Here is a 109,507-nt window from a genome sequence, read left to right as displayed (position 1 = left end):
TCGCCTGGGCTGGTGCGCTCCCCCAGCGACAGGAAGCGGCCCACGGTGATCGGCAGGCTGTGGTCGATCGCCAGCCTCTGCGGGACATAGCCTATCCGAAGCCCGCGCTTGCGCGTGATCCGCCCCTTGCGCGGGCGGTCGGCCCCGATCAGCAGCCGCATCAGCGTGGACTTGCCCGACCCGTTCGGCCCCACCACCGTGACGATCTCGTTTGGCGCTATGGCCAGCGAGACATGCGACAGCACCGGGTCGCCGCCATAGCCGTGGCTGACGTCCCGCGCCTCGATCAGCGCGCTCATGGCCGGGTCTCGCGGCAGGCGGGGCACAGGCCCTCGGCCTCGACCACGGTGCGCTCGATGGCGAAACCGGCGGCGCGGGCCGCGTCGCCCAGCATCCCCGAGGCCGCCTCGCGCGGGGCTTCGGCCACCGTCTCGCAGTTGCGGCAGATCATGAAGGCGGCGTCGTGATCGGCTTCGGGGTGGACGCAGGCGATGAAGGCGTTGAGCCGCTCGATCCGGTGCGCGAAGCCGTTGCCCACAAGGAAGTCCAGCGCCCGATAGGCGACGGGCGGCTGCGCCGCCATCCCCTCGGCCCGCAGCCGGTCGAGGATCTCGTAGGCGCCCATCGCGCGGTGCTGCTCGAGCAGGATCTCCATGACCCGGGCCCGCGCGGGCGTCAGGCGCAGGCCGCGGGCGCGGCACGCCGCCTCGACGGCACTCAGCGCGGTGCGGGTGCAGCGGGCGTGGTCGTGCTTGCGAAAGGCGACCGGAGAGGTCGTGGCAGCGGGATCTGGATGGCGCATGGGGATCACTTTGTTACTTTGTAACAGATAGCCGCCCCGAGGCGCCCCCGCAAGGCCGGGTTTCGTCAATAAACTTGATCTGGCGCAAGGATGGGCGTCTGCTGGGAGCCCAAGATCGACCCGAAATCGACGAGGGAGGTGGGCTCATGCCCTTCGCATCTGTCCTGACACTTATCCGGCCCGATCAGCCGGACAGCGCGCTCGAGGGGGCCATCGGCTTCGCGGGCGACGGCCACCTGATGGTGCTGGTAGCCGCAAAGGCGCCGCCGGCGCCGGTTTCGGCCTATGACATGACCAGCGGCACCGCCTGGCTCGAGGCGACCGAGGAAGCCCGCCGCTGGGCGGCCGAGAGTGCCGACGCGGTGGAAGCCCTGCTGGCCCGGCGCGACCAGCGCGGCGCGGTCAGCGGCCATGTGGCGGGGCCGGTCCACCTGTCCGACCTCGTGGCCAGCGCCAGCCGGTGCGCCGATATCGTGCTGATGCCGGTCGGCGCGGCCCGCGACCAGGAACTGGAACACGCCGTGGTCAACGGCGCGATGTTCGAGACCGGCGCCCCGGTCCTTGTCTACCCCGCCGCGACCACCCCGGCATCCACGCCGAAGAACGTGCTTGTCGCGTGGAAGGCGACGCCGGAAAGCGGGCGCGCGCTGCGCCTTGCGCTGCCGGTCCTCAAGACGGCGGCCTCTGTCACCGTCCTGCTGATCGACCCCGAACCGGGCGCGCGCGGCCATGGCGAGGAGCCGGGCGCCGATATCGCCACCTATCTTGCGCATCACGGGATCAGGCCCGAGGTGGTCAAGCTGCCCTCGGAGGGCCGCACCGCCGAAGAGGACATCACCCGTCAGGTGCGCGAGACCGGCGCCGACATGCTGGTGATGGGCGCCTACGGCCATTCCCGGCTGCGTCAGCGCATCTTCGGCGGCACCACCCAGGCGATCCTGGATGCGCCGCCCTGTCCGGTGTTCTTCGCGCACTGATCCTAAGGGGCTGTCCCATCGCGGGGCGCGCGGGGGTTGCCCGCGGGCCCCGTTTGACGTTCCGACGCACGGATGGGAGTATTCCGCAAATTCGTCATTGCAGAGTATTCATCGTGCTGTTCCGTATCCGCAATTTCCTTGGCTTCCTTCTCTCCGCAGCCCTTGTCCTTGTCATCCTGGTCGCGGGCCTTGCATGGTTCCTCTTCCGTCCCGGTGGGCTCCATGCCGATCTGACCGGCGCGCCGCTTCTCGAGGGCTCCACGCTCGAAGTGGCGGCGGTTTCCGATCGCCCGGTGGGCGATGTCGTCGTCACCCCCGAGGGGCGGCTCTTCTTCACCCTCCATCCCGCGGCAGCCGGCCCGGGGCCGCGGCTGTTCGAATGGGTGGACGGCGCGGCGCGGCCTTTCGGGGCGGCGGCCGGGCTTGAAACCCCGTTCGCGCTGGGGATCGACGGGCAGAACCGGATCTGGGTCGCGGATCCGGGCCGGCTGGGCCTGGGCACGCCGCGGCTTGTCGCGTTCGACCTGACAACCGGCGCGCCGCTGCACGAGCATACCTTTCCGCGCGGGGTCACGCCCTGGGGATCGTGGCTGAACGACCTGGCGGTCAGCGCGGATGGCAACTGGGTCTATCTGGCCGATGCCGGGGTCGCGTCGCACCGGGCCGCGCTGGTGGTCTACAACGTGCGCGACCGCCGCTCCTACCGGATGCTGGCCGGGCACGAGACGGTCTCGCCGCGCGACTTCCTGATCCGGGCGCCGGGGCGCGACATGGCCCTGCTCGGGGGGCAGATCGCCCTCAAGCCCGGCGTCGCGGCCCTCTCGCTGTCCGAGGACGGGGACTGGCTGCATTACGCGGCCGCCAATCACGACACCGCCTACCGCATCCCGGTCGAGGGGTTGCAGAACCCGAACTTCTCGACCGTGCGCGTGGCCGTCGATATCCAGACCGTCGGCACCAAGCCCCTCGGCGAGGGGATCGCCACCGCGGGCGCGGCGCTGCTTGCGACCGATGTCGAACATGGCGCGGTGATGCGGCTTCTGCCCGACGGGCGGACCCAGACCGTCCTGCGCGACGACCGGCTGCGCTGGCCCGGTCAGCTTGCGACGGGGCCGGACGGTGCGCTTTATGTCGCCGACAGCGCCTTGCAGCATGTGCTGCTGCGGGACGCAGGCGCGGTGGCGGCGGCGGCGCCCTTCACCATCTGGCGCATTCCCGCGCCGCCGCCCGCGGTGCCGCTCGACCCGCTGACCGGGCGGCCGGTGCAGCCCTGAGGGTCAGGCCCCGCCGCCCAGGCAGTCGGTCATCGCCGCCGCCATGTCGCGCATGAGGGCCGGGTAAAGACCCGCGCCCGGTTCCAGCGCGGCGCCGAGCGGGTCCAGAAGTCCCAGCCGCGCACCGCTTTCCGCGGCCAGCTGCTCGACCAGCGCGCCCGATTGCTGCGGCTCGGCGAAGATGCAGGCGACGCCTTCGCCACCGAGCAGCGTGTTGATCTCGGCAATGCGCGCGGCCCCCGGCGCGGCCGCATCGCTGGCCGAGACGGCACCGGCGGCCTCGACCCCGAAGCGGGCCTCGAAATAGTGGAACGCGTCATGCAGCACCACGAAGCCCGTGCCAGCAAGCGGCGCCAGCGTCGCGGCAAGTTCCTCTTCCAGCGCCCGCAACTCCGCCTGCGCCGCCGCGGCGTTCGCGGCATAGAGTTCGGCGCGCTCGGGATCGAGCCCGGCCAGTTGCTCCGCGATGGCCGCGACCATGGCCTGCGCGTTGCGGGGGTCCAGCCAGACATGCGGATCCTCTCCGTCATGCGCATGCCCGTGGTCGTCATGCGCGGCCTCTTCCGCGTGCCCGTGGTCGTCATGCGCCCCGTGGTCATGCGCCCCGAAGACCGCCCCTTCGCGCATCTCCAGATGCATCACCCCCGGCGCATCCATCAGCGCCAGCCGGTCCGCGTCCTGCGCCAGTGCCGCCAGCGCCCGCTCCAGCCAGGGCGTCAGCTCGGGGCCGACCCAGACCACGAGCCCGGCGCTTTCCAGCAGCTGCGCCTCCGATGGGCGCATCGCATGGCCATGGGCGTCGGCGCCGGGCGGCAGCAGCAGCACAGGCTCTCCCGCGCCCTGCATCACGCGGGCGACAAGCGAATGGACCGGCAGGATGTCCGCCACCACGCGCGGCGGTTCCGCCGCCTGCGACGGCAGGGCGGGCAACAGGCACAGGGCCAGAAGGGGAAGGGTGCGTTTCATCTCTACCTGTGTGTGTAATAGTATAACATAACGGTTCCTACCCACGCCGACCCCGCCTTGTCAAGCCGCCAGCGGTGTAGGACACAAGGCAGGGAACAAGCAGGGGGCAGGACATGGCGACAGCGGACAGCGCAGAGGATCTGGCACAGGCGGCGCGCTCGGCGGATGCCGGCCAGCGGATCGACGCGGCGTTCCGGTTGCGGGTGGCGGCGGGCGACCTGCCCCCGGGCGCGCCCCCGGCCGAGGGGCTTTCCCCCGACCGCGCCCGCGCGCTGTTCGCCGCCCAGTGCCTGAGCCGCCATCTCGACCTGGTGGCGCGCGACCTGCAAAAGCGGGGCGAGGGGTTCTACACCATCGGCTCGTCCGGGCACGAGGGCATGGCCGCCGTCGCCGCAGCCCTGCGCCCGTCCGACATGGCCTTTCTTCACTACCGCGACGCCGCCTTCCAGATCGCGCGCGCGGGGCAGGTGCCGGGGCAGGACCCGGCCTGGGACATGCTGCTCAGCTTCACCTCCTCGTGCGAGGATCCGATCTCGGGCGGGCGGCACAAGGTGCTGGGCTCGAAGGCATTGGCGATCCCGCCCCAGACCTCGACCATCGCAAGCCACCTGCCAAAGGCGGTGGGCGCGGCCTTCAGCCAGGGGCTTGCCCGCCGCGCCCGGCCCGAGCATTGCGCCATGCCCGAGGACGGCATCGTCCTGGCCAGCTTTGGCGACGCCTCGGCCAACCATTCCACCGCGCAGGGGGCGATCAACACCGCCGGCTGGGCGGCCTATTCCGGCGCGCCCATGCCGCTGCTGCTGGTCTGCGAGGATAACGGCATCGGCATCTCGGTGCCCACGCCCAGGGGCTGGATCGCGGAGAGTTTGGGGCGTCGCGCGGGGCTGACCTACATGGCCGCCGACGGGCTCGACCTCTACCAGACCTACCGCGTTGCCAGTGAGGCGGCGGCGCTGGTGCGCCGGACCCGCAAGCCGGTGTTCCTGCACCTGCGCACCGTGCGGCTGATGGGCCATGCCGGGTCGGACCTGGAACTCGCCTATCGCCCCCGGGCCGAGATCATGGCGGCCGAGGCGGACGACCCGCTTCTGCATTCGGTCCGGCTTCTGCGCGACGCGGGCGCTGCCACCCCGGACGAGGCGCTCGCCATCTACCACGAAACCGGCGCCAGCCTGCGCGCCCGCGCGGAAGAAGCGATCCGCCGCCCGCGCCTGCGCAGCGCCGATCAGGTCGCGCAAAGCCTGATCCCGCCGGCCCGCGCCAACGCCCGCCCGAACGGTCCCGACCCCGAGACGCGCGCCCGTGCCTTCGGCACCGAAGCGGGCGCGATGGACGCGCCCCAGCCGATGGCGAAGCTGATCAACTGGGCGCTGACCGACCTGATGCTGACCTATCCCGAGATCGTGCTCGCCGGCGAGGATGTGGGCCGCAAGGGCGGCGTCTATGGCGTCACGCAGAAACTTCAGGACCGCTTCGGGCAGGGCCGCGTGATCGACACGCTGCTCGACGAACAGGCGATCCTGGGTCTTGGCATCGGCATGGCGCAGAACGGTTTCCTGCCGATCCCGGAAATCCAGTTCCTCGCCTATCTCCACAATGCCGAGGACCAGCTGCGCGGCGAGGCGGCGACGCTCCCCTTCTTCTCGAACGGGCAGTATGCGAACCCGATGGTGCTGCGCATCGCGGGGCTTGGCTACCAGCGCGGCTTCGGGGGCCATTTCCACAACGACAACTCGCTTGCCGTGCTGCGCGACATTCCCGGCCTGATCCTGGCCGTGCCCTCGGACGGGGCCGAGGCCGCGATGATGCTGCGCGAATGCGTCCGGCTCACCCGCGAGGAACAGCGCCTGTGCGTGATGGTCGAGCCGATCGCGCTCTACCAGACGCGCGACTTGGTTACGCCGGGCGACGGGCTGTGGGCGCGCGGCTACCCCGACCCGCAGGCGCGCATCCCCTACGGAACGGTCGCGCGGCATGGCGATGGGCGCGACCTTGCCATCGTGACCTATGGCAACGGCGCCTATCTGTCGGCGCAGGCGGTCCACGACCTGAAGGCGCAGGGGGTGGACGCGCGGATCGTGGACCTGCGCTGGCTCGCGCCGCTGCCCGAGACGGCGATCCGCGACGCGCTGAAGGGATGCCAGGCCGTGCTGGTGGTGGACGAATGCCGCCGCTCGGGCAACGTGTCCGAGGCGCTGATGACCCTGCTCGCCGAGGCGGGCCATGCCCGCACCGCGCGGCTGACCGCGACCGACTGCTTCATCGCGACCGGCCCCGCCTATGCCGCGACGCTGCCCTCGCGCGAGGGGATCGTCGCCGCGGCAAACGCGCTTCTGGGCCGGGGCTGAGCGGGCCGCGCTATTTCGAGAACAGGACCGGCAGCGTCGCGGTCTCCAGCAACTCGCGGGTCACGGCGCCGACCACGAAATCGTAGAAGGCCGAGTGCCCCAGGGCCCCGGTCACGATCAGGTCGGCGCCGCGCTCGAACGCCTCGCGCGTCAGCACCTCCGTCACGCTGTTGTCGCGGGTCGCGCGCGTCACCGTCTCGGCCCGGTGCCCGTGCCGGTCGAAGGCCTGCGCCAGTTCCGAGGCGGTGGCCAGGCTGTCGCGATAGTCCGGCGCTTCCGTCGATCCGGTGGCGACCGAAAGGATATGCACCGCGGCCCCCGCCTTCAGCAGGGCGAATGCGTCATGGGCGGCGCGCGTCGCCTCGCGGGTATTGCTCCAGCCCAGCAGCGCCGTCTGGCCGATGGGCTTGTCCCAGCCGTCGCGCGGCACCACCAGCACCGGGCGCCCGCTGTCGCGGATCAGCCGCTCGCAGCGTTCGCGCGCGCCCCTCGCATCCTTCGGCGGCTGGGCCGCGATCACCAGGTCGGCCGCGCGCGCGCTTTCCAGCAGCCGGTCGGCCGCCGTCGCCGTCTCGGTCCGGATCAGGCGCCATTCGGTGACGAAATCCTCCACCGCCGTGATCCGCCGGAACACCGCCTCGACCGCCTCGGCCTCCTTCTTCTGCGAGGCGCTGAAATCGGTGAAGGCGGGGGCGGGAACGTGCATCGCGAGTTCGGGGTAGACGACCAGCGACTCCATCAGGTGCAGGCCGATCAGATGCGCCCCGTGGCGCCGCGCCAGCGCCTCGGCCGGCGGCATCGCGGCCCTGGCGCTGGCGGCGTCGGGCAGAAAGACGAGGATCGTTCTTATGGTCATGGGTCTTGCCTTGCATGGGAGGGCCCGGCGGGCCGGGGCACCAGGGGCTCTCAACCCTTGGAAATCTCGATCTTCTGCGTCTTGCTCGCAGCCGTCGCCGGCTTCTCGATCCGCAGGTGCAGGACACCGTTCCTGAAGCTTGCCTTCACCTTGCCCTTTTCGGGGGTGAAGCCCAGCGACACCGACCGGCGAAAGCTGCCGTGGCGGCGTTCGACCAGGGTGTAGTCCTTTTCCTTCTCCTTGCGGTCGATGGTCTTTTCGCCCTTCAGCGTCAGCACGCCATCGGTGATCGACACCTCGATATCCTTTTCCGAGACGCCGGGAATTTCCGCCGTGATCTCCACCGTGCCATCCGCATCGGCGATGTCGAGCGCGGGCACCACGCCGTCGCGCCCGAGGAAGGGCAGGGCATCGCCGCCCGGCATCTCCTGCCGGAACCGGTCGAAGACGCGGTCGATCTCGGACTGGAGCGTCTGGAAGAACGGGGCATCGGCGGCGTTGTGGGCGAAAAGCGAAGGAAGATTGCGGCGTGTCATGGCTCTCTCTCCATTCTGGTCGGGGCAGGGGCCCCTGCACCGCAGGAATAGCGATCCCCGCCGCCGCGGGAATTGATGCGGGTCAATGCCCGGCCCGCGCCCGGGGGTAGGAAGGGGCGAAACCGGACAAGGGGGCCCGCCATGTCTCGCAAGGGGACGGAGACGATCGACCATGCGGCGCAGGTGGCGCATGAATGGGTCAACGAGTTGCAGGCCCGGCTGGAATGGGCCGATCCGGCCGATGTGCTGCGGCTGATGCGGGTGACGCTCGCGGCGCTGCGCGACCGGCTGGGGCCCGAGGAGTCCGCGCAGCTTGCGGCCCAGCTGCCGCTGATGATCCGCGGCCTGTTCTGGGAGGGGTGGAACCCCTCCGGAAAGCCCGTGCTCGACCGCAGCGGCGCGGACTTCATCGCCCAGATCGAACGCCATGTCGGCGAGGTCGCCGAGTATCGCGGCCCCGAGGACATCACCACGGTGTTTCGCACGCTCGAGGCGCATGTCTCGGAAGGCGAGATCGCCGATGTCCGCGCGCGCCTGCCGCAGGCGCTGCGCGCGCTCTGGCCGCAATAGCCGGCCGCGGCCCGGGGTTTCCCGCGGGCCGCGGCGGGGCTCAGTCGCTCTCGGCCAGTTCGAGCAGCCGCCCGGGGTCGCGCACGACCACGGTCTGCGCGCCGCGCAGCTGGATCACACCCAGCGCCCGCAGCCGGCTGAAGGACCGGCACACGGTTTCCGTTGTCAGGCCCAGGAAATCGGCGATGTCGGCGCGGCTCATCGGCAGGCTGATCACCGGCCCCGACGGGCTGCCCACCCCCACCCGCGGCAGCAGCGCGGCCAGGAAGGCGGCGGTCTTCTCGATCGCCGACTTGCGGCCCAGCATCACGAAGTGATCCTGCATGCAACTGATCTCGGCCAGCGCCGCCGAGACGAGCCTGCCGTGCAGCGCCAGGTCCATGGCCGGGTTGTCGAAGGCGCCGGTCCTGTGCACGACGACATCGGCCGGCGCCACGACATCGCATTCCGCGCGGTGCCTTCCATGATCGGGAAACCCCACCATGTCGCCCGGATAGCCGAAGGCGATCACCTGCCGCCGGCCCGCCTCGGTGTAGCGGGTCAGGCGAAGCACGCCGGACAGGATCTCGTAAATGAAATGCGCATGGTCCCCCTCGTGGAAAAGCACCTGGCCTTCGGCAAGATGCCGCTTGACGGCACGGCCTTCGGGCGGGGCGGGCATGCAGGGTGCAGGAAAGGCGGAACTGTTGAACTCGTTAGGAAGCGTCACATACACGATAAAATCCCCCTCATTACCGGTGGAGATCATGCGCCTCGTGTGTCGCGTGCATTCCGACATTTGTGTATCATTATGTAACAAACTGAAATCGCGCCTCACACCGGCCACACAACGCAATGAGCATTTCGGACCACGGGCCGAATTGGGGGCATCAGGGGAAAAACGTGGCGGCGACCCGTGTTCTTGTAGTGGATGACGACGTCAAGGTACGCCGCCTGTTGCGGCAGGCTCTCGAGAGCGAGGGCTTCGCCGTGGTGGAAGCCGCCGATGCCGACGGCGTGGCGGCCGCGTTGGACGCCAGGGAGTTCGACCTCGTCACGCTCGATCTGACGCTCGGCAATGACAACGGCTTCGAGATCGCGCGCGCCATCCGCCGGAAAAGTGCCGTGCCCATCATCATCGTTTCGGCAAAGACCGACCTGATCGACAAGGTGGTGGGGCTGGAGATCGGCGCCGACGACTTCATCACCAAGCCCTTCCACATGCGCGAGGTGGTGGCGCGCGTCCGCGCCGTGCTGCGCCGAAGCCAGACCGCGCCCAGCCCGCCCCCCCTGCGTCTGGTGCCCGCGCAGGCCGGCCCCTGCTACGCCTTCAGCGGCTTCAAGGCCTGGATCGACCGCTTCGAACTCCGCGACCAGCAAGGGCGGGTGGTGGACCTGACCAGCGGCGATTTCCGCCTTCTGCGCGTGTTCCTGGAACATCCCGGCCGGATCCTCTCGCGCGAGCGGATCATGGACCTGCTGAACGGCACCGGGTGGTCGCCGCTCGACCGCACGGTGGACAACCAGGTCGCGCGCCTGCGCAAGAAGATCGAAGAGGATCCGTCGAACCCGCGGCTGATCAAGACCGTGCGCGGGATCGGCTACACCTTCTCCGCCCCCGTGGATCTGTGCTGAGCCCTCAGGCGGACGCCCGCCCCAGCAGGTGATCCAGCCGCGCCGCAAGCTCGATCTGGCGATAGGGCTTGTGCAGGATCTGAAGATCCGCGTCGCCCGCCCGTAAGGGGTTGTGCAATTCCTGCGTGCAGCCGGTCGCAAGCAGCGTGCGCACATGGGGAAAGCGTTCGCGGATGCGTTCGGTCAGCGCAAGGCCCCTTGGCTCCTCTCCGATCACCAGGTCGGTGAGCACCAGCGCGATGTCCGGCCGCGCCCCGAGCAGCGCCAGCGCCTCTTCGGTGTCGGCGGCGCCCAGCGTCGCGTAGCCCAGCGCCTCCAGCCGGGCAAGCGTGGAACGCCGCAATTCCGGCCGGTCCTCGACCACCAGCACCACCTGGCCATCGCCCGCACCCATCCCCGCGGCGGGCTGCGGGGCGATGCGGTTCTGTTCCGCCGCCTCGTCCGCCGGCAGATAAAGGCTGACGGTCGTGCCGACGCCCGGCTCGGAATAGATCGTCGCGTGGCCGCCCGAATGCAGCGCGAAGCCATAGACCGAGGCCAGGCCAAGCCCCATGCCGCCGGTTTTCTGCTTTGTGGTGAACAGCGGCTCGAAGGCGCGCAGCTGCGTCTCCTCGTCCATGCCGATGCCGGTGTCGCAGACGCTGATCCGCACATAGCTGCCCGGCTGGATATCGAGTTCCTGCGCAAGAAAGGCGTCGTCGATCTCGGTGTTCTCGGTCCGGATCATCAGCCGCCCGCCCTCGGGCATCGCCTCCTGCGCGTTCAGCACCAGGTTGATCAGCGCCGAGCGCAGCTGGCTTGCATCCGCCTTGACCGGCCACAGCTCTCCGGCCAGTTGCAGCGTGACGTCGATGTCCGGGCCAAGCGAGCGCCGCATCAGCGCGCTGCCCCGCTCGACGATGGCGTTGATGTCCAGCCTGCGCGGCGCCAGGTTGCGGTGCCGGGAAAAGCCCATCAGGCTGTCGGTCAGGTCCACCCCGGTCTGCGCCGCGTCCAGCGCGTCCTGGATCAGCTCGTTCTCGGCCCCGGGCGGGATCCGCCGCTCCAGCAGTTCCAGGTTGCCGATGATGACCGTCAGCATGTTCTTGAAATCATGGGCCAGCGTGCCCGACAGCCGGCCCACCGACTCCATCCGCCGCGCCCGTTCCAGGGCGCGTTCCACGGCCTTGCGCTGGGTCAGGTCGTGCAGGATGACCACGAAGAGCGGCCCGTCCTCGCAGGTGACGCGGCCCACCGACAGCCCGGCGGAAAAGCGGCTGCCATCCTTGCGCCGCGCCTCCACCTCGGTGCCGGCCGCGCCGAGTATGGTTTCGGCGGGATAACTCTGCATGTCGTGAACCGCGCGCCGGCTGCGGCCGCGCGGGATCAGCAAGGACAGGCTCGCGCCCAGGATTTCCTCGGTCTTGTGCCCGAACATGCGCAGGGTCGCCGCGTTGACACGCAGCATTCGCCCATACCTGTCCGTGACCACCATCGCTTCCGCGGCGGAGTCGAACACCGCGTTCAGAACCGCGGCATCAAGCGTTGCCCCGGTCATATCGGCCCCCCTCCACGACAACGGATCCAGTGTGCCAGAGGTTTCCGACAAATCAACGACAATGCGCCGGTACTCCGCTGCGCAGGGTCTCGGCCATGCCGAGGAAGTGCAGAAGGTCACTCAACGTCACCACCCCCTCCAGCCGACTGCCCCGGGCGACCAGGTATTTCCGGGGTCCGCCCGCAAGGATCCGCTCCAGCAGCGCCCCCGAGGGCATGTCGGGCGGCACGGTATTCTCCTCGGTGCAGGCGACGAAGATGTCGTCCACATGCGTGTCGTCCCAGTGTTCCCGGTCGATGCCGCGCAGCAGCCTGATGTCCACGAAGCCCATCAGCCGCCCCCGTTCGACCACCGGGACGAAGCTGGCCGCGCGGCCCAGCATCACACGGTCTGCCATCTCGCGCAGCGTCTCGCGCGGGTCGGCGGTGATCACGTTGCGGGTCATGAACTGCGACACCATCCGCCCGTCCAGCGCCACCCGCATCTCGATCTGGCGCACCGTGCTTGCGGCGACTGTCGCCAGGAAGAAGCCGATCAGGATCAGCCAGAGCGCATCCACCGAGCCGCCCGCGAACAACGACAGGAACCCCAGCAGGATAAGCCCCCAGGCGATCGCCTGGGAAATCGCCCCCGAGATCCGCGTCGCTTCCCCAGGATTGCCGCGCAGCCGCCACAGGCCGGCGCGCAGGATCCGCCCGCCATCCAGCGGAAAGGCCGGCAACAGGTTGAACAGCGCCAGCACCAGGTTCGCCAGAGACAGGTAGTCCAGCAGCGCCGGCACCGGCGCGGCCAGCCCCGCCCGCCGCGCCAGCGCGGCCGCGGCCGCCATGCCCAGCGCCAGCGCAAGGCTCATCGCGGGCCCGACGGCCGCGATGCGGAATTCCGCGCCCGGCGTCCCCGGCTCGGATTTCAGTTCCGCCACGCCGCCGAACAGGAACAGCGTGATGCCCCCCACCGTGACCCCGTTCTGCCGCGCGACAAGCGCGTGGGCCAACTCGTGCAGCACCAGGCTGCCGAACAGGCCCAGCATGGCAAGCACGCCGATCCAGACATAGTCCCAGCGCCCGAGCCCCGGCAGGGCGTCGGGGAAATACCGTTGCGAAAGGCTCCAGACCACCAGTGCCGCGACGAGGAACCAGCTGGGGCTGAGATTGATGCGCAGCCCGAAGAGGTTCACGAAATGAAGTCCGGTCTTAGCCACGATGCCCCCCCGGCGCATCTCCCCGGGGCAGACTCTAGGCGGCGCCGGACCCCTTTCCTTGACGATTCTCAATCCTCTCGCGGCGGTCACGCGCCGCGCCGCGCGGCACTCAGCAGCAATGCCGCCATCAGGGCCTGTGCCGGATGCGTGCCCTTGCCCACGCCGATGCTCTCGTCGTCGTCGCGCAAGCCCACCTCGCGCAGGGTGCAGGTCCAGCGCCCGCCCGGCCCATGCGCGGTGCCGCTCAGCCGCACCTGCCAGCCCGGCAGCGCCAGGTCGATCAGCCGCAGCACGGCATCCGTCCCCGCCGCGCCATCGGCCCGCAGCGCCTCCAGCAGCCCGCGCCCGGCAAAGATCTCGTCCAGCGCATGCGCGGCCTCCCGCGCGAGGTGCGCGTCAAGGGCATCGGCCGCCTCGATCCGTTCCGCCAGCGCGGCAAGTTTCCTGTCTTCCATCGGCGCGGTCCCGTCCCTCGTTGAAGCCTGTCCCGAGCCTGTGCCGATCCGCCGTCCCCGGCCTTGACCGAGATCAAGGGACATCCCCCCGCCCGGGCGTCAAATGGGGGCCTGTGCCGGTCGGGGGGAAACCATGCGCGACGTCATCTGGTTCGAGGATCTGTCGCGGGCCGATGTCGCCCTTGTCGGCGGCAAGAACGCCTCGCTCGGCGAGATGGTCGCGCGGCTGGGGCCGCAGGGCATCGACGTGCCGCCGGGCTTTGCCACCACCGCCGACGCCTACCGCGCCTTTCTGGGCGCGAACGCCCTCGACACCACCATCGCCGCCCATATGGACGCGCTCGAGACCGGCAGCGCCACGCTGGCCGAGACGGGGGCCGCCCTGCGCGCGGTCATCGCCGCGGGCCGCTTTCCCGCATCGCTGGAACGCGCGATCCTCGACGCCTATGGGGAACTCGGCCGCCGCACCGGGACCGACACGCCCCCCGTCGCCGTCCGCTCTTCCGCCACCGCCGAGGATCTGCCCGACGCCAGCTTCGCCGGCCAGCAGGAGACGTTCCTCAATGTCCGCGGCCCTGACGCGCTGCTGGATGCCTGCCGCCGCTGCTTTGCCTCGCTCTTCACCGACCGCGCGATCAGCTACCGCGCCGCCAGGGGCTTCGCCCATGACCAGGTCGCGCTGTCGGTGGGCGTGCAACTCATGGTGCGCGCCGATCTGGGCGGCTCGGGCGTCATGTTCTCGATCGACACCGAAAGCGGCTTTCCCCGCGCGGTGCTGATCAACGCCGCCTGGGGCCTGGGCGAGAACGTGGTGCAGGGCACGGTGGACCCCGACGAATACGAGGTGTTCAAGCCCTTCCTCGACCGCCCCGGCGTGGTGCCGATCCTGGAAAAACGGCTGGGCGCCAAGGACCGCAAGCTGGTCTATGCAGGCGCGACCGGGGGCGCGACCGTGAACATCCCCACCCCCCCCGAGGAGCGCGCGCGCTTCGTCCTGTCCGACGACGAGATCCTGGCGCTTGCCCGCATGGCCTGCACCATCGAGACGCATTACGGCCAGCCGATGGACATGGAATGGGCCCGCGACGGGGAAACCGGGCGGCTCTGGATCGTGCAGGCCCGGCCCGAAACGGTGCAGTCGCGCGCCGATGCCGGCGTGATCCGCAGCTACAGCGTGCGCAATGCGGGGCCGGTGCTGCTCACCGGGCTCAGCGTGGGCGCGGCGGCCGTCGCGGGCCGGGTCTGCCGGATCGAAAGCGCCCGCGACATCGGCCGTTTCGTCGATGGCGCGATCCTTGTCACCGCCAACACCGACCCCGACTGGGTGCCCATCATGAAGCGCGCCACCGCCATCGTGACCGATCACGGCGGGCGCACCTCGCATGCCGCCATCGTCAGCCGCGAGCTGGGCCTGCCCGCCATCGTCGGCACCGGCAACGCGACGGCGCTTCTGAGCGACGGGCAGGAAGTCACCGTCTCCTGCGCCGAAGGCGAGGAAGGCACCGTCCACGAGGGCCTGGCCGAGATCGCGACCGAGGAAGTCAGCCTTTCCGACCTGCCGCAGACCCGCACCAGGGTGATGCTCAACCTCGCCAACCCGGCCGCCGCCCTGCGCTGGTGGCGACTGCCTGCCGACGGGGTGGGGCTGGCGCGGATGGAATTCGTCGTCTCGAACGCCGTGCGGGTCCACCCGATGGCGCTGGTCCGTTTCGACGACCTGACGGACCAGGCGGCAAAGGCCGAGATCGCGGCGCTGACCGCCGGCCATGCCGATCGGGGCGCGTATTTCGTGGACCGCCTCGCGCGCGGGCTGTCGCGCATCGCCGCCGTCTGCCACCCGCATCCCGTGATCGTGCGGATGAGCGACTTCAAGTCCAACGAATATGCCGACCTGCTGGGCGGCCGCGCCTTCGAACCGGTCGAGGAAAACCCGATGATCGGCTTTCGCGGCGCCAGCCGCTACTACTCCCCCGCCTACCGCGAGGGCTTCGCGCTGGAATGCCGCGCGATCCGCCGCCTGCGCGAGGAGATGGGCTTCGACAACGTGGTGGTGATGATCCCCTTCTGCCGTTCCCCGGCCGAGGCCGACCGCGTGCTTGGCGTCATGGCCGAGAACGGCCTCCGGCGCGGCGAGAACGGGCTTCAGGTCCATGTCATGTGCGAGATCCCCTCGAACGTGATCCTGGCCGAAAGCTTCGCCGCGCGCTTCGACGGGTTTTCCATCGGCTCGAACGACCTGACGCAGCTTGTGCTGGGCGTGGACCGCGACAGCGAGGCGCTGGCGGGGCTGTTCGACGAGAACGACCCGGCGGTGCTGTGGATGATCGGCGAGGTGATCCGCCGCGCCCATGCCACCGGATCGAAGGTGGGGCTTTGCGGGCAGGCGCCCAGCAACGACCCCGGCTTCGCCCGGCGGCTGGTGGAATTCGGGATCGACTCGATCTCGGTCACGCCCGACAGCTTCGCCGCCGTGAAGCGCAACGTCGCCGCGGCCGAGGCCGCCCGCCCCCGCAAGGCCTGAGCCGATGCGCCAAGCGCCGCCGCCATCTTGTGGCAACGCGGCCAGACCCGCGCGATCCGGGCCGCCACGCCTCGGGACAGGCCCCGCTCATTCCTTCACATAGGGCTTGCCATCCGCCGCCGGCGGCCGCGCCCGGCCGACAAGGCCCGCGACCACGATGATCGTCGCCACATAGGGCGCCATCGCCAGGAATTCCGACGGGATCGGCGTGCCCAGCAGCGCCAGCTTCTGCTGCAGGCTGTCGGCAAAGCCGAAGACCAGTGCTGCGGCCAGCGCGCCCACCGGGTGCCAGCGCCCGAAGATCATCGCCGCCAGCCCGATATAGCCGCGCCCGCCGGTCATCCCCTCGTCGAAGCGCCCGACCGATCCCAGCGTGAACCACGCGCCCCCGAAGCCCGCCACCATCCCGGCCATCGTGACATGCACATAGCGCGTGCGGTAGACATCGATCCCCAGCGTGTCGGCGGCGCGGGGATGCTCGCCCACCGCGCGGGCGCGCAGCCCGTGGCGGGTGTGGAACAGGTACCAGGTGGACACCGCCACCATCACCGCCGCGCCATAGACGAACAGGTTCTGCCGGAACAGCACCGGCCCCAGCACCGGCAGGTCCGACAGCAGGGGTATCGCGATGGGCCGGAACACCGGCGCGTTGTTCAGATGCCGGTATTCCTGGAACACCTGGCTCGACGCATAGGATGTCAGCCCCAGCACCAGCAGGTTGATCACCACGCCGGCGATGATCTGGTCCATCCGGTAGGTGACCACCAGCGCCGCCAGCAGGAAGCCGAACGCGCCGCCCACCGCCACCGCCGCGACCAGCCCGCTCCAGCCGCCCAGCACGGATCCGATCAGCGCCCCCGTGAAGGCGCCCGCCAGCAGCATCCCCTCGATGGCGATGTTGACCACCGCCACCCGCTCCGACAGCACGCCCGCAAGCCCGCCCAGCGCGATGGGGACCGCGCGGACGACCGTCGCCTGCAACATCCCCGTCAGCGAGAACGCCTTGCCGGCCGTCGCCCACACCAGGAACGCCGCCACCGCCAGCGCCAGGCCTATCCCCAGGCTCAGCCCCGTCCAGCGCCCGCCGCCGCGCAGGAACTGCCGCGCGCCCAGGAAGGCCAGCACGCCCGCCGCCACCCAGGCGAAGGACAGGGCGGGCACCACCAGGTCCGGCAGCGCCCAGGGGTCGGTGGGACGCGACAGCCGGAAGGTGGCCGCCCCCTCCAGCCCCGGGGCGAAGACCAGCGCCACCAGCACGGCAAGGCCGATCAGCGCCATGCCCGCCACCCGCGCCCCGCGCGCCTGCGCCGGCAGCAGGGGGGCCTCGGCGACCGGCGCCAGCCCCGGCTCGCGCGCGATGCTCATGCCCCGCCCCCCGTCCGTCCGCGGGAAAAGCCCCAGGGAAACAGCGCCCGCACCAGCAGGGGCGCCGCGATGAAGACGATGATCAGCGCCTGGATGATCGCGATCAGGTCGATGCTGACGCCCGCATCCACCTGCATCTGCCGCCCCCCGGCCTCCAGCGCACCGAACAGAAGCGCCGCCACCAGCACACCCCAGGGATGCGATCGGCCCAGCAGCGCCACCGCGATCGCGTCGAATCCGATCCCGGCCGAAAACCCCGGCGAGGCGCGGCCCAGCACGCCCGTCACCTGGTTCGCCCCCGCAAGCCCCGCCAATGCGCCCGCGAGCGCCATCGCCACCACGATCACCACGCCCGCGCGGATCCCGGCATAGCGCGCCGCGTCCGGGTTCTCGCCGCTGGCGCGGAACTCGAAGCCCAGCCGGGTGCGGAACAGCAGCCACTGCGCCAGCGCCACCGCGCCCAGCGCCACGAAGATGCCCGCATGCACCCGCAGGTTCGCGTCCAGCCCCGACAGCAGTCGCGGCAGCTCGGCCGCGTCCGGCACCGACCTGGAGATCGGGTCCGCCCGCCCCTCGCGCTGGAAAAAGGGCTGGCGCAGCATGTAATCGACCAGCCGGTAGGCGATCAGGTTCAGCATGATGGTGGAAATCACCTCGTGCGCCCCGGTCGCGACCCTCAGCCAGCCGGCGATCCCGGCGTAAAGCGCCCCCGCCAGCGCCCCCGCCAGCAGGCAGCCCGGCACGAGCATCAGCGCGGGCCCGCCCGGCCAGGCGATCCCCAGCGCGACGGCCGCCATGCCGCCCATCAGCACCTGCCCCTCGGCCCCGATGTTGAACAGCCCCGCCCTGAACCCCAGCGCCAGCCCCAGCCCCGCCAGCACCAGCGGAACCGCCGCGGTCAGCGTCTCGGACAGCGCGTTGAGCGACCCGACGGACCCCACCGCCAGCGCCACATAGGACCGCCCGATGGTCGGCAGGTCCACGCCGGTGGCCAGCATGGTCAGCGCGCCCAGGAGCAGCGCCACCGCCACGGCAAAGACCGGCACCACCACCAGGTCCTCGACCGCCGCCCGTCCGGGGGCGGCGCGCGCCATCAGTGCCGCCATCGCGGTGTCGCGCGCCTCGCTCATGCCGCGTCCCCGATCCCCGCGCCGGCCATGGCCAGCCCCACCGCGTTGCGGTCGATGGGCCCGTCGCCTGCGTCGAAGGCGGCCACGATCCGGCCCTGGAACATCACCAGCACCCGGTCCGACAGGCCCAGGATCTCGTCCAGTTCCGAGGACACGATCAGCACCCCGTCGCCCTCGTCGCGGGCCGCGACCAGCCGCTTGTGGATGTATTCGATGGACCCCACGTCCAGCCCCCGCGTGGGCTGCGCCGCGATCACCAGCCGGGTGTCCCGGCTCAGCTCGCGCGCCACCACCAGCTTCTGCTGGTTGCCCCCCGACAGATGCCCCGCAGGCTGATGCACCGAGGGCGTGCGCACGTCGAAATCCAGCGCCATGCGCGCCGCCGCCCGTTCCACGTCCGGCCAGCGGATCGCCGGGCCGCGCCCGTACTCCGCGCCGTAATAGCTGTCGAGCACCATGTTCTCGGCCACGGTGAACTTCGCGATCATGCCGCTTTTCTGGCGGTCCTCGGGGATATGCGCGATGCCCATGCGGTGCCGCGCCCGGACCGAGGCGTGGGTGATGTCCTGCCCGTCGAAGCGCACGGATCCCGCCGCCACCGGCGCAAGCCCGGTCAGCGCCTCGACCAGCGCCGACTGCCCGTTGCCCTGCACGCCGGCTATGCCCAGGATCTCTCCCGAACGCAGCGTCAGGTCGATGCCTTGCAGCGCCTGCGCGCCACCCTCGCGCAGCACCCGCAGCCCCTCCACCTCCAGGATCGGGGCGGCGGGTCGCGCCGGGGCCTTGTCCACCTCGAAACGCACCGGGCGGCCCACCATCATCTCGGCCAGCGTCGCGGGGTCCGCGTCGCCTGGGTCCGCCTCGCCCACGATGCGGCCGCGGCGCAGCACCGCGATGTGGTCGGCGATGGCGCGGATCTCGTGCAGCTTGTGGGTGATGAAGACCAGCGCCTTGCCGGCATCACGCAGGGATCGCACGATGCGGAAGAACTCTTCCACTTCCTGCGGGGTCAGCACGGCGGTGGGCTCGTCAAGGATCAGCACCTGGGCCGAGCGGAACAGCACCTTGATGATCTCCACCCGCTGCTGGATGCCCACGGGAAGCGTCTCGATCCGGGCGTCGGGGTCCACCGCCAGGCCATACTCCTGCCCGATCCGCCGCACTTCCGCGCGGGCGCGGGGCAGGTCCAGCCGGTCGAGCCGTCCCACCGGCTCCACCCCCAGCACCACGTTCTCGGCCACGGTGAACACCGGCACCAGCATGAAATGCTGATGCACCATGCCGATCCCGGCGGCGATGGCGTCGCCCGGCCCGCGAAAGCGTACCGGGCGCCCGTCGATCAGGATTTCCCCGGCATCCGGGGCATGAAGCCCGCACAGCACGTTCATCAACGTGGACTTGCCCGCGCCGTTCTCGCCCAGAAGCCCCAGCACCTGACCGGGCCGGATCCGCAGCGACACATCCTCGTTCGCCGTCACCGGGCCGAAGCGCTTGGTGATGGCGCTGAGTTCGACCTTCACGGGTGGGGCCTCAGCCGCCGACGCGGATCGTGCCGTCCACGATGCCCTGCCGGATCGCCTCCAGCTCGGCCTTCAGCTCGGCGGGCACCGCGTCCTCGAAGGCGTGGAAGGGGGCGATGTCCACGCCGCCATTGCCGATCGTCCCGGTGATGACGCCGCCCTCGAAACTGCCGTCCATCCCGGCCTGGATCACCGCCTTCACGGTCGCGTCCATCCGCTTCATGATCGAGGTCAGGTACACATGCGCCTTTTCCGGGTCGGTCAGGGTCAGGTCCGCATCCACGCCGATGATCTTCAGCGCATCGGTGCCCAGCTCGTCCGCCAGCGCCGCCGAGCCGAGGCCGACCGGCCCCGCCACGGGAAGCACGATGTCGGCCCCCTCGTCATACAGGTTCTGCGCAAAGGCCCGCCCGTCGTCGAGACTGTCGAAATTGTTGGTGAACAGCCCCTCGCGGGTGTCGGGGTTCCAGCCCAGCACCATCACCTCGGTGCCCTTCTGGGCGTTGTGATACATCGCGCCGCGATGGAAGCCGTCCATGAAGATGGTCACGGGCGGGATGTTGATGCCGCCGAACACGCCCAGCGTGCCGGTCTGCGTCATCCCCGCGGCAAGATATCCCGCAAGGAACGCCGCCTGGTCGGTGGCATAGACCTGCCCCAGCACGTTCGGGATCGGCGGATCATAGGCATAGTCCACGATCGAGAATTCCTGGTCGGGGTTCGCCTCGGCCGCCGCCTTGGTCGCGTCCCCCAAAAGGAAACCCACGGTGATGATGATGTCGCAGCTTCCGCCCAGAAGCGAGTTGATGTTGGCCTCGTAATCCGTCTCGGCCTGTGACTCGAGGAAGCGGCCGCTCACGCCCAGCCCGGCCATCGCGTCCTGCACGCCCTTCCAGGCGGTCTGGTTGAAGCTGTTGTCGTCGATGCCGCCGGTATCCGTCACCTGGCAGGCGGTAAAGGCGGATGCCGCGCCCGGCCCCAGGGCCAGCGCCGCCGCGATCAGGCCCGCGCCAAGCGGACATAGGTGTCTGGACATGGTCCCGGTCTCCAAGGCCAAGGGGGGCGCCGCGCAGGGCGCCGACCGTGTCAGCCTAGGATCGCGGCCCCGCCGGGGGCTGATTTATGTCAACGCGTTCAGCGCTTCAGCGTCTCGGGGACGCGGCCGCCCACCGCCTCCGAGATGGTGCGCGCCGCGACCCGCACCAGCGCGCCGAAGCCGTCGACCGCGGCATCGTCCATCCGCGCCGCCGGGCCCGAGATCGACACCCCCGCCACCGGCTCGCCGAAGGCGTTGAAGATCGGCGCCGCGATGCAGCGCATCCCCGGCGTGCGCTCCTCGTTGTCGAGGCTGACGCCGCGCATCCGGATCCGCGCCAGATCCTCCAGCAGCGCCGCCTCGTCGGTCAGGGTCGAGGGCGTGAACCCCTCCAGCACCCGCCCCTGCAACCATTGCCGCAGCCGCGGCGCGTCATAGAAGGCAAGCAGCGCCTTGCCGATCCCCGAGGCATGCATCGGGCTTTGCGTGCCGGGCGGAAAGAACGCCCGGATCGAGGCATGCGTCTCCACCTGGCTCACGAACAGCACCATGTCGGCCCGCTCGACGCCCAGGTTGGCGGTCTCGCCGGTTTCCTGCATCAGCTGGCGCAGGATCGGGCGCGAGCGGTCCACCACCGACGTGCGCCGCAGGAAGGCCGACCCGATCCGGTAGGCGCCCGGGCCCACATGCCAGTGCTGCTCGGCCTCGTCGAATTCGCAGATCCCGTGCAGCTGAAGCGTGGTCAGCACCCGGTAGACGGTCGCCGGCGACTGGTCCAGCGCGTCGGCCAGCGCCGACAGCGCGATCCCCTCGTGGCGCGACAGCGCCTCCAGCACCACCATCGCCCGGTCAAGCGCGCGGATCGTGTTCTGCTCGGTCCGGTCGTCGAATGCCTTGGGCCGTCCGCGCTGGCGGCGAACGGGTTCTGACGGGGAATCCGGCATCGAAAGGCCCTCTCTGGCTGGCAGAAAAATCTCACGATGAAAAAGTAAGTCGCGTGGTGAAAAAAACAAGTCATTGCAAACACGACAGAATTCGATTTTTTCACTATATGAAAAATCATTACAAAAAAATTGCCGGGACTCGGGTCGAACCCTATGTTCCCCCCCAAAGCCCACGGAGGAACGCCCATGCCCACGCAGAACCCCGTCTTCATTCCGGGACCGACCAACATCCCCGACCGCCTGCGCAAGGCTTGCGACATGGCGACCATCGACCACCGCTCGCCCGACTTCCGGGCCATCTTCGAACCGGCCATTGCCGGCGTGAAGAAGGTGCTCGGCACCAGGACCGGAGAGATCATCCTCTTTCCCGCCACCGGCACCGGCGGCTGGGAGGCGGCGATCTCCAACACCCTCTCGCCCGGCGAGACGGTTCTCGCCGCCCGCCACGGCATGTTCTCGCACCGCTGGATCGACATGTGCACCCGCCACGGCCTCGACATGCAGGTGATCGAGGCGCCCTGGGGCGCGGGCGTCCCCGTCGCCGCCTACGCAGAGGCGCTGACCGCCGACACCGGCCACCGGATCAAGGCCGTCCTCGTCACCCATAACGAAACCGCGACCGGCGTGCGCAGCGACATCGCCGCGGTCCGCCGCGCGCTCGATGCCGCGAAGCACCCGGCGCTGCTGCTGGTCGATGGCGTCAGCTCCATCGGCTCCATGCCCTTCGAGATGGACGCCTGGGGCGTCGATATCGCCATAGCGGGCTCCCAGAAGGGCTTCATGCTGCCCGCGGGCCTGTCGATCCTCGGCATCTCCCAGAAGGCCATCGCCGCGATGGAAGCGGCGAAACTGCCGCGCACCTTCTTCGATTTCCGCGACATGCTGGCCAGCTACAAGACCGGCGGCTATCCCTACACGCCGCCCGTGGGCCTCATCAACGGGCTCGCCACCTCGGTCGAGATGCTGATGGAAGAGGGGCTCGACAACGTCTATGCCCGCCACGCCCGCATCGCCGAAGGGGTGCGCCGCGCGGTCGCGGCCTGGGGCCTGAAGCCCTGCGCGCAGTCGCCCGACCTCTATTCCGAAACCGTCACCGCCATCGTGGTCCCGCAGGGCTTCAACGGCACCGACATCGTGACCCATGCCGCCCGGACCTACCAGGTCGCCTTCGGCGTGGGCCTCGGCCAGGTCGCGGGCAAGGTGTTCCGCATCGGCCACCTGGGCATGCTGACCGACGTGCTGATGCTCTCGGGCATCGCCACCGCCGAAATGGCCATGGCCGACCTCGGGTTGCCGGTCAAGCTCGGCTCGGGCGTCGCGGCGGCGCAGGACTTCTATCGCAGCAACGGGGGGGCCGCCCGCGTGGCGGCGGAGTGAAAGGATGAAGGACATGGCACCGGACTACATCCCGACCCTCGACGACGTGATCGCCGCGCACGAGCGGATCAAGCCGCATATCCACCGCACGCCGGTCCTGACCTCGAGCTATTTCAACCAGCTCACCGGGGCGGAACTGTTCTTCAAGTGCGAGAACTTCCAGAAGGCCGGCGCCTTCAAGGTGCGCGGCGCCTGCAACGCGGTGTTCGGCCTGACCGACGAGCAGGCGGCAAGGGGCGTGGCGACCCATTCCTCGGGCAACCACGCGCTCTCGCTGTCCTACGCGGCCGGGCGGCGCGGCATTCCCTGCCATGTCGTCATGCCCCGGACCGCGCCCCAGGCCAAGAAGGATGCGGTGATCGGCTATGGCGGCCAGATCACCGAATGCGAACCCTCGACCACCTCGCGCGAGGCGGTCTTCGCCGAGGTGCAGGCCCGCACCGGGGCCGAATTCGTCCACCCCTACAACGACCCGCGCGTGGTCGCGGGGCAGGGCACCTGCTCGCGCGAGCTGAACGAGCAGGTCGAGGGGCTGGATGCCGTGATCGCCCCCGTCGGTGGCGGCGGCATGATCTCGGGCACCTGCCTGACGCTGTCCAACATCGCGCCGCATGTCGAGATCTATGCCGCCGAACCCGAACAGGCCGACGACGCCTATCGCAGCTTCAAGGCGGGCCACATCATCGCCGACGACGCGCCCGACACCGTTGCCGACGGTCTGAAGGTGCCGCTCAAGGACCTGACCTGGCATTTCGTCCGCAACCACGTCACCGACATCCTGACCGCGTCCGAGGACGAGATCGTGGACGCCATGAAACTGACCTGGGCCCGCATGAAGATCGTGATGGAACCCAGCTGCGCCGTGCCGCTGGCCACCATCCTCAAGAACCCCGAGGTGTTCCGTGGCAAGCGCGTCGGCGTGATCGTCACCGGGGGCAATGTCGATCTGGACAAGCTGCCCTGGTTCAAGAACTGACCCGATAAAGCCCGACCCCATAAAGCCCGACAAGGAGGATTATCCATGAACGCTCCCGCCAAGTTCGACGACCTCGAAGTGGGCTTCGACATCCCCGCATCCGTGGGCATGGCCGAGGCCGATATCCAGACCCCCTGCCTGGTGGTCGATCTCGACGCCTTCGAGAAGAACGTCAGGACCATGCGCGACTTCTGCCGCCAGATGGGCGTGCGCCACCGCGTGCATGGCAAGATGCACAAGTCCGTCGATGTCGCCCGCTACCAGATCGAACATGGCGACGCCGTCGGCGTCTGCTGCCAGAAGGTGTCCGAGGCCGAGGTCTTTGCCCGCGGCGGCGTCAAGGACGTGCTGGTGTCGAACCAGGTCCGCGACCCGGCCAAGATCGACCGCCTCGCCCGCATGCCCAGGCTGGGCGCGCGCACCATCGTCTGCGTGGACGACATCGCCAACGTGGCCGACCTGTCGGCGGCGGCGGTGAAGCACGGCACCACCATCGAATGCCTGGTGGAAATCGACTGCGGCGCGGGCCGCTGCGGCGTCACCTACGGCCAGCCGGTCGTGGATCTCGCCAGGGCGATCGACGCGGCGCCGGGGCTGAAGTTCTCGGGCATCCAGGCCTACCAGGGCGCGATGCAGCACATGAAGGACTATGACGAGCGCAAGGCCAAGATCGACATCGCCGTCGACATGGTCCGCACCTCGGTCGACATGCTCAAGGCCGAGGGGCTGGACTGCGCCATCGTCGGCGGCGGCGGCACCGGCTCCTACTATTTCGAGGGCAATTCCGGCGTCTACAACGAGTTGCAGTGCGGCTCCTACGCCTTCATGGATGCCGATTACCAGCGCATCAACGACAAGAACGGCAAGCCGATCTCGGAATTCGTCAACGCGCTCTTCATCCTGACCAGCGTGATGAGCCATGTGAAGCCCGACCGCGCGATCTGCGACGCGGGCCTCAAGGCGCAGTCGGTGGACAGCGGCCTGCCCTACATCTTCGGGCGCAGCGATGTCGAATACATCAAGTGCTCGGACGAGCATGGGGTCATCTCCGACCCGCAGGGCGTGCTCAAGGTCAACGAAAAGCTGAAGCTGGTGCCGGGCCATTGCGACCCGACCTGCAACGTCCACGACTGGTATGTGGGCGTGCGCAACGGCAAGGTCGAAGTCCTCTGGCCCGTCTCGGCCCGCGGCAAGGCCTACTGACGCCTCCCCGGCCGGGCGCAAACCCACGCGCCCGGCCATTTCCCGACACGCCCGGGCGCGGCCACAGCGCCCGGCCACACCCCCAACGACAGAAGGCGGCCCCATGCCGCCCAAGGCAGGGAGCGCCCATGCACATCGTCCCCGAAGCCCGCATCGCCGAGCTTGTCACCGCCGAGGCCGCCTTCACCGCGGTCGAGTCCGTCTTTGCCGCCATGGCCTCCGGCGCCGCCTACAACTTTCCGGTGGTGCGCGAGGCGCTGGGCCACGAGGATGCGCTCTACGGCTTCAAGGGCGGCTTCGACCGCTCGGGCGGCGCGCTGGGCCTCAAGGCGGGGGGCTACTGGCCCCACAACCTGGAACGCCGCGGGCTCATCAACCACCAGTCCACCGTCTTCCTCTTCGACCCGGACACCGGCCGCCCCACGGCGATGGTGGGCGGCAACCTGCTGACCGCGCTGCGCACCGCCGCCGCCTCTTCCGTCTCGATCCGCCACCTCGCCCGCCCCGACGCCCGCGTCCTCGGCATCATCGGCGCCGGCCACCAGTCGCATTTCCAGCTGCGCGCCGCAGCCGCCCAGCGCCCCTTCGACAAGGTGATCGCCTGGAACTACCACCCCGAGATGCTGCCCAGGCTGGGCGAGACCGCCACCGCCCTCGGCCTCCCGTTCGAGGCGGTCAGCCTGGAACGGCTCGGCGCCGAGGCCGACGTCATCATCACCATCACCTCCGCCTTTTCGCCCTCGCTGATGGACGCCCATGTCCGCCCCGGCACGCATCTCGCCTGCATGGGCACCGACACCAGGGGCAAGCAGGAGGTGGAGGCGACCCTTCTCGCCCGCGCCACCGTCTTCACGGACGAGATCGCCCAGTCCACCAGCCTTGGCGAGGCGCAGCACGCCATCGCCCAGGGCCTGATCACGCAGGACGCCATCACCCCCATCGGCGCCGTCATCAACGGCACCCATGCGGGCCGCACGAGCGAGGGGCAGATCACCCTTTTCGACGGCACCGGCGTGGGCCTTCAGGACCTGGCCGTGGCGCAGGCCGCGGTGGCCGCCGCCATCGCGCAGGGCATCGCCATCGAGGTTTCGGTCTGAAATCGGCCTGAAAACCGCCCCCGGGGCCGCTCTGGACGCGCTCGGGGGGGCGGGGGGGTTTACATCCCACCGATCGACCTTACGGTAAGGGGGAACCCCGGAGCACCCGCGCAGACACGCGGCCTCCCGACCCTTCCCATCCCATCAGGAGAAAACCATGAGCGAAGTCGCAGTCGGCGATACCGTCCGCATTCATTATACCGGCACCCTGTCCGACGGCACGGTGTTCGACAGCTCCGAGGGCCGCGCGCCGCTGGAATTCGCGGTAGGCTCCGGCCAGATCATCCCCGGCCTCGACCGCGCGCTGCCCGGCATGAGCGTGGGCGAGAAGAAGACCGTCGAGGTGCCGGCCGAGGAAGCCTATGGCCCGCTCAACCCCGACGCCCGCCAGTCCGTCCCCCGCGACAACATCCCCGCCGACATCCCGCTGGAGCCGGGCACCCAACTCCAGATGCAGACGCCGCAGGGCCAGGTCGTCCCGGTGACGGTGGTCGAGGTGGACGAGGCCGCGGTGACCCTCGACGCCAACCACCCGCTCGCCGGCAAGGACCTGACCTTCGCCATCGAACTGGTGGAGATCGCCTGAGCCATCAGGCGCTAGGAGAGACGGGCGGCCCCTGCCTCGGGAGAGGTGGGGGCGTTGTCTAAGACTTGCTGATATGGCAACCAAGAATTATATTTTACGGGGGGTAGTGCGAAGGAAGAAGGGTTGATGACGGAAAAAAATTCCGGTGTTCGTTTTTCTTTTAATTACATAAATTATCCAGAGCTTCTTGAAGACAGTGAAAGGATGCGAAGGCGTCTTGGCGCACATATATATTCGATATTTTCATTCTGGATGGGTATAAAGAGTGTAGATTTGCGCCCGCTTAGAGATATTATAGAGTACAGAATGGGCATATCGTTGCCTACTTACAAGGCTAGCGAGCGAAGTTATTGGGTGGAACAGGTTTGTAAATTAGGCTTGGGCGATGTTCTTGATCTGATAACCATCGTGCATGATGATATATGTTTTAAAGAGAAGAATAATTACATCAGAGTTGGCGCGAGAGAAGCGTTCCTCGAAGGCGTAAGCCGAATTTTTGAGGAGGAAAGAGTTCGATACCGCGTGGACAAACTAGGAGGAGTGCATTTTTCTGTTGATGCTGCTTTTGAGCAAGTTCGTGTATCGGCGATACGGGCTTTAAGTACAGATAGATATGATAGCGTTCTTCAATACCTAAATCAATCCTATAAAAGTTTGGATTGTGTCCCTTTAGATACAAAGGGGTCAATAAGAAGCATATTTTATGCGAACGAAATTCTTTTTAAATATATCTTTCCAAGGGCAATAAGGCTGGGTTCTTCTGAGGTCGAAAAAAATCTTCGGCCTATTGTAAACAAAAAATATTCTGGGCTAAAGCCGGACAACAAGGTAGCTCAGAGCCAAGTGTCTCAGTATAAAGAGTGGGTCGAGGGCGCGCACAATTATCGGCATGAACAAGGTGAGGGGTCTCAGCCGGACGCCCCAGTTGAGATCGCTGTCCACTATGTTTCCTCAGGGGCTGCGTGGCTTCGCTGGCTACAACAGTTTGATTTAGTTGATTAGCTTTGAGCTACCTATGATGGTGGATTTCGGAAGCTACCCACCCCCCTTGCCACCCATCCCCCCAGCCCCTTATCCCTTCCCCGGTAATCCCCCACCGGAGGCCCCATGATCGATCTCTACACCTGGACCACGCCGAACGGCCGCAAGGTCTCGATCCTGCTCGAGGAGCTGGGCGTGCCCTATGCCGCCCACCCCATCGACATAGGCAAGGACGAACAGTTCGCCCCCGACTTCCTGGCCATCGCCCCCAACAACAAGATCCCCGCCATCGTCGACCGGGAAACCGGCCAGACCCTGATGGAGTCGGGCGCGATCCTGCTCTACCTGGCCGAGAAATACGGCCGCTTCCTGCCCGAAGGCGCGGGCCGCTGGCGGGCGATCGAATGGCTGATGTGGCAGATGGGCGGGGCCGGGCCGATCCTGGGCCAGGTGCATCACTTCGTGAAGTACAACCCCGGCAAGGCGCCCTATGCCGAGGAACGTTTCTCGACCGAGGCCCGCCGCCTCTACCGCGTGCTGAACGACCGGCTTTCGGGGCGCGATTTCGTCGCCGGCGACTATTCCATCGCCGACATGGCGATCTGGCCCTGGATCTCGCGCTTCGAGTGGCAGCAGATCGACCTGTCGGACTTCCCCAATGTCCGCGACTGGTACCTGCGCATAGCCCAACGCCCCGCCGTGCAGCGCGGCTATCACGTCCCGAAACACGTCTCCGACATCCCGATGCCGTGACGCCCTAGCGTTTCGAGGAAATGATCCCGGTGGCGAACCCGCCCCGGGACAATTCCCCGAACAGGCGCTGGTGCTCGATCTTGGGGCAGCGGTCCATGACGACCGTCAGCCCGGCCGCCCGCGCGCGTTCGGCGGCCGCCTCGTCCACCACGCCGATCTGCATCCAGACGGTTTTCAGGTCGGGCAGGGCGGCCATGGCTTCGTCCACCACCGCGCCCGCCTCTTCGGACCGGCGGAAGATATCCACCATGTCCACCCGCGTCCCGGGCGCGATGTCCGACAGCCGCGCCACCGCGACCTCGCCGAACAGCGTCTGCCCGGCAAGGCCGGGGTTGACCGGGATCACCCGGTAGCCGCGCAGGCTCAGGTAGCGGGCGACGTAATGCGACGGGCGCACCGGGTTCGCCGACACGCCCACCGCCGCGACGGTCCGCGTTCCGGTCAGGATCTGGCGCAGTTCCGCGTCGCTGTGCGTGGTCATCGGTGTCCCCCCGCGTATGGCAAAGTGCCATACACTTGCCATACGTTTTCCAGACGCATGTCAGACACGAAAAAAGACCCGGGACAAGCCCGGGTCAAGGTATGGAACGAGGGACAAAAAGACCGGGCGCGTCGTTACCATAACGCCCGATGACCGGCATTTAGGGCCTGTTGACGTATCGGCAAGGGCTGGCCGAAAACTGTGTCGCAACTTCACAAATCCTTGAGCGTGGGCCAGTTTTCCTCGGCCTTCGCGATGCTGCCCCGCACGTCCGCCGCCCAGCGATTCTGGTCGGGGATCGAGTAGTGCATGTAGACCTTTCCGTCGATCAGCACCCACAGCGTGGGGTCCGACCGCCGCTTGAAGCCAAGCGCAATCCCTTGTGCGCAGTACCCGCCGAACTGCGGTATATAGCGGTCGGGGTCGGCCTCGAACCGGCGCCGGTTGGCGGCCGAGGCGAACCACCACAGCCCGTCCTCGCGCTCGATCTGGTGCTCCATCCGGCCCCGGATGGCCTCCTGCATGTCGATGAATCCGGTCGGGTCATAGCCGTTGATGGCGACCCCCATGCCGTTCAGGAACACCGGTTCCGCCCAGAGCGGCCCACCCGCCGCCGCGCCCATCAGGCCCAGTGCGGCCCGTCTCGTGATCGGGGTCATGCCTGACCTCTCGCCTGTTGCTGCCCTGGGTCCAGTCTAGCCGAAAACCCCAGCGATATCAGTCGAAAAGATCCTCGATCTCGTCGAAAATATCCTCCAGCCCCTCCCGCAGCCGCCGCCCGAAACCCCTGCGTTTCCGGGGCCTTGGCTGGTCCTGCCACGGGTCGGGATGCCGGGGCGCGGGCCGTGGCGGGCTGGGGCGGACACCTTCGGGACGCTCGGATCGCAACGGCTTCATCTCGTGCAGCCGCGCCCCGCAGGACGCGCAGGCCAGCTCGTGCCGGACCCGGCCGCGCAGGTTCAGCACCGCGCGGGTGCCGCAATAGGAACAGGTGGCGATCTTGGTCAGATGCGGCATCGGCTGGATATAGTCACCGCGCCGCCCCGCCTCAACGCCGTGCGGCGTAAAGTGCGATGGCCGCCGCGTTCGACACGTTGAGCGACCCGAATTCCCCCGCCGCCGGGATCCGCGCCAGCCGGTCGCAGGTCTTGAGCGTCAGCTCCCGCAGCCCCGGCCCCTCGGCGCCCAGCGCCAGCGCCAGCGGCATGTCCCGCGTGCCCTGAAGCGCCGCGTCCAGGTCCAGCTCTGCCGTGCCGTCGAGGCCCACGATCACATAGCCCATCTGGTGCAGCGCCTGCATCGCGTTGGCAAGGTTCGGCACCCGCAGATAGGGCTGGCGTTCCAGCGCGCCCGAGGCGGATTTCGCCAGCGCCCCGGTTTCCGGCGCGGAATGGCGGTGCGGCGCGATCACCGCCCGCGCGCCGAACACCTCGGCCGAGCGCAGGATCGCGCCGATATTGTGCGGGTCCGTCACCCGGTCGAGCAGCAGCACCAGCGGCGCCCCGTCGCCCGGCGCGCAGCGTTCCGAAACCGAGCCCCAGTCGAGCGGCGCCACCTCCAGGGCGGCGCCCTGGTGCACCGATTGCGGATCGAGGGGTGCCGGGAACTTCCGCGCATCGGCCATCTCGGGCTCCATCCCCGAGGCGGCGATGGCGTCGCCCAGCTTCTGCGCGGCGTTCAGCGTGACGATCAGCCGGAACCGCTTGCGCGCGGGGTTCATCAGCGCGTCGCGCACGGCGTGATGGCCGAAGAGCCAGACCCGCTCGGGCCCGCGCGCGCCCTGGCCGCGTTCCTTCTCCACCACCCAGGCGGGCTTCTTGCCGCGGCGTTCGGACATCGGTCTTCCCTGTAGCTAAGACCGTCCGGCTTTGGCATGCTGTCCTGCATATTTCAAGCCGGCCGTAGGGGCAGCGACATGATCAGACACGCGCGGATGTCCGACATCCAGCAGCTGCGCTATCTGGCGCAGACCCAGTTCGCGCCCTATGCCACCCGCATCCGCGGCAAGCGCGAGCCGCTGGCCAAGGATCTGCGCGACCTGGTGGCCGAGGACCGGATCATCGTCTTCATCGTCGAGAACGCGATCGGCGGCTTCATCAGCTACCGCATCGACGGGCCGAACCTGCACATCGAGGCGGTGGCGGTGAACGGGGCGCAAAGACGGCGCGGAGTGGGGCGGATCCTGCTCGACAAGGCCGACCGCGACGGGCTGCGGGCGGGGTGCCGCCGCGCGATCTTTCACACCAACGCGCAGGGCTTCGAGAACCTGAGCTACTACCGCGCCAAGGGCTTCGTCGAGATCGACCGCAGGCAGGAGAACGGCTTCGAGCGGGTCGTGATGGAGCGGGGCCTGCAGTGAGATTTCGCTCTTGACCCCCTCGGGCGCACTGCGTATTCAGCGCGCCAGAGGGCGACGGGCTGCAAGGTGCGGCAGCGGACTGTAACTCCGCCGGGGAGACCCATGCCTGGTTCGATTCCAGGGTCGCCCACCACTCCACCGACATGATCGACGATCGGGCCCGCCTTTTCAGGCGGTGGTGGCGCGTGGCGCGTCCTGCGCCGGGGGTGTCAGCGCGGCGAAGGCATCGAACTGGGACAGGAACACCTGCCCGGAAAGCGCGTCCAGCAGGTCGGAGCGTTCCAGCCGGTCCATCACCGGGCCCTTCACCTCGGACAGATGGAAGCGGATCCCGGCGTCGAGAAGCCGGTGGTTGATCGCCTCGAGCGACTCGAGCGCGCTCAGGTCGATCTCGTTCACCGCGCTGCACATCAGGACCACGTTGCGGATCGCGGGATCGCGGGCCACGCGCGCGGCGAGATAATCCTCCAGGAACCGGGCGTTGGCGAAGTATAGGCTTTCGTCCACCCGCACGGTCAGAAGCTCCGGCGCGGTCAGCACGCGGTGGCGGTTCACGTTGCGGAAATGCTGGGTGCCGGGCACGAGTCCCACTTCCGCGATATGCGGCCGGGACGAGCGGTAGAGATGCAGCAGGATCGACAGCGCGACGCCGGCAGAGACGCCCGCCTCCACGCCGATGCCAAGGGTCACGGCGATGGTGGTGGCGACGGCCGCGAAGTCGGCGCGGTCATATGCCCAGCTGCGCCTGAGGACGCTGAAATCCACCAGCGACAGCACGGCCACGATGATCGTGGCGGCCAGCGTCGCCTTGGGCAGGAAGTAAAGCGCGGGCGTCAGGAACAGCGCCGCCAGCAGGATGCCGAGGGCCGTGAAGGCGCCGGCGGCGGGGGTTTCCGCGCCGGCATCGAAATTCACCACCGAGCGCGCGAAGCCCCCCGTGACCGGATAGCCGCCCGAGACAGAGGCGGCGATGTTCGCGGCCCCCAGGCCCACCAGCTCCTGGTCCGGCACGATGCGCTGGCGGCGCTTGGCGGCCAGCGTCTGCGCGACGGAGACCGACTCGACGAAGCCGATCACCGAGATGAGCGCGGCCGAGCCTGCAAGCTGGGCCCACAGCCCGATGTCGAAGGCAGGCAGGCCGAGGGGCGGGACGCCCTGCGGAACTGCCCCCACGATGGCGACGCCCCGTGCCTCCAGCCCCAGTCCCCAGGCCAGCGCGACGGTGGCGACGATCGCCGCCACGGGGCCCGCCTTGGCCAGCATGTCCGCCAGTCGCACTCGCAGCCCTGAGCGGATCAGCAGGGGCTTCAGCCCCCTGCGGACCCAGAACAGGAAGCCCAGCGCGCCAAGCCCGATCAGAAGCGTGGGCAGGTTGGTCTGGGGCAGGGCGCGGCCCAGCGCCGCCAGGATCTCGGGCAGGTTGTGGCCTCCGGCATCGACGCCGAGGATGTGGCGCAGCTGGCTGGCCGCGATCAGGATGCCGGATGCGGTGATGAAGCCCGCGATCACCGGGTGGCTGAGGAAATTCGCGAGAAAACCCAGCCGGAGCAGGCCCATGGCGATCAGCATGAGGCCGGACAGGAAGGCCAGCGCGATGGCGGCGGCGGCGATCTGCGCCGGATCGCTCAGGCCCAGGTTGCCGATGGCCACCGCCGTCATCAGCGAGACGACCGCGACGGGGCCGACCGACAGCGCCCGGCTGGTGCCGAAGATCGCATAGGCCACCAGCGGCAGGATCGAGGCATAGAGCCCCATCTCTGCCGGCAGCCCCGCCAGCAGCGCATAGGCAAGCGACTGGGGGATCAGCATGATCGTCACGATCACGGCGGCCAGCAGGTCGCTTGAAAAGGCGTTGCGGTCATAGCGTCCGGCCCAGTCGAGGATGGGCAGGTGGCGACGCAGGGCGACAAGGGCAGGGCGGGGCATGGCGGTGGCCTTCATGGGCAAAGCAAGGGCGTTTCCCGCCGCCTGGTGTGGCGGGATCGAGCAGGTCCGGCGGTCTGTGTCGGATCAGCCGACGCTGCCGAAGCGGCGGCTGAGGGGTTCCGCCATGTTCCACAGCAGGGTCGAGCGGGCCCCGCTGCGGCAATAGGCGAAGATCGGTTCGGGCAGCGTGTCGAGCGCCGCGGCGAAGGCCTGCACCTCCGCCTCGCCGATCTGGCCGTGGAAGGCGGGGATATAGCGGGTGTGGATGCCGACCGCGAGCGCCGCCTCGGTGATGGCGTCATGCCCGGGCTGGCCCGGCTCTTCGCCATCGGGGCGGTTGATGATGATGCCTCGGATGCCGGCGCGTGCCAGCGCGGGCAGGTCCTCGGGGTGGATCTGGGCGCCGACCGACAGGCCGGGCACGAGTTGACGTCCGATCATGACAGGGCCTCCTTTGACCTTGCGCCTCAGAGCCGGTTCAGCGGCACCTTGAGATAGGCGGTGCCGTTGTCCTCGGCCCTGGGCAGCTTGCCCGCCTTCATGTTCACCTGCAGCGAGGGCACGATCAGCTTCGGCATGGCCAGCGTCGCGTCGCGCGCCTCGCGCATGGCCACGAACTCCTCGCGGGTCTTGCCCTGGCCGACATGGATGTTGTGGGCCTTCTCCTCGCCGACCGTGGTCTCCCACTGGATGTCGCGGCCGTTGGGGCCGTAATCATGGCACATGAAAAGCTTCATGTCGTCGGGCAGGGACAGCACGCGCTGGATCGAGTCGTAAAGCGTGCCGGCATCCCCGCCGGGGAAGTCCGCCCGCGCCGAGCCGCCATCGGGCATGAACAGCGTGTCGCCCACGAAGGCCGAGTTGCCGATCACATGGGTCATGCAGGCCGGCGTGTGGCCGGGCGTGTGCATGACGAAGGCGGTCAGGCCGCCGATGCGATAGGTGTCGCCATCCTTGAACAGCCGGTCGAACTGGCTGCCGTCGCGCTGGAACTCGGTGCCCTCGTTGAAGATCTTGCCGAAGGTTTCCTGCACGATGGTGATGTTCTCGCCAATGCCCAGCTTGCCGCCCAGCTGCGCCTGGATATAGGGCGCGGCCGACAGGTGGTCGGCATGGACATGGGTCTCGATCAGCCACTCGACGCGCAGGCCCTTTTCGCGGACATGGGCGATCACCTCGTCGGCGTGGTCATAGCTGATGCGGCCGGCGGCGTAGTCGATGTCCATGACCGAGTCGACGATCGCGCAGGCGTCCGAGTTCGGGTCGCGCACGACATAGGTGATCGTGTTGGTCGCCGGGTCGAAGAAGCCCTTCACCTCGGGGGTGACGCTCATGTCGATGGGGTAGTTGGTGGTCATGCTCGTATCCTCATATGCGTTGCTCAGGCGCGGGTCGCACCCTCGAGCGGCGGTTCCTTGGGGCGGGCCATGCGCAGCAGCCCCTTGGCAGCAAAGATGCCCGCGATCATGGCGGCGGTGAAGATCAGCACCTCGGACCGGCCCGTGCCCAGCGCGGGCAGCGCGCCGCCGGGGCAGAAGCCCGCGATGCCCCAGCCCACGCCGAACACGGCCGACCCGCCGATCAGCCGCAGGTCGATGCTGCGCCCGGCGGGGATCTGGAAGCTGCGTTCGATCAGCGGCGCGGGGCGGCGCAGGACCAGGCGGTAGCCCGCAAAGGTGACGGCCAGCGCGCCGCCCATGACGAACATCAGGCTGGGATCCCAGGCGCCTGCCACGTCGAAGAAGTTCAGCACCTTGGCCGGGTTGGCCATGCCGGAGATCGAGATGCCGATGCCGAAGATCAGGCCGATCAGGTAGGCGGAAATCAGGCGCATGGTCTCAGGCTCCGAAAACGTGGCGGACAAGGTAGACGGTGACGCCGGTCGTCAGCATGAAGGTCAGGGTCGCGGCGATCGAGCGGGGCGACAGGCGCGCGTTGCCGCAGACCCCGTGCCCCGAGGTGCAGCCGCTGCCGAAGGTCACGCCGATGCCGACGACGAAGCCGCCGATCACCAGCATGGGCGTCGAGACCGGCACCGCGATGTCCGGCATCCCGCCGGTCACCGCCAGATAGGCCAGCGGCCCGCTGACCATCCCGGCCAGCACCGCCGCGCGCCAGGACCAGTCCCAGATGCCTGCGGGCGACAGGATGCCCGACAGGATGCCGGTGGCGCCGAAGATGCGGCCGTGAAAGGCCATGAGAAGCACGGCGGCGAGTCCGATGACCGCGCCGCCGCCCAGGGATGCGAAAGGAGTGAATTCGGTTTCCATGTCAGCTCTTGCAGGTCTTGATGCCCAGCAGCGTGTAGGCCGGGCAGAAGCGGGTCAAGGCGGTCAGCAGCATCACCACGCCCACCACCAGCGCCGCCCAGCGCAGGAAGCCCGCGTCAAAGGCGGCAAGACCCGGCAGGAAGGGCAGGGCGATCAGGACGATCCCCGCGATCAGGCGAAGGATGCGGTCGGTAGTTCCCATGTTGGCAGTCATGACAGGCCTCTCGGTGTCTGGTTGATGATCCGAGAATAGCGATTCGCGCGGCGCGCTTCCGTGACCTTGTCACCAAGCGGACCGCTTTCCTTGTCACGGCGCTTCAGAAAGCTTGCCCAGCGCCGCCGCGTCGGTCAGCCGGATCGTGCCGCGGGCAAGTTCGACCCAGCCGCGGCGCTGGAAGTCCTGAAGCTGCCGGCTGATGACCTCGCGCGCGGATCCCAGCTCGGCCGCAAGCTGCTGGTGCGTGGCGTGGACCTGGTCCCCGCCGTTGCGCAGTTCCAGCAGCTTGTGCGCCAGCCGGATGTCGATGCGGCGGAAGGCGACCTCCTCGATGGTGAAGAACAGGTCCGCGATACGCCGGGAATAGGCGGAAAAGACGAAGTGCCGGAACGTCTCGGAACTGGCCAGCAGCTCGTCGAACAGGCTGCGCGGGATCGCCACGGCCAGGACGTCCGTCTCGGCGATGCCCTCGGCGGTGTAGTCCTCATGCGCCAGCAGGCAGGCCGTGGTCAGCACGCAGCTTTCCCCGGCATGAACGCGATAGAGCACGATCTCGCGCCCCGACTCGGATGTCTGCTGCACCCGCACCGTCCCCTCGAGCAGCAGAAGCAGGTTCTCGGGCGGCCTGCCGGGGCCGAAGATGACCGTGCCCTTCGGCACCCGGATCACGCGCGAGCGTGCCACCAGCGGGCCGCGGATCCCGGGCGAAAGCCGGTCGAGGCCGGGAAAGCGGTCTATCCATTCCATCGTTGCGCGGTTCCTGATGGCAAGTCCATGGAAGCGCAGGGTAATCCGCGCGCAACGGATCTGCCAGCGGCATCTGGCAAGCCGCACGGGGTCGGAAACGTTGGATCGAACGCCGTTTCTGCGCTATTCATCAGCAACATGCGGCCTGTTCCGCAGTAATGATTGTCGATCTTGCAATAGGGGGCCGCGGTGACAATCCTGACGATTTCCGAATTCCTTGACGACAACGAAGGCGACGCCGACATTTTCGAGTTCCGCCTTGAAAGCGGGCTGCGCCTGTTCGGCGGGGCTGCGTCCGGCGCGGACCGGACTCGCGCGGAGATGGCGCCGGGCGCGCCCTGGGCAGAGCCCGATCCGGGGACGCCCGTCATCGAAGCAGCCAAGGGCGGCGAGAAGGGACGGCCGGGCGGTTCCGATGGCGGCGACGGGGGCGGCGGCGCGGATGGCGGCGGCGGATCGGTCCTGACCGGCTACGTCTCGGGCGACAAGGACCGCGGGCGCACCGACACCTACAACATCCAGATCGATTTCTTCGGCACCGGCTGGACCGTCGATCTGCAACAGGAGTTCATCGACGCGGCCGAGTTCCTGAGCGACCTGGTGCTCCAGGGGCTTGGCAACATCCTGACCTACTACCCCGGCACCGGCTCTTTCGTGCAGATCGACGACCTGCGGATCAGCGCCTCGCTGGAGGAAATGGACGGTGTGGGCGGCGTTCTGGGCTATGGCGGCCCCTATGTGCCGACCGCGCGCGACCTGCCCTACCAGGGGCTGATGGCCTTCGACACGGCCGATGCGCTCTGGCTCGACGATGCCGGGCTCTGGGACGAGGTGGTGCTGCACGAGATGCTGCATGTGCTGGGAGTGGGCACGCTGTGGGACAGCTTCGGGCTGGTGGCCGAAAGCGACGGGCCGACCGGCTGGGCCTATACCGGTGCGCAGGCGCTTGCGGTCTATGTCGACTGGCTCGGGTCCGATGCCGGCCAGCAGGCCGATGGCTGGGCGTCGCTGGCGGATGTGGACGGCGTGCCGATCGAGGTCGTGATGCTCGATGATGGCACCCTTGCCCCCGGCGGTCACTGGGACGAGGGCACGTTCGGGGACGAGCTGATGACGCCCTACCTGAACGATGCCGGCATCCTGACAGAACTGACCACGGCCTCGCTGGCGGACATGGGCTACGCGGTCGACCAGGGACTGGCCATCGCCTGAGGTCTCAGCCGGGAAGGGCTGCCAGCACCTCGATCTCGACCTTGAAGATCTCGCGCGCGAAGCCCGAGACGATCATCAGCGTCGAGGCGGGCGGCGGCGTGACCTGCCCCAGATAGCGGTCGCGCGCCGCCATGTAGTCGGCCAGATGCGCGCGGTCGGTGACATAGGCGTTCACCCGTACGATGGCGTCGCGGTCGGCCCCGGCCGAGGCGAGGATCGCGTCGATATTGGCAAAGCACAGATCCGCCTGCGCGCCCGCACCCTCGGGGATGTGGTCGTCGGGCGCGATGCCGAGCTGGCCCGAGAGCAGGATCAGCCGGTGGCCGGCGGGCACCTCGACCGCGTGGGAATAGCGGGCGAAGGGCGGGCGGATCGTTGCGGGCGTATGCGCTTTCATGGTGGTCCTGCGGGTTGGCGGGCGGGCGCAGACTGCCCCGTCGGCGTGCGGTTTGGCAATCCGATGCCGCGCTCTTGTCCATCTTCTGTCGATAATACGGGCAGATGCTGCGCCGGTTGGTCATTTTCGGGGCTTTGCCTGTTTCCCTTTCCTGCGATATGCGAAATTCTTGTGCGCGAACGGGTCCGGGATGATTGTGGGCCCCCGGGGATTCCACTGTGGAGGTAACATGACTCGCACCGTTCTTGCCGGCCTGATGGCCGGTTCCATCCTGGGAAGCGCGCTGGCCGCGCAGGCGCAGGATCTCGTGCCGGTGTCCTACGGCACCAACTGGCTGGCGCAGGCCGAGCATGGCGGCTTCTACCAGTCCGTCGCGGATGGCACCTATGCCGAGTGCGGGCTCGATGTGACCATCGTGCCGGGCGGCCCGCAGGTGAACAACCGCGCGCTGATGCTGGCGGGGCGGATCGACTTCCACATGGGCGGCGACCTGCTGGGCCCGTTCAACGCGGCGCAGGAAAACATCCCCGTCGTGACCGTGGCGGCCATCTTCCAGAAGCACCCGCAGGTGATCGTCGCCCATCCCGGCGAGGCCGACACCTGGGAAGAGCTGAAGGACCTGACGCTGCTGATCGGCGACAACGGCTACCAGACCTATTACCAGTGGATGATCGACGCCTGGGGCTTCACCGCCGAGCAGCGCGTACCCTACACGTTCAACCCCGCGCCGTTCCTTGCCGACAAGCGCACGGGGATGCAGGGCTACCTGTCGTCCGAGCCCTATGTGATCGAGAAGGAGGGCGGCTTCACCCCCAACGTGTTCCTGATCGCGGATGCGGGCTTTTCGTCCTACGCCACCACGATCGAGACGATGGCCCGGACCATCGAGGAAAGCCCCGAGGTGGTGCAGTGCTTCGTCGATGGCTCGATCAAGGGCTGGTACAACTATCTCTACGGGGACAACACCGCCGCCAACGACCTTATCAAGCGCGACAACCCCGAGATGACCGACGACAAGATCGCCTTCGCCATCGAGAAGATGAAGGAATACGGCATCGCCGACAGCGGCGACGCGCTGACGCTGGGCATCGGCGCCATGACCGACGAGTCGATCCGGGACTTCTACGACAAGATGGTCGCCGCCGGCGTGGTTCCGGCGGATCTCGACTATTCGGCGACCTACACGCTCGACTTCGTGAACAAGGGCGTGGGCATGGATCTGAAGCCGTAAGTCCGGACCAGACCGGCGGGCGCCCGACATGGCGCCCGCCCCGCCCGCAAAGGGGATTTCAGGTGAACGAACAGGCAAGAACGCTTCTGTCGCTGCGCGGCGTGGACAAGGTGTTCGCAGGCGACGTGGTGGCGCTGCGGGACATGTCGCTCGACGTGCGCGAGGGGGATTTCATCTCGCTTCTGGGTCCGTCGGGATGCGGCAAGTCCACCGCGCTCAGGCTGATCGCGGGGCTCTCGCATCCGACCTCGGGCCGGATCCGCTGGGAACAGGCGCAGGACGAGGGGGCGCTGGGCGTGGTGTTCCAGGAACCGACGCTGATGCCCTGGGCCACGGTCGAGGACAATGTCTGGCTGCCGCTGCGCCTGCGGGGTGCCACGAAATACGCCGTGCGCGACGAGATCATGGACACGCTGCGGCTGGTGGGGCTGGAGAAATTCGCGAAGTCCTACCCGCGCGAGCTGTCGGGTGGCATGAAGATGCGCGTCTCGATCGCCCGTGCGCTGGTCACGCATCCGAAGCTGATCCTGATGGACGAGCCGTTCGCCGCGCTTGACGAGATCACCCGCTTCAAGCTGAACAACGACCTGCTGGAGATGAAGGCAAAGATCGGCTGCACGGTGATCTTCGTGACCCATTCGGTGTTCGAGAGCGTGTTCCTGTCCGACCGCATCGTGATCATGGCCGCGCGTCCGGGCCGCGTGATCCGCGAGTTGCAGGTCGATGCGCCCTATCCGCGCGACGACGTGTTCCGCACCTCGGTCGAGTACGCCGCCTATACGCGCGCCGCCTCGGACGCGCTGCACGAAGCGATGGGAGAAGCCGCATGACCCTTGCCGAGACGCGGCCCGCCGCCGCCGACGCCATCGACGCCCGCATCGACCGCGAGGAACAGGACCGCCTGCGCCGGGCCAGGGTGAACCGCATCGCGAAATGGGCGTTGCCCGCCATCGTCATGGCGCTGAGCGTGCTGGCCTGGCACCTGGTCGTCACGCTGAACGGCATCCCGCATTACATCCTGCCCGGCCCGCTTCTGGTGTTCGAGACGCTGCTCGAGGACTGGGCGCTGCTGTTCGACGCGCTGCTGGTCACGTTGCAGATCACGCTGCTGGCGCTGCTCATCGCGGTCGTGGGCGGCGTGGGGCTGGCGGTGCTGTTCACCCAGTCCCGCTTCGTAGAGATGTCGTTCTATCCCTATGCGGTCATCCTTCAGGTCACGCCCATCGTGTCGATCGCGCCGCTGATCTTCATCTATGTGGACAGCAAGATCGCGGGCCTGCTGATCTGCGCCTGGATCGTCGCCTTCTTCCCGGTGCTGTCCAACACCACGCTCGGGCTGAATTCGGCCGATCACAACCTGCGCGACCTGTTCCGCATCTACGGCGCGACCCGCTGGCAGCGGCTGCGCTACCTGCAACTGCCCTCGGCGCTGCCCTATTTCCTGGGCGGCCTGCGCATCGCGGGCGGGCTTGCGCTGATCGGCGCGGTTGTCGCGGAATATGTGGCAGGAACGGGCGGCATCGGCTCGGGCCTTGCCTTCACCATCCTCGAGGCGGGCTACCGGCTGAACATCCCGCGCATGTTCGCGGCGCTGATCCTGATTGCCGCGACCGGGGTCGTGATCTTCGCCTGCCTCAGTTTCCTGTCGCACATGCTGCTTCACAAATGGCACGAGAGCGCCATCAAGCGAGAGGTCTGACTTGGATTTCGTGACCTTGCCGGAGGCCGGGCGCTTCCGGCTCAAGAACCTGCGCACCCCGGCCTGCTATCTGGGCCAGCCCGGCACGGGTTTCGCGCCCCTGTCCCTGACGGTGGCGGATGGCCGGCTGGCCGACGGGCCGGCCGATGCCACCCTCGACATGAAGGGCGCCATCGTCCTGCCCTGTGGGGTGGACATGCACACCCATCTGGACAAGGGCCATATCTGGCCGCGCGCGGCCAATCCCGACGGCTCTTTCATGGGGGCGCTCACCACCGTGGCCGGGGACCGCGCCGCGAACTGGAGCGCGGATGACGTGCGCCGGCGGATGGAGTTCTCGCTGAAATGCGCCTTTGCCCACGGCACGCGCGCGGTGCGTACCCATCTCGACAGCATCGCGCCGCAGGACGACATATCCTGGCCCCTTTTCGACGAGGTGCGGGCCGACTGGCGCGGGCGGATCGAGTTGCAGGCGGCCGCGCTGGTCGCGGCCGACAACGTGACCGAGGATGGCGCCTATGCCCATACCGCCGACCTGGTGAAGCGCTTCGACGGCGTGCTGGGGGCTGTGACCTATCCGATCCCGGACATCGCCCGCCGGGTCGAGACCGTCCTGAAGCTGGCCTCCGCGCGCGGCCTGCCGGTGGATTTCCATGTGGACGAGACGCTGGACCCGACCTCTGCCACGCTGCGGGTGATCGCAGAGACGGTGCTGAAGACCGGCTTCGATGCGCCGGTGGTGGTGGGCCACTGCTGTTCGCTGTCCACGCAGGATCCGGCCGAGGCGGACCACACGCTGGACCTGGTGGCCGAGGCGGGGATCGCCGTGGTCAGCCTGCCGATGTGCAACCTGTACCTTCAGGACCGCCAGCCGGGCCGAACCCCGCGGTATCGCGGGATCACGCTGGTGCACGAGATGGCGGCGCGGGGGATCCCGGTGTCCTTCGCGTCCGACAACACCCGGGATCCGTTCTACGCCTATGGCGACATGGACCTGGTCGAGGTGCTGCGCGAGGCGACCCGGATCGGGCATCTGGATCATTCGCGCGGCGACTGGGCCTTTTCGGTGAACAGGACGCCCGCCGATGTCTGCGGCTTCGCGCCCTGCGGCAAGCTCGGCGAGCCCGCCGATTTCATCCTGTTCAACGCCCGCAGCTGGACCGAGTTCTTCGCCCGGCCGCAATCCGACCGCGTGGTGGTGCGCGGCGGGCGGGCCATCGACCGCACCCTGCCGGCCCATGCCGAGCTTGACGATCTCATGGAGGGAAAATGACCGCCGACATAGCCGCCGCCAAGGCCGCGCTCGCCCATCTCGAACTCGATGAGAACCCGGTCTCGCTCAAGGCGAAAAGCCGGGACTTCTTCTGGTACTCGCCGGTGCTGAAGGCGCGGCTGGATCATGTGGTAGGCGATTTCGCCGTGGCCCCGAGGACCGAGGCCGAGGTGATCGAGGTGCTGCGCACCTGCTACAGGCACAACGTCCCCGTCACGACGCGCGGCGCGGGCACCGGCAATTACGGCCAGGCCATGCCGCTTGCGGGCGGCTGCGTCCTGCACATGCGCAACATGGCCGCGGTGAAGGAGATCCACCCCGGCCGCGTGATCGTCGAGCCGGGCTGCCTGCTGAAGGACCTGGACGCCGCCACCAAGGCGCATTCGGGGCAGGAAATCCGGATGTTCTCCTCGACCTGGGCCACGGCCACGATCGGCGGCTTCATCGCCGGCGGCTCGGGCGGCGTGGGTTCCTGCACCTGGGGCTCTTTGCGCGACCTCGGCAACATCATCCGCCTGCGCGTGGTCACGATGGAGGAAGAGCCCCGCGTGCTGGAATTCCGCGGCGAGGAACTGGCCCGCGTCAGCCACGCCTACGGCACCAACGGCATCATCAGCGAGATCGAGATGCCGCTCGCCCCCGCCTATGACTGGGTCGAGATGTTCGTGGCCACCGACGAATTCGACGATGCCATGGCCTTTGCCGAGGATCTGGCGAACCAGGACGGCATCCTCATCAAGCTTGCCACCGTGTTCGAGGCCCCCATCGCGCATGACTATTTCCAGCGCGTGAAACCTCATGTCGAGCCCGCCACCAATCTTGTGGGCCTGATGGTCGCGCCGCATTCGATGGACGGATTCCTGACCTTCCTGGGCCGCAGGCCAAGGGCGCGGATCATCTACCGCTCGGACGACAACGACTGGGCGCGGGGCCCCGGCCCGGTGTTCGAATATGGCTGGAACCATACCACGCTGCGCGCGCTCAAGGTCGATCCGTCGATCACCTATCTTCAGGTGCGCTACGGCTTCCCGCGGCACCGCGAGCTGGTGGCGAAGATGCGCGAGAAGTTCTCTCCCGAGGTGCTCCAGCATCTCGAGGTGCTGCGCGAGGGCGGCAAGGTTATCTTTGCGGGCCTGAGCCTGGTGAAGTTCACCACCGAGGAGCGGCTGGACGAGATCGTCCGCGCCCACGAGGAAGCGGGGGCCATGATCTTCAACCCCCACCGCTACACGCTTGAGGAAGGCGGGCGGCAGACCGTGGACGACCGCCAGCTGCGCTTCAAGAAGGAAGCGGATCCGAAGGGATTGCTCAATCCCGGCAAGATGATCGCCTGGGACGATCCGGACTTCAAATACGACCGGGTCTACGCCTATCCGGGGATGAAGGCCGCCGAATGATCACGCGCACCCTGTCCCGGCCCCGAGCCGGGACCCCGCCGGCGAAAGGCCCCGGCTCGGGGCCGGGGCGCGTGGCGCGGGGCTGTCCGGGGTGCGTCGCATGACCCGCGCGCTCGTCCTTTATGCCCATCCCTGTGGTGAAAGCTTCGCCGCGGCGCTTCACGGTGCCGTGGTCGAGACGCTGACAGCCCGGGGCTGGGAGGTGGACGACTGCGACCTTTACGCCGAAGGCTTCGACCCGGTCCTGTCGGCCGGGGAACGGCGAGGCTACCACGACCTTGCCACCAACACTGCCCCGGTCGCATCCTATGTCGAGCGGCTTCGCGGGGCGCAGGCGCTGGTCCTGTGCTACCCGGTCTGGAATTTCGGCTACCCGGCGATCCTGAAGGGGTTCTTCGACCGGGTGTTCCTGCCCGGCGTGTCGTTCCGGCTGGTCGATGGCCATGTACGCCCGAACCTGACCAATATCCGCAAGGTGGCCGCCGTCACCACCTATGGCGGCACCAGGGTCAGGGCCTTCGTCGCGGGCGATCCGCCGCGCAGGCTGACCAAGCGGACGTTGCGCTATGTGACGCAGGCCCGCAAGATGCGCTATCTGGCGCTTTATGACATGAACCGGGCGGATGACGCGGCGCGCGGGGCTTTCGTCCGGCGCGTCACCCGCGAGATGCAGGAATTCTGATGCGAGCCTTGGTCGTCTATTGCCATCCCAGCCCCGACAGCTTCACCGCTGCCGTGCGCGACGTGGTGATCGCGAAGCTGACGGCCGCCGGTGCCGAGTGCCGGGTGATCGACGTCTATGCCGAGAATTTCCCCCCCGTCCTCAGCCGTGCCGAGTGGGACAGCTATCTCGACGGGCCGCAGACCGGCAGCCCGCTGGCCCCCCATATCCAGGCGCTGCGCGACTGCGACACGCTGATCTTCGTCTATCCGACCTGGTGGTACGGGCTGCCGGCGGCGCTGAAGGGCTGGCTCGACCGGGTGCTTCTGCCCGATGTGGCCTTTCGCCTGCCCGAAACGGGCGACATCATCCCGACGCTCACCCATATCGAGCGGCTGGGCTGCTTTACCACCTGCGGCGCCTCGCGGCTGTTGACCTGGTTCGTGGGCGCGCCGGGCAGGCGGACCATCCTGCGCGGCATCAGGCTTCTGTGCGCCCGGCGCTGCCGGACGGCATTCGCCGCGCATTACTCCATGGACACGGCCACCCCTGAAAGCCGGGCGGCGCATCTGGTGCGGGTGGGCCGCGCCATGGACCGCCTGATCGGAAAGCCCGCGCGCGGCAGCCTGCCCGCCGCCGGCACAGCACAAGCGAGAGACGCATGAGACGCCACTGGGCGGAATACCGCACCACCGAATACGAGACCATCGACCCCGCGAAGACCATCGCCATCCTGCCCACGGCGGCGATCGAGCAGCATGGCCCGCATCTGCCCGTGGGCGTCGACACCATGATAAACGAGGGCATGCTGCGCCGGCTGGTCCAGCTTGCCCCCGAGGACCTGGATTTCCGCATCCTGCCGGTGCAGGCGGTGGGCAAGTCGAACGAGCATCTGCACGCGCCGGGCACCATCACCCTGCCGGCGGATGTCGCGATGAAGGCCTGGATCGATATCGGCCTGTCGGTGGCGCGTGCCGGCGTGCGCAAGCTGGTGATCGTGAATTCCCATGGCGGGAACCTGGACATGATCGGCATTGTCGCGCGCGAGCTGCGGGTGCAGGCCGGGATGCTGGCGGTGAAATGCCAGTGGGGCGCCTTCGGCCACCCCGAGGGCATGTATTCCGCGCACGAGCTGTCCTACGGTATCCATGGCGGCGATGTGGAAACCTCGCTCATGCTGCATTTCCGCCCGGACCTGGTCGATATGGGGCAGGCGCGCAATTTCCGCTCCTCGGCCGAGGACATGGGAAATTTCGCGCGTCTCAGGCCCACGGGGGCTGCGGCCTATGGCTGGATCGCCTCGGACCTGAACGGGGCGGGCACGGTGGGCGACGCGTCAGTCGCGACCGCCGAGAAGGGCGCCGCCACCTGCGACCACCAGATCCGCGGCTTCATCGAGCTTCTGCGCGACGTGGAATCCTTCGATCTGGACCGGCTCGGCAACGCCTCCTGACCGGGCTCTGGCGCGCCGCGCGCGGCGCGCCATATAAGGCGCATGAGGCCCGAGGATCTGCTGCACCCGCGCCCCGAGGGGCTGTATTGCCCGGTGGGGGATTTCCATATCGACCCGGTGCGCCCCGTCGCGCGGGCGCTCATCACCCATGGCCATGCCGACCACGCCCGCGCGGGCCACAAGGCGGTGCTGGCCACGCGCCGCACGCTCGACATCATGGCGCTGCGCTATGGCGCGGATTTCGCCGGCACGACGCAGGTGGCAGGGCGCGGCACGACCCAGGTGAACGGCGTTACCGTTTCCTTTCACCCGGCGGGGCATGTGCTGGGCTCGGCCCAGATCCGGGTCGCGGCGAAGGGGATGTCGGCGGTGGTGACCGGCGACTACAAGCGCGGCGTCGATCCCACGGCGGAACCATACGAGCCGGTGACGGGCGACGTGTTCGTGACCGAGGCGACCTTCGGCCTGCCGGTGTTCCGCCATCCCGATCCGCGGGCCGAGATCGCGCGGCTTCTGACCTCGCTCGATCAGTTTCCCGAACGCGCGCACATGGTGGGCGTCTATGCGCTGGGCAAGGCGCAGCGGGTGATCCGGCTGATCCGGGACGCAGGCCATGACGCGCCCATCTACCTGCACGGCGCGCTTCAGAAGCTGTGCGACTACTACCAGTCCGAGGGCATCGCGCTGGGCCGGCTGGAGCCCGCCACGGCGGATGGCGACCGGGCGCGCTTCGCGGGCCGCATCGTCATGGCCCCGCCGTCGGCCTTTGCGGCGAAATGGGCGCAGCGTTTCCCCGAGCCGCTGATCTGCTTTGCCAGCGGCTGGATGCAGGTCCGCGCGCGCGCCCGTCAGAGGGGCGTGGAACTGCCGCTTGTCATCTCGGACCATTGCGACTGGGGCGAGCTGACCGCCACCATCACCGAGCTTGACCCGGGCGAGGTCTGGGTCACCCATGGCCGCGAAGAGGCGCTGGTCCGCTGGTGCGCGCTTCAGGGCCGGGCCGCGCGACCCCTGAACCTGGTGGGCTACGAGGACGAGGCGGAATGAAGCGGTTTGCCGCCCTGCTGGAGCGTCTGGCGCTTACGCCCGCGCGCAGCGGCAAGCTGCGGCTTCTGACCGACCATTTCCGCGACACGCTCGACCCCGACCGGGGCATCGCGCTGGCCGCGATCACCCGTGACCTGGACATCCGCACCGTGCGCCCGGCACTCTTGCGCGCGCTGGTGGCCGAGCGGGTGGACGCGGAACTTTTCGCGCTGTCCTACGACTATGTGGGCGACCTGGCCGAGACCATCGCCCTGATATGGGTGCCCCGCGACGCGCCCCGCGACCTGCCCCTTTCGCAGGCGGTCGCCCGGCTGAACGGGGCGGGTCGCGCGGGTGCCGCGGCAGAGGTGGCGGCGCTTCTCGACAGCCTTGGCACTTCCGAACGCTATGCGCTGCTGAAGCTGGCCACCGGGGGGTTGCGGGTCGGCGTCTCGGCCCGGCTGGCCAAGCAGGCGCTTGCGGGCTTCGGCGATGTCGACGTGACCGAGATCGAGGAACTCTGGCACGGGCTGACGCCGCCCTACGAGGGGCTGTTCGCCTGGCTCGAGGGGCGGGGGCCTAAGCCCGCGCAGGCCGCGAAAAGCCCGTTCCGCCCGGTCATGCTGGCGACGCCGCTGGAAGAGCGCGAGCTTGCCACCCTCGCGCCGGGGGACTTCCGGGCCGAGTGGAAATGGGACGGCATCCGCGTGCAGGCGGCCTCCGAAGGGGGGGTGCGGCGGATCTATTCGCGCACCGGGGACGACATCTCCCACGCCTTTCCCGACGTGCTGGCCGCGATGGAATTCGACGGCGCGCTCGATGGGGAATTGCTGGTGATGCGGCCCGACGGCGGGGTCGCGCCCTTTGCCGACCTTCAACAGCGGCTGAACCGCAAGACGGTCAGCCGCGCGATGCTCTCCCGCTTCCCGGCCTTCATCCGGGCCTATGACCTGTTGCAGGCGGGGCAGGAGAACCTGCGCGACCAGCCCTTCGATGCCCGCCGCGCCCGGCTGGAGGATTTCGCCGCGCGCCTGCCGGCAGAGCGCTTCGACCTGTCGCCGCTGGTGCCGTTCCAGACATGGGAGGATCTGGCCCTGCTGCGCGCCGACCCGCCCGACCCGGCGATCGAGGGGCTGATGCTGAAGCGCCGCGACAGCATCTACGTTCCTGGCCGCCCCAGGGGCCCGTGGTTCAAGTGGAAGCGCGATCCCTTCACCATCGACGCGGTGCTGATGTATGCCCAGCGCGGGCACGGCAAGCGCTCGGGCTTCTATTCCGACTACACCTTCGGGGTCTGGGACGGGCAGGGCGCGCTGGTGCCCGTGGGCAAGGCCTATTTCGGCTTCACCGACGAGGAGTTGCGCCGCATCGACCGCTTCGTTCGGGAAAACACCGTCGAACGCTTCGGCCCCGTCCGTTCGGTCCGGGCAGAGCCGGGCCACGGGCTGGTGCTGGAAGTGGCCTTCGAGGGGCTGAACCGCTCCAAACGCCACCGCTCGGGCGTCGCCATGCGCTTTCCGCGCATCGCGCGGCTGCGCTGGGACAAGCCCCCCGTCGAGGCGGACCTGCTGCAAACGCTCGAGGGGATGCTGGCCGACTGAGCCTCAGAACGCGCGGAAGGTCAGCGTCGTCAGCGAGCGGTCGATGCCGGGGATGGTCAGGACGTTGTCGTTGATGAACTTCCCGATATCCTCGGTCGTGTCGATATAGAGCTTCATCAGCAGGTCGTAATCGCCCGAGGTGGAGTAAAGCTCGGACGCGATCTCGCGCGCGTAAAGCGCGTCGGCCACTTCGTAGGTCTTGCCGGGCTTGCAGCGAAGCTGGACGAATACGCAATGCATCGGGGGTGTTCCTTGCTTGGTCGGGCGCAAGCCTAGCGCAGGGGGGCGGGCCGCGCCAAGGGGCCTCAGGTCACCGCGGCGCGGGCGCGGAACTCGGGCCGGTCCCAGGCGCCGGTGTCGAGGATCTCGGCCAGGATCGCCACCGCACGGTCGATGTCGGCTTGCGTGACATAAAGCGGCGCCACGCCGAAGCGGATCATGTCGGGGGCGCGGAAATCGCCGATCACGCCGCGCGCGATCAGCGCCTGCATCACCGCATATCCCTCGGGATGGCGGAACGAGACCTGGCTGCCGCGCGCCGCGGGGTCCGCGGGGCTGGCAAGCGCCAGGCCCGGGCAGGCCTCGGCCACAAGCGCGATCATCCGCTGGGTCAGCCGCTGGCTTTCGGCGCGGATATCGGCCATCGCGACGCCCTCCCAGGCGTCCATCGCCGCATCGAGCGCGGCCAGCGCCAGGATCGGCGGCGTGCCGACCCGCATCCGCGAGACGCCGGCCGCGGGGCGGTAATGCCGCTCGAAGGCGAAGGGCGCGTCATGGCCCAGCCATCCCGACAGGGCGGGGCGTGCCCGGTCGGCATGCCGTGGGGCCACATAGATGAAGGCCGGCGACCCCGGCCCGCCATTGAGGTACTTGTAGGTGCAGCCGACCGCGAAATCCGCGCCGGCACCGCGCAGATCCACCGGGATCGCGCCGGCCGAATGGGCCAGGTCCCAGACCGTGACGATGCCAAGCGCGTGGGCCTTTTCGGTCAGGCGCGCCATGTCGTGCAGCCGCCCGGTGCGGTAATCCACTTCCGTAAGCATGAGCACCGCGATCTCGTCGGAAAGCGCGTCCTCCACCGCCTCGGGGGCGACGGTGCGCAGTTCCAGCCCGCGGCCCAGGCTGCCCAGAAGCCCCTCGGCGATGTACAGGTCCGAGGGGAAGTTGCCGGTGTCCGACAGCACCACCCTGCGCCCCTCGTCCGCCAGGTCGAGAGCGGAGGCCAGCGCCTGGTAGACCTTGACCGACAGCGTGTCGCCCATGGTCACGCTGCCAGGCTCTGCCCCGATCAGCCGCCCGACCCGGTCGCCCACCCGCGCCGGCAGGTCCATCCAGCCCGCGCTGTTCCAGCCGCGGATCAGAAGCTGGCCCCATTCCTCGGTCATCACGCGCGCGACCCGGTCCGCTGCCCCCCTGGGCAGGGGGCCGAGCGAGTTGCCATCGAGATAGATCACGCCCTCGGGCAGATCGAACAGGGTGCGGGTCTGGGTGAAATCAGTGTGCATGGCGGTGGCTTAGCGCAAGCCGTGGGCCTGTTCCACGGGGATTTTCGGTGCTTAACGCTTTCGCAAGCGATCGGGCGCGATGGTCGGGCCATGAACCTGTCGCGCGCCCTTGTGCCATTCCTTGCCGTGCTTGCCGCCTGCGCCTCGCCGGGGCCGGGCTACCTGCGGTCCGAGCGGGTGGACATGCAGGTGGGCGGGCATCGCTTCGCGGTCTTTGCCGGCGACGGGACCACGCAGGTGATCCGCACCAACCGCGTCTGGCTGCCCGACACGGCCGAGGTGATGGCGGCGGGGACGATCGCCGCGGAACGCGCCAGCGGGTGCAAGGCCCGCGCGGGCGGCATCCGGGGCGATGCGGCGATCATGGTGGTGCCGCTCGACTGCGGCGGCGGGCCGTAGGCGTCAGGGCACTGGCTGGCCCGCCGCCCGGACCTGGGTGACCGCGTGATCCCAGCGCAGGACGCCTGCGGGTTCGGGCATGTCGGCAAAGCGCATCACGACATGGAAGGCGCGGGTCTGCCCCGCGGGCAGGTCGACGCGGGCGATCCCCGCGTCCTGGCCGATCACGGCGCAGTCCTCGAGCGCGCTTTCGACTTCCGGGCAATCGTAAAGCGTGGTCCGAAGCGTGAAATCCGCCAGCCGCAGATCCGTGTCGAGATTGGTCACCCGTCCGCTGATGCGGCTCAGCCGTGGCTCCCGGCTGAGGACCAGGTCGGACAGCGCCACCTTTTCGACCGCGATGCCGCTTGCGGCGGGGTCCGGCGCAAGCACCCGGTCGGTTACCACCCAGCCCAGCAGCGCGCCGGCAAAGGCACCGATGACAGCCGCGGCGGGGCGCATGTGCGGATAAAGCACGGCCACGGCAAGCGCCCCCGCAAGGATCAGGAAGAATATGGCGATTGGCATGGGCGCGGGCACCTCGTTTGCGGCTCTCATCTGGACATAGGGCGGAATGGGCCGTCGTTAAACTGCGCCATGCGCGATTTCCGCAACACGTTCCGGTGCTTGCCCCGTGCCCTGCGGGTCGGCTAGGAAAGGCGGCACATTCCGAGGATATCTTCCCGCATGAAGGTCGCACTGCATCTGGGCGCGCACAAGACGGCATCCACCTTCCTTCAGGGGGTGTTGGCCAAGGCGGATGCCAGCGGGACGCTGCCCGACGGGGTGCGTTGCGTTCCGATGGACGATCTGCGCCGCGAAGTGACCACGCGTGTCGGCCACGGCCCCGGCCTGCCGCCCGAACGCGCCGCGCAACGCCTTGCGCGGGCCGAGGCGTGGCTCATGCCGCTGCTCGAGCGGGCCGGCCAGTCGCGCCTGATCCTGTCGGACGAGAACCTGATCGGCACCCCGCGCGAGATCGTGCGGACCGCGGCGCTCTACCCGGATCCGGCAGGGCGGCTGGGCGCGCTGCCGCGGCTTCTGGCAGGGCATGAAGTGGAACTGTTCCTTGCCATTCGGCACCCGGGGGTCTTTGCGCGCTCGATCTATTGCGAATACCTGCGTGCGCCGGGCAAGACCTTTCATCCCCCCGCGCCTTTCGCCGAGGCCTGGCTGGAGCGGATGCCAAGCTGGCTGCCGCTGATCGGAGCCATTCGCGACGCGTTTCCGCAGGCGCCCCTGACGGTCTGGGACTTTGCGTTGGTACGCAAGGATCCGCAGCGGATCCTGAACGCGATCGCAAGCACGCCCGAGCCGGTCGAATTCGATACTGGCGGCGTCGTCCGCCGCGCGAGTCTCAGCCATGCCGCGGTGCTTGCGCTGGTCGAGACCGGCCTGCGCGAGGGCCCCGCCGCGATGACGGCGCGCCTGCGAGAGACCGCGCGCGCCCATCCCCTGAAAAAGGGCAACTGGACCTACGAGATGTGGGACAAGGCCGCCACGCAGGCCTTTCACCGACGCCTCTCGGGGGATCTGGCGCAGATCCGGCAGATGCCGGGCGTCACCCTGCTGGACTGAGCGCCCTCAGGCCGAAAGCCGGGCGATCAGGCGCGCGACAAAGGCATCGCCCGCCGCAAGCTGGTCGAGGCTGATGTATTCGTCCGCCTGGTGCGCCTGCTCGATCGAGCCGGGCCCGCAGACCACCGCGGAATAGCCCGCCTCCTGGAACTGGCCCGCCTCGGTCGCATAGGATACGACATGCTGCCCGTTGTCGCCCGTCAGCGCGCGCGCCAGCGCCTCGGCCGCGCCATCCGCCTCGGGCGCGCAGCCCGGCACCTTGTTGTTGACCGTGACCGTGATCGCCGCCTCGGGGCGCACCGCCTTCAGCCGCGACTCCAGCGCCGCCGCCTCGACCAGGTAGGCGTTGATCCAGTCGTCGATATCCTCGCCGGGGATCGAGCGGATGTCGGTCGCGATCCAGCAGTCCCGCGCGGTGATGTTGTGCGCGGTGCCGCCGCGGATCTTGCCGCAATGAAGCGTCGTCCAGGGCGGATCATAGGGGCCGGGATCGGGCAGCGCCTCTGCACGGGCGCGGTTGTCTTCCGTCTGCCGGGCGGTCCAGGCGACCAGTTCCGCCGCCGCCATCACCGCCGAGACGCCGGTATGCATCAGGCTGGAATGAACCTCGTGGCCGCGCACATGGGTGTCGATGTCCACGATGGCCTTGTGCCCGGTCACCACCTTCATCAGCGTGGGCTCTCCGATGATGGCGCAGGCGGCGATGGGCAGCGTCTCGCGCATGGCCGCGATCATGGGCGGCGCGCCGATGCAGCCGACCTCCTCGTCATAGGACAGGGCCAACTGGATCGGCCGCTTCAGCCCCGCCGCCCGCATCGCGGGCACTGCCGCCAGCGCGATGGCGAGAAAACCCTTCATGTCGGCCGAACCGCGCCCGTAAAGCCGCCCGTTCCGCTCTGTCAGGGTGAAGGGATCGCTCGACCAGTCCTGCCCCTCGACCGGGACCACGTCGGTATGGCCCGACAGGATCACGCCGCCCGGAACGTCCGGGCCCACCTGCGCGAAGAGCGCGGCCTTGGTTCCCGTGGGGTCCGGCACGCGGTGGCTTTCGATGCCATGACCGGCCAGGTAGTCGGCCACGAAATCGATGAGCGCCAGGTTCGAGCCGCTCGACACCGTGTCGAAGCTCACCAGACGGGCAAGGATTTCCCTGCTGCTCATGCTTTCGGCATTCATCCGGACCTTACCTTTCGTCAGCTTGCCCATGCGGCAGACAAGTCGATTGCCTGACACGGGAACTAATGCTTAGGTTGTGCCACCGGCGCATGCAATGGCGTCCTGCCGTCCGCAAGAAGGCGGTTGAAGGGAATAACAGGGGTGGCATTTCATGCCTGATGGGTCCGAGCCCATTCTGGATGTAACCGATCTGAAGACTGTCTTTCGCACCCGCGATGGCGAGGTGCATGCCGTGAACCGGGTCAGCTTTTCCGTGCGTCCGGGCGAATTGCTGGGCGTCGTCGGCGAAAGCGGCTCGGGCAAGTCGGTCACGATGATGTCGCTTCTGGGTCTTCTGCCCAGCCCGCCTGCCGAGATCCGCGAGGGAAGGATCCTGTTCCAGGGGCGCGACCTGCGCAGCCTGTCGGCCGGGCAGATGCGGGCGCTGCGCGGGCGCGAGATCGGATTCGTGTTCCAGGATCCGATGACCTCGCTCAACCCGGTGTTTACCGTGGGCTACCAGCTGATGGAGCCGCTGCGCCTGCACATGGGGCTGGCGAAGCCCGCCGCCCGCAGACGCGCCGCAGAGTTGCTGGCGCTGGTGGGCATCCCCGACGCCACCCGCCGGCTGGACGATTATCCGCACCAGTTCTCGGGCGGGATGCGGCAGCGCGTGATGATCGCCATAGCGCTCGCCTGCGAGCCGAAGGTGCTGATCGCCGACGAACCCACGACCGCGCTCGACGTGACGATCCAGGCGCAGATCCTGGAACTGGTGCGCGAGCTGCGCCAGAAGATGGGCATGGCCATCGTCTGGATCACCCATGACCTGGGCGTGATCGCCGGCATCGCGGACCGTGTGCTGGTCATGTATGGCGGCCAGATCGTCGAACATGCAGGCGTGGCCGATCTTTTCGCCGACCCTCGCCACCCCTACACGCGGGCGCTGCTGGAAACGATCCCGCGGGTGGACGGGGTGCGCGATACCCGGCTGCGGACCATCGCGGGCCAGCCGCCCAGCCTGGGCGCGCAGCCTTCGGCCTGTCCCTTCGCCCGGCGCTGCCCGCATGTCTTCGACCGCTGCCTTTCCGCGAACCCGGCCCGCCGGCCGGTCGCATCCGGCCATGACGTCGCCTGTTTCTGGGATGCGACACGGGGGGCGCCGGCCGATGCCTGACGGAACCGCGCCCGCGACGCTGGTTCGTGTCGAGGGCCTGAAGATGCACTTTCCCATCCATGCGGGCCTGCTGCGTCGCCGGGTGGGCGAGGTGAAGGCGGTGGACGGCGTCAGCTTCACGATACGCGACGGGGAAACCCTGGGGCTGGTGGGCGAGTCCGGTTGCGGCAAGTCCACCGTGGGCCGCGCGGTGCTTCGGCTTTACACGCCGACCGAGGGCCGGATCGAGATCGACGGCACCGACATCTCCACCCTTTCGGGCGAGCGGCTGCGCGCGATGCGACCGCGCATGCAGATGATCTTCCAGGATCCGCAGGCCAGCCTGAACCCGCGCATGACCGTGGCCGGCATCATCGGCGAGCCGCTCCTGGAACATGGCCGCCTGAGCGGGGACGAACGGCGCGAGCGGGTGCTTGAGCTGATGGACCAGGTCGGGCTGAACCGGGGCTTCGCCAACCGCTACCCGCACGAATTTTCCGGCGGCCAGCGCCAGCGCATCGGCATCGCGCGGGCCCTGGCGCTGAACCCGCGCTTCATCGTCTGCGACGAGCCGATCGCCGCGCTCGACGTGTCGATCCAGGCGCAGGTCGTGAACCTGCTCGAGGATCTGCAGGAACGCTTCGGCCTGACCTATCTGTTCATCAGCCACGACCTGTCGATGGTGCGCCACCTCGCGACCCGTGTGGCGGTGATGTATCTGGGCCGCATCGTCGAGATCGGCCCGCGCGAGGCGCTTTATGCCGATCCGCTGCACCCCTACACCCAGGCGCTTCTGTCGGCGGTGCCTGTCCCCGATCCCGCGCGCGAGGCGACGCGCCGGCACATCATCCTCAAGGGCGACGTGCCGAGCCCGGCCAACCCGCCGAAGGGCTGCAACTTCTGCACCCGCTGCCCGAAGGTGATGGACATCTGCCGGACCGAAGACCCCCCGATGCGCGACATGGGCGGCGGGCGGCAAGCCGCTTGCCATCTGTTGGAGGCGGGGTAGCATGATCCCCAGTGGCCCGGAAAAGAGCGCCGCGACACAACTCAACGACCAAATGGCAACAGGGAGCCAGACATGAAAACCAAGGCATTACTGACAGGGGTGGCCGCGCTCAGCCTTGTCGCGACCGGCGCTCTGGCCGAGCGGGGCTCGGACGGGCATGTGAACATCATCTACTGGCAGGCCGCGTCGATCATGAACCCGTTCCTGTCCGGCGGCACCAAGGACATCGAGGCCGCCTCGATGGTGCTGGAGCCGATGGGCCGCTACGACCAGGACGGCAATCTCGTGCCCTATCTCGCGCAGGAGATCCCGACGATCGAGAATGGCGGCGTGTCCGCGGACCTGACCTCGATCACCTGGAAGCTGAAGGAGGGGCTGCTCTGGTCCGACGGCACGCCCGTCACCTCGGCCGACCTGGTCTTCACCGCGGAATACTGCATGCATCCCGAGGGGGGCTGCGCGCAGCTGTCCAAGTATGACGGCGTGTCCATGGTCGAGGCGCTGGACGATCTGACGGTCAAGATCACCTTCGAGGCGCCCAAGCCCAATCCCTACGGCCCCTTCATGGGCGGCCAGTCGCCGATCCTCCAGAAGGCGCAGTTCCAGGACTGCCTGGGGGCCCGCGCGCCCGAATGCACCGACGCGAACTTCATGCCGATCGGCACCGGACCGTTCCGCGTGGTCGAGTTCCGCCCCAACGACGTGATCTCGCTGGAAGCGAACCCCAACTTCCGCGACCCGGCCAAGCCGGCATTTGCAACCGTGACCTTCAAGGGCGGCGGCGACGCGGCGGCCGCGGGCCGCGCGGTGCTTGAAACCGGCGAATTCGACTACGCCTGGAACCTCCAGCTTGCCCCCGAGGTGATCCAGGGCATGGTCGCCGCAGGCAAGGGCGAGGCGCTGTCGGCCTTCGGCACGCTGGTCGAGCGGATCGAGGTGAACCTGACCGATCCCTCGCCCGACCTGCCCGAGGGCGAGCGTTCGACGGTGAAGCATCCGCATCCGATCCTGTCGGACCTGCGCGTGCGCAAGGCGCTGTCGATGGCGATCGACCGCAACCTGCTGGTCGAGATCGGCTATGGCCAGGCCGGCAACCCGACCTGCAACCTGGTGCCGAACCCGCCGCTTTACGCCTCGCCCAACACCGAGTGCCTGACCCAGGACATCGAGGGCGCCAAGGCCCTGCTGGAAGAGGCGGGCTGGGTCGCCGGACCCGACGGCGTGCGGACCAGGGACGGGATGCGCCTGTCGCTGCTGTTCCAGACCTCGACCAACGCCGTGCGGCAGGACTTCCAGGCCCTGATCAAGCAGTGGTGGACAGAGATCGGGGTGGAAACCGAACTGAAGAACGTCGACGCCTCGGTATTCTTCGGGGGCGATCCGGGCTCTCCGGACACGTTCCAGAAGTTCTATGCCGATGTCGAGATGTACGCCAACAACTTCGATGGCATCGACCCGCAGGCCTATCTTGCCGCCTATCAGTGCGGGAACGAGCCGAAGCCCGAGTCGCAGTGGCAGGGCGAGAACATCAACCGCTTCTGCGATCCGGAATACGATGCGCTGGTCGACGAGCTTGCGCGCACGGGCGAGCTGGAAAGGCGCGGCGAAATCGCCATCCGGCTGAACGAGATGCTGACCAAGGACACCTACACGATCATCCCGCTGGTCGATCGTGGCCGCGTCTCGGCGCGCTCGAACACGCTGGGCGGGGTGATCCTGAACACCTGGGACAGCGAGCTGTGGAACATCGCCGACTGGTACCGCATCCAGTGACGGCCACGGCCTGAGACCCGGACGCCGCCCCGCCAGACGCGGGGCGGCGTCGTCCCCCGAGCCCCGACTAGACCGCTGACCCGAGGCGCCGCCGCATGTTCACCTACACGCTTCGACGACTCCTGCTTGCGATCCCGACGCTTCTGGTCATCAGTTTCGTGATCTTCATGCTGCTGGAACTGGCCCCCGGCGACCCGGTGGCGCAGATGCCGCTGACAATCCCTCCGGAGGTGCGCGAAAAGATCCGCCTCAGCCTGGGCCTGGGCGAGCCGCTGCATATCCGCTACCTGCTCTGGCTTCAGCAGTTCTTCGTGAACGAGCCGATCCACGTCTTCGACGCGATGTTCGGCACCAGCTACGGCGAGGGGATGCAGCGCGTCATCTCGTGGCAGACCCGCTCGCCCGTGGGCGACATCATCGCGCAGCGCATCCCGCAGACGCTGTGGGTGGTCGGCATGGCCTATGTGGTGGGGGTGCTGATCGCGCTGCCCATCGGCATCATATCCGCCTACAGGCAGTATTCCTGGTTCGACCAGATCGGCACGCTGGTGTCGATGATCGGCTTTTCGGTGCCCACCTTCTTCACCGGCGTGCTGCTGATCGTCGTCTTCTCGGTCAATCTCGGCTGGTTCCCGTCGATCTACGACACCACGCTTCAAGTGACGGACTGGGACAGCTTCCTCCTGCAGGCGCGGCAGATGGCGATGCCGGTCTTCGTGCTGGCGCTCTACAACGCGGCCCAGATCAGCCGCTTCATGCGCGCCTCCATGCTCGACAACCTGAACCAGGATTATGTGCGCACCGCCCGCGCCAAGGGGCTGCGCGAACGCGCCGTGGTGCTGATCCATGTGCTCAGGAACTCGATGATCCCGGTCGTGACCGTGATAGCACTCGGCGTGCCCACCGTGTTCGGCGGCGCCATCATCACCGAGCAGGTGTTCAAGGTGAACGGGCTGGGCCAGCTTCTGATCACCGCGATCTATGCCAACGACGTGCCCATGGTGCAGACGCTGACCTTCATCTTCGCGGTGCTGATCGTGCTCTTCAACCTGATCGCCGACATCCTCTACGGCCTTCTCGACCCGAGGATCCGCTATGACTGACGCCACCGCCGCCCGTCTTGCCGCCGCCGATCCCGTGCTCAGGCCGCCGCGCAGCCAGTGGCGCGACGTCTGGGACCAGTACCGCACCCACAAGGGGGCGCTGTTCGGCACGGTGGTGTTCGTGCTGATCCTGCTGGCGGTGATCTTCGGCCCGCTGATCTGGACCATCGACCCCACCTATATCGACATCCGCGCGCGCAGCCAGGGGCCCAGCCTTGCGCATCCGCTGGGCACCGACCAGCTGGGCCGCGACATGCTGGCGCGGATGCTGGCGGGGGGGCAGGTGTCGATCGCCGTGGGCATGACGGCGATGTTGCTGAGCCTGGTGCTCGGCACCGCCATCGGCGTGCTGGCCGGCTTCTTCCGCTGGCTCGACGGGCCGCTGATGCGGCTGACGGACGTGTTCCTCGCCCTGCCGCTGCTGCCGCTGCTGCTGGTCATGGTGATGTTCTTCCGAGAGCCGCTTTCGGGTGCCTACGGCCCCGAGACGGGTATCTTCATCCTGATGGTGACGGCCATCGGCATCACCTCGTGGATGCAGACCGCCCGCATCGTGCGGGGCGAGGTGCTGGTCCTGAAGGAACGCGAATTCGTGCTGGCGGCCCGCAGCATCGGCACGCCGCCGCGCCGGATCATCACCCGCCACGTCCTGCCCAACGTGCTTTCGCCGATCATGGTCTCGGCCACGCTGGGGATCGCCAGCGCCATCATCACCGAATCCGCGCTGTCCTTCCTGGGCCTGGGCTTTCCGCCCGACTTCCCGACCTGGGGCCGGCTGCTGTTCGACGCGGTGGACTATATCCGCGACCACCCCGAGCGGGTGATCTGGCCGGGGGTCGCCATCTCGCTCACGGTGCTGTCGGTGAACTTCATGGGCGACGGGCTGCGCGACGCGCTCGACCCGCGGATCCGCGGCCGCTGACAGGTCACGCCGCGGGCGGGATCCTGAGCCGCGCCAGAAGAAGCGGCGTGAAATACATCGGGTACTGGTAAAGCGCCACGAACAGCGCCAGCACCGGCTCGAAGGGCAGGGCGGCCAGGTACATCGCGATGGTGCGGTTGCCCATCAGGATGCCCGCAGCCCCCGCCTCCGCCGCGGGCAGGCGCGAGCCCAGCGCCGCGCGGGTCGCAAGGTTCGCGCCGATGTTCAGCACGAAGCCAAGCACCAGGATGAACATCGCGCGGCCCGGATCCTCCAGGATCAGCGCGCCCACCCTATCGAACAGCGGAAACACGAACAGCAGCATCCCGAAGGCGGCCACCCCGTCGAACACCTGCCCCGAGGCGGCGATGCGACCCGCGCCCACCAGCCGCCGGATGAGCAGCGCGCCAAGGATGCCGCCCAGGATCATCAGGAACAGCCGCTGCGCCAGTGCCAGCGGCTCCAGCGCCGCCTCTGCGCCGGGCAGGGCAATGGCGACGGCCAGCGGGCCCAGCACGGGCGTCATCAGCGTGGTGGCGACGGTCACTTCCAGTGCCAGCCGCGCGTTGAAGCCCAGCAGGAAGCACAGCCCCGCGCAGGAGGCGATGGGCGGGGCGGCGGCCACGTAGACCAGCGTCGCCGCCACCTCCGGCCCGAAGGCGCGCCCGACAAGGCCGTAGACCAGCGCCGTCACCGGCAGCAGCAGCACCGCGATGCCCGCAAGCTGCGCCAGCCTGCGCGGCCGGATCGCCGCGCGCAGCGTCGCGCCCAGGTCGATCCGCGCCATCGCCAGCGCATAGACCATCGACACCAGCGCCGGCAGGGCCGGGCGCAGGAACTCGGCCAGCCCCGGCGTGAACAGGGCGACCACCGATCCGATCGACAGGATCCAGCGCGCGTTGCGACCCGCGCGGGCAAGAAAGCCTATGAGCAAGGGCGTCTCAGCCGCCGGTGTGGCTCATGTGGCGGGTCATCGTGCCGCCGACCGTCTGCCGGGAATAGTCGAAGTCGTGCCCCTTGGGCTTGCGCGCGATGGCGGCGCGGATCGCCTGGTCCAGCAGCCGGTCGTCGCCGCTTTCGCGCAGGACGCGGCGCAGGTCGGCCTCGTCCTCCTGGCCCAGGCACATGAAAAGCTGCCCGGTGCAGGTCAGCCGCACCCGGTTGCAGCTTTCGCAGAAATTGTGGCTGAGCGGCGTGATGAAGCCGATCTTCTGCCCGGTCTCCTCGACGCGGACATAGCGCGCCGGGCCGCCGGTGGAATAGGGGATGTCGGTCAGGGTCCAGCGCGTTTCCAGGTGGCGGCGCACGTCCTTCAGATCCCAGTACTGGTCGAGCCGCAGGCCATCGCCCATGTCCTCGCCCATCGGCATCACCTCGATGAAGGTCAGATCGAACCCGCGCTGCCCGCACCATTCGACCATGCGGTGCGCCTCGTCGTCATTGGTGCCTTTCAGCGCCACGGCGTTCAGCTTCACCTTGAGCCCGGCCTCCTGGGCGGCGTCGATGCCGTCCATCACCTGCGCGAAGCGGCCCCAGCGGGTGATGTCGCGGAATTTCTGCTCGTCCAGCGTGTCGAGCGACACGTTCACCCGCCGCACGCCGCAATCGGCCAGGGGCTTTGCGAACCGGCGCAACTGCGAGCCGTTGGTGGTCAGCGTCAGCTCGTCCAGCGCGCCCGAGGCCAGGTGCCGCGACATCGCCTCGAAGAACTGCATGATTCCCTTGCGCACCAGCGGCTCTCCGCCGGTGATGCGCAGCTTGCGCACCCCAAGGTCCACGAAGCGCGAGCACAGGCGATCCAGCTCTTCCAGCGTCAGAAGATCGTTCTTGGGCAGGAAGGTCATGTTCTCGGACATGCAATAGACGCAGCGGAAATCGCAGCGATCCGTCACCGACACGCGCAGATAGGTTATCGCGCGGGCAAACGGGTCCACGAGGTTCGGCAAGTCCTGCATCCGGCTCTCCCCTTCCGAAGTGCGTGCCGGGCGAGACTACCCCCCGTGCGCGCCGGCTGCAAGCGATAGACCCCGCCCGGAACTGCCGCTAGGGTGCCGCGAAAACCGAACGGTGACAGCATGCTGCCGGACCGAACCATCGCCCGCCCGGGCCCGTGGGACCAGATGCGCCGCGATTTCGCCTGGCCACTGCCCGCACGCTACAACATCGCCGAAATCGCCTGCGAGCGCTGGGCCCGCGCACATCCCGACCGGCTGGCGCTGCGGCTGCTGCGCACCGACGGCGAGGTGCGCGACTACAGCTACGCCGAACTCAGCCGCGCCTCGGGCCGGCTTGCCAACGTGCTGCGGGCGCATGGGGTCGGGCGCGGCGACCGGGTGGCGGTGCTGCTGCCGCAACGGCCCGAGACGATCCTGACCCACCTGGCCGCTTACAGGCTGGGGGCGATCGTGGTGCCGCTTTTCACCCTGTTCGGCGAGGACGGGTTGCGCTTTCGCCTGGCCGACAGCGGGGCGCGGGCGCTGGTGACGGATCTGGCGAACCTGCCCAAGATCGTGGCGATCCGCGACGATCTGCCCGAACTGCGCGAGGTGTTCACCGTGGACGGCACCGAAAGCGGTGCCCATGCCTTCTGGCAGGAACTGGGCCGCGCCGCCGAGGGCGGGCCGCTGGCCGACACCACGCCCGACGATCCGGCGCTTATCTCCTACACCTCGGGCACCACCGGCCCGCCCAAGGGGGCGCTCCATGCCCACCGGGTGCTCTTGGGCCACCTGCCGGGGGTCGAGACGCATCACGACTTCCTGCCGCAGCCGGGCGACTGCCTGTGGACCCCGGCCGACTGGGCCTGGATGGGCGGGCTTCTGAACGTGGCGCTGCCGGCACTCGCGCTGGGCGTGCCGCTGATCGCGCACCGGATGGCCAGGTTCGACCCCGAACACGCCTTCTGGCTGATGGAGCGGCTTGCCGTGCGCAACGTCTTCCTGCCGCCCACGGCGCTGAAACTGATGCGGCAGGCGGCACCCCGCGCGCCGCTTGGCCTGCGCTCCGTCGCCTCGGGCGGCGAGGCGCTGGGCGCGGGCATCCTCGACTGGGGGCGCGCCACCTTCGGGGTCGAGATCAACGAGTTCTACGGCCAGACCGAGTGCAACCTGGTGCTCGGCAATTCCGCCCGCGTCCTGCCCGTCCGCCCCGGATCCATGGGCCGCGCGGTGCCGGGCCACGAGGTCGCGATCATCGACGCTGACGGCGAACCGCTGCCAGTGGGCACCGAGGGCGAGATCGCCGTCCGCCGGCCCGATCCGGCCATGTTCCTCGAATACTGGGGCCAGCCGGAAAAGACCGCCGAGAAGTTCGCCGGCGACTGGATGCGCACCGGTGATGTCGCGACCATGGACGACGAGGGCTATGTCCATTTCTCCGCCCGCAGCGACGATGTCATCACCTCCTCGGGCTACCGCATCGGCCCGACCGAGATCGAGGATTGCCTGAACGCGCACCCCGACGTGGTGATGGCCGCAGCCATCGGCGTGCCCGACCCGATCCGGACCGAGGCGGTCCGCGCCTTCGTCGTCACCCGCCCCGGTGCCGCGACCGACGGGCTGGCCGAGGCGCTGATCGCGCGGGTCCGCGCCCGCGTCTCGCCCCATGTCGCGCCAAGGGAGGTGGTGTTCGTGGACAGCCTGCCGATGACCGCGACGGGAAAGATCATGCGCCGCAGCCTGCGCGGCGGGGGCGCGGAAAGCTAGGCCAGCCCGCGCTCGGCCTCGCGCCGGGCAAAGGCCTTGAGTGCGGCGCCATGCGCGGCAAGAAAGCCGCGCACGGCGTCCGCGTCGTGCTTGGCCAGCGTGCGCAGCCAGGTGGCGATGGCCTTCTGGATGAACCAGTCCCGGTCCGCCGTCAGCCGCGCGGCCCAGCCAAGGACGCGCGCCCGCGCCGCCGCCTCGGCCTGCGACGGGTGGTTCAGCTTGGCAAGCGGCAACGAGAACACCAGCGCCGCGCGGCGCATCCAGACGTTTTCCTCCCAGAGCCAGCCCTCCAGCCGGTCGAGCCGCGACAGGTCCGCCATCACCCGCCGGCTGCCGGCCTCGGCCGCATGGTCGGCGATGGCCCAACCGTCGAAATCCGGTGCCCAGGCGGCGACCGTCTCCCAGACGGCCTGGTCCATCTCCGGGTCGGGGATGCGCGCCTTCACCAGCAGCTTGCCGGCGGCGATCCGCGCCTCGAAGATGCCGGATGTCCACAGCGCCTGCGCCTCGCGCACCCAGTCGCAGACCGCGCGTTCGGCCCGCCAGCCGCCCACCAGCTCGATGATCTGCGGGTTCGAGACGCCCAGCACCGGGCGGCGGGTCTTGTGGTATTCCGCCATCTCGCCCGCGCGGGCCGGATCGGCCATCGCGGCAAGCCGGGGCAGAAGGGCGCTGTCGTGCCTCATTCCACCGTGACCGACTTCGCCAAATTGCGGGGCTGGTCCACGTCGGTGCCCTTGGTGACCGCCGTGTGATAGGCCAGCAGCTGCGCCGGCACCGCGTAAAGGATGGGTGCCACGAAGGGATCGACGCGGGGCAGGCGGATCCGTTCCCACACGTCCTGCCCGGCATGGGCCAGCCCCGTCTCGTCCGACAGGAGCAGGATCCGCCCGCCACGCGCCATCACCTCGTGCATGTTGCTGACCGTCTTGTCGAACAGCGGATCGGTCGGCGCCATGACGATCACCGGCACCGTCTCGTCGATCAGCGCGATGGGCCCGTGCTTCAGCTCGCCGCTGGCATAGCCCTCGGCGTGGATATAGCTGATCTCCTTCAGCTTCAGCGCCCCTTCCAGCGCCAGCGGATACATCGCGCCCCGGCCCAGGAACAGCACGTCCTGCGCCTTGGACAGCTCCCAGCAGATGGCGCCCAGCCGGCTTTCGGTGGCCAGCAGATCCGCCATCGCCCCCGGCACGGTTTCCAGCGCCGACATCAGCGCCCCCTCGCGCGCGGCGTCGATCTGGCCCGTCTGCCGCGCGGCCATCACCGCCAGCACGGCCAGCACCGTCAGCTGGCAGGTAAACGCCTTGGTCGAGGCGACGCCGATCTCGACCCCGGCATGGATCGGCAGCACCAGGTCGCTTTCCCGCGCGATCGAGCTTTCCGAGACGTTCACGATCCCCACGATCCGCGCCGCCTTGCCCTTCATGTAGCGAAGGGCTGCCAGCGTGTCGGCGGTCTCGCCCGACTGGCTGACGAACACGGCCAGCGTGCGCGGGCTGACGGGCGGCTCGCGGTAGCGGAACTCCGAGGCGACGTCGATCTCCACCGGCATCCGCGCGATCTGCTCGAACCAGTATTTCGCGACCATTCCCGCCAGGTAGGCGGTGCCGCAGGCCACGATCACCACCCGGTCGTAGTCGCGGAAATCCAGCGCCAGCGGCGCGGGCTTCACGCCGTTCGCATCCGTCACCGTGTAGTGGCTCAGCGCATAGGCCATCACGGTCGGCTGCTCGTGGATCTCCTTCGCCATGAAGTGCTTGTGCGACCCCTTGTCGGCAAAGGCGTTGACGCCGGCGACATGGATCACCTGCCGGTCCACCACAGCGCCCCCGGCATCGTGGATGGTGGCGCCGGTGCGCCGGATCACGGCCCAGTCGCCCTCTTCCAGATAGGTCAGTTCGCGCGTCATCGGCGCCAGCGCCAGCGCGTCCGAGCCCACGAACATCTCGCCCTGCCCGTGGCCTATGGCCAGCGGCGATCCGCGCCGCGCGGCGATCAGCAGGTCGTCATGTCCCTCGAACAGGAACAGCAGCGCGAACGCCCCGTCGAGGCGTTTCAGGCTGCGCGCCACCGCATCTTCGGGGGTGGCGCCGCGGGCGATCTCGCGCGCGACCAGATGGGCCACCGTTTCCGTGTCCGTCTCGGTCGAAAAGCGGTAGCCGTCGGCCTCCAGTTCCTTCCGCAGGCTGCGGAAGTTCTCGATGATCCCGTTATGCACCACCGCCACCGGTCCCGAGACATGGGGATGCGCGTTCACCGTCGAGGGCGCGCCATGGGTCGCCCAGCGGGTATGCCCGATGCCGGCCTTGCCCCGGATCGGGTTTTCCACCAGCAGGTCCGACAGCGCCGCCAGCTTGCCCGTGGCCCGCCTGCGGTCCAGCGCGCCGCCGTTGACCGTGGCGATCCCAGCGCTGTCATAGCCTCGATATTCCAGCCGCTTCAGCGCGTCCAGGATGACCGGCCCGACCTCGTGATTGCCGAGAATTCCGACGATGCCACACATCAGTCCCGTCCCTTCGCCTTGAGCGCCTTCAGCCGCGCCATCATCCGCGCGCCCAGGCCCGCCTTGTTCACCTGCCGCGCGCGCGAAATTGCCAGATCGCCCGAGGGCACGTCCATCGTCACCACCGAGCCCGAACCGACATAGCCGCCCGCATGGACCGTGACCGGGGCCACCAGCGCCGTGTTCGACCCGATGAAGGCGCCATCGCCGATCACCGTGCGATGCTTGAACACGCCGTCATAGTTGCAGGTGATGGTGCCCGCGCCGATATTCGCGCCCTCGCCGACGCTGGCGTCACCGACATAGCTCAGGTGGTTGACCTTGGCGCCGCGGCCGACCTGGGCCGCCTTCACCTCGACGAAGTTGCCGATGCGGGCATCCTCGCCGATCTCGGCGCCCGGCCGCAGGCGCGCATAGGGGCCGATCTGCGCGCCTTCGGATATGTGGCAGCCCTCCAGGTGGCAGAAGGCGCGGATCTCGGCGCCGCTTTCCACCGTCACGTCGGGGCCGAAGGTCACAAAAGGCGCGATGGTCACGTCGCGGCCCACCACCGTGTCGAAGGCGAAGAACACCGTTTCGGGCGCGGTCAGGGTGACGCCGTTCTCCAGCGCCTCGGCGCGGGCGCGGGCCTGGAAAACCGCTTCGGCGCGGGCCAGGTCCTGCCGGCTGTTCACGCCCATCGTCTCGGCCTCGTCGCAGGTGACGACGGCGCAGGTCAGGTCCCGCGCGCGGGCAAGGCCCACGATGTCGGTCAGGTAGTACTCGCCCTTGGCGTTCGCGTTGCCGACCGCGGCCACCAGGTCGAACAGGGTCGCGGCGTCGGCACAGACCACGCCCGAATTGCACAGCCGGATCGCCTGTTGCGCCTCGGTCGCGTCCTTGTGCTCGACGATGGCCTGCAGCGCGCCGCCCGCGTCGAGGATCAGCCGGCCATAGCCCGCGGGATCGCCCGCCACGAAGCCCAGCACCACCACCGCGGCGCCCGAGGCGCGCGCCTCCTGCATCGCCTCAAGCGTCTCGGGGCGCACGAAGGGGGTGTCGCCGTAAAGCACGATGGCATCGCCCTCGAACCCCGCCAGCGCGTCCCGCGCCTGCGCGACCGCATGCGCGGTGCCAAGCTGCTCCTCCTGCACGACGCAGACGGCGTCCTCGTCCTGCGCCTGCGCGGCCTTGCGCACCGCCTCGGAGCCGTGCCCGGTGACCACCACCATGCGCTCGGCGCCCAGTGCGGCCCCGCTGCGCATCGCGTGGTGCAGCAGCGGCGCGCCCGCCAGCCGGTGCAGCACCTTCGGCAGGTCCGAGTTCATGCGCGTGCCCTGGCCAGCGGCCAGCAGAATGATCGCCGTGCTCATATGCGGTGTCTTGCCTCTTTGCGGTTTCCGCGTCTCTTATCAGGCAAGCGGCCGGATCGCCAAGCGGGGCCGCTTCAGAAACTGTTTCAGTCCGTTGCGCCCCGGCGCGGGACGCTTCCACGGGATGCCATGCGCAGCGCCATCTTCGATCTCGACGGCACGCTTGCCGATACCTCGGCCGACCTGATCGCCGCCGCCAATGCCGGGCTCGGGGCAGAGCTTCTTCACCCCGCGCGAGACCAGGCGCTCGCCTTTCGCGGCGGGCGGGCGATGCTGCGCGAGGGGTTGGCGCGCGCGGGCAGCCATGCGTCCGACACCGAGGTGGAGAGGCGCTTGCCCGCCTTCCTTGCGCATTACGAGGCCAATATCGACCGCCACACCCGGCTTTACCCGGGCGTCGAGGGCGCGCTGGACAGCCTGGCCTCGGCGGGCTGGGTGCTGGGCGTGTGCACCAACAAGCCCGCCGCGCTGGCGGAAACGCTGCTGGGCCGGCTGGGCCTGCGCGACCGCTTCGCGGCCCTTCTGGGCGGCGACAGCCTGCCTGTGCGCAAGCCCGATCCGCGCCATCTGACCGACACCATCGCGGCGCTGGGCGGCAACCCCGCCCGCGCCGTTCTGGTGGGCGACAGCGATACCGACCGCAACGCCGCCAAAGCCGCTGGCGTCGCCTGCGTGCTGGTCACATTCGGTCCCGAGGGCGCCGCGGTCGAGGCGCTGGGCCCCGAGGCGCTGCTGCCCGACTACGCGCTTCTGCCCGATCTTCTGGACCGGCTCATCCGATGATGTCCCGGCTGCGGGCGCTTGACCGCGCGCGGCCCATGACTTAATCCGGACCCCACGAGCGGGCATGGTGAAATGGTATCACACGAGCCTTCCAAGCTCTTGGTGCGGGTTCGATTCCCGCTGCCCGCTCCAGCCGACCGACACGCAGCGTCCTCGCGCCGGCCCTGACGCACAGGGGCGCCCGCGCGTTTCGTGGTCCCGTCACCCGGACAGAAGACCAGCCGAAACACGCCTGCGGATCCGGTGCCGTAGCCGATCCCGTTCGGGCTGCGCGACACTTCCAGGGGTCCGCCGTCAGGCAGGGGATGTTGGCGGCGTCCAGCCCGCCTGCGACGCGGAACCGGCACCCGGTCGCGGCCGGATCCACGACGGTGCGAAGACGGGCGTGATGCGCAGGGTGAACCCGCCGCCCGGGATATCGCCCACATCGATCGGGAAGGTCAGGCTCAGGTTCGAGGGATCCTCGATCCCGACGCGCCGTCGAACCCGATGATTTCGCCTGCGGCAACCATGCCGCCCAGCCCGGATGAAAGTGCCGCTGCCGACACGAGGACATTCCGGAATTTCACTTGCACCTTCCCCTCTCGATCGCCGTGCCACCGGCGGCGGGGGGCCGGAGGGGCCCCGGCAGGAGGCTGCATGATCATTCGCACATACAAGAATGCATAAGATCTGACGCGGATCGGGGCGCGCGCATTCTACGGATGCGGCGGCCTCGCCATATCCGGGATCCCCGCACGCGCCGGGGGGGGGGGCTGCGATATCGGTTGTCAGCGGTGCCGGGGACAATGCCCCCGGGCCCGGCGCTAGAGATGCGTGGCGACGAAGCCGTCCGCGATGGCGCGCGCGACGAAATCGTCGAGCGCCTTGATCGCCGGGTTGTCGGGCCCCGGCAGGACCATCGCCTGTTCCACTTTCGCGACCGTGCCGGTCAGCACCATGTAGCCGCGATCGCCCGCGAAATGCCGCTCGAGCGAGGCGCGCACGCCCGCGACCGCATCGCCGCGCCCGCCGCGGAACTCCTCGAAACTCTCGCCCGGCGTGCCCGAGCGTTCCAGCCGCGCCGCCTTCAGATTGGCCGTCAGCCACATGTCATAGGCCGACCCGGTGGAGGTCAGGACCGTCAGGCCCGCCCGGTCGGCATCCTCGGGCGTCTCGATGCCGCTGCCCACCCGCACGGCATAGGTCGCCTCGATGGTGTGATAGGGCCGGGTGAAGCTGATCGACTTGGCCCGCATCGCGTCGATGGCGAGAAAGCCCACATCCCACCTGTCGTTCAGCGCGTCGTCGAACACCTTGCCGGCGCCGGAATAGACCACCTGCTCCAGCCGCGCGCCGATCTCCTCGGCCAGCCTGCGGCCAAGCGCCGGGCTGATGCCCGTGAAGCCGCCCTCCACCGGTTGCACAAGTGCGCGGTTGCCGGTGTTGACCGTCGCGCGCAGCACGCCGCCGCGCGCGATGGATGCCAGATCGCTCATTCTTTCCTGCCCCTCTGTTGATGGGGCGCCGGCGGTGGTTCCCGCCGGCGCCGGTCCTGTCCTCAAGATCGTCCTGCCTTACAGGTCGTACTGCTCGCGGGCGTAGCCGCCCAGGCCCACCGCATCGAGCTTCGAGAGCGGCGCAAGGAAGGTGACCTGGATCACCCCCGGCGCGCGGCCGATCTCGATGGCGCCGTTGATGGTGGCGCGGTTGCGCACCTCGGCCACGCTCATGCCCAGAAGTGCCGCGGCGCGGGCAAGCCCGTTGTCGATCGCGGCGTTCATGTTGGCCGCCGTCCCGATCACCGAAATCGGCGCCGAGGCCTCCAGTTCGCCCACGCCCCATTCCTGCGCCAGCCGCGCCGCCTTTGCCCGCTCGCTCGCGGTGAAGGGGCGCGCCAGCGGCGGCAGGTCCTCGGGCAGCGGGAACAGCACCGGGCCGTCGATGGGCCAGTCCTTCAGCACCTCGACCTGGAGCGTGACCGAACCCGCCACGTCCATCGTGTGGCCCGCGATCTCGCCGTCGCCCTGGGCCGCGTGCATGTCGCCCATGTAGACGCCCGCGCCCTTGACCTTGACCGGGGCGACCAGGATCGCGCCGGGGCGCACCGCGTCGATGTCCATGTGGCCGTCGGTCTTGTGTTCCGCCAGGTCCTCGGCGGTCATCGCATAGGGATGCGGCGCGCCCACGAGGAAGGCGCCGAAATCGCCCGCGTTGTGGCTGTCGGGCATCGCGCGCGACGGGCAGGTGCCGAGCTGGCCCAGGAAGGGCCGCATCCGCACCATGACACCCGCCATGTCCGAGGGCGCATAGGTCAGGATCGAATGCTGCTTCGAGTCGTCCGGCAGCGCGGCGAAGTGCTTTGCCTCGTGCGCGATCCGCTCGGCCGCCTTCTTCGACATGGTCACGCCGACATGGCGCGTCTCGTCGAAGACGACCGTGTAGCCGTGCACGATCTCGAAGGGCTTCACGGGGTTGCCGCAGGCGTCGCAGCGCACGGCGTCCTGGCCGATCCCCTCGACATGGGTTTCGGGCCAGACCGTGTCGCAATGCGGGCAGCGCGCGGCGACATAGGGATCGCCCAGGCAGAACCCTTCGGGAGAGCTGTCATGCCCCGAGGCGGTGGCGATCGAGGTCACGGTGATGTCGCGGATGCGGATGGCGACCGCGTCGCCCGGTTCCGCCCCCTCGACATAAACGGGGCGCGTCACCTCGTGCCCGCCGCGCAGGGCGGGGGTGATCATCGGCCCCCAGCAGCCCGGCGCTGTGTTGGCGATGATGGTGCCGCCATTCTCGACCGGGCCCAGCATCGGCGACTCGGGGTCGAGCACGCTGTTGGTGAAGCCCTGCACGACGACGCTGCGCCGCGCGCTGTTGGAGGTGGTGCCGTCCGGCATGGTGAAAATCCCCCTGTCTGGATGTGATGCCTGTAAACCTAGCGCGGGCGCGGGGCCGCGCAACGTGCCGGATCACGCCTCCATCGCGGCCCGCCTTATCGCGTCTGGCGTGAAGGGCATGTCGCGCAGCCGCAGCCCGGTCGCCGCCGCGATGGCGTTGGCGATGGCCGCCGCCGCAGGCCCCGGAGACGCCTCTCCCGCGCCGACCGAGGGCGTCTCGTCCGACCCGACCAGATGCGTCTCGAACTGCGGCACGTTGTCGAAGCGCAGCACCGGATAGCTGTCCCAGTCGCGCCCCAGCACGCCGTCGCGGTCCCAGCGCTGTTCCTCGTACAGCGTCCAGCTTGCCGCCTGGATCACCCCGCCTTCCAGCTGCGCCGCCAGCCCGTCGGGGTCCACCACGCGGCCCGCATCTGCCACCATGACCACGCGGCCCAGCCGCACCTCGGCCGCGTCCGTCAGCTCGAGATCGACGTAAAGCCCCACGCGCGTCATCTGGTTCTTGTACTGCGCATAGGCGATGCCGCGCGCGAAGCCCTCGGCCACCGGGTCGGCCTTGGCCAGCGCATCGAGCCGCCTCAGCACCGCGATGGCGCGCGGGTCGTCCAGATGCTCCAGCCGATAGGCGATGGGGTCGCGGCCCGCGCGTTCCGCCGCCTCGTCCATCACCGCCTCGATCGCCAGCACGTTGATGACCGCGCCCAGGCAGCGCATGGCCGAACTGCGCAGCGGCATGTCGGGCACCAGCCGCTTGACCAGCCGCTTGTCGGCGAAACGGTAGATCGGGTCCAGGTTGCGGTGGATGCCCGCATGTTTCCCGATATTGGGCGTCGCCTGGAACGGCGGCGGCGCGTCGTCGCGGAACCGGTTCGACAGAAGCCGCGCCGGGCCCGAGCGGTTCGGGCCGGGGCGGGGCCTGCCGCGATGGGTGTCGCTCATCGCCTCGGCCGCGAAACCCGCGATCCGGCCCCCCTCGTCCAGCGCAGCCGCCACCTCCAGCACCGTTGCGGGCGCGACGGGTTCCCAGGCGTGTTCCTCCTCGCGGGTCCATTTCAGCAGCACCGGCCGCCCGGGCACCGCCTGCGCCACCAGCGCCGCATCGAGCGCCGCGTCATCGGCCCCGTTATGGCCATAGCAGCCGGGCCCGGGGGTGTGGGTCACCACCACCTCGGCGGGGGTCAGGCGGAAACTGTCGGCCAGCGCGTCGCGCAGGGTCCAGATGCCCTGGCTGTGGCTGTGAACATGGAGCCGCCCGTCGCGCCACTCTGCCAGCGCCGCCGAAGGGGCAAGCGCCGCATGCAGCTGATAGGGCCGGCTGAAGCTGGCCGCGATCTGCGGCGCATCCAGGGGCGCGGGCAGGGCCGCCGCCGTATCCGGCATGCCCCCCTCCGCCACCGTGATCCGGGTCGCGGGCCGGCTGCGCAGCAGGTCGCGGAAATCGCCCTCGGGCAGGCCCGCGCCGGCATCCCAGTCGCAGGCCGCCGCAAGCCGCCGGGCGGCGCGGATCACCTGCCATTCCGACGCGCCGGCAATGGCCAGGAAACTGCCGTCGCGCAGCACGGTGAAGCCCTTGTGTTCCAGGCTTTCCACCACGCCCGCGTCCAGCCCGCGCAGCCGCGCCCGCGCATGGGGCGGGCGCAGGGTGCGGGCATGCAGCATGCCCGGCAGGTCCAGGTCGTGCAGGAAGCGGTAGGCGCCGGTCACCATCTCCGCCAGCCCGCGCGGCGGCAGGGCGGGCAGGGGGCGGCGCAGCGCCGCCGGCAGGGGCCGGGCGTCGGGGTCGAGCGGCGTGTCCGGGTCCAGCGCCGCCACCAGGTCCAGCAGCGCGATCTTTGCATTGGTGCCGGGGCGGATGACGTAGTCGTCCTCCAGCCGCAGCGCATCCGGCGCCGTCTCCAGCCGCGCGGCGGCCAGTCGCAGCACCGCCGCGCGCAGGCTGGCGGCGGCCAGCCGGATCGCGCCGCCCCCTTCCTGCACGGAAGTCGAGCCGGAGGTGATGCCCTGGTCCGGGCTGTCGGCGGTGCTGACGGGTGCCACCTCGATCAGCGCGGGCGAAAGGCAAAGCTCTTCGGCGGCGATCCGCACCAGCGCGGTCGAGATGCGCTGCCCGATATCCACCTTGCCCGCGCGCACCCAGAGCCGGCCATCCTCCAGCCGCAGCCAGTCGCGGATCAGCGGGTATTCCGTGCTCATGCCTCGCCCTCCGCCGCCATTTCCACGGCGGCGAACACCCGCGGGTGCGATCCGCAGCGGCACAGATGCGGGGTCAGCGCGGCCGCGGTCCGGGCACGGTCGGGCTTGCCGCCGCCGTCCAGCAGCGCCGTCACCGCCACCACCAGCCCCGAGGTGCAGTAGCCGCACTGCGCCGCCCCCGCCGCGACGAAGGCGCGCTGCACGCGGGCGCCGGTATCCGTGTCGGCCAGCCCCTCGACCGTCACGATCTCGCGCCCCTCGAAGCTTGCAGCGGGACTGGTGCAGCTCAGTTCCACCCGCCCGTCCACCAGCACCGCGCAGGCGCCGCACTGTTCCAGCCCGCAGCCGATCTTGGTGCCCTTGAGCCCAAGATCCTCACGCAGGACATAGGCCAGCGGCGTGTCGGGATCGGCGTCGATCTCGTGCTCGCGGCCGTTGATCTTCAGCTTCACGGCTGAACCCTTTCCCATCTCACGTCCATCTCCACCCCCGCCGCGCGGAACAGGTTCATCACCGGGCAGCGGTATTCCACGTTGCGGATCAGGCGCTGGAACCGCTCTTCCGACTCCTCGGTGTGGACGCGGATGCGCATTTTCACCCAGTTGAAATAGGGCCGCACCCCCTGCACCCCGCGCGAGCCGCGCTGGTCCACCTCGCCATCGGCCGACAGGTCCACGGCGGTGTAGGCAAAGCGCATCGCCTCGGCGCAGCGGTTGATGATGACCCCCTCGCAACCCAGCAGCGACGAGAGCGTCATCTCCAGCGGTGTCGGCCCGGTGTTGGTTTCCTTCTCGTCGGTCACAAGGATGTGGTCGCGCACCATGATGACGCTGCGCGTGCCCCCCTCGTTGCGGGCGCTGACCCGCCTGATGCCCAGCGCCGCCTTGGTGGGATCGACGCTGGGCGGCAGCAGGTCGTCGCCGCTCAAACCGTCATCTCCAGGATGTCGAGGCCGCCGGTCCGGTCGATCACATAGATCAGCCCGCGATCGTCGAGCGTCACGTCGTTCGATTGCGGCGGGCTTCCGTCCGGGCCGGGGCCGGGGATGAAATGCGCGACCTCCACCGGCAGCTTGGGGTTCGACACGTCGAGCACCCGCAGCCCGCCGGCGAACCAGGTCAGATAGACCAGGTGGCTGTCCAGCTTCTCGCGGAACTGGTGCGCGCCGAAGCGCACGCCCTTCTGCCCCGCCCAGGGGCTTGCGCGTTCCGACAGGTCCCAGGCCGCCACCGGCACCATGTTCGACAGGTCGGTGACGTCCATCACCCACAGGAAGCCGTGCAGCCGGCCCGGCAGGTGGTCATGCTCCTCGTCCACCGCCAGCGCGTAGCGCCGCCCGTCGATCAGCTTCTCGAAGGGCATCACGGTATGGGTGGGCTCGGGGATCGCGGGGGGCCATTCGTAGGTGCCCACCTCGCGCAGGTTGCGGATGTCGCTTGCGTCCAGCACCCGCACGCCGGCATGCATCACCGCGGCCCAGAACTCGTCGCCGCAGCGCATGGCGTGGTGCAGGCGGCGGCCATAGCCGGTCCAGGTGGGCGTCTCGCCCCCCCCGACATGCTGGCCCTTCATGTGCCAGCGCGACACTTCGGTGGGGTTGGTGGGGTCCGACAGGTCATAGACGACAAGGATGTTGCCGACATAGCCCTCCATCTCGGTCGAGATGTAGGCGTAGTTCTCGTCCATGTCGAAACGGTGCACCCCGAAGCCGTGGGTCTTGACGTAGGACAGAAGCTTCGGCGCCGTCGGGTCCGAGATGTCCCACACCCGGAAGCCGCCATTGTCGTAGCCGCGGGCATGCGCCTCTTCCAGGACCGGGATATCCTCGGGCTTCACGCCAAGCTTCGCGGCCACGTCGGCATCGCTTGCCCCCGCGCCAAGCTCGGCGCGGATCCCCTCGATCCTGGCGCCCTTGCGCAGGAAGTGCCGGCGGTCCTGCTCCACGTTGGTGACCATCAGCTTGCCCGCGACCCGCACCTTGTGGGTGTGCGACCATGCGGGCGGATCGATATGGGCGACCACCCTGGGGTTCGCGGGGTCCGACACGTCGATGACCGACGTGCCGTGCGGCGGCTTCATGTGGCCGACATAGGCATACTGCCCCTGCACCACGACCTGCCCGCCCCCGGGAATGTCCATCCGCGCGATCCGGCGGATGTTGCGCGCCATCTGGAACTCGATTTCCTGTTTCATCAGACGATAACCCCTTGCTTGCGGCGCTTCATGTCCAGGACCACCGGCAGCGCCAGCGAGAGCACCAGAAGCACCCACAGCACGTTGCCGATATTGGAGGAGAACAGCACCATGATGTCTCCGTTGGCGATCTTGAGCGCGCGCAGGAAATAGGTCTCCAGCAGCGGGCCGAGGATGACGCCGATCAGGATGGCGGCCACATGGTAGCCGGTCTTGCGCGCGATGTAGCCCAGCACGCCGAAGCCCAGGCCCAGATACATGTCGAACATGTATTCGCGCGGCACGAAGGCGCCGACCAGCGTGAACGAGATGATGAGCGGCGCCAGGTAGATCGTCGGGATCGTGGTGACCCGGCTCATGTAGCGGCTGAGCGGGATGATGGTGAAGGCCATCATCACATAGGCCACGGCCATGGCGATGAACATGCCATAGGCGACGTCCGGGTTGCGCTGGAACAGCGACGGGCCGAAGCTGACGCCGTGATACTGCATCACCACCAGCATGATCGCCGCCGTGGCGCCCCCGGGAATGCCCAGCACCAGAAGCGGCACCAGCGTCCCCGAGGTGACGCCGTTGTTGGCGGCCTCCGGCGCGATCAGCCCCTCGGGGTGGCCGGTGCCGTATTTCTCGGGCGTCTTGGAGAAGGTGCGCGACTGCTGGTAGGCCACGAAACTCGCGATCGAGGCGCCCGCCCCGGGGATCACCCCGATCACCAGCCCCAGGATGCTGGTCCAGACGACATGCCACCAGCGCTTGAGGGTGATCGCCACCCCCTCGAAACTGGCCGCCCAGCTTGGCTTGGCCATGGCGGCGGCGCCTTCCTCGGTCAGGATCAGGCGCTTCTCGATGATGATGAAGGCCTCCGACACCGCGAACAGGCCGACCAGCGCCGGGATCAGCGGCACGCCGTCGTAAAGCTCCAGCAGCCCGAAGGTGCCGCGCGGCGTGGCATAGACCGTGTCGGTGCCGATCGCCCCGATCATCAGCCCGAAGAAGCCCGCGATCAGCCCCTTCAGCAGGTCCTGAGCCGCGATCGAGGCAATGAGCGAGATGCCGAACAGCATCACCACGATCATCTCGACCGAATGCATGTAGAAGCCGACCCGCGCCAGGATCGGCATGGCGGCAATCGCGATCAGCGTGGTCAGCAGCCCGCCCATCACCGAGGCCACGAAGGAAATCGCCAGCGCCTGCTGCCCGCGCCCCTGCTGGGACATCGGATAGCCGTCAAGCGGCGTGGCGGCCGCCCCCGCCGTGCCGGGAATGTTCACCAGGATCGCGGGGATCCCCGCGCCCATCCGCGCCGCGCAATAGAGCGAGATCATGAAGATCAGCCCCATCTCCAGGTCCATCGACAGTGTCAGCGGCAGAAGGATGATGATGGTGTTCGCGGCCGAGAAGCCGGGAATGCCGCCCACAACGAGCCCCAGAAGGATCGAGGGGACGATCACCCACCAGTAGCCGAGCGTGTCCCAAAGGACCGAAAGCAGGATCGAACCGGTTCCGTCCATGTCAAATGATCCCCTGCATCAGGTTCTCGAAGGGGCCGCGCGGGAAGCGCGTGTCAAAGGCCCAGATGAACAACGCCCAGCCGCCCAGCGCCATCGTCGCCGATAGCGCCGCGATCAGTCCCAGACGCTCGCCCTTTGCCAGCACCGCCATCGACAGGAACAGGAAGAAGAACGTCGTCAGCGTGAAGCCGCCCAGATCGATCAGCACGCAATAGGCGATGGTCAGCAGCAGAAGCCACAGCCGCCCGCTGGCGATGTCCTCGCGGTTGAAGAGCCGGCTGATGCCCAGCGATGCCTCGCGCTTCTTCAGCAGGATCGCGGAGCGCAGGACGAACAGCGCGCAGCAGAAGAGAAGGATGCCGCCGATCAGGAAGGCGCTGACCTGCGCGGTCCAGGGCGAATTCCAGATCGTCGTGAAATAGTAAAGCGTGAAGGCGACCGCGAGGACGGGAATGATGAGTTCACCGCCAAGCTGTCGTTCCGGTCGGGATGGTTCTTGCGCCATTTCTCAGGGATCTCCGGGCAGGGATGAGGGGTCGGGCGGATGTGCGAAATGGCCCGCGCGACATGCGCGCGGGCCCAGTGGGGCGCCTCAGGCGCCCGACAGGAGCGACTTGTACTTGCCGCCCAGTTCCAGCATCGCCGCGGCGAATTCGCCGCATTCCTCGGGCCCGCCATAGCTCAGGTACTCCGGCGCGCCGCCGCTCTCTTCGTAGACCACCGCCAGTTCCGGGTCTTCGAAGGACTGCTTGAAGGTCTCCTGCAGGATGGCATAGCGCTCGGGGAAGTCCTCGGCCGCCTTGCGGTGGATGGCGAAGGCGCGCGAGGACAGCATCTCGGGCAGGTCCAGGTTGAAATGCGCGTTCATCTCGGGCGCGTTGTTGAGCCGCTCGCCGACCCGGTTCGTGCCCATCACGCACAACGTGCGCACCGCGTCCCCGGCCGCGATCACCGAACCCGAAGTCAGCACCGAGAAGTCGACCTCGCCGGTGACGGCGCCCGCGACGGTGCCCTTGCCGCCGGCCAGCGGGATCAGGTTGAACTGCGCGCCCGTCGCATCGCCGATCGACAGGATCCCGATGGACGCCGGATGCGCCATGCGGCTGGTGCCCACGGTCAGCTGGCGCTTCTTGCCCTCCTCGACGATGTCGTCGATGGTCTGGAACGGGCTTTCCGCGCCCACGAAGACGACGCAGGGATCGACGTCCACCCGGCCCCAGTAGAAATAGTCGTCCAGGCTGAAGTCGGGCATCTGCATCGCCCAGTTCAGCACCTCGGGCCCCATGTTGCCGAAGATCAGGCTGTAGGCGTCGGCATCGTGGCGGCCCATGAACACCTCGTAGCCGACCCGCCCCGAGGCGCCGGGATAGTAGCTCGGCTCGAAGCCGGTGTTCAGGTATTTCTGCCAGATCTGGGTGAAGGCGCGGAAGTTGCGGTCGGCGCCGCCGCCCTCGGCCGTGGGCACCACGATCTGGATGTTGCGCGCGGGGTACTGGTCCTGGGCCCGCAGGATCCCGGGTGCTGCCAGCGTGGTTGCGGAAAGTGCTGCCCCGGTCTGCAAGAGCGAGCGGCGAGTTATCAGTCTGTTCCGGATCATCGGAGTCTCCCTTTTGGTTTTGGTTTTGTCGCGCAGCTTCTTTTTGTTCCCCGCGGGTCTGCGCAGTGTCCCGCCGGGGTTCGTCCAGCCCCGTTCCTCAGGCCGGTGCGGCACCTCCTGCGTAAAGCTGCGAAGCGCCGGCATAGATCAGCCGCAGCGCGAGCAGGATCAGGATCCCGCTCAGCACCAGGCGAAAGCGTCTCTCGTCGATCCGGGCGAGCACCTTGCCCCCGGCAAGCGTGCCCAGGAAGCCTATCACCACCAGAAGCGCCACCAGCCCGACCCATTGCGAAAAGGCGAAGCCCAGGATCGCGAAGGTCACGGTCTTGAGCAGGTGCTGCGTGCTCATCAGCGTCGAATGCGTCGCCACCTGCGCCATCCGGCCCAGCCCCTGCGCCTTGAGAAAGGCGGCGACGAACGGCCCGGTGCCGCCGAAGAACATCGACAGCGCGCTCGACACGAACCCGGCCAGCCCGGCCGAGCGGCGCAGGAAGCCGGGCGGGGTCGAGAACACCGACCACAGGATGAAGCCGCCCACCCCGATCTGGATCCAGGCCGCCGGCAGGTTGACCACGACCGACCCGGCCAGCGCCACGCCTATCCCGGTTCCCACGATGAAGGGCACCAGCACCGGCTTGTAGAGATGCCGGAACAGCATCACGGCCCGCCCGCCATTCGCGCCCAGCTGCACCAGCCCGTGCACCGGGATGATCGCCGGGCCGGGCAGCAGCGAGGCCAGCGTCGCCAGCATGATGATCCCGCCGCCGATCCCGAAGGCCGCGGTGATGAAGGACGTGACGAAACTCAGCGCGATCAGCGCCGTCGCGATCGGCCAGCCCAGTCCCGCATGGAAAAGGTCGGCCGTCATCCCCTCAGCTCTCCCGCACCGAAGGGTGGATCAGCTCTTCCGGCGTCACCCGGCGCGCGGCCAGGTACTGGTCCGAGGAGTAGCGGCAGATCGCGTCCAGCTCGTCGCGGTTGGCGCGGTAGCCATAGCTCCAGTAGTCCTGCCCCATGGTCGCGATGGTCCGTTCCATCGACGCGCCGAGCCAGGGAAGTGTCAGGCGGTTGGCAGACCCCTGCCATACGCTTTCCAGACGCGAAACAGCCATGTCCCGCGCCGCCACGAAGCCCTCGTAGATCGCCTTCGGCAGCCAGGGGTGTTCCTCGGCCAGGGTCTTGCGGATCGCCACCAGGTGCATGATCGGAAAGAACCCGCTGCGCCGGTAATAGTCCTGCTCGGCCCGTTCGTAATCGGGGAAAAGCCGGATGATCCGGTCATCCCCGTCCACGAAGGCCCGCGGCGGCTTGGGTGCCAGAAGCCCGTCGATCTCGCCCGCCAGAAGCAGCTCCTGCAGCGTCTGTCCGTCGCGGATCGGCTCGACCACCATGCCCTCGGGCAGGTCCAGCTCCAGCCGCTCGTGCCGCACGCCTTCGTCCAGCGCGCCGGTGCGCCAATGCACGCTGGCGGGGTTCACGCCGTATTCGTCGGCCATGATCCCGCGCATCCACAGCGCCGCCGTCATCTGGTATTCCGGCACCCCGATCCGGCGCCCGGCGAAATCCGCCGGCGTCTCGATCCCGGACCCCTTGCGCGCGAAAAAACCGTTGTGGCGAAAGGCCCTGCTGAGAAAAGCCGGCACCGCCGTATAGGCCGATGTCCCGCGCGAGACCTGCAGCGCATAGCTCGAAACCGACAGCTCGGTGATGTCGAACCGCGCCTCCTGCACGGCCAGCGGGAACAGCTTGCCGGTGGGCAGCACATGGCTTTCGAAACGCACGCCGGGCACGCTGATCCGCCCGTCATGCAGCGGCATGGCCCGGTCATGATCCCAGGTTGCAAGGGACAGGGTGAGTTCGGTCATTCGGCGGCTTCCATCTGGCCGCGCAGCAGCCCTGCCTCGACGCTGCGCAGGTGGTCATGCATCGCCGCCTGCGCGGCCTGCGGATCGCGGGCCACCACCGCTTCGAGGATGCGGCGATGCTCGGAATGGCTATGGTGGTCGGGGGGCGGGCGGTCCGATCCGGTGCGCCCGCGCGACCAGACCACCGCGCGCCGCACCGCGTTCAGCTGATCGAACAGCGCCAGCAGCACGGCGTTGCCCGCGGCTTCGGCGATGGTGCGGTGCATGCGGTTGTCGGCGGTCTCGTAATGCCGCCACGAGGTCGCGGACCGCGCCGCCTCCATGCAGCGCTCGAGCTCGGCGATATCCTCGGGCGTGGCGTTCAGCGCCGCCTCGAAGGCCAGCATCGGCTCGAAGCTGAGGCGCGCGCGCATCACCTCGGCCGGGCTGGAGCGGTGGGCGAGGCCCGAGATCGTCGTGGTTTCCTCGGCCGGGCGGATCCCGGTGAAGGTGCCCTTGCCGACCTGCCGCCACAGCAGCCCCTCGTCTTCCAGCACCTTGAGCGCCTTGCGCAGGTCGCCGCGGGATACGCCCAGGATGGTGCAAAGCTCACGTTCGGGGGGCAGGCGTGCGTTGTCGCCCAGGTCGCGCTGCGCAAGCCAGGCCCGCAGCTGGGTCAGTGCGCCGGCATCCTCGTGCATGGCGGCCGTCCTCCCTTTCGGGCGCCGGTCCCGCCACGGTTCTCCGCGGTCAGGCCATTTGTCGCGCCCCTGTTATTGGTTTGACCAATACGGGATTGGTTGCGCCGCTGTCCAGCGATTTCTCAACTGCGCGAAAACAAGGCAGTTTCGCCGGTTTCCGGCCAGTGCCGGCCCTTGCGGCGCGGCGATCGCGGCCTGGTGGGGGCGAATCCGCATGGCTTGTCAGTCCCGGGCCTGCCGCATAGGAAAGGGACGATCGGACAAGGGAAAGGGTCTGCAATGGCAAGAGGGCTGCTGGAGGATCGGCCGACATCGCGCCGCCTGGGCGCGCTGGGCGGGCTGATGCCGTTCCTGCTGCCCTACAAGGCGCTGATCGCGGCCTCGCTTTTCGCGCTGATCGTGACCGCCTTCCTGTCGCTGATCCTGCCGCTTGCGGTGCGCCGCGTGGTGGACGAATTCTCCTCGGGCGACGTGGCGCTGATGGACGCCTATTTCGCCGCCGCCGTCGGCATCGCGACGCTTCTGGCCATCGGCTCGGCGCTGCGCTTCTACCTTGTCACCCGGCTGGGCGAGCGGGTGGTGGCCGACATCCGCCTTGCCGTCTATCGCCGCGTCATCGGCATGAGCCCCGCCTTCTTCGAGCGGGTCCTGACCGGCGAGGTTCTCAGCCGCATGACCACCGACACGACGCTGGTGCAGTCGGTGGTGGGGTCGTCCATCTCGATCGCGCTGCGCACCTCGCTTACCTTCATGGGGGGGCTGGTGTTCATGTTCATCACCTCGCCCAAGCTGGCGGGGCTGGTCCTGATGCTGGTGCCGCTGGTGGTGCTGCCGGTGATCTTCCTCGGCCGCCGCCTGCGCAAGCTCAGCCGCGAGAGCCAGGACCGCATCGCCGAAAGCTCGGGCCACGCCTCCGAGACGCTGCTCGCCGCGCAGACCGTGCAGGCCTACACCCACGAGGGCGTCAGCCGCGCCCGCTTCGACGCGCTGACCGAAGCCGCCTTCGATGCCGCCCGCAGGCGCATCGGCACCCGGTCGGTGATGACGGCGCTGGTCATCTTCCTGATGTTCACCGGGGTGGTGGGCGTGCTCTGGATCGGGGCGCGCGACGTGCGCGCGGGCGGCATGACCCCGGGCGAGCTGGTGCAGTTCGTGATCTATTCCGTCATGGTCGCCGGCGCCGTCGCGGGCCTGTCCGAGATCTGGGGCGAGTTGCAGCGCGCAGCCGGCGCGACCGAGCGGCTGGTCGAGTTGCTGCACCTGCGCGACGGGATCGAGGATCCGGCCCGTCCCGCCACCCTGCCGCGCCCGGTGCGGGGCGAAGTGCGCTTCGATGCCGTGGGTTTCAACTACCCCGCCCGGCCCGAGGTGCCCGCGCTCGGTGATTTCGCGCTTCATGTCCGGCCCGGCGAGACGGTTGCGCTGGTCGGCCCTTCCGGGGCGGGCAAGACGACCGTGTTCCAGCTGCTGATGCGCTTCTTCGACCCCGATACCGGGCGGATCACGCTGGACGGCGTGCCGATCCGCGACCTGCCGCGCGAAGAGCTGCGCCGCCATTTCGCGCTGGTCCCGCAGGAACCGGTGATCTTCGCCACCACCGCGCGCGAGAACATCCGCTTCGGCAGGCCCGACGCCACCGACGCCCAGGTGGAACAGGCCGCCCGCGCCGCCGCCGCGCACGACTTCCTTGCCGCGCTGCCCGATGGCTACGACACCTATGTGGGCGAGCGGGGCGTGATGCTGTCGGGCGGCCAGAAGCAGCGCATCGCCATCGCCCGCGCCATCCTGCGCGACGCGCCCGTGCTGCTGCTGGACGAGGCGACTTCGGCGCTCGATGCGCAAAGCGAGCGGCTGGTCCAGGAGGCGGTCGAGGGGCTGGCGCGCGGGCGCACCACGCTCATCATCGCGCACAGGCTGGCCACCGTGAAGAAGGCCGACCGCATCATCGTGATGGAAGGCGGGCGCATCGTGGCCGAGGGCACGCACGATGCGCTGGTCGCACAGGGCGGGCTTTACGCGCAGCTGGCGCGGCTGCAATTCACCGAAGGCGCCGCCGCCTGAGCCTTGCGCCCGGCGCCGGTCTTGACCATCCTCTCCCCAGGGCCAGATGCCCGGCACAAGACCGCTGAGGGAGGGGAACAAGGGTGATCGAGGTTGCGACCCGCGCCGACGTGCGCGCGATAGAGACCAGCCAGCCGCTGGCCGAATGCTGGACCGCCCGATCCCTCTACGAGATGCTGTCGCAGACGGCCGATCGCTTTCCCGACCGGCCCGCGCTGAGCTTCCAGCTGAAATCCGGCCCCAGGGACAAGGCCGAGACGCTGACCTGGCGGGAACTGCGCGAGCAGGTGACGCGGGCGGCCAACCTGTTCCGCCGCCTGGGCATCGGCGATACGGACGTGATCGCCTATGTGCTGCCGAACTGCACCGACGCGGTGGTGACGCTGCTGGCGGGGGCCACCGCCGGCATCGTCAACCCGATCAACCCGCTTCTGGACGAGCGGCAGATCGCAGGCATCCTGCACGAGACGGGCGCCAGGGCGGTTGTCACGCTCGCGCCCTTTCCCAAGACCGACCTGAACGAAAAGGTCGGCCGCGCCATCGCCCATGCCCCCAATGTCGAGGTGGTGCTGGAGATCGACCTCGCGCGGCACCTGGGCTTCCCGGAATCCTGGATCGTGCCCTTCATCCGGCCGCGCCATCGCCGCACGCACAAGGCGAACGTGGTCGAGTTCCGCGCCTCGCTGCGCGGCGAGCGGGCGTCGGAGCTGGCCTTTGCCGAACCGCTGGATGACCGGGTCTGCGCCTATTTCCACACCGGCGGCACCACCGGAGAGCCCAAGATCGTGCAGCACCGCGCCTCGGGCATTCTCTACAACGGCTGGTGCGGCGCCACCTACATGTTCAACGAGCGCGACGTGCTCATATGCCCGCTGCCGATGTTCCATGTGCTGGCCGCCTATCCGGTGCTGATGAGCTGCCTGATGTCGGGGGCGCATTTCGTGCTGCCCACGCCGCAGGGATTCCGCGGCGCGGGAGTGCTCAAGAACTTCTGGAAACTCGTCGAGCGGTACCGCGTCACCTTCATGGTGATGGTGCCGACGGCGGCGGCGGCCCTGATGAACCGCCCCGTGGATGCCGACATCTCCACCCTGCGATTCGCGATCTGCGGCTCGGCCGCGCTGCCGCCCGAGCTTTTCCGCCGCTTCGAGGCGGCGGTGGACCTGCGCATCTGCGAGGGCTACGGCCTGACCGAGGCGACCTGCCTTGTCGCCATCAACCCGCCGCATGGCGAGCGGCGCATCGGCTCTGTGGGCTTTCCCTTCCCGCATACCGACATCCGCATCTGCATCTGCGACGAGGACGGCACCATCCTGCGCGACTGCGCCGTGGACGAGGCCGGAGAGATCTGCGTGGCGGGTCCGGGGGTCGAGGCGGGGGCGGCCTATACCGACCCTGACCGCAACCGCGGCCTGTTCGCCGGCGGAACGCATCTGCGGACCGGCGATCTGGGCCGGATCGACGCCGACGGCTACATCTGGATCACGGGCCGCGCCAAGGACATCATCATCCGCGGTGGCCACAACATCGACCCGGCGGTGATCGAGAACGCGCTGATGGCGCACCCGGACGTGCGTTTCGTGGGCGCGGTGGGCCAGCCCGACGCAAGCTCTGGCGAGGTGCCCGTGGCCTATGTCGAGCTGCACGAGGGCGCGGCCGTCACCGACAAGGACCTGCTGGCCCATGCCCGCGACAATATCGGCGAACGCGCCGCCCAGCCCCGCCAGGTCGAGATCGTGGCCGAACTGCCCAAGACCGCGGTGGGCAAGGTGCACAAGCCCGAGCTGCGCAAGCAGGCCATCGCGCGGGTCTATGGCGACACGCTCAGGCGGGCGGGGCTGCCTGTCTCGGTGGCGGCGGTGGTCGAGGACCGCAAGCTCGGCCTTGTCGCCGCCCTCAGCCGCGAGGGAGAGGCAAGCGACGCCGACGTGGACGAAGCGCTGGCCAGCCTGAACCGCCCCTGGCGCTGGGTGGAGTGATCCGCCGCTTGCCCGGGGCGGAAACCGGGCAATCGACCCGCGTGGCCGGTCCGTGCAGGGGACCGCTGCGAACTCGCGATGTGACCGGGGAATGGTGCGCCTGGAGGGAGAGAACTTGAAATCCCTCATTACCGCACTTGAGGAGTGGGAACGCCATCTCGCACGTTTAGACTCTTCGAGTCTGAGGTGCGAGCATGAGTATCTTAGACCGAAATTTCAATAAGATAGCCAAGGATGAGGCGGAGAAGCCTAAGTATCCGCCGCCCTTCTCGTTGCGCCTGACCTATGAGGAACGGGCGCGGCTGGATGCCGAACGGGGCGATCAAGCGCTTGCGGCGTATATCCGCGAGCGGCTGTTCGGCGATGATGCTGCGCCGCGCAAGCGGCGCGGCAATAGCCCCGTGCAAGATAAAGAAGCCCTTGGCTGCGTCATGGGCGCGCTCGGCCAGTCGCGCCTGTCTGCCAATCTGAACCAGCTCGCTAGGGCGGCAAACACGGGCTTGGTGATGGTGTTGGCGTAAACGACAGAGTTGCCTCGCTCGCCCTTCCTGACGTGTGCGCCCAGCTCTTGGGCTTGCCGGTAGGTCATCCAGTACGGGGAGCAATAGCCTGCTTCCATCGCCGCGCCCCACAGCATCAGGACATTGATGCCGCTATAGGCGAGGCCGTTATGGCGCAGGGGTTTGAGGACTCGCCCGTCCATGTTGCCAGCGCTCCACGGCTTCAGCCATGTGAGTTCGCCCTGCTCCAGATCGGCGATGATCTTGTCTGTGACTTTCTGGTAAACGTCTTGTTTCATTTCCTTTTCTCCTTTGTTTGGTTGCGCATGCAACCGAACTGCCCCTCTGGCGAAGAGAGGGGGGAGACCGTCACCGACCGCAGACAGCGGTGGGGGATCACCCGTCCTGCACACGCGAAGCACGGAAAGACGGGGAGACCGCTGACTGCGCCCGAAGGGCTTGGTCTTGACGGCGAAGGGGGTCGCAGACCCCAAACAAAGAAGGGAAAGTCAGCCCGCCAGGGCTGGCATCAGATCAGCGCAAGGGATGGAAGCCTTTGGTCGAGACTACAGGCTCGATGCACGATAGCCCGTCCGCGAAGCGGTGCGCCTTGGTCTCTTGGATTTCACCTACTACGACCTACTCGCGCACTCAATTTATCACTGTGAAGAAACGCAAAATTTCACCCAACAGGTATGCACGAAAGAACGTCAGGCGTGCAGCGTTGATCATGATATAGGGGCTCGAAGAATGTATCTTTAATCTGAAGATACTCGCTCACAGGCCGCACATTGTTTTCCACGAGTTTCGCGACGAGCGATAGCACAAAAAAATCTTTGGTCAGACCTTCCGCGCCTAGACCTCTATCATCTCGGATACCCAAATCAATTGCTGGCCAATTTATATCCTCGGGCCAGTGCCAATAGTGACTATGGTAGAGAAGTCTGTTTCTTTCGCTCTTGTGCGCACCCAGCTTGAGCGCCGTAATGTCCTGGATCAGCTTCGCGCACTCGTCACTTGGAATTACCGTCCTAAGAAGTCGAGTAAAGAGATCAAATATCTGCTTTTGACCCATCTCGTGAGTGTCAGGCGTCAAAACACGAACTGGGTTTGGTGCATTTCGATACGCCTTTTTGAAAGCTTTTTCATCTTGAGGACTACCCCTCTCTGGGCGCAAATCAACCAGATGAGCTCTGTGTTTCCCCTGACAGATGCAAACACCCAAGGTGGAAAGAAAGCATCTCACGCCAAGTAATACAGCATGATGCGCATCCGTCGCGGCCCACGTAATATGCCCATCGGCTGCGCGTTGCGAAGTAAGGCGAAGCACATGAAAGTACTTTTGGCTTGTTATAACAATCTCGCTGGCCCAAAGTCGATCTCGATCAACACGTTCCAGGACAATATCAGGATCGTCCGGAGGATTTTCCACTAGGAAGCTCGAAAAATATGCGTCAGGATCCAAGTGATCGTATTCAAACGGAAGGTCTAGGCGTAATTCTCGCCAAACATCCATGCGTCGCTTTCGAATCTTTGACCAAGCAGAATCCCACGTCTTCATTTACGAGACCATTAACCAAGATCGATGCTGGGCGAGCTCTGATCCCCAGCTTTCGCACGACTCAGGTCTAAGCGAAGGTCTTGGGCGGCCTCCATTTCGGCTTTGTTTCCAGAGCCATAAGACGACCACTGTTTAAAGTCGAAGCTTGCGATCTTGGCAAATTCCTCCGCAACATCAGAGCGCCGAAATCTTCCCTTGGAAGCAAAGACAGATGCGAACACTTCTTCAAAAATGTTCATCATCGCGCCAAAGCCAATAGTCTGAAAAAAGACATTCTCTGAGAGCGCCCATTGGTCAGGAAATGCATCCTTGAGTCCGGAATAATAGTTATCAATTATGCCAACTTGTTCTTGCAGCGTCCAAACCCGCAGGGATCCGCGCTCAGGGTGAACTAATGGCGCTAATTTTCGCACGAAATTTGTAATCGAGAGCTGTGAGCCGCGCCGAGGGGACGATGTAACAACAATCCTATCCCGAAATGGGGAATTCTCTCTCTTGCGAAGAACATTCGCAATTTCTGCCGCTCTTTCGTTGGCAATTTCAGCAGGCTTTCGTTCTCCTGGAAGGTGCTTTAACAGATCATAAAGTAGAGACGTGGGCACGCCCTTTGCTTCACGATTGATGGTTATGAACTGAGATATTTGAAACTGGATATCTACATCGACAAAGGCAACAACACAGAGCTCGATGTCCTTGCCCTGTTCTGCTGCCATATGAGCTGCTGCAAGCCTATGCTGACCATCGATTACCCAACCCACGTCTTCACCTGGTGGGATGACCAATTTCTTGGTTTCTGTGTTGTAGGTAGCACCTTCGAGCGCCAACAGTATGCTGTTTGGGATGGGTTCTCCAGATTCGATGAACTTGACGGCGGAATCTACTCGTGAATTTGAAAGGACCCTTTGATAGCCTTCGTCCTTTTCGTCATGTCGACGACTGATCGAAACGAATGACCATAGCGTTTTCGCATCAAGAACAAAGACGTAGAACGTATGCGCTCCTTGCGTGATGGGAAGAGCTTCTATAGAAAGCGCCTCCTCCAACCCACCACTCTTCTTTTCGCTTTGTCTTGCTTGCTTCTTCGCCATTTAGTTCCCCAGTCAGGATTTAGTGGGTTAGTGTAAGGTAGAAGCTCCTTGAGGGCCATAGGCGCCCATAGATCTCTGGTCTCGAATGGACACATCGCAACAGGCACGTGGATACTAGCAAAGACTGTTCACAGATCGTTTGGTCCCTTGGCGCTAAGTGGCCGCCCCATGTAGTAGAAGACGGGCCGTCTTGCGCTTCATTAATGTGTTAGAACAGGTACTTGCGCGTTTGTCCACTTGCCTTTGCCGCCGTCCGTAGGTATGTGCGGTGCGACCTCGGCTACGGTCCGTTCGATGAGAACAGGCGGCGTCTGGTTCATATCCCAGATGTGGAAATGATAGGCATCGCCCGCCCTTTCGGCTTTGTCCCATTCATTGCGGGTCACGATGAAGCGCAGCGGTGAGGCTGTAGTAGATTTCACCTCGATCAGCTTGTTCCGGACGCCGTGCGGGCCATGATCGTAAGACAGCACGTCATAGCCTGCGAAGTTGTCATCGAAGCCAGGCCAATCGGGTTCGATGTCTATCCCGAGTGCCTTGAGCCGTTCACGTTCATATTCGAGTGTCAGTAATTCAGCCGCGCGACCCTGCTCCATCTTTTCGTGATCTGTGACCAGGCGCGCATAGCCTGAGACCGAATCCCACCATGTCACGACATGGAGCGGGGTCGGGTTCTCCATCAGGCCAGCGGCGGCGAAGATGTCTTGATCGTTGCGGTCGAGCTTCTTCACAAACCTCTGACGACCCTGCCGCATGAGTTTTGCCCAGATCGGCTGGTGCTTGAGCAAGACACCCTTGATGCAGGTCTGATAAAAGACGTGTCCGTCAAGTGGGCAGTCCTTTTCGACCAGCTCGGACAAATAGACCGATGCCTCCATATCCAGGCTGTGAGCGTCCGCTTCGACGCTTTCGATCAGCGTAAGCAGATCGGAGAGGGGCAGGTCTGGATGACTTGTCCGATACTTGCGGAACAGGCGAAGTCCTTCAAAGCACGGCAGCGAGAAGACACGTTCGGTAGAGATCGCGCCGGTCATTCGACCTCCGGCGGAACGTCCGGTGCTGTGCCCTCCATCTCTGCGATGAGATCGATGATGTCTTTGAGCTCGACATCATAGTCGAGCGGATCGGCGGCCTCTTCTTCGTCAAAGGCGATCTCGTGGAGATCAGGATCGTCCAGGAGCTGCTGCATGTTGCGGATCTTCTCAACAAGGCGGCGACTGACCGACATGTCGATGCTGCCGATGACGGGCGGAGCCTTGGAACGATAGATGTGAATGTGGGTTTCTTCGTCGGGTGCCAGACCGAGGCGGTGAATGCGGTCGATGGACTGAAGGTAATGGGTCGAGACGTAGCTGCGGTCGGCGTAGATCGCATTGTGGCAGACGGTGTGGAGGCTTATGCCCTCACCCGCTGCGGCAGGATTTGCCACGAGGACAAAGCATCCTGGGTCTTCGTGGAAGCGCCGAATCCGTCCCTCTCTGGTTTCAGGATCATTGGGCAGGCCTGACGGAACTCCGCCGTGGACGTAGACGGGATTCAGGTCGGCAAGCGCCGAGACGAAGCTGTGGATCGTGTCGGTGAAGATCGTCCAGATCACACACTTCTTGCCGTCCCTCGCCAGTGCATAGGCATGATCCATGACAGCCCGCATCTTCGCGGAGTGGCCTTCGTCGAGCACCTGATCGACAATGGCGGAGTCCACCTTAACGTCATCATTGGCCATAGCGCTGAGCGCAAGGGTTGGATTGACGGAGAGCTGAAGCAGGCGCATGACCGATCGCCGTGCTTTCAGGAACTGCGCGTCACCCATGCCGCGCGATATCTGCTTCGAATAGTTGCGAAGGAATTCATTGCGCACAACGGAGTAGAGAGCGAGTTGCCCCGAATCCATGCTGACATCGATGAAGTGGCGCTCAGCAGGCGGAAGGCCTAACTCGGTCTTGGTCGTGCGGACATAGAGATTACCGAGAACCTCACGCGGAGATTTCCCGTGCGAGATTTCGAGGCCGTAACCGTGTCCAGGCCATAGAAAATCGAGTTGCGACTCCATATCTGACGCCGCCTGCGGCATTGGCGTTCCCGTAAGGATATCGCGCCGTATGGGGTCATCTGCCGTTCGAAGAAAGAACGCGCCGCGCTGAGACTGCCAGCCCGCCTTCATGCGGTGGGCTTCATCAAGCACAAGGTGGGTCGGCGTCGTGGCAAAGTGCGAAGCCAGCAAACCCTGCTGACGGATCACCATGTCATAGGAGATGATGAACCGCGTCGCCCCCGACCGAAGCGCCTTTCGGGTTTCTTCCTCGGAACCGACCAAGAGAGTGAAAGGCTCAGAGCCGCCGTTGGGTGCATCTGCGACCATGCACTCGTCAACAATGTCCATCCACGCCTGGAAGGCCGCCTTCGGCGCGACCACTATGAAGTGATGTCCAGGTTGCCGCGTCAGCATATGCAGCGCGAATGTCACCGTGGTCTTTCCAGCGCCAGGAACGGAAAAGTTTGCGCCGTTGCTGAGTGCGAGAAGATGAGAAAGGTCGCGGAGCTGGAAGTCGCGGAGCTCCCGCTTGGTGAAGCCCGTGTCTTTGAGCCGCGCTTCAATCTCATCCGTGGTGAGGACTTCGGTGATCTGGCTGCGCAGCTCGCGGGTCTTGCGTATCTGCGCAGCGAAGGCGCGCAACTTGCCTTCCGCCTCGCCCTCGGGTCTGAAGCGGAAATTGAGGCTTATCTGGTTGGCCTTGCTGCCAAGCTCCCGCACCACGCCAAGCGTATCTGGCCAAGACAGGTTGATCGCGCCGCCTACAACGGTGTGATCGAGCTTCTTCGTGCGGATCGCCAGCTTCAGGCGCGACCAGATGGGGGTTTCCAGCGCGTCGTCAGGCACTGTGAAAGTACCTGTGTGATCTGGGTTATATCGAACGGTTACTGCTGTCGGGGTATCGCTCACGCAGGCTTACTCCTCCCCGTCATCATCGGCAGCAACACCGTCTTGGCGCGCTTGGATCGCGGCCTCGATCTTGTCGAGACCTTTGCGGATCGATCCAATCTGCTTGAGGATGGCTGGCAAAGTCGGCGTTCCCGCGGAACTGATGTCGATGCCCGTGATCTTGGAGTTGACCTGCGCCAGCGCCTTGAGCGCGGCTTCTTCGTTCTTCTGACCTTTGTCCAGCTCAATGGCGGTCTCGCAGGCTTCGATCAGAGTGGTGATCGCCTCATCGCGAGTATCTTCGTCCCGCAGCACCTCTATGATGGGCGTGTAGTCTTTGCTATCGCCGTCATTGTCGATATCGATGGCGAAGTCGTCATCATCGATCTGAACCTCATCGTCATCGGCAGGCAGCTCAAGCTGATCTTCCATGATTTCCAGCACTTGGGGTGCCAGTTTGCCGAACGCCGCATTAAAGCGGTAAACCCGCCCGCTAATCCTGTCTCGGTTCTCGTAGAGAGACCATGCAATCGCGCGACTGGCGTTCTGAAGGTTCGCGTCCTTCTTGGCGATAGCCTTGGGGAGATCGCCAAAGATCTGCTGTCCATCCTGAAGCAGATCGTATTCGCCAGGCTTCTTGACCCACTCGCTAAGATACAGGTCGGCTTCATCGAGAGCCTGGAGCACGTTCTCGATGTCGGTCTTGCTACGACGAAGGCGGTCGGCGACCTCCTTGGTGGATCGGTTCTTGCCGACTTGGCGGCGGATCAGCCTGGCATCGCCAATCCAGTCATAATCGAGCTTCGTCTGTGGCCGTGCCTGCAGATCGGCTTCGATGTCATCGATTTCGTCTCGCGTAACGTCTGGCGGCAGAACGGCGCACTTGATGTTGGTGAAACGATCATCGACTGATCCATCCTTGCGCGTCATAAGCTCGCGCATAGCAGCAAGTCGTCGGTTGCCGTTGACGACAACACCTGTGCTGGTGATGAGGATCGTCTCGCGCTGACCGTCCTTTTCGAGAACCGAGATTATCGGGGTTACAGAGTCTGTGCCCTGCTTAGCGAGCCGCGCCAGGATTTCGTGCTGCGCCTGCTGAGCAGTGGTCAGCTCCTGACCCTTCTCGAAGAAGTCCTTGGCCAGTCCTTCGCGGGCGATCTCGGTTTGCTGCGCGCTGAACGTGCGACAGTTTTCCATCCGATAGACGGGGACATCTATCGGCAAGGAGATGACCTTGGGCGTGAACTTGTCGCTGCGAAAATCATATATGGTTTCGCCGAATTCATCCGAAGACTCTCGCCGCTTGGCGATCATAGCCTCGCGTTCGGCTCGGGGTGTCAGATTGATTTTGTACGTCACTGGCGTCCCCCTTCTTACTCGAACGCGACCACGAGGATGGGCACGGTGATTACACGGTCAAATAGCTCAAGCTCTTTGATGACGCGCTCGGCGTTGGCGATATTGTCGCCAATGGTCTTTGCGGCTTCTCTTGTTGGCAGGGCTAGGCCTGCGGCTTCGATCTTCTGACTTTGAAATAGGTATTGGAGCTTCAGGAGATCGTAGGGTGCACGGCTCATGTTGCCCGTTTGAAGCTGGAACGCGAGATCGTCTTGCATGGCGAAGACGCTCAGGCCGTGCGCCTGGTCAAGGTTGACGTTCAGCGCCCACCCTTCTTTCAGGAACTCAGTTTCGACATGCTTTCGAATATCGGGCGTGCATCGCGGCGCGATCTTGACTGCGGGCGCTTCAAAAACGTCCGTGAGCCATTCCTTAAGCTCAAACCGATCCCATTCGGCACCCGCGCTGTGATGATCTTCGTAGGTATATGCGAGCTTCATGGATCCTACTAAGCATTGGGGTCATAGACGGGTTTGTTCATCGGGCGGGTGCGGAGCGTACCTGCACGGAGCTGGTGAATGCGATCCCATGCAATATCGACATAGGCTCTATCGAGATCGCAGCCGTAAGCATGTCTTCCGTGCTTCAACGCTGCAATCGCTGAAGATCCAACCCCGAGATAAGGATCGAGGACGCTCTCGCCTTCGTTCGTCAAAGCCAGCACCAATCTCTCCACCAAGCCGATAGGGAACTGGCAGGGATGGTCGGTTTTTTCAACGTGATTGGATTTGACGTTGGGAATATCCCAAACATCGGAAGGGTTCTTGCCAAGAGGATTGCTGGAAAGCTCGCCCTTGTTCGGACCTTTGAAGTGCTTTTTATTCGGATATTTCGAGGGGATGCGGACGGGATCTAAGTTGAACGTGTAGTCCTCAGATTTGGTGAACCATAGAATCGTTTCATGCCTACCTGAAAAGCGCTTCTGGCAATGCAGCCCATGACCGAACGTCCAGACAATCCGATTGCGAAGTTGCAGGCCGTGGTGCTTGAAGAGCGGGTAGAGCAGGATGTCTAGCGGGAATATCTCGCCTGAGTCAACGTGGTTGCCAACCTGCCAGCAGATAGAACCGTTTGGCGCAAGCAGACGCACGGCTTCCGCGATACACGCTGCCTGATCCTCGACATACTTCTCCTGCGAGGTTCGCTTTTCGTAAGCCTTCCCAATGTTATAGGGCGGTGAGGTCACGATCAGGCTCATAGACTCGTCAGGCAGACGACGCATGAACTTCAGATTGTGTTCGCAGGCGATCTCTGCCTTTGCATCGCGCTCAAGCCGATGGACGGTGCCGCCACTGCTCCCGTCGGGGTTGAGGAAGGCGAGAGCTTGTTTTGGTGCCATGGGAATAGGTCTCGATGCTATGGGAGGCCGCGTTCGGGGGACGGCGAAACTTCTGGGCTGGCTGTGATGCCAACGATATCTGGTAGCCGCCTTGAATGGCAACCCTGCATGTGGCGTAGAAGCCGTAAACAGCATCCTTAAGGCGGCTAGTCACAGAGGATACCTGCTTCTGGTTAACGCCTTCCAACCAGCGCGAGGTTGGTCGAGGGTCTCGGGGCGGAGTGTCCCCGAGTCGATGGGTGGTTCAGGTAGGGAGAGCGATGTCGCCCTCCCGGTCAGGGTTCCAAGGGGCTCGAAGGCTCTTTGGTCGATGGGATGGTTCCAAGGAAGGGCAGCGCGAAAGCTCCCTTGCCTTGGTCTGGATGAAGTCCTCATGGGGGTATCGGGGGAGCAGGAACGCTTCCCTGATTGGTGATGCAACGGCCAGACGGTGCGAGTGGGTTTCAAGGGGCGCGATAGTCCCTGATCCTCCTGAAAGGATCGATGGGTGCAGGGAGAGCGAAGTCTCCCGCGAGTGATTGAACGGCGATACGTTCTGCTGGCTCTGGATGGGGTCGATCCCCTGACAGAGCCACGGCCTGAAGCCCGTATCGAGAAGCTGGAGCGGCAGAAGATCGTGCTTGCCGAACGAGTGGAAACAACCGTGCCGCCGAAGGGACGGCTGGAGGATTGTATTGAACTCGCCCTGAACTTTCTAGCAAACCCTTGGAATATGTACAAAAAAGGAGATTTCACACTGCGTCAGACGGTGCTCAGATTGGTCTTTTCGAAGCCTCTCACGTATGGGCAAAACGGGGTGTATGGAACACCAGAATTATCGTTTCCGTTCAAATACTTAGCGGGAATTTCGGGTGAAAAAAGCGAGATGGTGCTGCCGGAGAGATTTGAACTCTCGACCTCTCCCTTACCAAGGGAGTGCTCTACCCCTGAGCTACGGCAGCGATGGGGCGCGTCGGCCCGTTTCGTGTGCGGGCTTTTAGAGCATCTGGAACCGAGTGCAACTCAAAAATGCCGATCCCGGGCGGGGTCCCGCGCGGCTTGGTCTGGACCTTGGGGCGGGCCTCGCCTAAACCGGGATCAGGATGGAAAAGACGCCGGAACCCGACAGCGAAAAGGCGCGCCGGGCCGCCGAAAAGGCGGAGCGGCTGGCCGCGGCCTTGCGCGCGAATCTCAGGCGTCGCAAGGCGCAGGGGCGCTGGCGGGGCGCGGCGGATCAGCCGGACGAGCCGGAAACCGAGGAATAGCGGCCCGCCCGGGCCCTGGGGGCAGAGATGGACAGCATCGTGGTGACCGGCGGCCGGCCGCTTGAGGGGGAAATCGCCATCTCGGGGGCGAAGAACGCCTGCCTTGCGCTGATGCCGGCGGCGCTGCTGAGTTCCGACCCGCTGACGCTGACCAACACGCCGCGGCTGTCGGACATCCGCACCATGTCGGCGCTGCTCGAGTCGCTGGGCTGCGAGGTGGCGGCGTTGCAGGATGCCCGCGTGCTGGCCATCGGCGCCGAGCGGATCACCAACCACACTGCGCATTACGAGATCGTGCGCAAGATGCGCGCCTCGATCCTGGTTCTGGGTCCGATTCTGGCGCGCGAGGGCAGGGCGGTCGTCTCGCTGCCCGGTGGCTGCGCGATCGGCGCGCGGCCCGTCGATCTGCACCTGCGCGCGCTCGAGGCGATGGGCGCCACGATCGAGCTGCGCGACGGCTATGTCCATGCCGAGGCGCCGGCGGGCGGGCTGAGGGGCGCGCGGGTCGTGTTCCCGCTCGTCTCGGTGGGCGCCACGGAAAACGCGCTGATGGCGGCGACGCTGGCCAGGGGGACCACCGTGCTGGTGAACGCCGCGCGCGAGCCCGAGATCGTGGACCTGGCGCGATGCCTGCGCGCGATGGGCGCCCGGATCGAGGGCGAGGGCACGTCGGAAATCACCATCGAGGGGCGCGAGGCGCTGCACGGCGCCACCTACCGCGTGGTTGCCGACCGGATCGAACTGGGCACCTACATGCTGGCCCCGGCCATCGCCGGCGGCAGCGTCGAGCTTCTTTCGGGCCCCGGCAGCCGCGAGCTGGTGGCGGCCTTCGCCGACAAGTTGCAGGAAACCGGCATCGAGATCGCGGACACCGACCGCGGCCTGCGGGTAAGCCGCACCAATGGCAGCCTGCGCCCGGTGGACGTGACGACCCAGCCCTTCCCCGGATTTCCCACCGACCTCCAGGCGCAGATGATGGCGCTTCTGACGCTGGCCGACGGCGTGTCGAAGCTGGAGGAGACGATCTTCGAGAACCGCTTCATGCACGCGCCGGAACTGCTGCGCATGGGCGCGCAGATTGACGTGCATGGCGGCACGGCGACCGTGACGGGCGTCTCCAAGCTGCGGGGTGCCCCGGTCATGGCGACCGACCTGCGCGCGTCGGTGTCGCTGATCCTTGCAGGCCTTGCCGCCGAGGGCGAGACACGGGTCGCGCGGGTCTACCACCTCGATCGCGGCTATGAGAGGGTAGAGGACAAGCTGGGCGCCTGCGGGGCGCGGATCGAAAGGGTGCATGGATGAGCGGCGACGCGCGTTTCGAGGACGGCGGCGAAGGGCCGGTCCGCCTGCGCGCCGAAAGCGCCCAGGATCTGACGGTGATCTCGGCGCTTCTGCAGGATGCGGTCCTGTCCGCCGCCGACATATCCTGGATGGCGAAGCGCCGCCGGCTGGCAGCCCTTGTCAACCGCTTCCGCTGGGAGGACCGCGAGGCGGCTGAGCGCGCGGGCCGCCCCTATGAGCGCGCGCGCGCGATGCTGGTGATCGACGGCGCGCTGAAGGTGTCGGCCAGCGGCGTCGATCCGCGCGAGAAGGACCTGGTCCTGTCGATCCTGTCGCTGGACTTCACCCCCGGCGAGGATGGCACCGGAACGCTGCGCCTGATCCTGGCCGGCGACGGGGAAATCGCCGTCGCCGTCGAATGCCTCGATGTGACGCTGCACGACGTGACGCGGCCCTACGCTGCCCCCAGCCGCAAGGCCCCGCGCCACGACTGATGCGATTGCGCGGTTGAGCCGGGCCGCGCCAAGGTTATATCACGGCCCTGCGACACGGGTCCGAGGACAGAACATGCCGGTTTTCCTTTCCACCACAGATGCCGATTTCGACGCTGCCTTCGCGGCCTTCCTGACCGCGAAGCGCGACGAGGAGGCCGATGTCGGCGCCGTGGTGGCGGGCATCATCGCCGACGTGGCAAGGCGCGGCGACAGGGCCGTGATCGAGCTGACCGCCAGGTTCGACCGCCTGGAACTCACGCCCGAGACGCTGGCGATCCCCCGGGCCGAGATCGACGCCGCCATCGCCACCGTTCCGCCGCAAGAGCGTGACGCGCTCGATCTGGCCGCCGCGCGCATCCGCGCCTATCACGAACGGCAGGTGCCCCATGATGAAAGCTGGACCGACCCCAGCGGCGCGACGCTGGGCTGGCGCTGGACCCCGGTAGAGGCGGCGGGGCTCTATGTGCCGGGCGGGCTTGCCTCCTATCCCTCCTCGGTGCTGATGAACGCCATCCCCGCCCAGGTGGCAGGGGTCGAGCGGCTGGTGATCTGCGCCCCCACCCCCGGCGGGCAGGTGAACCCGCTGGTGCTTTATGCCGCGCGCACGGCCGGGGTCGAGTCGATCTACCGCATCGGCGGCGCGCAGGCCGTGGCGGCGCTGGCGCTGGGCACCGAAACCATCGCGAAGGTGGACAAGATCACCGGCCCCGGCAACGCCTATGTGGCCGAGGCCAAGCGCCAGGTCTTTGGCCGGGTGGGCATCGACATGATCGCCGGCCCGTCGGAAATCCTGGTGATCGCGGACCGCGACAACGATCCCGACTGGATCGCGGTGGACCTGCTGAGCCAGGCCGAGCATGACGAAAGCGCCCAGTCCATCCTGATCACCGACGATGCCGGGTTCGGCCGCGCCGTGGCCGCAGCGGTGGAAAAGCGGCTCGAGACGCTGGAGCGGCGCGCCATCGCGGGGGCAAGCTGGCGCGACCATGGTGCCGTGATCGTGACCCGCGACCTGGAAGAGGCGGCGACGCTGTCGGACCGGATCGCGCCCGAGCATCTTGAACTGTGCGTCGCGGATGCCGACGGGTTGGCCGCGCGCATCCGTCATGCGGGCGCCATCTTCATCGGGGCCTGGACGCCGGAAGCCATCGGCGATTATGTCGGCGGCCCGAACCATGTGCTGCCGACCTCGCGCTCGGCGCGGTTCTCCTCCGGGCTTTCGGTGCTCGACTTCATGAAGCGCACCACGCTTGCGCGCATGAGCCCCGCCAGCCTTGCCGCCATCGGCCCCGCCGCCGAGACGCTGGCGAAATCCGAAAGCCTCGAGGCGCATGGCCTGTCGGTGCGCGCCCGGCTCGACCGGCTGAACGAGGGCGCAGCATGAGCGGGCCGGACAGGCTGATCGATGTCAGCCTTGACGACAGCGGGCTGCCGGCCCCCACGCCCGAGATCGAGCAGGAACGCCGCGTCGCAATCTTCGACCTGCTCGAGGACAACCAGTTCCGCATCCCCGCCCGCGACGGCCAGCCCGAACCGCGCGGGCCCTTCCGGCTCGACCTGTCGATCCAGGACCGCAGGCTGGTCTTTGCCGTGGCGGCCGAGGATGGCGCGCCGGTTGCCGCCTTTCACCTTTCGCTCTCGCCCTTCCGGCAGGTGGTGCGCGACTATTTCCAGATCTGCGAGGCCTATTTCGACGCCGTCAAGCGCCTGCCGCCCGCCCAGATCGAGGCGATCGACATGGGCCGGCGGGGCATCCACAACGAAGGCGCGCGCATCCTTGCCGAGCGGCTGGAGGGCAAGGTCGTCACCGACCACGACACCGCCCGCCGCCTGTTCACCCTGATCTGCGTGCTGCACTTCAAGGGCTAGCGGATGGCGGAAGGACACCCCTCGTCGGTCCTGTTCTGCTGCGACTACAATTCCGTCCGCTCGCCGATGGCCGAGGGGATCATGAAGAAACTTCACGGACAGCGGATCTATGTCCAGTCCGCGGGCGTGCGCCACGAGCAGGAGGTGGACGGCTTCTCGGTCGCGGTCTGTTCCGAGATCGGGGTGGAACTGACCCAGCACCGCACCCGATCCTTCGAGGAGATGGAGGAATGGGGCGACCAGATCGGGCAATACGATCTGATCGTCGCGCTTTCGCCCGCCTCGCTGCGCCATGCGCAGGAATACACCCGCACCAATGCGATCGACGTGGAATACTGGCCGATCATGGATCCCACCGGCCTGGGCGAGACGCGCGAGCAGAAGCTTTCCGCCTATCGGCAGGCCCGCGACCAGATCCTTACCCGCATCCGCGAGCGTTTCCCCAGCGGAAACGCGGCCTGAGCCACGCCCTGCGGCACCGAGGCCGCGCGCACCCGGGCGTTTCCACTTGAATTTCGCGCCGCAAAGGCCCATTTTCCGCCGCGCGAGGGACCGATCCGGTTTCCCGCCATCGGAAACAGACATCGGAGAGAGCATGGCAAAGGAAGAGCTTCTCGAATTCCCGGGTGTCGTTACCGAGCTACTGCCGAATGCGACATTCAGGGTGGAGCTCGAAAACGGCCATGAGATCATCGCCCACACCGCGGGCAAGATGCGCAAGAACCGCATCCGCGTGCTGGCGGGCGACCGGGTTCAGGTCGAAATGACCCCCTACGATCTGACCAAGGGTCGGATCAACTACCGCTTCAAGTAATCCTGGTGTTGCCCCGTTCCGGTTCCGACCGGCCCCGGCAGGGGGCGGCATCATGCGCCTGATCCTTGCCTCGGCCAGCCCGCGCCGCCGCGAGTTGCTTGCGCAGGTCGGCGTGATCCCAGACGAGATCCGCCCCGCCGATATCGACGAGACGCCTGCCCCCCGCGAACTGCCCCGGCCCTATGCCGCGCGGCTGGCCGGGGAAAAGGCGGCGGCGCTTGGCGATCTGCCGGACAGTGCCGTGCTGGCCGCCGATACCGTCGTGTCGGTCGGCCGCCGCATCCTTGGCAAGCCAGCCGATGAGACGGAGGCGCGCGCCTTCCTCACCCTGCTGTCGGGGCGCCGCCACATGGTGCACACGGGCGTGGCACTTCGCGCAGGCGGCGCGACCCGGCTGCGGGTGGTGGCCACCGCCGTCAAGCTCAAGCGCCTGTCGGCCCAGGAGATCGCGTTCTACCTCGAGTCCGGCGAATGGCAGGGCAAGGCGGGCGGCTACGGCATCCAGGGCATCGCCGGCGCCTTCGTCCCCTGGATCGGCGGCAGCTACAGCAATGTCGTGGGCCTGCCCCTGACCGAGACGCTGGCGCTGCTGAATTCCGTGGGCATCGCCCCGGGAAGGTCCGCATGAAGGGCAGGGCGGTCTGGCTCGACACATTGCCCGACGGGCGCCGGCTTGCCGCGCTGACGGTGGACGGCCAGATCGAGGATATCCTCGCCGACCCGCCCGACGCCTGGGGCCCGGCCCAGCCCGGCGCCATATTTCGCGCCCGGATGGGCCGGCCGATGAAGGGCATGGGCGGCGCAATGGTCGATCTGGGCGACGGGCTCACCGGCTTCCTGCGCGAGACGAAGGGCCTTTCCCCCGGCGCGGCCGTGCTGGTGCAGGTCGGCGCGGTGTCGGAAAGCGCCAAGGCGCCCCCGGTGTCGCGACGCCTGCTTTTCAAGGGCCGCAACGCGATCCTGACCCCCGGCAGCCCCGGCATCAACGTGTCCCGCGCCGTGCGGGACGAGGGCGCGCGCGCCCGGCTCCAGTCCGCGGGGCAGGCGGCGATGGCGGGCGCCGACCCCGATTTCGGCCTGATCCTGCGCTCGGCCGCCGGGGCCGCTGAGAATGCCGACATCGAAGGCGAAATCGCCGAGTTGCGCGCGCTGGCCGAGGCGATGCTGGCCGATGCCACCGGCGCGCCGGAACTTCTGCTCGATGCGCCCGACGCGCATCTGGCGGCCTGGCGCGACTGGGCGGATCCCGCGCCCGAACTGGTGGACGACGCGCCCGGCGCCTTCGAGCGGGGCGGCATATGGGACGCCCTGCGCGCCGTCCTGTCGCCCGAGATACCGCTGGGCGGCGGTGCCTGGATGACCGTGGAGCCCACCCGCGCGCTGGTGGCCATCGACGTGAACACCGGCGCCGACACGTCGCCCGCCGCCGGCCTCAAGGCCAATGTCGCGGCGCTGCGCGCGCTTCCGCGCGCCTTGCGGCTGCGCGGGCTCGCGGGGCAGATCACCGTCGATCCGGCACCGTTCTCCAAGCGCGAGCGCCCGCAGCTCGAGCAGGTGCTCAACCGTGCCATGCGCGAGGATGCCGGCGAGATGCTTCTGGCCGGCTGGACCCCGCTGGGCCATATGGAAATGCAACGCAAGCGCGACCGCCACCCGCTCGCAAAGGTTCTGAAAGATGCGCTGCCCGATCTGTGACAAGCCCACCGAACGCGCCTTCCGCCCGTTCTGCTCGAAGCGCTGCGCCGATATCGACCTGGGGCGCTGGATGACCGAAAGCTACCGCATCCCGGCCGAGGAGGAAGGCCTGTCCAGCGACGCGCCCGAGCCCCCCGCCGACCCGAAGAAGCACTGAGCGCCGGGCTGCATTTTTTGCCCCGACCCCACTGGACAGCCCCCGCGCCTTGGCATAAACGATCCGCACCCGAGGGGCAGACCCTCACCCGTGCCCGGGTAGCTCAGGGGTAGAGCAGCGGATTGAAAATCCGCGTGTCGGTGGTTCAAATCCGCCCCCGGGCACCATTTTACATAATTTTTTCCGCATCTTAGCGGAATTTCTCGTCGAGGACGCAAAGACAGTAATAGTCTTGGGTATCACTGGGGTAGCATGCGGGAGCGGTGACCATCCCCTGCGTCTAGGCTTGAAAATCCGCGTGTCGGTGGTTCAAATCCGCCACCGGGCACCACTAAATCTCTTATTTTACAATGCATTATGAGCCGTCTTGGTGTTTGGGCATTTCTCCATCACATGCCGGGGTGTCGTTTGGGTGCTGCGTTGAACAAGGAGGTAACAGAAGGGGGGCCTGCGGCGAAGCTAGAGTCTATCCCTCTTGATTGCTGAGCGAAAGTGTTGAATTGTTGATAAAAAATTCAACCATGAGCGTAGCGCGCCTCAGTTCAGGCGAGTTCCGGCGGGCGGCAATGTTAATAGCAGAACAACTTGAAAGTTTATTAAGTAATTTTGAAAGCCTATCAAGTCGAATACGACACTTGAGTTATGACACCGATGAACTCGGTGACCGCATCGACGTTCGCTGTAGTTACATTGCATTCAGGGATGGAAAACAGACATTCGACGAATTCCTTGAGATCTTGTACCATCAAATTGTCTCGTTCTGCTTGCCACGGTCAGAGATCGCACCCGCTCACGACAGAATGAAACAAGCACTGGCTGATAATGATACAGTCTTGGTCAATCAGATTTCGACGCAATTACACGAGCGTGCTCGCAGTCTCTTTATAAAGGCAAAGAAAGGTAGTCACAGGTCAGGAGAGGCTGGAGAAATCCTACTTTTCGTTTTGGTCGAGTGGCTACTTGGGGCGCCGCAGATCGTATCGAAAATGTACCTTAAGACCAACAACAACATGCCAGTGCACGGAACTGACGGAATTCATGCAAAATTCGACAATGAAACGAAAAAGCTCCTTCTTTATTGGGGAGAGTCCAAAGCGCATAACTCTCTAGGAAACGCCTTTAGTAGCGCGATGAAATCGATCAAAGAGTTCATTGATGAGGGCGGTCAAGATTTCGAAGTTAAAGTTGTGTCAAGTTTCTCTGATTTCAACACTGCAACCGAAGAGGCGAAGCAAGCCTTCATCAACTATCTCGATCCCTACAGTGAAGACTACAATCAATGTATTACCGTCTTTGCTTGTCTGTTAGTTTTTGATTTTCCATCCGATAATAGTGAGCATGCATTTACCGAAGCTGTAAACAAGGCCGTCAGCGATTTCATAAAGTCTCTACCCAAGAAACTTAAAGATCGTGAAATGGGAGACATTCGATTTGAGTTCTTTCTTGTTCCTGTCCCCTCGGCTCAAGGGTTTCGAGACAAATTTCAGACTAGAATAGGTTGGCCCAATGATTGAAGAGCTAGCTGAACGGATTTGGTCCAACCCAAAATTTCACAACGATACGAGTAATCTAAGGAACCTTGTTTTCTCAGATATGTTTGGGTTTTACAGCGCCGCCGGTGAAGATGCAGAGCGCAATTTAATGCTTAGTCGTTTAACATCCAGCGCTCTGACGCTCGCGTGTTCGGAGCGGTCTGAGCTGCGCAAACGCTCATATGAGATTGCTACTGGAATATCAGAGTATGCATCGGAGACACACCCAGGTTCGGTATATGCCCTGTTGTTGGCATTGGGTCGTCTTGGGAACTTCCCGGCAATGGAGTTCGCGAAGCGGCGTTACGACGTCAGTGAATTCGCGTTACCCCAAAGAACAATTGCGGAGAACTCGGCCCGCCGACAGCGCAACAGCGTGACGCTGGGTGCTCAAGATCTCTCACTGACAGATTTTCAGTTCGGCCTATGGAACAAGCTAAGTTCCCAACGCACTATCGGTATTTCTGCTCCGACATCAGCAGGCAAGTCGTTTGTCTTGCAGTCTTACGCTAGAAAGCAATTTGAAGAAGAACAAATATCGTATGCGTCTATCTTGGTTCCTTCGCGAGCTTTGATTACTCAGGTCTCCGAGGATGTTTCCTCATGGCTAACAAGTTCAGGCCTTGACGTCGAGTTGATTACGACACCTATCCCACCGGAAGGGAAGTTGCCCGCGAAGGCTGTGTTTGTCGTTACGCAAGAGCGAATGCAGCTTTTGTTGTCGGCTCATCCAAACCTCTCTCCCGAACTCCTCGTGGTCGATGAAGCGCAGAACCTTGGCGATGGACCACGTGGGGTTTTGCTTTCTGCTGTCATCGAAGAGAGCTTGAGGCGTTTTGACAAATGCCAGTTAGTATTCGCTGGCCCCAACCTTTCTGCTCCAGAAAAGCTTGCTCATGGGTTTGCTCGAGAAGCCGTCCCAGTTTCGACCGATGAGCCATCGGTCGCCCAGAACATCTTTTTCTTGGATACAGGCAATACTGATCAATACAGCGCCAAGGTGTCTTTTTGGAATGATGGACAGCCCATCGAACTTGGTACGGTTGGGTGCGATCAGCCATTACAAGATCACAAGTCAAAGCTTGTGAATTTGGGGCTGCGTTTGGGCGGAAAAGGGCAAAGCCTCTTTTATGCGTATGGCCCAAGTGAATGTGAGGAAATAGCTTTTGGATTGAGTGATGTGGAGGGGAGAGTACCGACCGCTGCCCAAGAAGAGCTATCGAAGTTTGTAAAGGAAGCAGTTCATCCAGATTTCCAATTGGCGTCGTTCGTACTACAAGGCGTTGGATACCACTATGGCCGACTTCCCTCCTTGGTACGCAAAGCCATTGAAGATGCCTTCAGCGAAGGGACTTTGAACTATCTTGTGACTACCAGTACCTTGCTTCAGGGTGTGAACTTACCTGCTCGAAATCTCTTCCTTCATAATCCGCGAAAAGGCGATGATCCAATATCTTCTGTTGATTTTTGGAATCTCGCAGGACGTGCCGGCCGATTGGGAAAAGAGTTCTCTGGCAACATATTCCTAATTGATTACGGATCGTGGGAGGCTGATCCCTTATCGGGATCTAGTGATCGAGAAGTCGAACCAACACTCCTCTCGCACTTAGCCAGTCAAGCTGATGGTTTGATCGAGTATATCAGAGACAGAGATCGAGTGCCCGACCCGCGAGTGCAGGATGAGTATGAAAATACATTCGTGAAGCTTGTACAGGACCAAATGAAAGGTCGGCTAGGTGATACACTGTCCAGAGCTGGGCTTGATGAAGGCAACCAAACAAGGATCGAACTACAAGCTTCAATTGCGCAAGCGCTCGACGCAGTAGACTTGGACGAGAAAACGATTTCTTCTGCGCCCACAGTTTCTATTTATAGGCAGCAATCCTTACTGGATAGATTGGAAAAAAGCCTCAAATCCAAGGGGCCCGACTATGTGATCCCCAAACACCCCCGAGACCCAAACGCATATCATAGCTACATTGCAGTGTTGCAACGGTGTCATCAGGAGATTTTGAAACTACCTAAGAAAGACAAATCAGCAAAGTACTTCACCCAGCTTATTCGGCGCTGGATGCGCGGGGATCCTCTACCCATGATTATTGATGCCAATCTCAAATTTAATCAAGATCACGGTATTAAATCCAACACTGCAACAGTTATCAGGAAGACGCTAACTGAAATTGAGAATGACGTTAGATTCAAGTACGTTAGACTGTTCTCCTGCTATAACGCGGTGCTCGAGTTTGCATTACGCAAACATGGCTATGAAGATAGTGTTAAATCGATACCTGCGATTCCTCTGTACCTCGAGATGGGTGCGAGTTCGGTATCAATGATGAGCTTCATCGGACTGGGGCTGTCGCGCTTTACTTCGACGAAACTTCAAAGAATAGCTCGACGGGTTGACATGTCTCAAGAGGAGGCGCGGCTATGGGTGCGGCGTCAAAACGTTGATGCACTTGATATACCTTCGGCTTCAGCAAAAGAAATTAGGCAACTCTTTCAAGCCGCCTAAGAACCGAGCTTAATGTTGCGTGAAGCTTGCTTCAACTCTTCAAGAATTTTCTTGCGTCATTATGTGCAGCGGACCCCTTCACCCACTGCCACGGTGCGCGCGGCTTCCGCACCTTCGCCAGTTCAGGGTTCGCCTTGGCGTCGCCGGCGGCGGTGCGCAGGCGTTCACGTGCCTCGCGCGGGTCGATCTTGAGTTCGTCGCAGATGGCCTTGAGCGTCACGATATCGGTCATGTCGATCTCCTAAGTTTCTGATGCAGATCGATAAGACGCAAGGCCAGAGCGTGTCAGGGATAACCCTAGTTCGGCTTGAAGATTTCCGAGACGTCCACGCCGAGGGCCTTGGCGATGCGCTCGACCACCAAGATCGACGGGTTGCGCTTCCCGGTCTCGACGCCGCTCAGGTATGTCTGGTGAATATCCGTGCGATGGGCGACCTCTTCCTGCGAAAGGTCCTTCTCCCTCCTGATCCTCTGGATATTTCTCGAAACGCGCGACTGGACAGACATGCGCGGCATGGCGCATGGCAGTCTCGATCACAGCCATAGACTATGAGTCATAATCGACTTAGGCTGACGGGAGGCCGAGGTCACCGGTGATGTTTAGCAATGCAGCAAGAGGCAAGGGGACATGCGCCCTCGTGGTTGACTCATAGTCTATATGATGACGCGGCCGCCGTGCTATCGCCTGAAACCCTCTTGCCCCCCGATCATGTATTGGACTTCATCGACCGGCAGTCGATTTCGCACGGACTCTATGGGTGGTGGTTCGACCATTGCCTGCCAATTGTGCCGAGAAGTGGGTGCATCATGCGCGAGGGCAAGTACCTGCTGTACATCGGCATCGCACCGCCGAAGGATCGGCTTGTGCGGCGAGGTGCGCCAACACCCGTGAAGAGCCGTCTCTGGAGGAACCACCTGCGCGGCACCGTGCGCAGCTCGACCCTGCGCCTGTCGCTGGCGGCACTGCTGGAACAGGAGCTTGAACTTGAGTTCTGGCGCGACGCGCGGAACCGCGTTCGCATGGACCGCCACCACGAGGACAAGCTGTCAGAATGGATCGCCAAGCACGCGGGGATTTCCGTCGCACATCATGACGTGCCGTGGTCGCTTGAAGAAACGCTGATCAGGAATGGGCCGCCCTTGCCCCTCAACTTGAGCATGTCAGAGCACCCGTTTAAGTCGACGTTGAGCGATATGCGGCGCGCGCTGGCTCGCGTCTGACCGGGCCTGCAAATAACCCCGAGGGTCGAGAGTGACACGCGTGCGCGGCAGCGTTGTGTTGAGCCAGGAGGGCCGGGGCGCTCCGCGCGCATGGTGATCCCGCCGTAATCCCGGCTGACGCGCTGTGGCCCGCCTCTGGGTGCGGAGGAGACTACCATGCCAGTGCGCAGGTGCCTGCAGAGCGCCGGAGCGGACCGCAGGCGGCAGTCCCGGCATTTTAGGCGCGCTGAAGGTGTCCGCCCTGCTGCCACCCCTCCTGCGCCCAATCTGTGGCCTGTGCGGCTAGGGTGGCCTCCGGTTGGTGGTGAGTTCGCTGTAACAGGAGGCACCCTGACTAGGGATGGCATGCGGACCTGTTGCGCAGGCGTTACAGCAAGCCAGCAGGGTATTGGCGCGAGCGATGCCCCTTCCCGTGCGCCCGCGTCCGTGACCTGACATAAGGAAGCTTCTTGTCGAGGCTGCCTTTGTCCAGCCTCGCCATCGCCCTGCGGCGACTGACATCGCAGGGGCCGCGTCCAATGAGGCGCGCGAGGGCGTCCGCCCTAGCAGTTTGCCACCCGAGTGGAACCCGGCGCGCGATGCCGAAACCCAGCGCGGATTCGGACAGCATGTAATGACTCGGCAATTTGGGTCCGGCTTGCACCCGACAGACTGATAGATAGTCATCGGGTCGGTCTGGAGCGTCCCGCCTATCCTCACGGCGGCGCACTGATGGGGCAATCACAGTGGGATAGGGGGTGGTGTTTTTTTGGGGCGCGCGCCCTGTGGACGGACAACGGGTCATACATACTGCCGAGGTTTTTAGCCCCTAGCCGATTTCAAGAACGTCAAGAACGCCAAGGCCGTCACACGTGTTCATGGCGATGTTGAGGGAGCCGAAGTTCGCCAACAAACACGATGGCGCTGTTGGCGTTCTTGGCGCACTTTATATCCCACCTGTGGTCACACTTCGTCTGGCAGCGACAGGTCCCAGATTTTACCTTTCTTCTTAGACACGACGCCCAAGGATCGCCGGGCGCGTTCCAGCGTCTTCTTGGAAATGTCGCGAGCGGCAGCCTCCTTCTCGACCTTAGTCGTCGGCTCTGGCCCGTTCTTGAGGAACATGCGCAGGAACTCGATCGCCTCGTCGAGCGCGGACATTCGGGGAGTGCCACCCTCGGACGATATCAGGTCATCAATGGTGATGTCCGATGGCCCTAGCCAATTCAACGTCGCCATGCCCCCGTCCTCGGAGTAGATTTCGTAGCTCTGAGTCTGCCCCCGAACGGCAATGTTGTGCTTGATATGAACGACAAGCTTGGTGGAACTGTCGTTCGGATGTTCGCACACCAGAAACGCCGACCGCGCCGCGCCGATCACGTCCATCGACCCACCACCCCGATAGATGGCCTTGTCATGCTTAGCCTTAGTTAGGTGGCGGACGATCAGGACGGCTGTCTCGCCAGCTTCGGCAATGTCCTTCAGGAAGGACAGCAGCTGCCGGATTACGTTCGGCTTATACATGTCCTGGCCACTGGGGACGTAGGCGAACAGGGGGGCGAGAATCAGTAAATCGGGTGGCGTGCGCCTCACCTCGCGCATGAGGGCTTTCAGCCCGTCTTCGTCGAGGGATAGGAAATCGCCCTGCACACGGATACGGGAAGGATCACCCCCCATCGCATCGATGCGCGGCCTGATGGTGTACGCCGCATCGTCCTCGGCGCTGAGGTAAAGCACCCGACCCCGCCCTAGCTTCTGCCCCTCGGGCAGTTCGCCACCGATGCTGACCTGAACGGCGAGTTGCATGGCAAGGAAGGATTTTCCGACGCCGGGATCGCCTTCCATGATAGTAATCATGCTGAACGGGATGAATGGTTCCCAGAGCCAGTCAACCTCTTTCGGATCGATGGTGTCCAGATCGACAAACAGTTCCTTCTTCTTGGAAGTCATCGCGTTGTCCCCACTCTCGCGATGATGCGCGATACCTCGGCCTCCAGCGCGTTCTGGTCGTCACCATATTTGTCGCGGAAGTACGGACTAGACCAGATCACACTGGCAATCTCGTCGAGTGTTGCGCCTGCCTCGTAGAGGCCAGCGACCATCGCGAAGATCCTGCTGGACCGATCCGGTGCCATAACGCGGTTGTGCCGGATCAGGTGGCGCGTCGAGGTGTCCAGCTTAGATCGGTACTTGCGCAGTACGGCGAGGCGGTCATGTGCGTGCGGGTTCATGGCCAGCGCTTCGGGTTCGGCCCGTTGGATGTCTGGCAAAGGCTCCGGGCGCTTAGGCGTCTTTCGCCAGTTACGCGAAACCAGCCGAACGACTGGCTCGTCGTACTTGGGCTTGTGATTGATGGAACCGGGGACGCGCATCATCTTCGTGATCGACCAGCCGGTATCCCCACCGTGCCGCGCAGCCAGCGCACGGGAAAACGCCTCAGCCTCGCGGATATCGTGCCGCGCATCCCAGAGCCAAAGTGCTTGGAAGCGATTGGGCGACGTCTCCCACACGTGGTTGGGCTGTGGTCGGTAGGCGTCGGGATCGCTGTCATCCATGTCGCACTAGCCCAACCGGGATGGCAGGGCAAACGCCCTCTTCCGCCGCGCGAGTGAAAACGGGTTCGGGCAAAAATAGAGGTTGTAATCCCAGCGCGAGTGCGCCCGGAGAAACCTGTTCAGTCCCACAATCATCTTGTCGGCGCTGATCGCATGTTCACGCCAGCGTTCGCCACGAGGTTCGGACGTGGCGACGAAAAGGAAACTGTCCTTCGGCGCGCCTTTCCAAATATCGTGCAGAAAGCCCACCATGCTCTGGTGGATGGCGAAATCGTCGTCGTAGTCCTTGAACTCATAGGGGTGCCCGAAAAGCGGGCGACGTTGTGCTTTCACGCTGGAAGGCATGTTCTGTCCTTTCGGAGAGTCTGGGAAGGTGGCAGGGCGCTTGTCGCCCCACCGATGATGTTGTCAGTGGTCGCTGGAGGGCCTTCGTGGCCGGCTGCCGGTGATCTGCTCAAACCAGTCGTCAACCTCGTCCGCGTCCCACATTAGAGGTCCGATCCGGCGAGGAAATTTGCCTTGGGCTTCGAGCACCCTAAGGTGCTTCGGGCTGTTCAGCACGCCCAGGTCTTCCAGGCATTTTGGGCAATAGCCCCTTTTCATGTTGATCTTCATGGCTGGTTCACCCCGCGTCTGCATAATGTGTGCGGGCGCGCTCGGCGGCGCGTTCAGAGAGCCACTCCTCGATTTTGGACAGGAACCACGCAACGCTTGTCCCGGCCATCCTGATACGCCGAGGGAAGCGCCCACGGGCCTCCCAGCGTAGCAGGGTCGTGTTGCTCACGTTGATACCAAGGCGCTTGAGGTCAGCGCGGGAAGCGAGGGTTCGCAGGTGTATTTCGTCCTTCATGGTTTTCCCTTTCGTCAGTTTGACAAAGAGGCCGGCCCCAT

General features: G+C 66.5%; 111 protein-coding genes and 4 tRNA genes (1 of these 115 running past the window's edge). 52 read left to right on the top strand and 63 right to left on the bottom strand.

From position 1 onward, the window contains the following. Together HMH01_RS12025 and HMH01_RS12020 are read right to left on the bottom strand one after the other, a co-directional pair. Positions 1–299: the 5' end (the start) of an ATP-binding cassette domain-containing protein gene (locus HMH01_RS12025; protein ID WP_171325878.1), read on the bottom strand. The gene continues 466 nt to the left of window position 1, outside the view; only the first 299 of its 765 coding nucleotides appear in the window; it begins with the start codon at positions 297–299; its stop codon lies off the left edge, out of view. Beyond that, positions 296–802: a transcriptional repressor gene (locus HMH01_RS12020; protein ID WP_171325876.1), complete on the bottom strand. Its 507-nt coding sequence runs from the start codon at positions 800–802 to the stop codon at positions 296–298. The genes HMH01_RS12025 and HMH01_RS12020 overlap by 4 nt, the downstream gene beginning before the upstream one ends. A gap of 146 nt (positions 803–948) precedes the next feature. Here HMH01_RS12020 and HMH01_RS12015 point away from each other — a divergent pair, with 146 nt between their 5' ends. Further along, a complete protein-coding gene (locus HMH01_RS12015; RefSeq protein ID WP_171325874.1) occupies positions 949–1,779 on the top strand; it encodes a universal stress protein in 831 nt (276 codons plus the stop codon). Positions 1,780–1,892: 113 nt separating this feature from the next. Beyond that, entirely contained in the window at positions 1,893–3,053 is a 1,161-nt protein-coding gene (locus HMH01_RS12010; protein ID WP_171325872.1) for an L-dopachrome tautomerase-related protein, read from the top strand. Positions 3,054–3,056: 3 nt separating this feature from the next. Here the strand turns inward: HMH01_RS12010 and HMH01_RS12005 are convergent, their stop codons facing one another. Next, a complete protein-coding gene (locus tag HMH01_RS12005; RefSeq protein WP_171325870.1) occupies positions 3,057–4,019 on the bottom strand; it encodes a zinc ABC transporter substrate-binding protein in 963 nt (320 codons plus the stop codon). Positions 4,020–4,132: 113 nt separating this feature from the next. Here HMH01_RS12005 and HMH01_RS12000 point away from each other — a divergent pair, with 113 nt between their 5' ends. Then, positions 4,133–6,367, top strand: coding sequence for a dehydrogenase E1 component subunit alpha/beta (locus HMH01_RS12000; protein ID WP_171325868.1), 2,235 nt, complete (start codon positions 4,133–4,135; stop codon positions 6,365–6,367). A gap of 10 nt (positions 6,368–6,377) precedes the next feature. Here the strand turns inward: HMH01_RS12000 and HMH01_RS11995 are convergent, their stop codons facing one another. Together HMH01_RS11995 and HMH01_RS11990 are read right to left on the bottom strand one after the other, a co-directional pair. After that, a complete protein-coding gene (locus tag HMH01_RS11995) occupies positions 6,378–7,223 on the bottom strand; it encodes a universal stress protein (RefSeq protein WP_171325866.1) in 846 nt (281 codons plus the stop codon). A 50-nt stretch (positions 7,224–7,273) separates the two neighbouring features. After that, the gene (locus HMH01_RS11990; protein ID WP_171325864.1) at positions 7,274–7,759 is read right to left on the bottom strand and encodes an Hsp20/alpha crystallin family protein; all 486 of its coding nucleotides are present in this window, start codon (positions 7,757–7,759) and stop codon (positions 7,274–7,276) included. Positions 7,760–7,900: 141 nt separating this feature from the next. Between HMH01_RS11990 and HMH01_RS11985 the strand changes: the two genes are divergently transcribed. After that, positions 7,901–8,329: a DUF2267 domain-containing protein gene (locus HMH01_RS11985; protein ID WP_171325862.1), complete on the top strand. Its 429-nt coding sequence runs from the start codon at positions 7,901–7,903 to the stop codon at positions 8,327–8,329. Between the two features lie 40 nt (positions 8,330–8,369). Here HMH01_RS11985 and HMH01_RS11980 read toward each other — a convergent pair whose 3' ends face one another. Next, positions 8,370–8,990 (bottom strand): helix-turn-helix domain-containing protein, encoded by a 621-nt coding sequence (locus HMH01_RS11980; RefSeq protein WP_171325860.1) that lies wholly within the window; start codon positions 8,988–8,990, stop codon positions 8,370–8,372. Positions 8,991–9,211: 221 nt separating this feature from the next. On the opposite strand from HMH01_RS11980, the gene HMH01_RS11975 reads away from it, so the two are divergent. Further along, positions 9,212–9,943: a response regulator gene (locus HMH01_RS11975; RefSeq protein WP_343035270.1), complete on the top strand. Its 732-nt coding sequence runs from the start codon at positions 9,212–9,214 to the stop codon at positions 9,941–9,943. Positions 9,944–9,947: 4 nt separating this feature from the next. Here HMH01_RS11975 and HMH01_RS11970 read toward each other — a convergent pair whose 3' ends face one another. The 3 genes from HMH01_RS11970 to HMH01_RS11960 form a co-directional block, all read right to left on the bottom strand. Continuing rightward, positions 9,948–11,480 (bottom strand): ATP-binding protein, encoded by a 1,533-nt coding sequence (locus tag HMH01_RS11970; protein ID WP_171325856.1) that lies wholly within the window; start codon positions 11,478–11,480, stop codon positions 9,948–9,950. Positions 11,481–11,532: 52 nt separating this feature from the next. Further along, positions 11,533–12,681: a site-2 protease family protein gene (locus tag HMH01_RS11965; protein WP_343035269.1), complete on the bottom strand. Its 1,149-nt coding sequence runs from the start codon at positions 12,679–12,681 to the stop codon at positions 11,533–11,535. Between the two features lie 86 nt (positions 12,682–12,767). After that, positions 12,768–13,136, bottom strand: coding sequence for a hypothetical protein (locus HMH01_RS11960; protein ID WP_171325852.1), 369 nt, complete (start codon positions 13,134–13,136; stop codon positions 12,768–12,770). Between the two features lie 133 nt (positions 13,137–13,269). Between HMH01_RS11960 and ppsA the strand changes: the two genes are divergently transcribed. Beyond that, entirely contained in the window at positions 13,270–15,657 is a 2,388-nt protein-coding gene (ppsA, locus tag HMH01_RS11955) for a phosphoenolpyruvate synthase (protein WP_171325850.1), read from the top strand. Positions 15,658–15,744: 87 nt separating this feature from the next. Here the strand turns inward: ppsA and HMH01_RS11950 are convergent, their stop codons facing one another. The 5 genes from HMH01_RS11950 to bhcR all read right to left on the bottom strand — a co-directional run bounded on the left by HMH01_RS11950 (position 15,745) and on the right by bhcR (position 21,652). Further along, positions 15,745–17,022, bottom strand: a complete 1,278-nt coding sequence (locus HMH01_RS11950; RefSeq protein WP_171325848.1) for an ABC transporter permease — start codon at positions 17,020–17,022, stop codon at positions 15,745–15,747. After that, positions 17,019–18,152, bottom strand: a complete 1,134-nt coding sequence (locus HMH01_RS11945) for an ABC transporter permease (RefSeq protein WP_171325846.1) — start codon at positions 18,150–18,152, stop codon at positions 17,019–17,021. The genes HMH01_RS11950 and HMH01_RS11945 overlap by 4 nt, the downstream gene beginning before the upstream one ends. Further along, a complete protein-coding gene (locus HMH01_RS11940) occupies positions 18,149–19,672 on the bottom strand; it encodes an ATP-binding cassette domain-containing protein (protein ID WP_171325844.1) in 1,524 nt (507 codons plus the stop codon). Before HMH01_RS11940 ends, HMH01_RS11945 begins: the two co-directional genes overlap by 4 nt. A 10-nt stretch (positions 19,673–19,682) precedes the next feature. Further along, complete coding sequence (locus HMH01_RS11935) at positions 19,683–20,708, bottom strand: BMP family lipoprotein (RefSeq protein WP_171325841.1); 1,026 nt, start codon at positions 20,706–20,708, stop codon at positions 19,683–19,685. 98 nt (positions 20,709–20,806) lie between these two features. Next, complete coding sequence (bhcR, locus tag HMH01_RS11930) at positions 20,807–21,652, bottom strand: HTH-type transcriptional regulator BhcR (RefSeq protein WP_171325839.1); 846 nt, start codon at positions 21,650–21,652, stop codon at positions 20,807–20,809. A gap of 186 nt (positions 21,653–21,838) precedes the next feature. Between bhcR and bhcA the strand changes: the two genes are divergently transcribed. The 7 genes from bhcA (at position 21,839) to HMH01_RS11895 (ending at position 28,625) form a co-directional block, all read left to right on the top strand. After that, a complete protein-coding gene (gene bhcA, locus HMH01_RS11925) occupies positions 21,839–23,029 on the top strand; it encodes an L-aspartate--glyoxylate aminotransferase BhcA (RefSeq protein WP_171325837.1) in 1,191 nt (396 codons plus the stop codon). Positions 23,030–23,033: 4 nt separating this feature from the next. Continuing rightward, positions 23,034–24,005, top strand: coding sequence for a beta-hydroxyaspartate dehydratase BhcB (gene bhcB, locus HMH01_RS11920; protein WP_171325835.1), 972 nt, complete (start codon positions 23,034–23,036; stop codon positions 24,003–24,005). A 45-nt stretch (positions 24,006–24,050) separates the two neighbouring features. Then, on the top strand, positions 24,051–25,208 hold the full coding sequence (bhcC, locus tag HMH01_RS11915; protein WP_171325833.1) for a 3-hydroxy-D-aspartate aldolase BhcC: 1,158 nt from the start codon (positions 24,051–24,053) through the stop codon (positions 25,206–25,208). A 128-nt stretch (positions 25,209–25,336) separates the two neighbouring features. Continuing rightward, entirely contained in the window at positions 25,337–26,305 is a 969-nt protein-coding gene (bhcD, locus tag HMH01_RS11910; protein WP_171325831.1) for an iminosuccinate reductase BhcD, read from the top strand. 157 nt (positions 26,306–26,462) lie between these two features. After that, complete coding sequence (locus HMH01_RS11905; RefSeq protein ID WP_171325829.1) at positions 26,463–26,891, top strand: FKBP-type peptidyl-prolyl cis-trans isomerase; 429 nt, start codon at positions 26,463–26,465, stop codon at positions 26,889–26,891. 126 nt (positions 26,892–27,017) lie between these two features. Then, positions 27,018–27,893: a hypothetical protein gene (locus tag HMH01_RS11900; RefSeq protein WP_171325827.1), complete on the top strand. Its 876-nt coding sequence runs from the start codon at positions 27,018–27,020 to the stop codon at positions 27,891–27,893. A gap of 105 nt (positions 27,894–27,998) precedes the next feature. Next, complete coding sequence (locus HMH01_RS11895; RefSeq protein WP_171325825.1) at positions 27,999–28,625, top strand: glutathione S-transferase family protein; 627 nt, start codon at positions 27,999–28,001, stop codon at positions 28,623–28,625. A 4-nt stretch (positions 28,626–28,629) separates the two neighbouring features. On the opposite strand, the gene HMH01_RS11890 is transcribed toward HMH01_RS11895, so the two are convergent. The 4 genes from HMH01_RS11890 to rlmB all read right to left on the bottom strand — a co-directional run bounded on the left by HMH01_RS11890 (position 28,630) and on the right by rlmB (position 30,943). Then, positions 28,630–29,106 carry a CoA-binding protein gene (locus HMH01_RS11890; RefSeq protein WP_171325823.1) on the bottom strand — a complete coding sequence of 159 codons (477 nt, stop codon included), beginning with the start codon at positions 29,104–29,106 and terminating at the stop codon, positions 28,630–28,632. Between the two features lie 212 nt (positions 29,107–29,318). Beyond that, on the bottom strand, positions 29,319–29,765 hold the full coding sequence (locus tag HMH01_RS11885) for a YHS domain-containing (seleno)protein (protein WP_171325821.1): 447 nt from the start codon (positions 29,763–29,765) through the stop codon (positions 29,319–29,321). A 58-nt stretch (positions 29,766–29,823) separates the two neighbouring features. Then, a complete protein-coding gene (locus HMH01_RS11880; protein WP_171325819.1) occupies positions 29,824–30,123 on the bottom strand; it encodes a hypothetical protein in 300 nt (99 codons plus the stop codon). A 31-nt stretch (positions 30,124–30,154) separates the two neighbouring features. Continuing rightward, positions 30,155–30,943 (bottom strand): 23S rRNA (guanosine(2251)-2'-O)-methyltransferase RlmB, encoded by a 789-nt coding sequence (rlmB, locus tag HMH01_RS11875; RefSeq protein WP_171325817.1) that lies wholly within the window; start codon positions 30,941–30,943, stop codon positions 30,155–30,157. 78 nt (positions 30,944–31,021) lie between these two features. Here rlmB and HMH01_RS11870 point away from each other — a divergent pair, with 78 nt between their 5' ends. After that, positions 31,022–31,465 carry a GNAT family N-acetyltransferase gene (locus HMH01_RS11870; RefSeq protein ID WP_171325815.1) on the top strand — a complete coding sequence of 148 codons (444 nt, stop codon included), beginning with the start codon at positions 31,022–31,024 and terminating at the stop codon, positions 31,463–31,465. A gap of 49 nt (positions 31,466–31,514) precedes the next feature. Beyond that, positions 31,515–31,598: transfer RNA gene (locus HMH01_RS11865), tRNA-Tyr, on the top strand. A gap of 35 nt (positions 31,599–31,633) precedes the next feature. Here the strand turns inward: HMH01_RS11865 and HMH01_RS11860 are convergent. From HMH01_RS11860 to HMH01_RS11830, 7 genes are all read right to left on the bottom strand, one after another. Next, the gene (locus tag HMH01_RS11860; RefSeq protein ID WP_171325813.1) at positions 31,634–33,391 is read right to left on the bottom strand and encodes a SulP family inorganic anion transporter; all 1,758 of its coding nucleotides are present in this window, start codon (positions 33,389–33,391) and stop codon (positions 31,634–31,636) included. A gap of 84 nt (positions 33,392–33,475) precedes the next feature. Continuing rightward, positions 33,476–33,832, bottom strand: coding sequence for a protein tyrosine phosphatase family protein (locus tag HMH01_RS11855; RefSeq protein ID WP_171325811.1), 357 nt, complete (start codon positions 33,830–33,832; stop codon positions 33,476–33,478). Positions 33,833–33,858: 26 nt separating this feature from the next. Then, positions 33,859–34,749 carry an MBL fold metallo-hydrolase gene (locus tag HMH01_RS11850; RefSeq protein WP_171325809.1) on the bottom strand — a complete coding sequence of 297 codons (891 nt, stop codon included), beginning with the start codon at positions 34,747–34,749 and terminating at the stop codon, positions 33,859–33,861. Between the two features lie 23 nt (positions 34,750–34,772). Further along, positions 34,773–35,225 carry a DUF6691 family protein gene (locus tag HMH01_RS11845; RefSeq protein WP_171325807.1) on the bottom strand — a complete coding sequence of 151 codons (453 nt, stop codon included), beginning with the start codon at positions 35,223–35,225 and terminating at the stop codon, positions 34,773–34,775. A gap of 4 nt (positions 35,226–35,229) precedes the next feature. Continuing rightward, positions 35,230–35,661, bottom strand: coding sequence for a YeeE/YedE family protein (locus HMH01_RS11840; protein WP_171325805.1), 432 nt, complete (start codon positions 35,659–35,661; stop codon positions 35,230–35,232). 1 nt (position 35,662) lies between these two features. After that, positions 35,663–35,875, bottom strand: a complete 213-nt coding sequence (locus tag HMH01_RS11835; protein WP_171325803.1) for a YgaP family membrane protein — start codon at positions 35,873–35,875, stop codon at positions 35,663–35,665. A gap of 93 nt (positions 35,876–35,968) precedes the next feature. Beyond that, entirely contained in the window at positions 35,969–36,625 is a 657-nt protein-coding gene (locus HMH01_RS11830) for a Crp/Fnr family transcriptional regulator (protein WP_171325801.1), read from the bottom strand. A 189-nt stretch (positions 36,626–36,814) separates the two neighbouring features. Between HMH01_RS11830 and HMH01_RS11825 the strand changes: the two genes are divergently transcribed. Beyond that, the gene (locus HMH01_RS11825; RefSeq protein ID WP_171325799.1) at positions 36,815–37,837 is read left to right on the top strand and encodes a hypothetical protein; all 1,023 of its coding nucleotides are present in this window, start codon (positions 36,815–36,817) and stop codon (positions 37,835–37,837) included. A gap of 4 nt (positions 37,838–37,841) precedes the next feature. Here the strand turns inward: HMH01_RS11825 and HMH01_RS11820 are convergent, their stop codons facing one another. Further along, positions 37,842–38,234: a RidA family protein gene (locus tag HMH01_RS11820; protein WP_171325797.1), complete on the bottom strand. Its 393-nt coding sequence runs from the start codon at positions 38,232–38,234 to the stop codon at positions 37,842–37,844. A 229-nt stretch (positions 38,235–38,463) separates the two neighbouring features. On the opposite strand from HMH01_RS11820, the gene HMH01_RS11815 reads away from it, so the two are divergent. From HMH01_RS11815 to HMH01_RS11770, 10 genes are all read left to right on the top strand, one after another. Then, on the top strand, positions 38,464–39,465 hold the full coding sequence (locus HMH01_RS11815) for an ABC transporter substrate-binding protein (protein WP_171325795.1): 1,002 nt from the start codon (positions 38,464–38,466) through the stop codon (positions 39,463–39,465). 62 nt (positions 39,466–39,527) lie between these two features. Further along, entirely contained in the window at positions 39,528–40,295 is a 768-nt protein-coding gene (locus HMH01_RS11810; protein ID WP_343035264.1) for an ABC transporter ATP-binding protein, read from the top strand. Continuing rightward, positions 40,292–41,164: an ABC transporter permease gene (locus HMH01_RS11805; protein WP_171325793.1), complete on the top strand. Its 873-nt coding sequence runs from the start codon at positions 40,292–40,294 to the stop codon at positions 41,162–41,164. The genes HMH01_RS11810 and HMH01_RS11805 overlap by 4 nt, the downstream gene beginning before the upstream one ends. A 10-nt stretch (positions 41,165–41,174) precedes the next feature. Next, a complete protein-coding gene (locus tag HMH01_RS11800; protein ID WP_343035336.1) occupies positions 41,175–42,437 on the top strand; it encodes a cytosine deaminase in 1,263 nt (420 codons plus the stop codon). Beyond that, positions 42,434–43,834: an FAD-binding oxidoreductase gene (locus HMH01_RS11795; protein WP_171325789.1), complete on the top strand. Its 1,401-nt coding sequence runs from the start codon at positions 42,434–42,436 to the stop codon at positions 43,832–43,834. The genes HMH01_RS11800 and HMH01_RS11795 overlap by 4 nt, the downstream gene beginning before the upstream one ends. 100 nt (positions 43,835–43,934) lie before the next feature. Beyond that, the gene (locus tag HMH01_RS11790) at positions 43,935–44,516 is read left to right on the top strand and encodes an NAD(P)H-dependent oxidoreductase (RefSeq protein WP_171325787.1); all 582 of its coding nucleotides are present in this window, start codon (positions 43,935–43,937) and stop codon (positions 44,514–44,516) included. Further along, a complete protein-coding gene (locus tag HMH01_RS11785) occupies positions 44,516–45,160 on the top strand; it encodes an NAD(P)H-dependent oxidoreductase (RefSeq protein WP_171325785.1) in 645 nt (214 codons plus the stop codon). The genes HMH01_RS11790 and HMH01_RS11785 overlap by 1 nt, the downstream gene beginning before the upstream one ends. Continuing rightward, positions 45,157–45,948 carry a creatininase family protein gene (locus HMH01_RS11780; protein WP_171325784.1) on the top strand — a complete coding sequence of 264 codons (792 nt, stop codon included), beginning with the start codon at positions 45,157–45,159 and terminating at the stop codon, positions 45,946–45,948. The genes HMH01_RS11785 and HMH01_RS11780 overlap by 4 nt, the downstream gene beginning before the upstream one ends. A gap of 42 nt (positions 45,949–45,990) precedes the next feature. Next, positions 45,991–46,995: a ligase-associated DNA damage response exonuclease gene (locus HMH01_RS11775; RefSeq protein WP_171325781.1), complete on the top strand. Its 1,005-nt coding sequence runs from the start codon at positions 45,991–45,993 to the stop codon at positions 46,993–46,995. Then, complete coding sequence (locus HMH01_RS11770) at positions 46,992–48,575, top strand: cisplatin damage response ATP-dependent DNA ligase (RefSeq protein WP_171325779.1); 1,584 nt, start codon at positions 46,992–46,994, stop codon at positions 48,573–48,575. Before HMH01_RS11775 ends, HMH01_RS11770 begins: the two co-directional genes overlap by 4 nt. Before the next feature lie 3 nt (positions 48,576–48,578). Here the strand turns inward: HMH01_RS11770 and HMH01_RS11765 are convergent, their stop codons facing one another. After that, positions 48,579–48,815 carry an Lrp/AsnC ligand binding domain-containing protein gene (locus HMH01_RS11765; protein WP_171325777.1) on the bottom strand — a complete coding sequence of 79 codons (237 nt, stop codon included), beginning with the start codon at positions 48,813–48,815 and terminating at the stop codon, positions 48,579–48,581. A gap of 65 nt (positions 48,816–48,880) precedes the next feature. Then, a complete protein-coding gene (gene kynU / locus HMH01_RS11760; protein ID WP_171325775.1) occupies positions 48,881–50,080 on the bottom strand; it encodes a kynureninase in 1,200 nt (399 codons plus the stop codon). A 90-nt stretch (positions 50,081–50,170) separates the two neighbouring features. On the opposite strand from kynU, the gene HMH01_RS11755 reads away from it, so the two are divergent. After that, a complete protein-coding gene (locus HMH01_RS11755) occupies positions 50,171–50,479 on the top strand; it encodes a hypothetical protein (RefSeq protein WP_171325773.1) in 309 nt (102 codons plus the stop codon). Positions 50,480–50,482: 3 nt separating this feature from the next. Here HMH01_RS11755 and HMH01_RS11750 read toward each other — a convergent pair whose 3' ends face one another. Next, a complete protein-coding gene (locus HMH01_RS11750) occupies positions 50,483–50,986 on the bottom strand; it encodes a hypothetical protein (protein ID WP_171325771.1) in 504 nt (167 codons plus the stop codon). Positions 50,987–51,145: 159 nt separating this feature from the next. Between HMH01_RS11750 and HMH01_RS11745 the strand changes: the two genes are divergently transcribed. Then, the gene (locus tag HMH01_RS11745) at positions 51,146–52,036 is read left to right on the top strand and encodes a hypothetical protein (protein WP_171325769.1); all 891 of its coding nucleotides are present in this window, start codon (positions 51,146–51,148) and stop codon (positions 52,034–52,036) included. Between the two features lie 6 nt (positions 52,037–52,042). On the opposite strand, the gene argE is transcribed toward HMH01_RS11745, so the two are convergent. After that, complete coding sequence (gene argE, locus HMH01_RS11740) at positions 52,043–53,197, bottom strand: acetylornithine deacetylase (RefSeq protein WP_171325767.1); 1,155 nt, start codon at positions 53,195–53,197, stop codon at positions 52,043–52,045. 166 nt (positions 53,198–53,363) lie between these two features. Between argE and HMH01_RS11735 the strand changes: the two genes are divergently transcribed. The 5 genes from HMH01_RS11735 to HMH01_RS11715 all read left to right on the top strand — a co-directional run bounded on the left by HMH01_RS11735 (position 53,364) and on the right by HMH01_RS11715 (position 59,154). Continuing rightward, positions 53,364–54,368 carry an ABC transporter ATP-binding protein gene (locus HMH01_RS11735; protein ID WP_171325765.1) on the top strand — a complete coding sequence of 335 codons (1,005 nt, stop codon included), beginning with the start codon at positions 53,364–53,366 and terminating at the stop codon, positions 54,366–54,368. Next, positions 54,361–55,356 (top strand): ABC transporter ATP-binding protein, encoded by a 996-nt coding sequence (locus HMH01_RS11730; protein ID WP_171325763.1) that lies wholly within the window; start codon positions 54,361–54,363, stop codon positions 55,354–55,356. The genes HMH01_RS11735 and HMH01_RS11730 overlap by 8 nt, the downstream gene beginning before the upstream one ends. Before the next feature lie 72 nt (positions 55,357–55,428). Beyond that, positions 55,429–57,129, top strand: a complete 1,701-nt coding sequence (locus HMH01_RS11725; RefSeq protein ID WP_171325761.1) for a peptide ABC transporter substrate-binding protein — start codon at positions 55,429–55,431, stop codon at positions 57,127–57,129. Between the two features lie 95 nt (positions 57,130–57,224). Then, positions 57,225–58,232, top strand: coding sequence for an ABC transporter permease (locus tag HMH01_RS11720; RefSeq protein WP_171325760.1), 1,008 nt, complete (start codon positions 57,225–57,227; stop codon positions 58,230–58,232). After that, positions 58,225–59,154: an ABC transporter permease gene (locus HMH01_RS11715; protein WP_171325758.1), complete on the top strand. Its 930-nt coding sequence runs from the start codon at positions 58,225–58,227 to the stop codon at positions 59,152–59,154. The genes HMH01_RS11720 and HMH01_RS11715 overlap by 8 nt, the downstream gene beginning before the upstream one ends. Positions 59,155–59,158: 4 nt before the next feature. Here the strand turns inward: HMH01_RS11715 and HMH01_RS11710 are convergent, their stop codons facing one another. Continuing rightward, entirely contained in the window at positions 59,159–60,088 is a 930-nt protein-coding gene (locus HMH01_RS11710; protein ID WP_171325756.1) for a hypothetical protein, read from the bottom strand. A 7-nt stretch (positions 60,089–60,095) separates the two neighbouring features. Further along, positions 60,096–61,109: a GTP 3',8-cyclase MoaA gene (gene moaA, locus HMH01_RS11705; protein WP_171325754.1), complete on the bottom strand. Its 1,014-nt coding sequence runs from the start codon at positions 61,107–61,109 to the stop codon at positions 60,096–60,098. A gap of 120 nt (positions 61,110–61,229) precedes the next feature. On the opposite strand from moaA, the gene HMH01_RS11700 reads away from it, so the two are divergent. Continuing rightward, on the top strand, positions 61,230–62,858 hold the full coding sequence (locus tag HMH01_RS11700) for an AMP-binding protein (RefSeq protein WP_171325752.1): 1,629 nt from the start codon (positions 61,230–61,232) through the stop codon (positions 62,856–62,858). Here HMH01_RS11700 and HMH01_RS11695 read toward each other — a convergent pair. Genes HMH01_RS11695 through glmU form a run of 3 tightly spaced genes read right to left on the bottom strand, consistent with a single transcriptional unit; the run spans position 62,855 to position 66,716 of the window. After that, positions 62,855–63,544: a DNA alkylation repair protein gene (locus HMH01_RS11695; RefSeq protein WP_171325750.1), complete on the bottom strand. Its 690-nt coding sequence runs from the start codon at positions 63,542–63,544 to the stop codon at positions 62,855–62,857. The two genes, HMH01_RS11700 and HMH01_RS11695, sit on opposite strands and share 4 nt — an antisense overlap. Next, positions 63,541–65,364 (bottom strand): glutamine--fructose-6-phosphate transaminase (isomerizing), encoded by a 1,824-nt coding sequence (gene glmS, locus HMH01_RS11690; protein ID WP_171325748.1) that lies wholly within the window; start codon positions 65,362–65,364, stop codon positions 63,541–63,543. Before glmS ends, HMH01_RS11695 begins: the two co-directional genes overlap by 4 nt. After that, a complete protein-coding gene (gene glmU / locus HMH01_RS11685) occupies positions 65,364–66,716 on the bottom strand; it encodes a bifunctional UDP-N-acetylglucosamine diphosphorylase/glucosamine-1-phosphate N-acetyltransferase GlmU (protein ID WP_171325746.1) in 1,353 nt (450 codons plus the stop codon). The genes glmS and glmU overlap by 1 nt, the downstream gene beginning before the upstream one ends. A gap of 129 nt (positions 66,717–66,845) precedes the next feature. On the opposite strand from glmU, the gene HMH01_RS11680 reads away from it, so the two are divergent. After that, positions 66,846–67,499 (top strand): HAD-IA family hydrolase, encoded by a 654-nt coding sequence (locus HMH01_RS11680; RefSeq protein WP_171325744.1) that lies wholly within the window; start codon positions 66,846–66,848, stop codon positions 67,497–67,499. Positions 67,500–67,557: 58 nt separating this feature from the next. Further along, positions 67,558–67,631 (top strand) — tRNA-Gly (locus HMH01_RS11675). 674 nt (positions 67,632–68,305) lie between these two features. Here the strand turns inward: HMH01_RS11675 and HMH01_RS11670 are convergent. From HMH01_RS11670 to HMH01_RS11615, 12 genes are all read right to left on the bottom strand, one after another. Next, positions 68,306–68,977: a transporter substrate-binding domain-containing protein gene (locus tag HMH01_RS11670; RefSeq protein ID WP_171325742.1), complete on the bottom strand. Its 672-nt coding sequence runs from the start codon at positions 68,975–68,977 to the stop codon at positions 68,306–68,308. A gap of 78 nt (positions 68,978–69,055) precedes the next feature. Continuing rightward, positions 69,056–70,375: an acetamidase/formamidase family protein gene (locus HMH01_RS11665; protein WP_171325740.1), complete on the bottom strand. Its 1,320-nt coding sequence runs from the start codon at positions 70,373–70,375 to the stop codon at positions 69,056–69,058. 72 nt (positions 70,376–70,447) lie between these two features. After that, positions 70,448–72,568 carry a molybdopterin cofactor-binding domain-containing protein gene (locus HMH01_RS11660; protein WP_171325738.1) on the bottom strand — a complete coding sequence of 707 codons (2,121 nt, stop codon included), beginning with the start codon at positions 72,566–72,568 and terminating at the stop codon, positions 70,448–70,450. Further along, positions 72,565–73,020, bottom strand: coding sequence for a (2Fe-2S)-binding protein (locus tag HMH01_RS11655; RefSeq protein WP_343035261.1), 456 nt, complete (start codon positions 73,018–73,020; stop codon positions 72,565–72,567). The genes HMH01_RS11660 and HMH01_RS11655 overlap by 4 nt, the downstream gene beginning before the upstream one ends. Next, positions 73,017–73,496 (bottom strand): OsmC family protein, encoded by a 480-nt coding sequence (locus HMH01_RS11650; RefSeq protein WP_171325734.1) that lies wholly within the window; start codon positions 73,494–73,496, stop codon positions 73,017–73,019. The genes HMH01_RS11655 and HMH01_RS11650 overlap by 4 nt, the downstream gene beginning before the upstream one ends. Beyond that, entirely contained in the window at positions 73,493–74,761 is a 1,269-nt protein-coding gene (locus HMH01_RS11645; protein ID WP_171325733.1) for an LVIVD repeat-containing protein, read from the bottom strand. Before HMH01_RS11645 ends, HMH01_RS11650 begins: the two co-directional genes overlap by 4 nt. Then, complete coding sequence (locus HMH01_RS11640) at positions 74,761–76,272, bottom strand: tripartite tricarboxylate transporter permease (RefSeq protein ID WP_171325731.1); 1,512 nt, start codon at positions 76,270–76,272, stop codon at positions 74,761–74,763. Before HMH01_RS11640 ends, HMH01_RS11645 begins: the two co-directional genes overlap by 1 nt. A gap of 1 nt (position 76,273) precedes the next feature. Continuing rightward, a complete protein-coding gene (locus tag HMH01_RS11635) occupies positions 76,274–76,777 on the bottom strand; it encodes a tripartite tricarboxylate transporter TctB family protein (RefSeq protein WP_171325729.1) in 504 nt (167 codons plus the stop codon). An 87-nt stretch (positions 76,778–76,864) separates the two neighbouring features. Continuing rightward, positions 76,865–77,869 carry a type 2 periplasmic-binding domain-containing protein gene (locus tag HMH01_RS11630; RefSeq protein WP_171325727.1) on the bottom strand — a complete coding sequence of 335 codons (1,005 nt, stop codon included), beginning with the start codon at positions 77,867–77,869 and terminating at the stop codon, positions 76,865–76,867. 97 nt (positions 77,870–77,966) lie between these two features. Continuing rightward, on the bottom strand, positions 77,967–78,737 hold the full coding sequence (locus tag HMH01_RS11625) for a sulfite exporter TauE/SafE family protein (RefSeq protein ID WP_171325724.1): 771 nt from the start codon (positions 78,735–78,737) through the stop codon (positions 77,967–77,969). Positions 78,738–78,741: 4 nt separating this feature from the next. Beyond that, positions 78,742–79,734 carry an ABC transporter substrate-binding protein gene (locus HMH01_RS11620; protein ID WP_171325722.1) on the bottom strand — a complete coding sequence of 331 codons (993 nt, stop codon included), beginning with the start codon at positions 79,732–79,734 and terminating at the stop codon, positions 78,742–78,744. Then, positions 79,731–80,414: a FadR/GntR family transcriptional regulator gene (locus HMH01_RS11615; RefSeq protein WP_171325720.1), complete on the bottom strand. Its 684-nt coding sequence runs from the start codon at positions 80,412–80,414 to the stop codon at positions 79,731–79,733. Before HMH01_RS11615 ends, HMH01_RS11620 begins: the two co-directional genes overlap by 4 nt. A gap of 279 nt (positions 80,415–80,693) precedes the next feature. On the opposite strand from HMH01_RS11615, the gene HMH01_RS11610 reads away from it, so the two are divergent. Beyond that, positions 80,694–82,475, top strand: coding sequence for an ABC transporter transmembrane domain-containing protein (locus tag HMH01_RS11610; RefSeq protein ID WP_171325718.1), 1,782 nt, complete (start codon positions 80,694–80,696; stop codon positions 82,473–82,475). Between the two features lie 86 nt (positions 82,476–82,561). Beyond that, positions 82,562–84,454, top strand: a complete 1,893-nt coding sequence (locus HMH01_RS11605; protein WP_425483618.1) for an acyl-CoA synthetase — start codon at positions 82,562–82,564, stop codon at positions 84,452–84,454. A 322-nt stretch (positions 84,455–84,776) separates the two neighbouring features. Here HMH01_RS11605 and HMH01_RS17840 read toward each other — a convergent pair whose 3' ends face one another. The 9 genes from HMH01_RS17840 to HMH01_RS11560 all read right to left on the bottom strand — a co-directional run bounded on the left by HMH01_RS17840 (position 84,777) and on the right by HMH01_RS11560 (position 94,201). Beyond that, positions 84,777–85,253 carry an ArdC-like ssDNA-binding domain-containing protein gene (locus HMH01_RS17840; RefSeq protein ID WP_246237397.1) on the bottom strand — a complete coding sequence of 159 codons (477 nt, stop codon included), beginning with the start codon at positions 85,251–85,253 and terminating at the stop codon, positions 84,777–84,779. Positions 85,254–85,636: 383 nt separating this feature from the next. Next, positions 85,637–86,515: a hypothetical protein gene (locus tag HMH01_RS11595; protein ID WP_171325714.1), complete on the bottom strand. Its 879-nt coding sequence runs from the start codon at positions 86,513–86,515 to the stop codon at positions 85,637–85,639. An 11-nt stretch (positions 86,516–86,526) separates the two neighbouring features. Beyond that, positions 86,527–87,603, bottom strand: coding sequence for a DGQHR domain-containing protein (locus tag HMH01_RS11590; protein WP_171325712.1), 1,077 nt, complete (start codon positions 87,601–87,603; stop codon positions 86,527–86,529). Positions 87,604–87,803: 200 nt separating this feature from the next. Then, on the bottom strand, positions 87,804–88,637 hold the full coding sequence (locus tag HMH01_RS11585) for a protein NO VEIN domain-containing protein (protein ID WP_171325710.1): 834 nt from the start codon (positions 88,635–88,637) through the stop codon (positions 87,804–87,806). Then, positions 88,634–90,544, bottom strand: a complete 1,911-nt coding sequence (locus tag HMH01_RS11580; RefSeq protein ID WP_171325708.1) for an SNF2-related protein — start codon at positions 90,542–90,544, stop codon at positions 88,634–88,636. The genes HMH01_RS11585 and HMH01_RS11580 overlap by 4 nt, the downstream gene beginning before the upstream one ends. A 6-nt stretch (positions 90,545–90,550) precedes the next feature. Then, the gene (locus HMH01_RS11575; RefSeq protein WP_171325706.1) at positions 90,551–91,882 is read right to left on the bottom strand and encodes a hypothetical protein; all 1,332 of its coding nucleotides are present in this window, start codon (positions 91,880–91,882) and stop codon (positions 90,551–90,553) included. Between the two features lie 14 nt (positions 91,883–91,896). Beyond that, the gene (locus tag HMH01_RS11570) at positions 91,897–92,361 is read right to left on the bottom strand and encodes a BglII/BstYI family type II restriction endonuclease (RefSeq protein ID WP_171325704.1); all 465 of its coding nucleotides are present in this window, start codon (positions 92,359–92,361) and stop codon (positions 91,897–91,899) included. An 8-nt stretch (positions 92,362–92,369) separates the two neighbouring features. Beyond that, positions 92,370–93,260, bottom strand: a complete 891-nt coding sequence (locus tag HMH01_RS11565) for a DNA-methyltransferase (RefSeq protein WP_171325702.1) — start codon at positions 93,258–93,260, stop codon at positions 92,370–92,372. A gap of 866 nt (positions 93,261–94,126) precedes the next feature. Next, a tRNA-Thr gene (locus HMH01_RS11560) sits at positions 94,127–94,201 on the bottom strand. A gap of 141 nt (positions 94,202–94,342) precedes the next feature. Between HMH01_RS11560 and HMH01_RS11555 the strand changes: the two genes are divergently transcribed. The 13 genes from HMH01_RS11555 (at position 94,343) to HMH01_RS11495 (ending at position 104,861) form a co-directional block, all read left to right on the top strand. Continuing rightward, positions 94,343–94,504, top strand: a complete 162-nt coding sequence (locus tag HMH01_RS11555; protein WP_171325700.1) for a hypothetical protein — start codon at positions 94,343–94,345, stop codon at positions 94,502–94,504. A 27-nt stretch (positions 94,505–94,531) separates the two neighbouring features. Then, positions 94,532–95,806, top strand: a complete 1,275-nt coding sequence (murA, locus tag HMH01_RS11550) for a UDP-N-acetylglucosamine 1-carboxyvinyltransferase (RefSeq protein ID WP_171325698.1) — start codon at positions 94,532–94,534, stop codon at positions 95,804–95,806. Next, entirely contained in the window at positions 95,803–96,279 is a 477-nt protein-coding gene (locus tag HMH01_RS11545; RefSeq protein ID WP_171325696.1) for a DUF2948 family protein, read from the top strand. Before murA ends, HMH01_RS11545 begins: the two co-directional genes overlap by 4 nt. A 73-nt stretch (positions 96,280–96,352) precedes the next feature. Then, complete coding sequence (hisD, locus tag HMH01_RS11540) at positions 96,353–97,663, top strand: histidinol dehydrogenase (RefSeq protein WP_171325694.1); 1,311 nt, start codon at positions 96,353–96,355, stop codon at positions 97,661–97,663. Beyond that, the gene (locus HMH01_RS11535) at positions 97,660–98,148 is read left to right on the top strand and encodes a UPF0262 family protein (protein WP_171325692.1); all 489 of its coding nucleotides are present in this window, start codon (positions 97,660–97,662) and stop codon (positions 98,146–98,148) included. The genes hisD and HMH01_RS11535 overlap by 4 nt, the downstream gene beginning before the upstream one ends. A gap of 3 nt (positions 98,149–98,151) precedes the next feature. Continuing rightward, a complete protein-coding gene (locus tag HMH01_RS11530) occupies positions 98,152–98,610 on the top strand; it encodes an arsenate-mycothiol transferase ArsC (RefSeq protein ID WP_171325690.1) in 459 nt (152 codons plus the stop codon). 133 nt (positions 98,611–98,743) lie between these two features. After that, complete coding sequence (gene infA / locus HMH01_RS11525) at positions 98,744–98,962, top strand: translation initiation factor IF-1 (protein WP_171325688.1); 219 nt, start codon at positions 98,744–98,746, stop codon at positions 98,960–98,962. Between the two features lie 52 nt (positions 98,963–99,014). Then, positions 99,015–99,590 carry a Maf family protein gene (locus HMH01_RS11520; RefSeq protein ID WP_171325686.1) on the top strand — a complete coding sequence of 192 codons (576 nt, stop codon included), beginning with the start codon at positions 99,015–99,017 and terminating at the stop codon, positions 99,588–99,590. After that, on the top strand, positions 99,587–100,657 hold the full coding sequence (locus HMH01_RS11515) for a ribonuclease E/G (protein ID WP_171325684.1): 1,071 nt from the start codon (positions 99,587–99,589) through the stop codon (positions 100,655–100,657). The genes HMH01_RS11520 and HMH01_RS11515 overlap by 4 nt, the downstream gene beginning before the upstream one ends. Then, positions 100,638–100,814, top strand: coding sequence for a DNA gyrase inhibitor YacG (locus HMH01_RS11510; protein WP_171325682.1), 177 nt, complete (start codon positions 100,638–100,640; stop codon positions 100,812–100,814). Before HMH01_RS11515 ends, HMH01_RS11510 begins: the two co-directional genes overlap by 20 nt. A 92-nt stretch (positions 100,815–100,906) precedes the next feature. Further along, positions 100,907–100,981, top strand: a tRNA-Phe gene (locus HMH01_RS11505). A gap of 354 nt (positions 100,982–101,335) precedes the next feature. Further along, complete coding sequence (locus HMH01_RS11500; protein ID WP_171325680.1) at positions 101,336–102,328, top strand: HamA C-terminal domain-containing protein; 993 nt, start codon at positions 101,336–101,338, stop codon at positions 102,326–102,328. Beyond that, on the top strand, positions 102,321–104,861 hold the full coding sequence (locus HMH01_RS11495) for a DEAD/DEAH box helicase (RefSeq protein ID WP_171325678.1): 2,541 nt from the start codon (positions 102,321–102,323) through the stop codon (positions 104,859–104,861). Before HMH01_RS11500 ends, HMH01_RS11495 begins: the two co-directional genes overlap by 8 nt. A 31-nt stretch (positions 104,862–104,892) precedes the next feature. On the opposite strand, the gene HMH01_RS11490 is transcribed toward HMH01_RS11495, so the two are convergent. Together HMH01_RS11490 and HMH01_RS11485 are read right to left on the bottom strand one after the other, a co-directional pair. After that, positions 104,893–105,093: a hypothetical protein gene (locus tag HMH01_RS11490; protein ID WP_171325676.1), complete on the bottom strand. Its 201-nt coding sequence runs from the start codon at positions 105,091–105,093 to the stop codon at positions 104,893–104,895. 65 nt (positions 105,094–105,158) lie between these two features. Beyond that, positions 105,159–105,368 carry a helix-turn-helix domain-containing protein gene (locus tag HMH01_RS11485; RefSeq protein ID WP_246237396.1) on the bottom strand — a complete coding sequence of 70 codons (210 nt, stop codon included), beginning with the start codon at positions 105,366–105,368 and terminating at the stop codon, positions 105,159–105,161. 99 nt (positions 105,369–105,467) lie between these two features. Here HMH01_RS11485 and HMH01_RS11480 point away from each other — a divergent pair, with 99 nt between their 5' ends. Beyond that, positions 105,468–106,082, top strand: coding sequence for a GIY-YIG nuclease family protein (locus HMH01_RS11480; RefSeq protein ID WP_343035259.1), 615 nt, complete (start codon positions 105,468–105,470; stop codon positions 106,080–106,082). A gap of 942 nt (positions 106,083–107,024) precedes the next feature. On the opposite strand, the gene HMH01_RS11475 is transcribed toward HMH01_RS11480, so the two are convergent. The 5 genes from HMH01_RS11475 to HMH01_RS11455 all read right to left on the bottom strand — a co-directional run bounded on the left by HMH01_RS11475 (position 107,025) and on the right by HMH01_RS11455 (position 109,466). Beyond that, the gene (locus tag HMH01_RS11475) at positions 107,025–108,011 is read right to left on the bottom strand and encodes an AAA family ATPase (RefSeq protein WP_171325670.1); all 987 of its coding nucleotides are present in this window, start codon (positions 108,009–108,011) and stop codon (positions 107,025–107,027) included. Then, on the bottom strand, positions 108,008–108,616 hold the full coding sequence (locus HMH01_RS11470; protein WP_171325668.1) for a DNA-primase RepB domain-containing protein: 609 nt from the start codon (positions 108,614–108,616) through the stop codon (positions 108,008–108,010). The genes HMH01_RS11475 and HMH01_RS11470 overlap by 4 nt, the downstream gene beginning before the upstream one ends. 6 nt (positions 108,617–108,622) lie before the next feature. Then, positions 108,623–108,961, bottom strand: coding sequence for a hypothetical protein (locus tag HMH01_RS11465; protein ID WP_171325667.1), 339 nt, complete (start codon positions 108,959–108,961; stop codon positions 108,623–108,625). 63 nt (positions 108,962–109,024) lie between these two features. Then, positions 109,025–109,231, bottom strand: coding sequence for a hypothetical protein (locus HMH01_RS11460; protein ID WP_246237395.1), 207 nt, complete (start codon positions 109,229–109,231; stop codon positions 109,025–109,027). Positions 109,232–109,238: 7 nt separating this feature from the next. Continuing rightward, positions 109,239–109,466 (bottom strand): helix-turn-helix transcriptional regulator, encoded by a 228-nt coding sequence (locus HMH01_RS11455; RefSeq protein ID WP_171325665.1) that lies wholly within the window; start codon positions 109,464–109,466, stop codon positions 109,239–109,241. Between the last annotated feature and the right edge of the window lie 41 nt (positions 109,467–109,507).

The organism is Halovulum dunhuangense, from assembly GCF_013093415.1.
Taxonomy (GTDB): domain Bacteria; phylum Pseudomonadota; class Alphaproteobacteria; order Rhodobacterales; family Rhodobacteraceae; genus Halovulum; species Halovulum dunhuangense.
Note: the sequence above shows the minus strand (reverse complement) of the source record. Positions and strands in the feature narration are given on the sequence as shown.

Excerpts from the sequence above, each read along its gene's own strand:
- HMH01_RS12020 (WP_171325876.1), bottom strand. The coding sequence starts at position 802 with ATGCGCCATCCAGATCCCGCTGCCACGACCTCTCCGGTCGCCTTTCGC.
- HMH01_RS12015 (WP_171325874.1), top strand. The coding sequence starts at position 949 with ATGCCCTTCGCATCTGTCCTGACACTTATCCGGCCCGATCAGCCGGAC.
- HMH01_RS12005 (WP_171325870.1), bottom strand. The coding sequence starts at position 4,019 with ATGAAACGCACCCTTCCCCTTCTGGCCCTGTGCCTGTTGCCCGCCCTG.
- HMH01_RS12000 (WP_171325868.1), top strand. The coding sequence starts at position 4,133 with ATGGCGACAGCGGACAGCGCAGAGGATCTGGCACAGGCGGCGCGCTCG.
- HMH01_RS11995 (WP_171325866.1), bottom strand. The coding sequence starts at position 7,223 with ATGACCATAAGAACGATCCTCGTCTTTCTGCCCGACGCCGCCAGCGCC.
- HMH01_RS11990 (WP_171325864.1), bottom strand. The coding sequence starts at position 7,759 with ATGACACGCCGCAATCTTCCTTCGCTTTTCGCCCACAACGCCGCCGAT.
- HMH01_RS11985 (WP_171325862.1), top strand. The coding sequence starts at position 7,901 with ATGTCTCGCAAGGGGACGGAGACGATCGACCATGCGGCGCAGGTGGCG.
- HMH01_RS11980 (WP_171325860.1), bottom strand. The coding sequence starts at position 8,990 with ATGCCCGCCCCGCCCGAAGGCCGTGCCGTCAAGCGGCATCTTGCCGAA.
- HMH01_RS11970 (WP_171325856.1), bottom strand. The coding sequence starts at position 11,480 with ATGACCGGGGCAACGCTTGATGCCGCGGTTCTGAACGCGGTGTTCGAC.
- HMH01_RS11960 (WP_171325852.1), bottom strand. The coding sequence starts at position 13,136 with ATGGAAGACAGGAAACTTGCCGCGCTGGCGGAACGGATCGAGGCGGCC.
- ppsA (WP_171325850.1), top strand. The coding sequence starts at position 13,270 with ATGCGCGACGTCATCTGGTTCGAGGATCTGTCGCGGGCCGATGTCGCC.
- HMH01_RS11950 (WP_171325848.1), bottom strand. The coding sequence starts at position 17,022 with ATGAGCATCGCGCGCGAGCCGGGGCTGGCGCCGGTCGCCGAGGCCCCC.
- HMH01_RS11945 (WP_171325846.1), bottom strand. The coding sequence starts at position 18,152 with ATGAGCGAGGCGCGCGACACCGCGATGGCGGCACTGATGGCGCGCGCC.
- HMH01_RS11935 (WP_171325841.1), bottom strand. The coding sequence starts at position 20,708 with ATGTCCAGACACCTATGTCCGCTTGGCGCGGGCCTGATCGCGGCGGCG.
- bhcR (WP_171325839.1), bottom strand. The coding sequence starts at position 21,652 with ATGCCGGATTCCCCGTCAGAACCCGTTCGCCGCCAGCGCGGACGGCCC.
- bhcA (WP_171325837.1), top strand. The coding sequence starts at position 21,839 with ATGCCCACGCAGAACCCCGTCTTCATTCCGGGACCGACCAACATCCCC.
- bhcB (WP_171325835.1), top strand. The coding sequence starts at position 23,034 with ATGAAGGACATGGCACCGGACTACATCCCGACCCTCGACGACGTGATC.
- bhcC (WP_171325833.1), top strand. The coding sequence starts at position 24,051 with ATGAACGCTCCCGCCAAGTTCGACGACCTCGAAGTGGGCTTCGACATC.
- bhcD (WP_171325831.1), top strand. The coding sequence starts at position 25,337 with ATGCACATCGTCCCCGAAGCCCGCATCGCCGAGCTTGTCACCGCCGAG.
- HMH01_RS11905 (WP_171325829.1), top strand. The coding sequence starts at position 26,463 with ATGAGCGAAGTCGCAGTCGGCGATACCGTCCGCATTCATTATACCGGC.
- HMH01_RS11900 (WP_171325827.1), top strand. The coding sequence starts at position 27,018 with ATGACGGAAAAAAATTCCGGTGTTCGTTTTTCTTTTAATTACATAAAT.
- HMH01_RS11895 (WP_171325825.1), top strand. The coding sequence starts at position 27,999 with ATGATCGATCTCTACACCTGGACCACGCCGAACGGCCGCAAGGTCTCG.
- HMH01_RS11890 (WP_171325823.1), bottom strand. The coding sequence starts at position 29,106 with ATGACCACGCACAGCGACGCGGAACTGCGCCAGATCCTGACCGGAACG.
- HMH01_RS11885 (WP_171325821.1), bottom strand. The coding sequence starts at position 29,765 with ATGACCCCGATCACGAGACGGGCCGCACTGGGCCTGATGGGCGCGGCG.
- HMH01_RS11880 (WP_171325819.1), bottom strand. The coding sequence starts at position 30,123 with ATGCCGCATCTGACCAAGATCGCCACCTGTTCCTATTGCGGCACCCGC.
- rlmB (WP_171325817.1), bottom strand. The coding sequence starts at position 30,943 with ATGTCCGAACGCCGCGGCAAGAAGCCCGCCTGGGTGGTGGAGAAGGAA.
- HMH01_RS11870 (WP_171325815.1), top strand. The coding sequence starts at position 31,022 with ATGATCAGACACGCGCGGATGTCCGACATCCAGCAGCTGCGCTATCTG.
- HMH01_RS11860 (WP_171325813.1), bottom strand. The coding sequence starts at position 33,391 with ATGCCCCGCCCTGCCCTTGTCGCCCTGCGTCGCCACCTGCCCATCCTC.
- HMH01_RS11855 (WP_171325811.1), bottom strand. The coding sequence starts at position 33,832 with ATGATCGGACGTCAACTCGTGCCCGGCCTGTCGGTCGGCGCCCAGATC.
- HMH01_RS11850 (WP_171325809.1), bottom strand. The coding sequence starts at position 34,749 with ATGACCACCAACTACCCCATCGACATGAGCGTCACCCCCGAGGTGAAG.
- HMH01_RS11845 (WP_171325807.1), bottom strand. The coding sequence starts at position 35,225 with ATGCGCCTGATTTCCGCCTACCTGATCGGCCTGATCTTCGGCATCGGC.
- HMH01_RS11840 (WP_171325805.1), bottom strand. The coding sequence starts at position 35,661 with ATGGAAACCGAATTCACTCCTTTCGCATCCCTGGGCGGCGGCGCGGTC.
- HMH01_RS11835 (WP_171325803.1), bottom strand. The coding sequence starts at position 35,875 with ATGACTGCCAACATGGGAACTACCGACCGCATCCTTCGCCTGATCGCG.
- HMH01_RS11830 (WP_171325801.1), bottom strand. The coding sequence starts at position 36,625 with ATGGAATGGATAGACCGCTTTCCCGGCCTCGACCGGCTTTCGCCCGGG.
- HMH01_RS11820 (WP_171325797.1), bottom strand. The coding sequence starts at position 38,234 with ATGAAAGCGCATACGCCCGCAACGATCCGCCCGCCCTTCGCCCGCTAT.
- HMH01_RS11815 (WP_171325795.1), top strand. The coding sequence starts at position 38,464 with ATGACTCGCACCGTTCTTGCCGGCCTGATGGCCGGTTCCATCCTGGGA.
- HMH01_RS11805 (WP_171325793.1), top strand. The coding sequence starts at position 40,292 with ATGACCCTTGCCGAGACGCGGCCCGCCGCCGCCGACGCCATCGACGCC.
- HMH01_RS11795 (WP_171325789.1), top strand. The coding sequence starts at position 42,434 with ATGACCGCCGACATAGCCGCCGCCAAGGCCGCGCTCGCCCATCTCGAA.
- HMH01_RS11790 (WP_171325787.1), top strand. The coding sequence starts at position 43,935 with ATGACCCGCGCGCTCGTCCTTTATGCCCATCCCTGTGGTGAAAGCTTC.
- HMH01_RS11785 (WP_171325785.1), top strand. The coding sequence starts at position 44,516 with ATGCGAGCCTTGGTCGTCTATTGCCATCCCAGCCCCGACAGCTTCACC.
- HMH01_RS11780 (WP_171325784.1), top strand. The coding sequence starts at position 45,157 with ATGAGACGCCACTGGGCGGAATACCGCACCACCGAATACGAGACCATC.
- HMH01_RS11775 (WP_171325781.1), top strand. The coding sequence starts at position 45,991 with ATGAGGCCCGAGGATCTGCTGCACCCGCGCCCCGAGGGGCTGTATTGC.
- HMH01_RS11770 (WP_171325779.1), top strand. The coding sequence starts at position 46,992 with ATGAAGCGGTTTGCCGCCCTGCTGGAGCGTCTGGCGCTTACGCCCGCG.
- HMH01_RS11765 (WP_171325777.1), bottom strand. The coding sequence starts at position 48,815 with ATGCATTGCGTATTCGTCCAGCTTCGCTGCAAGCCCGGCAAGACCTAC.
- kynU (WP_171325775.1), bottom strand. The coding sequence starts at position 50,080 with ATGCACACTGATTTCACCCAGACCCGCACCCTGTTCGATCTGCCCGAG.
- HMH01_RS11755 (WP_171325773.1), top strand. The coding sequence starts at position 50,171 with ATGAACCTGTCGCGCGCCCTTGTGCCATTCCTTGCCGTGCTTGCCGCC.
- HMH01_RS11750 (WP_171325771.1), bottom strand. The coding sequence starts at position 50,986 with ATGCCAATCGCCATATTCTTCCTGATCCTTGCGGGGGCGCTTGCCGTG.
- HMH01_RS11745 (WP_171325769.1), top strand. The coding sequence starts at position 51,146 with ATGAAGGTCGCACTGCATCTGGGCGCGCACAAGACGGCATCCACCTTC.
- argE (WP_171325767.1), bottom strand. The coding sequence starts at position 53,197 with ATGAGCAGCAGGGAAATCCTTGCCCGTCTGGTGAGCTTCGACACGGTG.
- HMH01_RS11735 (WP_171325765.1), top strand. The coding sequence starts at position 53,364 with ATGCCTGATGGGTCCGAGCCCATTCTGGATGTAACCGATCTGAAGACT.
- HMH01_RS11730 (WP_171325763.1), top strand. The coding sequence starts at position 54,361 with ATGCCTGACGGAACCGCGCCCGCGACGCTGGTTCGTGTCGAGGGCCTG.
- HMH01_RS11725 (WP_171325761.1), top strand. The coding sequence starts at position 55,429 with ATGAAAACCAAGGCATTACTGACAGGGGTGGCCGCGCTCAGCCTTGTC.
- HMH01_RS11720 (WP_171325760.1), top strand. The coding sequence starts at position 57,225 with ATGTTCACCTACACGCTTCGACGACTCCTGCTTGCGATCCCGACGCTT.
- HMH01_RS11715 (WP_171325758.1), top strand. The coding sequence starts at position 58,225 with ATGACTGACGCCACCGCCGCCCGTCTTGCCGCCGCCGATCCCGTGCTC.
- moaA (WP_171325754.1), bottom strand. The coding sequence starts at position 61,109 with ATGCAGGACTTGCCGAACCTCGTGGACCCGTTTGCCCGCGCGATAACC.
- HMH01_RS11700 (WP_171325752.1), top strand. The coding sequence starts at position 61,230 with ATGCTGCCGGACCGAACCATCGCCCGCCCGGGCCCGTGGGACCAGATG.
- HMH01_RS11695 (WP_171325750.1), bottom strand. The coding sequence starts at position 63,544 with ATGAGGCACGACAGCGCCCTTCTGCCCCGGCTTGCCGCGATGGCCGAT.
- glmS (WP_171325748.1), bottom strand. The coding sequence starts at position 65,364 with ATGTGTGGCATCGTCGGAATTCTCGGCAATCACGAGGTCGGGCCGGTC.
- glmU (WP_171325746.1), bottom strand. The coding sequence starts at position 66,716 with ATGAGCACGGCGATCATTCTGCTGGCCGCTGGCCAGGGCACGCGCATG.
- HMH01_RS11680 (WP_171325744.1), top strand. The coding sequence starts at position 66,846 with ATGCGCAGCGCCATCTTCGATCTCGACGGCACGCTTGCCGATACCTCG.
- HMH01_RS11670 (WP_171325742.1), bottom strand. The coding sequence starts at position 68,977 with ATGAGCGATCTGGCATCCATCGCGCGCGGCGGCGTGCTGCGCGCGACG.
- HMH01_RS11665 (WP_171325740.1), bottom strand. The coding sequence starts at position 70,375 with ATGCCGGACGGCACCACCTCCAACAGCGCGCGGCGCAGCGTCGTCGTG.
- HMH01_RS11660 (WP_171325738.1), bottom strand. The coding sequence starts at position 72,568 with ATGAGCACGGAATACCCGCTGATCCGCGACTGGCTGCGGCTGGAGGAT.
- HMH01_RS11645 (WP_171325733.1), bottom strand. The coding sequence starts at position 74,761 with ATGAAACAGGAAATCGAGTTCCAGATGGCGCGCAACATCCGCCGGATC.
- HMH01_RS11640 (WP_171325731.1), bottom strand. The coding sequence starts at position 76,272 with ATGGACGGAACCGGTTCGATCCTGCTTTCGGTCCTTTGGGACACGCTC.
- HMH01_RS11635 (WP_171325729.1), bottom strand. The coding sequence starts at position 76,777 with ATGGCGCAAGAACCATCCCGACCGGAACGACAGCTTGGCGGTGAACTC.
- HMH01_RS11630 (WP_171325727.1), bottom strand. The coding sequence starts at position 77,869 with ATGATCCGGAACAGACTGATAACTCGCCGCTCGCTCTTGCAGACCGGG.
- HMH01_RS11625 (WP_171325724.1), bottom strand. The coding sequence starts at position 78,737 with ATGACGGCCGACCTTTTCCATGCGGGACTGGGCTGGCCGATCGCGACG.
- HMH01_RS11620 (WP_171325722.1), bottom strand. The coding sequence starts at position 79,734 with ATGACCGAACTCACCCTGTCCCTTGCAACCTGGGATCATGACCGGGCC.
- HMH01_RS11615 (WP_171325720.1), bottom strand. The coding sequence starts at position 80,414 with ATGCACGAGGATGCCGGCGCACTGACCCAGCTGCGGGCCTGGCTTGCG.
- HMH01_RS11610 (WP_171325718.1), top strand. The coding sequence starts at position 80,694 with ATGGCAAGAGGGCTGCTGGAGGATCGGCCGACATCGCGCCGCCTGGGC.
- HMH01_RS17840 (WP_246237397.1), bottom strand. The coding sequence starts at position 85,253 with ATGAAACAAGACGTTTACCAGAAAGTCACAGACAAGATCATCGCCGAT.
- HMH01_RS11595 (WP_171325714.1), bottom strand. The coding sequence starts at position 86,515 with ATGAAGACGTGGGATTCTGCTTGGTCAAAGATTCGAAAGCGACGCATG.
- HMH01_RS11590 (WP_171325712.1), bottom strand. The coding sequence starts at position 87,603 with ATGGCGAAGAAGCAAGCAAGACAAAGCGAAAAGAAGAGTGGTGGGTTG.
- HMH01_RS11585 (WP_171325710.1), bottom strand. The coding sequence starts at position 88,637 with ATGACCGGCGCGATCTCTACCGAACGTGTCTTCTCGCTGCCGTGCTTT.
- HMH01_RS11570 (WP_171325704.1), bottom strand. The coding sequence starts at position 92,361 with ATGAAGCTCGCATATACCTACGAAGATCATCACAGCGCGGGTGCCGAA.
- HMH01_RS11565 (WP_171325702.1), bottom strand. The coding sequence starts at position 93,260 with ATGGCACCAAAACAAGCTCTCGCCTTCCTCAACCCCGACGGGAGCAGT.
- HMH01_RS11555 (WP_171325700.1), top strand. The coding sequence starts at position 94,343 with ATGGAAAAGACGCCGGAACCCGACAGCGAAAAGGCGCGCCGGGCCGCC.
- murA (WP_171325698.1), top strand. The coding sequence starts at position 94,532 with ATGGACAGCATCGTGGTGACCGGCGGCCGGCCGCTTGAGGGGGAAATC.
- HMH01_RS11545 (WP_171325696.1), top strand. The coding sequence starts at position 95,803 with ATGAGCGGCGACGCGCGTTTCGAGGACGGCGGCGAAGGGCCGGTCCGC.
- hisD (WP_171325694.1), top strand. The coding sequence starts at position 96,353 with ATGCCGGTTTTCCTTTCCACCACAGATGCCGATTTCGACGCTGCCTTC.
- HMH01_RS11535 (WP_171325692.1), top strand. The coding sequence starts at position 97,660 with ATGAGCGGGCCGGACAGGCTGATCGATGTCAGCCTTGACGACAGCGGG.
- HMH01_RS11530 (WP_171325690.1), top strand. The coding sequence starts at position 98,152 with ATGGCGGAAGGACACCCCTCGTCGGTCCTGTTCTGCTGCGACTACAAT.
- infA (WP_171325688.1), top strand. The coding sequence starts at position 98,744 with ATGGCAAAGGAAGAGCTTCTCGAATTCCCGGGTGTCGTTACCGAGCTA.
- HMH01_RS11520 (WP_171325686.1), top strand. The coding sequence starts at position 99,015 with ATGCGCCTGATCCTTGCCTCGGCCAGCCCGCGCCGCCGCGAGTTGCTT.
- HMH01_RS11515 (WP_171325684.1), top strand. The coding sequence starts at position 99,587 with ATGAAGGGCAGGGCGGTCTGGCTCGACACATTGCCCGACGGGCGCCGG.
- HMH01_RS11510 (WP_171325682.1), top strand. The coding sequence starts at position 100,638 with ATGCGCTGCCCGATCTGTGACAAGCCCACCGAACGCGCCTTCCGCCCG.
- HMH01_RS11500 (WP_171325680.1), top strand. The coding sequence starts at position 101,336 with ATGAGCGTAGCGCGCCTCAGTTCAGGCGAGTTCCGGCGGGCGGCAATG.
- HMH01_RS11495 (WP_171325678.1), top strand. The coding sequence starts at position 102,321 with ATGATTGAAGAGCTAGCTGAACGGATTTGGTCCAACCCAAAATTTCAC.
- HMH01_RS11490 (WP_171325676.1), bottom strand. The coding sequence starts at position 105,093 with ATGACCGATATCGTGACGCTCAAGGCCATCTGCGACGAACTCAAGATC.
- HMH01_RS11485 (WP_246237396.1), bottom strand. The coding sequence starts at position 105,368 with ATGTCTGTCCAGTCGCGCGTTTCGAGAAATATCCAGAGGATCAGGAGG.
- HMH01_RS11480 (WP_343035259.1), top strand. The coding sequence starts at position 105,468 with ATGCAGCAAGAGGCAAGGGGACATGCGCCCTCGTGGTTGACTCATAGT.
- HMH01_RS11475 (WP_171325670.1), bottom strand. The coding sequence starts at position 108,011 with ATGACTTCCAAGAAGAAGGAACTGTTTGTCGATCTGGACACCATCGAT.
- HMH01_RS11470 (WP_171325668.1), bottom strand. The coding sequence starts at position 108,616 with ATGGATGACAGCGATCCCGACGCCTACCGACCACAGCCCAACCACGTG.
- HMH01_RS11465 (WP_171325667.1), bottom strand. The coding sequence starts at position 108,961 with ATGCCTTCCAGCGTGAAAGCACAACGTCGCCCGCTTTTCGGGCACCCC.
- HMH01_RS11460 (WP_246237395.1), bottom strand. The coding sequence starts at position 109,231 with ATGAAGATCAACATGAAAAGGGGCTATTGCCCAAAATGCCTGGAAGAC.
- HMH01_RS11455 (WP_171325665.1), bottom strand. The coding sequence starts at position 109,466 with ATGAAGGACGAAATACACCTGCGAACCCTCGCTTCCCGCGCTGACCTC.